101 protein-coding genes and 1 pseudogene (1 of these 102 cut by a window edge) are annotated in these 113,870 nt (G+C 71.0%); 42 read left to right on the forward strand and 60 right to left on the reverse strand.

Going from position 1 to position 113,870, the window contains the following annotated elements:
* Positions 1–63 precede the first annotated feature (63 nt).
* Complete coding sequence (locus AB0C82_RS03680) at positions 64–705, reverse strand: PH domain-containing protein (RefSeq protein WP_362835915.1); 642 nt, start codon at positions 703–705, stop codon at positions 64–66.
* Positions 706–829: 124 nt separating this feature from the next.
* Here AB0C82_RS03680 and deoC point away from each other — a divergent pair, with 124 nt between their 5' ends.
* From deoC to AB0C82_RS03695, 3 genes are read left to right on the forward strand one after another with little or no spacing between them, the layout of a single operon-like run.
* The gene (gene deoC, locus AB0C82_RS03685) at positions 830–1,777 is read left to right on the forward strand and encodes a deoxyribose-phosphate aldolase (RefSeq protein WP_362835917.1); all 948 of its coding nucleotides are present in this window, start codon (positions 830–832) and stop codon (positions 1,775–1,777) included.
* A gap of 5 nt (positions 1,778–1,782) precedes the next feature.
* Positions 1,783–3,222: an aldehyde dehydrogenase family protein gene (locus tag AB0C82_RS03690; RefSeq protein WP_362835919.1), complete on the forward strand. Its 1,440-nt coding sequence runs from the start codon at positions 1,783–1,785 to the stop codon at positions 3,220–3,222.
* The gene (locus AB0C82_RS03695; RefSeq protein ID WP_362835921.1) at positions 3,212–4,105 is read left to right on the forward strand and encodes an aldehyde dehydrogenase family protein; all 894 of its coding nucleotides are present in this window, start codon (positions 3,212–3,214) and stop codon (positions 4,103–4,105) included. Before AB0C82_RS03690 ends, AB0C82_RS03695 begins: the two co-directional genes overlap by 11 nt.
* Before the next feature lie 78 nt (positions 4,106–4,183).
* Here AB0C82_RS03695 and AB0C82_RS03700 read toward each other — a convergent pair whose 3' ends face one another.
* Positions 4,184–4,609, reverse strand: coding sequence for a hypothetical protein (locus AB0C82_RS03700; protein ID WP_362835923.1), 426 nt, complete (start codon positions 4,607–4,609; stop codon positions 4,184–4,186).
* A gap of 65 nt (positions 4,610–4,674) precedes the next feature.
* On the opposite strand from AB0C82_RS03700, the gene AB0C82_RS03705 reads away from it, so the two are divergent.
* Positions 4,675–5,376, forward strand: coding sequence for a uridine kinase (locus AB0C82_RS03705; protein ID WP_362835925.1), 702 nt, complete (start codon positions 4,675–4,677; stop codon positions 5,374–5,376).
* Positions 5,377–5,541: 165 nt separating this feature from the next.
* On the opposite strand, the gene AB0C82_RS03710 is transcribed toward AB0C82_RS03705, so the two are convergent.
* Positions 5,542–6,291 carry a SigE family RNA polymerase sigma factor gene (locus tag AB0C82_RS03710; RefSeq protein ID WP_362835927.1) on the reverse strand — a complete coding sequence of 250 codons (750 nt, stop codon included), beginning with the start codon at positions 6,289–6,291 and terminating at the stop codon, positions 5,542–5,544.
* Between the two features lie 179 nt (positions 6,292–6,470).
* Between AB0C82_RS03710 and afsQ1 the strand changes: the two genes are divergently transcribed.
* The 5 genes from afsQ1 to AB0C82_RS03735 all read left to right on the forward strand — a co-directional run bounded on the left by afsQ1 (position 6,471) and on the right by AB0C82_RS03735 (position 10,236).
* Positions 6,471–7,148 carry a two-component system response regulator AfsQ1 gene (gene afsQ1, locus AB0C82_RS03715; RefSeq protein ID WP_185302653.1) on the forward strand — a complete coding sequence of 226 codons (678 nt, stop codon included), beginning with the start codon at positions 6,471–6,473 and terminating at the stop codon, positions 7,146–7,148.
* Positions 7,145–8,680 carry a HAMP domain-containing sensor histidine kinase gene (locus AB0C82_RS03720; RefSeq protein ID WP_362835929.1) on the forward strand — a complete coding sequence of 512 codons (1,536 nt, stop codon included), beginning with the start codon at positions 7,145–7,147 and terminating at the stop codon, positions 8,678–8,680. The genes afsQ1 and AB0C82_RS03720 overlap by 4 nt, the downstream gene beginning before the upstream one ends.
* A complete protein-coding gene (locus tag AB0C82_RS03725; protein ID WP_362835931.1) occupies positions 8,677–9,321 on the forward strand; it encodes a hypothetical protein in 645 nt (214 codons plus the stop codon). The genes AB0C82_RS03720 and AB0C82_RS03725 overlap by 4 nt, the downstream gene beginning before the upstream one ends.
* Before the next feature lie 68 nt (positions 9,322–9,389).
* The gene (locus tag AB0C82_RS03730; protein WP_362835932.1) at positions 9,390–9,941 is read left to right on the forward strand and encodes a VanZ family protein; all 552 of its coding nucleotides are present in this window, start codon (positions 9,390–9,392) and stop codon (positions 9,939–9,941) included.
* A gap of 91 nt (positions 9,942–10,032) precedes the next feature.
* Positions 10,033–10,236, forward strand: coding sequence for a PspC domain-containing protein (locus AB0C82_RS03735; RefSeq protein ID WP_362835934.1), 204 nt, complete (start codon positions 10,033–10,035; stop codon positions 10,234–10,236).
* Between the two features lie 115 nt (positions 10,237–10,351).
* On the opposite strand, the gene AB0C82_RS03740 is transcribed toward AB0C82_RS03735, so the two are convergent.
* On the reverse strand, positions 10,352–10,654 hold the full coding sequence (locus tag AB0C82_RS03740; RefSeq protein ID WP_362835936.1) for a hypothetical protein: 303 nt from the start codon (positions 10,652–10,654) through the stop codon (positions 10,352–10,354).
* Between the two features lie 135 nt (positions 10,655–10,789).
* Positions 10,790–11,944: an adenosine deaminase gene (locus AB0C82_RS03745; RefSeq protein WP_362835937.1), complete on the reverse strand. Its 1,155-nt coding sequence runs from the start codon at positions 11,942–11,944 to the stop codon at positions 10,790–10,792.
* Positions 11,945–12,047: 103 nt separating this feature from the next.
* Between AB0C82_RS03745 and AB0C82_RS03750 the strand changes: the two genes are divergently transcribed.
* Positions 12,048–12,809: a dienelactone hydrolase family protein gene (locus tag AB0C82_RS03750; protein ID WP_362835938.1), complete on the forward strand. Its 762-nt coding sequence runs from the start codon at positions 12,048–12,050 to the stop codon at positions 12,807–12,809.
* A gap of 210 nt (positions 12,810–13,019) precedes the next feature.
* Here AB0C82_RS03750 and AB0C82_RS03755 read toward each other — a convergent pair whose 3' ends face one another.
* On the reverse strand, positions 13,020–13,973 hold the full coding sequence (locus AB0C82_RS03755; RefSeq protein WP_362835939.1) for a LysR family transcriptional regulator: 954 nt from the start codon (positions 13,971–13,973) through the stop codon (positions 13,020–13,022).
* A 62-nt stretch (positions 13,974–14,035) separates the two neighbouring features.
* On the opposite strand from AB0C82_RS03755, the gene AB0C82_RS03760 reads away from it, so the two are divergent.
* From AB0C82_RS03760 to AB0C82_RS03770, 3 genes are all read left to right on the forward strand, one after another.
* The gene (locus tag AB0C82_RS03760) at positions 14,036–15,331 is read left to right on the forward strand and encodes an MFS transporter (RefSeq protein WP_362835940.1); all 1,296 of its coding nucleotides are present in this window, start codon (positions 14,036–14,038) and stop codon (positions 15,329–15,331) included.
* Positions 15,332–15,417: 86 nt separating this feature from the next.
* Entirely contained in the window at positions 15,418–16,134 is a 717-nt protein-coding gene (locus AB0C82_RS03765; protein ID WP_362835941.1) for a L,D-transpeptidase family protein, read from the forward strand.
* Between the two features lie 93 nt (positions 16,135–16,227).
* The gene (locus AB0C82_RS03770; RefSeq protein WP_362835942.1) at positions 16,228–17,217 is read left to right on the forward strand and encodes a sigma-70 family RNA polymerase sigma factor; all 990 of its coding nucleotides are present in this window, start codon (positions 16,228–16,230) and stop codon (positions 17,215–17,217) included.
* A 61-nt stretch (positions 17,218–17,278) separates the two neighbouring features.
* Here AB0C82_RS03770 and AB0C82_RS03775 read toward each other — a convergent pair whose 3' ends face one another.
* Positions 17,279–17,653 carry an STAS domain-containing protein gene (locus AB0C82_RS03775; RefSeq protein WP_362835944.1) on the reverse strand — a complete coding sequence of 125 codons (375 nt, stop codon included), beginning with the start codon at positions 17,651–17,653 and terminating at the stop codon, positions 17,279–17,281.
* A 288-nt stretch (positions 17,654–17,941) separates the two neighbouring features.
* On the opposite strand from AB0C82_RS03775, the gene AB0C82_RS03780 reads away from it, so the two are divergent.
* Positions 17,942–21,217: a S8 family serine peptidase gene (locus tag AB0C82_RS03780; protein WP_362837013.1), complete on the forward strand. Its 3,276-nt coding sequence runs from the start codon at positions 17,942–17,944 to the stop codon at positions 21,215–21,217.
* Between the two features lie 73 nt (positions 21,218–21,290).
* On the opposite strand, the gene AB0C82_RS03785 is transcribed toward AB0C82_RS03780, so the two are convergent.
* The 6 genes from AB0C82_RS03785 to AB0C82_RS03810 form a co-directional block, all read right to left on the reverse strand.
* Complete coding sequence (locus AB0C82_RS03785) at positions 21,291–22,568, reverse strand: thymidine phosphorylase (RefSeq protein WP_362835946.1); 1,278 nt, start codon at positions 22,566–22,568, stop codon at positions 21,291–21,293.
* Between the two features lie 123 nt (positions 22,569–22,691).
* Positions 22,692–23,090 carry a cytidine deaminase gene (locus AB0C82_RS03790; protein ID WP_362835948.1) on the reverse strand — a complete coding sequence of 133 codons (399 nt, stop codon included), beginning with the start codon at positions 23,088–23,090 and terminating at the stop codon, positions 22,692–22,694.
* Entirely contained in the window at positions 23,087–24,376 is a 1,290-nt protein-coding gene (locus tag AB0C82_RS03795) for an ABC transporter permease (protein WP_362835950.1), read from the reverse strand. The genes AB0C82_RS03790 and AB0C82_RS03795 overlap by 4 nt, the downstream gene beginning before the upstream one ends.
* On the reverse strand, positions 24,373–25,488 hold the full coding sequence (locus tag AB0C82_RS03800; protein WP_362835952.1) for an ABC transporter permease: 1,116 nt from the start codon (positions 25,486–25,488) through the stop codon (positions 24,373–24,375). The genes AB0C82_RS03795 and AB0C82_RS03800 overlap by 4 nt, the downstream gene beginning before the upstream one ends.
* Entirely contained in the window at positions 25,485–27,107 is a 1,623-nt protein-coding gene (locus tag AB0C82_RS03805; RefSeq protein WP_362837015.1) for an ABC transporter ATP-binding protein, read from the reverse strand. Before AB0C82_RS03805 ends, AB0C82_RS03800 begins: the two co-directional genes overlap by 4 nt.
* 255 nt (positions 27,108–27,362) lie before the next feature.
* Complete coding sequence (locus AB0C82_RS03810; RefSeq protein WP_362835954.1) at positions 27,363–28,403, reverse strand: BMP family ABC transporter substrate-binding protein; 1,041 nt, start codon at positions 28,401–28,403, stop codon at positions 27,363–27,365.
* Positions 28,404–29,287: 884 nt separating this feature from the next.
* On the opposite strand from AB0C82_RS03810, the gene AB0C82_RS03815 reads away from it, so the two are divergent.
* Positions 29,288–29,566 carry a hypothetical protein gene (locus tag AB0C82_RS03815; RefSeq protein WP_362835956.1) on the forward strand — a complete coding sequence of 93 codons (279 nt, stop codon included), beginning with the start codon at positions 29,288–29,290 and terminating at the stop codon, positions 29,564–29,566.
* 113 nt (positions 29,567–29,679) lie between these two features.
* Here the strand turns inward: AB0C82_RS03815 and AB0C82_RS03820 are convergent, their stop codons facing one another.
* From AB0C82_RS03820 to AB0C82_RS03855, 8 genes are all read right to left on the reverse strand, one after another.
* A complete protein-coding gene (locus AB0C82_RS03820; protein WP_362837017.1) occupies positions 29,680–30,927 on the reverse strand; it encodes an amidohydrolase in 1,248 nt (415 codons plus the stop codon).
* A 302-nt stretch (positions 30,928–31,229) separates the two neighbouring features.
* Positions 31,230–31,976: a twin-arginine translocation signal domain-containing protein gene (locus AB0C82_RS03825; RefSeq protein ID WP_362835958.1), complete on the reverse strand. Its 747-nt coding sequence runs from the start codon at positions 31,974–31,976 to the stop codon at positions 31,230–31,232.
* On the reverse strand, positions 31,973–32,464 hold the full coding sequence (locus tag AB0C82_RS03830; RefSeq protein ID WP_362835960.1) for a hypothetical protein: 492 nt from the start codon (positions 32,462–32,464) through the stop codon (positions 31,973–31,975). The genes AB0C82_RS03825 and AB0C82_RS03830 overlap by 4 nt, the downstream gene beginning before the upstream one ends.
* A gap of 8 nt (positions 32,465–32,472) precedes the next feature.
* Positions 32,473–34,713 (reverse strand): glycoside hydrolase domain-containing protein, encoded by a 2,241-nt coding sequence (locus tag AB0C82_RS03835; RefSeq protein ID WP_362835962.1) that lies wholly within the window; start codon positions 34,711–34,713, stop codon positions 32,473–32,475.
* A 1,008-nt stretch (positions 34,714–35,721) separates the two neighbouring features.
* Positions 35,722–36,780, reverse strand: coding sequence for a hypothetical protein (locus tag AB0C82_RS03840; RefSeq protein WP_362835964.1), 1,059 nt, complete (start codon positions 36,778–36,780; stop codon positions 35,722–35,724).
* Positions 36,781–36,790: 10 nt separating this feature from the next.
* Positions 36,791–37,720 carry an N-acetylneuraminate synthase family protein gene (locus AB0C82_RS03845; protein WP_362835966.1) on the reverse strand — a complete coding sequence of 310 codons (930 nt, stop codon included), beginning with the start codon at positions 37,718–37,720 and terminating at the stop codon, positions 36,791–36,793.
* Positions 37,721–37,733: 13 nt separating this feature from the next.
* Positions 37,734–38,987: an N-acylneuraminate cytidylyltransferase gene (locus AB0C82_RS03850; protein ID WP_362835968.1), complete on the reverse strand. Its 1,254-nt coding sequence runs from the start codon at positions 38,985–38,987 to the stop codon at positions 37,734–37,736.
* 95 nt (positions 38,988–39,082) lie between these two features.
* Positions 39,083–40,471: a DUF6716 putative glycosyltransferase gene (locus AB0C82_RS03855; RefSeq protein WP_362835970.1), complete on the reverse strand. Its 1,389-nt coding sequence runs from the start codon at positions 40,469–40,471 to the stop codon at positions 39,083–39,085.
* Between the two features lie 213 nt (positions 40,472–40,684).
* Between AB0C82_RS03855 and AB0C82_RS03860 the strand changes: the two genes are divergently transcribed.
* Together AB0C82_RS03860 and AB0C82_RS03865 are read left to right on the forward strand one after the other, a co-directional pair.
* Positions 40,685–41,671 (forward strand): glycosyltransferase family 2 protein, encoded by a 987-nt coding sequence (locus AB0C82_RS03860; protein WP_362837019.1) that lies wholly within the window; start codon positions 40,685–40,687, stop codon positions 41,669–41,671.
* Positions 41,668–43,014, forward strand: coding sequence for a polysialyltransferase family glycosyltransferase (locus tag AB0C82_RS03865; RefSeq protein ID WP_362835972.1), 1,347 nt, complete (start codon positions 41,668–41,670; stop codon positions 43,012–43,014). Before AB0C82_RS03860 ends, AB0C82_RS03865 begins: the two co-directional genes overlap by 4 nt.
* Positions 43,015–43,084: 70 nt before the next feature.
* Here AB0C82_RS03865 and AB0C82_RS03870 read toward each other — a convergent pair whose 3' ends face one another.
* The 3 genes from AB0C82_RS03870 to AB0C82_RS03880 are packed head-to-tail and all read right to left on the reverse strand — an operon-like array spanning position 43,085 to position 46,485.
* On the reverse strand, positions 43,085–44,164 hold the full coding sequence (locus tag AB0C82_RS03870) for an acyltransferase (protein WP_362835974.1): 1,080 nt from the start codon (positions 44,162–44,164) through the stop codon (positions 43,085–43,087).
* Positions 44,165–44,172: 8 nt separating this feature from the next.
* Entirely contained in the window at positions 44,173–45,516 is a 1,344-nt protein-coding gene (locus AB0C82_RS03875) for a polysialyltransferase family glycosyltransferase (RefSeq protein WP_362835976.1), read from the reverse strand.
* A gap of 3 nt (positions 45,517–45,519) precedes the next feature.
* Positions 45,520–46,485 (reverse strand): glycosyltransferase family 2 protein, encoded by a 966-nt coding sequence (locus AB0C82_RS03880; protein ID WP_362835978.1) that lies wholly within the window; start codon positions 46,483–46,485, stop codon positions 45,520–45,522.
* A 238-nt stretch (positions 46,486–46,723) separates the two neighbouring features.
* On the opposite strand from AB0C82_RS03880, the gene AB0C82_RS03885 reads away from it, so the two are divergent.
* On the forward strand, positions 46,724–47,182 hold the full coding sequence (locus AB0C82_RS03885; protein ID WP_362835980.1) for a MarR family winged helix-turn-helix transcriptional regulator: 459 nt from the start codon (positions 46,724–46,726) through the stop codon (positions 47,180–47,182).
* Positions 47,183–47,201: 19 nt separating this feature from the next.
* On the opposite strand, the gene leuE is transcribed toward AB0C82_RS03885, so the two are convergent.
* The gene (gene leuE / locus AB0C82_RS03890; RefSeq protein WP_362835982.1) at positions 47,202–47,864 is read right to left on the reverse strand and encodes a leucine efflux protein LeuE; all 663 of its coding nucleotides are present in this window, start codon (positions 47,862–47,864) and stop codon (positions 47,202–47,204) included.
* Positions 47,865–48,012: 148 nt separating this feature from the next.
* A complete protein-coding gene (locus tag AB0C82_RS03895; RefSeq protein ID WP_362835984.1) occupies positions 48,013–49,593 on the reverse strand; it encodes a methylmalonyl-CoA mutase family protein in 1,581 nt (526 codons plus the stop codon).
* Between the two features lie 222 nt (positions 49,594–49,815).
* Between AB0C82_RS03895 and AB0C82_RS03900 the strand changes: the two genes are divergently transcribed.
* The gene (locus AB0C82_RS03900; RefSeq protein ID WP_362835986.1) at positions 49,816–50,760 is read left to right on the forward strand and encodes a L,D-transpeptidase family protein; all 945 of its coding nucleotides are present in this window, start codon (positions 49,816–49,818) and stop codon (positions 50,758–50,760) included.
* A 239-nt stretch (positions 50,761–50,999) separates the two neighbouring features.
* Here the strand turns inward: AB0C82_RS03900 and AB0C82_RS03905 are convergent, their stop codons facing one another.
* From AB0C82_RS03905 to AB0C82_RS03945, 9 genes and pseudogenes are all read right to left on the reverse strand, one after another.
* The gene (locus AB0C82_RS03905) at positions 51,000–52,199 is read right to left on the reverse strand and encodes a hypothetical protein (RefSeq protein ID WP_362835988.1); all 1,200 of its coding nucleotides are present in this window, start codon (positions 52,197–52,199) and stop codon (positions 51,000–51,002) included.
* Positions 52,199–52,963, reverse strand: coding sequence for an RNA polymerase sigma factor (locus AB0C82_RS03910; protein WP_362837021.1), 765 nt, complete (start codon positions 52,961–52,963; stop codon positions 52,199–52,201). The genes AB0C82_RS03905 and AB0C82_RS03910 overlap by 1 nt, the downstream gene beginning before the upstream one ends.
* 450 nt (positions 52,964–53,413) lie before the next feature.
* Positions 53,414–53,668, reverse strand: coding sequence for a Txe/YoeB family addiction module toxin (locus tag AB0C82_RS03915; protein WP_362835990.1), 255 nt, complete (start codon positions 53,666–53,668; stop codon positions 53,414–53,416).
* Positions 53,665–53,943 carry a type II toxin-antitoxin system prevent-host-death family antitoxin gene (locus tag AB0C82_RS03920; RefSeq protein ID WP_362837023.1) on the reverse strand — a complete coding sequence of 93 codons (279 nt, stop codon included), beginning with the start codon at positions 53,941–53,943 and terminating at the stop codon, positions 53,665–53,667. The genes AB0C82_RS03915 and AB0C82_RS03920 overlap by 4 nt, the downstream gene beginning before the upstream one ends.
* Positions 53,944–54,259: 316 nt before the next feature.
* Positions 54,260–55,096, reverse strand: coding sequence for a hypothetical protein (locus AB0C82_RS03925; RefSeq protein WP_362835992.1), 837 nt, complete (start codon positions 55,094–55,096; stop codon positions 54,260–54,262).
* Between the two features lie 34 nt (positions 55,097–55,130).
* Complete coding sequence (locus tag AB0C82_RS03930) at positions 55,131–55,718, reverse strand: RNA polymerase sigma factor (RefSeq protein ID WP_362837025.1); 588 nt, start codon at positions 55,716–55,718, stop codon at positions 55,131–55,133.
* 135 nt (positions 55,719–55,853) lie between these two features.
* The gene (locus AB0C82_RS03935) at positions 55,854–56,294 is read right to left on the reverse strand and encodes a hypothetical protein (RefSeq protein ID WP_362835994.1); all 441 of its coding nucleotides are present in this window, start codon (positions 56,292–56,294) and stop codon (positions 55,854–55,856) included.
* A 237-nt stretch (positions 56,295–56,531) separates the two neighbouring features.
* A pseudogene (locus AB0C82_RS03940) lies at positions 56,532–57,172 on the reverse strand (DUF4328 domain-containing protein).
* 102 nt (positions 57,173–57,274) lie between these two features.
* Positions 57,275–57,841, reverse strand: a complete 567-nt coding sequence (locus AB0C82_RS03945) for a YcxB family protein (RefSeq protein WP_362835996.1) — start codon at positions 57,839–57,841, stop codon at positions 57,275–57,277.
* A 401-nt stretch (positions 57,842–58,242) separates the two neighbouring features.
* Between AB0C82_RS03945 and AB0C82_RS03950 the strand changes: the two genes are divergently transcribed.
* Positions 58,243–60,966 carry an FG-GAP-like repeat-containing protein gene (locus AB0C82_RS03950; RefSeq protein ID WP_362835998.1) on the forward strand — a complete coding sequence of 908 codons (2,724 nt, stop codon included), beginning with the start codon at positions 58,243–58,245 and terminating at the stop codon, positions 60,964–60,966.
* Between the two features lie 148 nt (positions 60,967–61,114).
* Here the strand turns inward: AB0C82_RS03950 and AB0C82_RS03955 are convergent, their stop codons facing one another.
* The 3 genes from AB0C82_RS03955 to AB0C82_RS03965 form a co-directional block, all read right to left on the reverse strand.
* A complete protein-coding gene (locus AB0C82_RS03955) occupies positions 61,115–61,702 on the reverse strand; it encodes a hypothetical protein (protein ID WP_362837027.1) in 588 nt (195 codons plus the stop codon).
* 132 nt (positions 61,703–61,834) lie between these two features.
* Complete coding sequence (locus AB0C82_RS03960; RefSeq protein ID WP_362836000.1) at positions 61,835–62,629, reverse strand: DUF4328 domain-containing protein; 795 nt, start codon at positions 62,627–62,629, stop codon at positions 61,835–61,837.
* Between the two features lie 112 nt (positions 62,630–62,741).
* The gene (locus AB0C82_RS03965) at positions 62,742–64,346 is read right to left on the reverse strand and encodes a glycoside hydrolase family 20 protein (RefSeq protein ID WP_362836002.1); all 1,605 of its coding nucleotides are present in this window, start codon (positions 64,344–64,346) and stop codon (positions 62,742–62,744) included.
* Positions 64,347–64,703: 357 nt separating this feature from the next.
* Between AB0C82_RS03965 and AB0C82_RS03970 the strand changes: the two genes are divergently transcribed.
* The 9 genes from AB0C82_RS03970 to AB0C82_RS04010 all read left to right on the forward strand — a co-directional run bounded on the left by AB0C82_RS03970 (position 64,704) and on the right by AB0C82_RS04010 (position 71,473).
* Positions 64,704–65,252, forward strand: a complete 549-nt coding sequence (locus tag AB0C82_RS03970) for a 2-oxo-4-hydroxy-4-carboxy-5-ureidoimidazoline decarboxylase (protein ID WP_362837029.1) — start codon at positions 64,704–64,706, stop codon at positions 65,250–65,252.
* Between the two features lie 166 nt (positions 65,253–65,418).
* Positions 65,419–65,799, forward strand: coding sequence for a succinate dehydrogenase, cytochrome b556 subunit (sdhC, locus tag AB0C82_RS03975; protein ID WP_362836004.1), 381 nt, complete (start codon positions 65,419–65,421; stop codon positions 65,797–65,799).
* Between the two features lie 5 nt (positions 65,800–65,804).
* Positions 65,805–66,281 carry a succinate dehydrogenase hydrophobic membrane anchor subunit gene (locus AB0C82_RS03980; RefSeq protein ID WP_185298974.1) on the forward strand — a complete coding sequence of 159 codons (477 nt, stop codon included), beginning with the start codon at positions 65,805–65,807 and terminating at the stop codon, positions 66,279–66,281.
* A gap of 29 nt (positions 66,282–66,310) precedes the next feature.
* The gene (gene sdhA, locus AB0C82_RS03985; RefSeq protein ID WP_362836006.1) at positions 66,311–68,065 is read left to right on the forward strand and encodes a succinate dehydrogenase flavoprotein subunit; all 1,755 of its coding nucleotides are present in this window, start codon (positions 66,311–66,313) and stop codon (positions 68,063–68,065) included.
* On the forward strand, positions 68,065–68,841 hold the full coding sequence (locus AB0C82_RS03990; RefSeq protein ID WP_362836008.1) for a succinate dehydrogenase iron-sulfur subunit: 777 nt from the start codon (positions 68,065–68,067) through the stop codon (positions 68,839–68,841). Before sdhA ends, AB0C82_RS03990 begins: the two co-directional genes overlap by 1 nt.
* Before the next feature lie 136 nt (positions 68,842–68,977).
* Positions 68,978–69,574, forward strand: coding sequence for a hypothetical protein (locus AB0C82_RS03995; protein ID WP_362836010.1), 597 nt, complete (start codon positions 68,978–68,980; stop codon positions 69,572–69,574).
* 248 nt (positions 69,575–69,822) lie between these two features.
* Positions 69,823–70,257, forward strand: coding sequence for a hypothetical protein (locus AB0C82_RS04000; protein ID WP_362836012.1), 435 nt, complete (start codon positions 69,823–69,825; stop codon positions 70,255–70,257).
* Positions 70,258–70,260: 3 nt separating this feature from the next.
* A complete protein-coding gene (locus AB0C82_RS04005) occupies positions 70,261–70,692 on the forward strand; it encodes a DCC1-like thiol-disulfide oxidoreductase family protein (protein ID WP_362836014.1) in 432 nt (143 codons plus the stop codon).
* A gap of 49 nt (positions 70,693–70,741) precedes the next feature.
* Positions 70,742–71,473 carry a TetR family transcriptional regulator gene (locus tag AB0C82_RS04010; RefSeq protein ID WP_362837031.1) on the forward strand — a complete coding sequence of 244 codons (732 nt, stop codon included), beginning with the start codon at positions 70,742–70,744 and terminating at the stop codon, positions 71,471–71,473.
* Positions 71,474–71,549: 76 nt separating this feature from the next.
* Here the strand turns inward: AB0C82_RS04010 and AB0C82_RS04015 are convergent, their stop codons facing one another.
* The 3 genes from AB0C82_RS04015 to AB0C82_RS04025 form a co-directional block, all read right to left on the reverse strand.
* On the reverse strand, positions 71,550–73,103 hold the full coding sequence (locus AB0C82_RS04015; RefSeq protein ID WP_362836016.1) for an ABC transporter substrate-binding protein: 1,554 nt from the start codon (positions 73,101–73,103) through the stop codon (positions 71,550–71,552).
* A 245-nt stretch (positions 73,104–73,348) separates the two neighbouring features.
* Positions 73,349–74,707 (reverse strand): metallophosphoesterase, encoded by a 1,359-nt coding sequence (locus AB0C82_RS04020; RefSeq protein ID WP_362837033.1) that lies wholly within the window; start codon positions 74,705–74,707, stop codon positions 73,349–73,351.
* Between the two features lie 120 nt (positions 74,708–74,827).
* Positions 74,828–75,073, reverse strand: coding sequence for a hypothetical protein (locus AB0C82_RS04025; protein ID WP_362836018.1), 246 nt, complete (start codon positions 75,071–75,073; stop codon positions 74,828–74,830).
* A 157-nt stretch (positions 75,074–75,230) separates the two neighbouring features.
* On the opposite strand from AB0C82_RS04025, the gene AB0C82_RS04030 reads away from it, so the two are divergent.
* Positions 75,231–76,496 (forward strand): D-alanyl-D-alanine carboxypeptidase, encoded by a 1,266-nt coding sequence (locus tag AB0C82_RS04030; protein WP_362836020.1) that lies wholly within the window; start codon positions 75,231–75,233, stop codon positions 76,494–76,496.
* Here AB0C82_RS04030 and AB0C82_RS04035 read toward each other — a convergent pair.
* Positions 76,444–77,406, reverse strand: coding sequence for a YihY/virulence factor BrkB family protein (locus AB0C82_RS04035; RefSeq protein ID WP_362836022.1), 963 nt, complete (start codon positions 77,404–77,406; stop codon positions 76,444–76,446). The two genes, AB0C82_RS04030 and AB0C82_RS04035, sit on opposite strands and share 53 nt — an antisense overlap.
* 161 nt (positions 77,407–77,567) lie before the next feature.
* Here AB0C82_RS04035 and AB0C82_RS04040 point away from each other — a divergent pair, with 161 nt between their 5' ends.
* Entirely contained in the window at positions 77,568–78,917 is a 1,350-nt protein-coding gene (locus AB0C82_RS04040) for an FAD-binding oxidoreductase (protein WP_362836024.1), read from the forward strand.
* Between the two features lie 160 nt (positions 78,918–79,077).
* The gene (locus tag AB0C82_RS04045; protein WP_362836026.1) at positions 79,078–79,833 is read left to right on the forward strand and encodes a decaprenylphospho-beta-D-erythro-pentofuranosid-2-ulose 2-reductase; all 756 of its coding nucleotides are present in this window, start codon (positions 79,078–79,080) and stop codon (positions 79,831–79,833) included.
* Between the two features lie 50 nt (positions 79,834–79,883).
* Here the strand turns inward: AB0C82_RS04045 and AB0C82_RS04050 are convergent, their stop codons facing one another.
* Together AB0C82_RS04050 and trpS are read right to left on the reverse strand one after the other, a co-directional pair.
* Entirely contained in the window at positions 79,884–80,474 is a 591-nt protein-coding gene (locus AB0C82_RS04050) for a 2'-5' RNA ligase family protein (RefSeq protein ID WP_362836028.1), read from the reverse strand.
* A 90-nt stretch (positions 80,475–80,564) separates the two neighbouring features.
* Entirely contained in the window at positions 80,565–81,578 is a 1,014-nt protein-coding gene (gene trpS, locus AB0C82_RS04055; RefSeq protein ID WP_362836030.1) for a tryptophan--tRNA ligase, read from the reverse strand.
* On the opposite strand from trpS, the gene AB0C82_RS04060 reads away from it, so the two are divergent.
* The 3 genes from AB0C82_RS04060 to rocD all read left to right on the forward strand — a co-directional run bounded on the left by AB0C82_RS04060 (position 81,577) and on the right by rocD (position 84,285).
* Complete coding sequence (locus tag AB0C82_RS04060) at positions 81,577–82,392, forward strand: RNA polymerase sigma factor (protein WP_362837035.1); 816 nt, start codon at positions 81,577–81,579, stop codon at positions 82,390–82,392. The genes trpS and AB0C82_RS04060 overlap by 2 nt on opposite strands.
* On the forward strand, positions 82,376–83,017 hold the full coding sequence (locus tag AB0C82_RS04065; protein ID WP_362836032.1) for a hypothetical protein: 642 nt from the start codon (positions 82,376–82,378) through the stop codon (positions 83,015–83,017). The genes AB0C82_RS04060 and AB0C82_RS04065 overlap by 17 nt, the downstream gene beginning before the upstream one ends.
* Positions 83,018–83,079: 62 nt before the next feature.
* The gene (rocD, locus tag AB0C82_RS04070; RefSeq protein ID WP_362836034.1) at positions 83,080–84,285 is read left to right on the forward strand and encodes an ornithine--oxo-acid transaminase; all 1,206 of its coding nucleotides are present in this window, start codon (positions 83,080–83,082) and stop codon (positions 84,283–84,285) included.
* Between the two features lie 232 nt (positions 84,286–84,517).
* Here the strand turns inward: rocD and AB0C82_RS04075 are convergent, their stop codons facing one another.
* Positions 84,518–85,918, reverse strand: coding sequence for a PLP-dependent aminotransferase family protein (locus AB0C82_RS04075; protein WP_362836036.1), 1,401 nt, complete (start codon positions 85,916–85,918; stop codon positions 84,518–84,520).
* A gap of 46 nt (positions 85,919–85,964) precedes the next feature.
* Here AB0C82_RS04075 and AB0C82_RS04080 point away from each other — a divergent pair, with 46 nt between their 5' ends.
* Together AB0C82_RS04080 and AB0C82_RS04085 are read left to right on the forward strand one after the other, a co-directional pair.
* Complete coding sequence (locus AB0C82_RS04080; protein WP_362836038.1) at positions 85,965–86,477, forward strand: carboxymuconolactone decarboxylase family protein; 513 nt, start codon at positions 85,965–85,967, stop codon at positions 86,475–86,477.
* A 62-nt stretch (positions 86,478–86,539) separates the two neighbouring features.
* Entirely contained in the window at positions 86,540–87,274 is a 735-nt protein-coding gene (locus tag AB0C82_RS04085) for an isocitrate lyase/phosphoenolpyruvate mutase family protein (protein WP_362836040.1), read from the forward strand.
* Between the two features lie 125 nt (positions 87,275–87,399).
* Here the strand turns inward: AB0C82_RS04085 and AB0C82_RS04090 are convergent, their stop codons facing one another.
* From AB0C82_RS04090 to AB0C82_RS04105, 4 genes are all read right to left on the reverse strand, one after another.
* Entirely contained in the window at positions 87,400–88,389 is a 990-nt protein-coding gene (locus AB0C82_RS04090) for a malate dehydrogenase (protein WP_362836042.1), read from the reverse strand.
* Between the two features lie 153 nt (positions 88,390–88,542).
* The gene (locus tag AB0C82_RS04095; RefSeq protein WP_362836044.1) at positions 88,543–89,655 is read right to left on the reverse strand and encodes a DUF2690 domain-containing protein; all 1,113 of its coding nucleotides are present in this window, start codon (positions 89,653–89,655) and stop codon (positions 88,543–88,545) included.
* Positions 89,656–90,113: 458 nt separating this feature from the next.
* On the reverse strand, positions 90,114–90,770 hold the full coding sequence (locus tag AB0C82_RS04100) for a DUF3017 domain-containing protein (protein ID WP_362836046.1): 657 nt from the start codon (positions 90,768–90,770) through the stop codon (positions 90,114–90,116).
* A gap of 22 nt (positions 90,771–90,792) precedes the next feature.
* Complete coding sequence (locus AB0C82_RS04105) at positions 90,793–91,677, reverse strand: bifunctional methylenetetrahydrofolate dehydrogenase/methenyltetrahydrofolate cyclohydrolase (RefSeq protein WP_362836048.1); 885 nt, start codon at positions 91,675–91,677, stop codon at positions 90,793–90,795.
* 232 nt (positions 91,678–91,909) lie between these two features.
* On the opposite strand from AB0C82_RS04105, the gene AB0C82_RS04110 reads away from it, so the two are divergent.
* Entirely contained in the window at positions 91,910–92,647 is a 738-nt protein-coding gene (locus tag AB0C82_RS04110) for an RDD family protein (RefSeq protein WP_362836050.1), read from the forward strand.
* Positions 92,648–92,735: 88 nt separating this feature from the next.
* Here the strand turns inward: AB0C82_RS04110 and AB0C82_RS04115 are convergent, their stop codons facing one another.
* The 3 genes from AB0C82_RS04115 to purN form a co-directional block, all read right to left on the reverse strand.
* Entirely contained in the window at positions 92,736–94,181 is a 1,446-nt protein-coding gene (locus AB0C82_RS04115; RefSeq protein ID WP_362837037.1) for a DUF2079 domain-containing protein, read from the reverse strand.
* Positions 94,182–94,362: 181 nt separating this feature from the next.
* A complete protein-coding gene (gene purH, locus AB0C82_RS04120) occupies positions 94,363–95,916 on the reverse strand; it encodes a bifunctional phosphoribosylaminoimidazolecarboxamide formyltransferase/IMP cyclohydrolase (protein WP_362836052.1) in 1,554 nt (517 codons plus the stop codon).
* Positions 95,903–96,559: a phosphoribosylglycinamide formyltransferase gene (gene purN, locus AB0C82_RS04125; RefSeq protein WP_362836054.1), complete on the reverse strand. Its 657-nt coding sequence runs from the start codon at positions 96,557–96,559 to the stop codon at positions 95,903–95,905. The genes purH and purN overlap by 14 nt, the downstream gene beginning before the upstream one ends.
* A 262-nt stretch (positions 96,560–96,821) precedes the next feature.
* Here purN and AB0C82_RS04130 point away from each other — a divergent pair, with 262 nt between their 5' ends.
* Positions 96,822–97,742: a hypothetical protein gene (locus tag AB0C82_RS04130; RefSeq protein WP_362836056.1), complete on the forward strand. Its 921-nt coding sequence runs from the start codon at positions 96,822–96,824 to the stop codon at positions 97,740–97,742.
* A 24-nt stretch (positions 97,743–97,766) separates the two neighbouring features.
* On the opposite strand, the gene AB0C82_RS04135 is transcribed toward AB0C82_RS04130, so the two are convergent.
* Entirely contained in the window at positions 97,767–99,617 is a 1,851-nt protein-coding gene (locus tag AB0C82_RS04135; protein ID WP_362836058.1) for a DUF6350 family protein, read from the reverse strand.
* 108 nt (positions 99,618–99,725) lie between these two features.
* Between AB0C82_RS04135 and AB0C82_RS04140 the strand changes: the two genes are divergently transcribed.
* Positions 99,726–101,117, forward strand: coding sequence for a helix-turn-helix domain-containing protein (locus AB0C82_RS04140; protein WP_362836060.1), 1,392 nt, complete (start codon positions 99,726–99,728; stop codon positions 101,115–101,117).
* Positions 101,118–101,238: 121 nt separating this feature from the next.
* Here AB0C82_RS04140 and sucD read toward each other — a convergent pair whose 3' ends face one another.
* The 7 genes from sucD to AB0C82_RS04175 all read right to left on the reverse strand — a co-directional run bounded on the left by sucD (position 101,239) and on the right by AB0C82_RS04175 (position 110,878).
* The gene (sucD, locus tag AB0C82_RS04145) at positions 101,239–102,123 is read right to left on the reverse strand and encodes a succinate--CoA ligase subunit alpha (RefSeq protein WP_185299005.1); all 885 of its coding nucleotides are present in this window, start codon (positions 102,121–102,123) and stop codon (positions 101,239–101,241) included.
* Positions 102,124–102,144: 21 nt separating this feature from the next.
* The gene (sucC, locus tag AB0C82_RS04150) at positions 102,145–103,326 is read right to left on the reverse strand and encodes an ADP-forming succinate--CoA ligase subunit beta (protein WP_362836062.1); all 1,182 of its coding nucleotides are present in this window, start codon (positions 103,324–103,326) and stop codon (positions 102,145–102,147) included.
* Between the two features lie 369 nt (positions 103,327–103,695).
* Positions 103,696–104,934 (reverse strand): hypothetical protein, encoded by a 1,239-nt coding sequence (locus AB0C82_RS04155; protein ID WP_362836064.1) that lies wholly within the window; start codon positions 104,932–104,934, stop codon positions 103,696–103,698.
* A gap of 106 nt (positions 104,935–105,040) precedes the next feature.
* On the reverse strand, positions 105,041–106,072 hold the full coding sequence (locus tag AB0C82_RS04160; protein ID WP_362836066.1) for a hypothetical protein: 1,032 nt from the start codon (positions 106,070–106,072) through the stop codon (positions 105,041–105,043).
* Positions 106,073–106,173: 101 nt separating this feature from the next.
* Positions 106,174–107,313: a VWA domain-containing protein gene (locus AB0C82_RS04165; protein WP_362837039.1), complete on the reverse strand. Its 1,140-nt coding sequence runs from the start codon at positions 107,311–107,313 to the stop codon at positions 106,174–106,176.
* Between the two features lie 107 nt (positions 107,314–107,420).
* Positions 107,421–109,769: a DUF5682 family protein gene (locus tag AB0C82_RS04170; protein WP_362836068.1), complete on the reverse strand. Its 2,349-nt coding sequence runs from the start codon at positions 109,767–109,769 to the stop codon at positions 107,421–107,423.
* A complete protein-coding gene (locus tag AB0C82_RS04175) occupies positions 109,766–110,878 on the reverse strand; it encodes an AAA family ATPase (RefSeq protein ID WP_362836070.1) in 1,113 nt (370 codons plus the stop codon). The genes AB0C82_RS04170 and AB0C82_RS04175 overlap by 4 nt, the downstream gene beginning before the upstream one ends.
* 118 nt (positions 110,879–110,996) lie before the next feature.
* Between AB0C82_RS04175 and AB0C82_RS04180 the strand changes: the two genes are divergently transcribed.
* Both AB0C82_RS04180 and AB0C82_RS04185 read left to right on the forward strand, forming a co-directional pair.
* On the forward strand, positions 110,997–112,397 hold the full coding sequence (locus tag AB0C82_RS04180) for an SWIM zinc finger family protein (protein WP_362836072.1): 1,401 nt from the start codon (positions 110,997–110,999) through the stop codon (positions 112,395–112,397).
* 134 nt (positions 112,398–112,531) lie between these two features.
* Positions 112,532–113,870, forward strand: the 5' portion of a protein-coding gene (locus tag AB0C82_RS04185) for a DUF5691 domain-containing protein (protein ID WP_362836074.1). The gene runs 251 nt beyond the window's last position; 1,339 of the gene's 1,590 nt are visible here — the first part of the coding sequence; the start codon lies at positions 112,532–112,534; its stop codon lies off the right edge, out of view.

Below are 113,870 nucleotides of genomic sequence, written 5' to 3' on the forward strand. Positions count from 1 at the left end.
CGGTGCGGGACGGTTCACCGTCCCGCACCGCCCCTCCTGCCACGGCGTCCCGCGCCGCCCGCCTCAGCCGATCGCGAGCAGCACCACGAGCAGCACGAGGCCCGCGGCGGCCGGGGCGATGACCTCGTACGCCCAGCGGACCGAGGCCGTCACCGAGGGGGTCCCGTCCTTGCGGTGCGCGGCTCCCTCGGCCAGTTCCCGCAGGTCGACGGCGGTCTGGTCGGCGGCGGCGATGCGTGCGGCCGTGTCGCGGACGTCGGCGTTGACGGACGACCTGCCGTACGGGTCGTCCTGGGACTGCCGCGACGCCTTCCTCGCCGCCCGCTTGCGCTCGCGCAGCGAGACGGGGACGGCCCACAGCTGGTAGGTGACTCCCGCGTGGGTGGAGAGTTCGGTCGAGTAACCGGCGCGCACGTCGGCGACGTCGGTCCAGGGCAGCACGATGGTGCGGAACGGGTTGCGGATGCGGATGCGCTCCTGGTTCGCGAACACCACGGGCCGCACCGTGAACGCCACGATCAGCGGGATCACGGCCAGCATCCCCGCGAGTGCCGTCCACGGGGTCCGGCCCTCGCCGCGGAACAGGGCGTCGCCGCCGATCCAGGCGGTCAGCGCGATCAGCAGTACCCCGCAGACCAGGCCGGGAACCGAACGGAAGGTCCGGTCGGCGTAGACCGGCTCGGGGGCAGGCGTGGGGCTCGTCATGGGCCCGATTCTGCCTGACGGCCGTCCGCCGGGGCCGGGCGGCCGTGCGGCGCGCGTGCGGCGCGGGAAGGAGCAGGGGCCCTGTACAGGTCGCTACGCGCGTAGATATGCTCATGTGGTGACCATGCCCACCACTGCACCTGCATTCGCCGACGCGACGGCGTCCGACAGTGCGCTGCGCCGCTTCCTGCACGGGCTGCCCGGCGTCGACCCTGTCGGCCTCGAAGCGCGCGCCGCCTCCCTCGGAACCCGATCGATCAAGACGACTGCCAAGGCGTACGCCATCGATCTCGCCATCTCGATGATCGACCTGACGACGCTGGAAGGCGCGGACACCCCGGGCAAGGTCCGGGCTCTCGCCGCCAAGGCCGTCAACCCCGACCCCACCGACCGCACGAGCCCGCGCACCGCCGCGGTCTGCGTCTATCCCGACATGGCGGCGACCGCCGCCGCCGCGCTGGCCGGCTCCGGAGTGAAGGTGGCGTCCGTGGCGACGGCCTTCCCCGCGGGCCGTGCCGCGCTCGCCGTCAAGCTCGCGGACGTCCGCGACGCCGTGGCGGCCGGGGCGGACGAGATCGACATGGTGATCGACCGCGGCGCCTTCCTCTCCGGCCACTACCTGAAGGTGTACGAGGAGATCGTCGCCGTGAAGGCGGAGTGCGGCTCCGCACGGCTCAAGGTGATCTTCGAGACCGGCGAGCTGTCCACGTACGACAACATCCGCCGCGCCTCCTGGCTCGGGATGCTGGCGGGCGCCGACTTCATCAAGACGTCGACGGGGAAGGTCGCGGTCAACGCGACGCCCTCGAACACCCTGCTGATGCTGCAGGCCGTCCGCGACTTCCGGGAGCAGACTGGGGTACAGGTCGGTGTGAAGCCGGCCGGCGGCATCCGCACCAGCAAGGACGCGATCAAGTTCCTCGTGCTGGTCAACGAGACCGCGGGCGAGGACTGGCTGGACAACCACTGGTTCCGCTTCGGCGCCTCCAGCCTGCTGAACGACCTGCTGATGCAGCGCCAGAAGCTCAGCACCGGCCGTTACTCCGGCCCCGATTACGTGACGGTGGACTGATCCCCATGGCATCTGCATTCGAGTACGCACCGGCTCCGGAGTCCCGCTCCGTCGTCGACATCGCCCCCTCGTACGGGCTGTTCATCGACGGCGAGTTCACCGAGGCGGCCGACGGCAAGGTCTTCAAGTCGGTCAGCCCCTCGTCCGAGGAGGTCCTCGCCGAGGTGGCGCGGGCCGGCGCCGAGGACGTCGACCGGGCGGTCAAGGCGGCCCGCAGGGCGTTCGAGAAATGGTCGGCGCTGCCCGGCTCCGAGCGCGCGAAGTACCTGTTCCGCATCGCCCGGATCATCCAGGAGCGCAGCCGCGAGCTGGCCGTCCTGGAGACCCTGGACAACGGCAAGCCGATCAAGGAGACCCGCGACGCGGACCTCCCCCTCGTCGCCGCGCACTTCTTCTACTACGCGGGCTGGGCCGACAAGCTGGACCACGCCGGTTACGGCGCGAACCCGCGCCCGCTGGGCGTGGCCGGCCAGGTCATCCCGTGGAACTTCCCGCTCCTGATGCTGGCGTGGAAGATCGCCCCGGCACTCGCCACCGGCAACACGGTGGTGCTCAAGCCCGCCGAGACGACTCCGCTCTCCGCGCTGTTCTTCGCCGACATCTGCCGCCAGGCGGGGCTGCCCAGGGGCGTCGTCAACATCCTCACGGGCTACGGCGACGCGGGTTCCGCCCTCGTCGGGCACCCCGACGTGAACAAGGTCGCCTTCACCGGCTCGACCGCCGTCGGCAAGGCCATCGCCCGCCAGATCGCGGGCACGGACAAGAAGGTCACGCTGGAGCTCGGTGGCAAGGGCGCCAACATCGTCTTCGACGACGCCCCCATCGACCAGGCCGTCGAGGGCATCGTCAACGGCATCTTCTTCAACCAGGGCCAGGTCTGCTGCGCGGGTTCCCGGCTCCTGGTCCAGGAGTCCGTCCAGGACCAGGTGCTGGACGCCCTCAAGCGCCGGCTGTCCACGCTGCGCCTCGGCGACCCGCTGGACAAGAACACCGACATCGGCGCGATCAACTCCGCGGAGCAGCTCTCCCGGATCACCACGCTCGTCGAGTCCGGCGAGGCGGAGGGCGCCGAGCGCTGGTCCGCGCCCTGCGAGCTCCCCTCGTCCGGCTACTGGTTCGCCCCGACGCTCTTCACGAACGTCACCCAGGCGCACACGGTCGCCCGCGACGAGATCTTCGGCCCCGTGCTCTCCGTCCTGTCCTTCCGCACCCCGGACGAGGCGGTCGCCAAGGCCAACAACACCCAGTACGGCCTCTCGGCCGGCATCTGGACGGAGAAGGGCTCCCGCATCCTCGCGGTGGCCGGCAAGCTCCGTGCGGGCGTCGTCTGGGCCAACACGTTCAACAAGTTCGACCCGACGTCGCCCTTCGGTGGCTACAAGGAGTCGGGCTACGGCCGCGAGGGCGGCCGTCACGGCCTGGAGGCATACCTCGATGTCCGATAACCGTCTGAGCGTCTTCAAGACCTACAAGCTGTACGTCGGGGGCAAGTTCCCCCGCTCCGAGAGCGGCCGGGTGTACGAGGTGACGGACTCCAAGGGCAGGTGGCTGGCGAACGCGCCGCAGTCCTCCCGCAAGGACGCGCGCGACGCGGTCGTGGCCGCCCGCAAGGCGTTCGGCGGCTGGTCGGGCGCGACCGCGTACAACCGCGGCCAGATCCTCTACCGCGTCGCGGAGATGCTGGAGGGCCGCAAGGACCAGTTCGTACGCGAGGTGGCGGACGCCGAGGGCCTGTCGAAGTCCAAGGCCGCGGCCGTCGTCGACGCGGCGGTCGACCGCTGGGTCTGGTACGCGGGCTGGACGGACAAGATCGGCCAGATCGTCGGCGGGGCCAACCCCGTCGCGGGCCCGTACTTCAACCTCTCGACGCCGGAGCCGACGGGTGTGGTCACGGTCCTGGCGCCGCAGAACTCCTCGTTCCTGGGCCTGGTCTCGGTGATCGCCCCGGTGATCGCCACCGGCAACACCGCCGTGGTCATCGCATCGGCGGACGCGCCGCTGCCCGCGCTCTCGCTGGGCGAGGTGCTGGCCACCTCCGACCTGCCGGGCGGCGTGGTGAACATCCTGTCCGGGAAGACCGCGGAGCTCGCGGCCCCGCTCGCCTCCCACCAGGACGTCAACGCGATCGACCTCACCGGCGCGGACACCGCGCTGGCGACGGAGCTGGAGATCGCGGCGGCGGACAACATGAAGCGCGTCCTGCGCGGCTCCGCCGACGGCGCCGACTGGTCGGCCGACCCCGGCACGCGCCGCCTGACGGCCTTCCTGGAGACGAAGACGGTCTGGCACCCCACGGGCGCCCTGGGAGCCGCAGGCTCCTCGTACTGACCGCCTGAAGGGCCTTCCACACCTGCGGGCCGCCTCCTCCGGACGACGGAGGGGACGGCCCGCGGGCGTTGGGCGGGGTCAGCCGGTGATCAGGCCGGTCACCTGCCCGGCCACGGGCAGGTCGCTGATCGCGCCGCCGCTGGTCAGCGGGTCGGTCACGACGGCCGTGGTGAGCGGCTTGAAGTCGGCGACCTGGGTGCCCACCGCGTTGTCCAGGGGGTCGACGCCCGTGCCTGCCAGCGGGTCGAGCTGGAGGTCGGTGACGGGCGCGATGCCGCCCGCGAGGGAGTAGCCGAGCGCCCCGGTCAGCGCGGGCCCCGCCGTTCCGGTGACCGCGCCGAGGGTGCTGTCGGCGCCCGCGGCCGGGGCCGTGGGCATCGGCGCGGCCTGGGCGGCCGCGCCTCCCGCACCGAGCGCCGCACCGACCGCCGTGACGGTCAGGCCGGCGCGCAGCAGGATGCCGTGCCGGATGCGTGAAGGTGCAGACAGTGCATGACGAGCCATGATTTTCCCACCTGAATCGAGCCTGTTCGGGTAATCGTCTGTGCGCGCAGAGTAGTTGAGGTGTGATGCTCGATACCAACAGGACCTCCGAGGGGTCCCCTGCGCGGGTCAATGCCTCACACTTCTGTTCTGTGAATTCCCAATCGATCCCGACCCGCGTCGTGCTGCTGGCGGGCCCCTCCGGCTCAGGCAAGTCCTCCCTCGCCGCTCGCGCCGGTCTCCCGGTGCTGCGCCTTGACGACTTCTACAAGGAGGGCGACGACCCGACGCTGCCCGTGGTCACGGGCAGCACGGACATCGACTGGGACTCCGTGCTGTCCTGGGACGCGGACGCGGCGGTCGCGGCCGTCTCGGAACTGTGCTGCACGGGACGTACGGACGTGCCGCTGTACGACATCGGCACGAGCTCCCGCGTCGGGCACGAGGTGTTCCACATGGAGCGCACGCCCCTGTTCGTCGCCGAGGGGATCTTCGCCGCCGACATCGTGGAGCGCTGCCAGGAGCTGGGTCTCCTCGCGGACGCGCTGTGCCTGCGCGGACGCCCCTCGACGACGTTCCGGCGGCGGCTGCTGCGGGATCTGCGTGAGGGGCGCAAGTCGGTGCCGTTCCTGCTGCGGCGCGGCTGGCGTCTGATGCGGGCCGAGCGGCGGATCGTGGCCCGGCAGGCGGCGCTGGGCGCGCATCCGTGCGGCAAGGAGGAGGCGCTGGGCCGGCTGGCCGCGGCGGCTGCGGGGCGGTGCCGCCGGGCGACGGCGGAGCTGAGCTGACGCAGGGGGCCGCCACGGCGGGGCGGCTCGGCAACGCGAAACGGGGCCCGACAGGACCCCCCGGCCCGTCCGACCCCGCTGCGTAACCCCCCGTACCCCCGTACACGTACCGCCGCCTCCCCCGAAGCAGCGGTCCGTTCCCCCGTCCCCGTTTCCCCCGTCGCCTCAGGCCACCAGCTCGCCGAAGGACTCCTCCTCGTCACGGCCGAAGCTGAGGACCTCGTCCTCGCGCAGCCGGCGGAGTGACCGCCAGATGCTCGACTTCACCGTGCCGACACTGATGTCGAGGATGGCCGCGATCTCCGGGTCGGTGCGGCCCTCGTAATACCGCAGGACCAGCATCGTGCGCTGGAGTTCGGGCAGCCGCGCGAGCGCCTGCCAGAGCACCGCACGCAGTTCCGTGCCGCGCATCGCGTCCGTGTCGCCCACCGTCTCCGGCAGTTCCTCGGTCGGGTACTCGTTGAGCTTGCGCCGGCGCCAGGCGCTGATGTGCAGATTGGTCATCGTGCGGCGGAGATATCCGCCGACCGCCGCCTTGTCACTGATCCTGTCCCACGCCCGGTACGTCGAGAAGAGGGCGCTCTGCAGCAGGTCCTCGGCCTCGAACCGGTCGCCGGTCAGGTGATAGGCGGTGGCGTACAGGGAGGCGCGGCGCTCCTGGACGTAGGCCGTGAACACCGCTTCGGCGTCCTCGGTCTGCGCAGCGGGCTTCCGCTCCCCCGTGACCTCCCCGTACGCGCTTCCCCCGTTGCCCCCGAGGGGCGTGTCAACCACCGTCATGTACGACGGATGCTGACGCCCGGCGCCGCGAACGCACCCCCGCGTTACGCCGCCGGACTTCTCCGGACCCCGGCCGACGTCGTGGAGACGCGTGACAACTGCGCTCGTCGAGCCGGTGCTGTGCGTTGCGTTCATCTCGCGCCCCCCGTCGGTGGAGTCGTTGGTTCGTGTGTCAACGAGCTTGCCCGGGCAGTTTCATGGCGCTGTCCCCCGACTGTCACAGCCGTGTCACAGGCCGGCGTCCGGGCGTGCCGGAACCGCAAGAGCCGTCCAACTGTCGAATTGAGGCACCACCATGGGCCAGAATGACCCCCGTGCCTTTCCTGTTGCTGATCGAGGACGACGACGCCATCCGCACGGCCCTCGAACTCTCGTTGTCACGCCAGGGCCACCGAGTGGCCACTGCGGCGACGGGAGAGGACGGCCTGAACCTGCTGCGAGAGCAGCGGCCGGACCTGGTCGTGCTGGATGTGATGCTGCCCGGGATCGACGGTTTCGAGGTGTGCCGGCGCATCCGCCGCACCGACCAGCTGCCGATCATTCTGCTGACCGCGCGCAGCGACGACATCGACGTCGTGGTGGGACTGGAGTCCGGCGCGGACGACTACGTGGTGAAACCCGTGCAGGGCCGGGTGCTCGACGCCCGTATCCGCGCGGTGCTGCGCCGGGGGGAGCGCGAGTCCACGGACTCCGCGACCTTCGGGAACGTGATCATCGACCGCTCCGCGATGACCGTCACCAAGGCCGGTGAGGATCTTCAGCTCACCCCGACCGAGCTGCGGCTGCTGCTGGAGCTCAGCCGCAGGCCCGGTCAGGCCCTGTCCAGGCAGCAGCTGCTGCGCCTGGTCTGGGAGCACGACTACCTCGGTGACTCGCGGCTCGTGGACGCCTGTGTCCAGCGGTTGCGCGCGAAGGTGGAGGACGTACCGTCCTCGCCGACGCTGATCCGTACCGTGCGGGGCGTGGGCTACCGGCTGGACTCGCCTCAGTGAGTGGAGCCGCGAAGCGGACCGTGCTCACCGGTCTGCGCTGGACCAGTCTGCGGCTGCGGCTCGTCGTCGTGTTCGGACTGGTGGCCCTGACCGCGGCGGTGTCCGCGTCGGGGATCGCGTACTGGCTCAACCGCGAGGCGGTGCTGACGCGTACGCAGGACTCCGCCCTCGGGGACTTCCGCCGTCAGATGCAGAACCGGGCGGCCAGCCTGCCCATGCCCCCCACCAGGGACGACCTGCAGAACGCCGCCGTGCAGATGGCGAGCAGCAGTCCCGGTTACCACGTGCTGCTCGTCGACGAACACGACGGCAAGCCGATCGTCGGCTACTCCGACCTGGACTCCTTCACGCGGCAGGACGTGCCGGTCTCCCTGCGGCAGCAGGTGGGCAGGAAGCAGCCGATGACGTCGGGCAACATCTTTGAGTACCACCTGTTCTGGCAGCGGACGAGTATCGGCGGCAGGCCGTACCTGGTGGCCGGGACGAAGATCATCGGGGGTGGCCCGACCGGCTACATGCTGAAGTCGCTCGACCAGGAGCGCCAGGATCTCAACTCCCTGGCGTGGTCGCTGGGCATCGCCACCGCCCTGGCGCTGGTCGGTTCGGCGCTGCTCGCCCAGGGCGCGGCGACGACCGTGCTGCGCCCCGTACAGCGGCTGGGCGACGCCGCCCGCAAGCTCGGCGAGGGGAAGCTCGACACCCGGCTCATGGTGTCGGGCACCGACGAACTGGCCGAACTCTCCCGCACGTTCAACAAGACCGCGAGCGCGCTGGAGAAGAAGGTCGCGGACATGAGCGCGCGTGAGGAGTCCAGCCGCCGGTTCGTCGCCGACATGTCGCACGAACTGCGCACCCCGCTGACCGCGATCACCGCCGTCGCGGAGGTGCTGGAGGACGAGGCCGACAGCCTCGATCCGATGATCGCTCCCGCGGTGCACCTGGTGGTGAGCGAGACCCGCAGGCTGAACGACCTGGTGGAGAACCTGATGGAGGTGACCCGCTTCGACGCGGGCACCGCCCGTCTCGTGCTCGACACGGTCGATGTCGCCGACCAGGTCACCGCCTGCATCGACGTACGCGCCTGGCTCGACGCCGTGGACCTGGATGCCGAGCGCGGCATGATGGTGCGGCTCGATCCGCGCCGGCTCGACGTGATCCTGGCGAATCTGATCGGCAACGCGCTCAAGCACGGCGGCTCACCGGTACGCGTGTCGGTGCGGATCGTCGGCGAGGAACTGGTCATCGAGGTGCGGGACCACGGCCCGGGAATCCCCGAGGACGTCCTGCCGCACGTCTTCGACCGCTTCTACAAGGCGAGCGCCTCGCGGCCCCGGTCCGAGGGCAGCGGCCTCGGACTGTCGATCGCCATGGAGAACGCGCACATCCACGGCGGCGACATCACGGCCGCGAACTCGCCCGACGGCGACGGAGCGGTGTTCGTCCTGCGGCTGCCCGTCGACGCCGAGCGGCTGACCTCCGGCGCCGGGGAGCACGGCGCGGAGGACCTGAACGAGGAGGGCGGCTCGACGTGAGGCGCAGCGACCAGGCGTACGGCGCACACCGCCCCCGGCGGGCGCGGCGGCGCACCGGCCGGGCGCTGGCCGCGGTCCTCGCGGTCACGGCTCTGGCCGCCGGGTGCGGGATCAGGTCGACGTCCGTGCCGGTGGACGCGGGAGCCGCGCCGTCCCGGGTTCCGTGCCGCACCCCGGCCCACGACGTCACCTCGCAGGCGCTGGAGGACATCGAGGTCCAGGTGTATCTGGTCTGTGCCTCGCAGCTGATGACCGTGAACCGTTCGGTACGGCTGGACGCGGCGGAGACCGACCGGATCCGCGTGGCGCGGGTGCTCCTGGACGAGCTGCGGAAGGCACCGGTGACCGATGAGCGGCAGGCCGGGTTCTCCACCGACGTGCCGGCCGGTCTGCGGGTGTCCGGGGCCCGCGAGGGCGATCCGGCGGGCACGCTGCGCCTGAACGAGCAGCCCGAGGACCTGCCGGCCGAGGCGCTGGCGCAGCTCGTGTGCTCGTACGCGGACAGCGAGCCGCTGGTGACCGGCGGCACCGTCGTGCTCGGCGGTCCGGGGAACTACGCGCCCCGGGGCTATCTGTGTACGTCGGAGACGAAGACCCGGCCCGCCGACGTGCCCACGCTCGGCGTGCTCGAACTGCCGTGAGTGCCGTGCCACATTTCTTCCTCGGACAGCGCGGAACCGATCCCGCCGGTCGTGGCGTCTTGGGTGGCGTGCGTCAAGGTTCGGACGGCCAAGCCGTCATCCGCTTCCGCGCGGCGGGGGTACTCCTCCTCCTCGGGCATCTGCTGATCGTCGGGTGGCTGACTCTTCGCCCCCTGGATGTGGCGTGGGTGACCGCCGCGAATTTCCAGCCTCTCGCCGGCATCAAGGCCGATCTCGCTCTCGGTCCGGTCGAGGCCGCGCACCGCTTCGGTTCGGGGCTTCTCCTGCTGGCGCCGCTCGGGGTGCTGCTGCCGATGGCCGGGGGCCGGCTGTTCGTGTCCCCGCTGGCCTCGCTGGCCCGTACGGTCGCGGCCGGGGCGCTGATCTCGCTCGCCATCGAGCTGGCGCAGACCGGGGTGGCGGGTCAGGTCGTGGACGTCGACTCGCTGCTGCTGAACACCGTCGGGGTGGCGCTCGCGCATCTCCTGGTCGTGCCGGTCTGCCGGGCGCGGCTGCGGCGGGGGCAGCGGGCGGGGGCGGGAGGAGGCGCCTCCCGACTCAGGGACGAGGCGTCTCAGGGCTCGACCCCGACGATTTCCAGGGTCGGTGTCGCCCCGTAGAGCGACGCTTTGCACCCCTTCGTCGAGCCACCATGGATACATCGGGAGCACAACAGGAGCTGCTCCCCGCCGGTTCTCGAAGGAGCCCACCATGGCCGCACTTGCCCGCCCCCGTGACGGACGCATGATCGGCGGAGTGTGCGCAGCGCTGGCTCGGCGCTTCGGCACCTCCGCGGGGACGATGCGCGTGATCTTCGTCGTCTCGTGTCTGTTGCCCGGACCCCAGATCCTGCTCTACCTGGCCCTGTGGCTGCTGCTGCCGCAGGAGAAGTCCTCGGCCGCGACGGCCTGGTGACCTCGCGGGACAACGGGGAGACGGAAACGACAGCGAAGACGCGGACACCGCGGAGAACACGCGTGGGGCGCGCACCCTGACCGGTGCGCGCCCCACGTGCGTGTTCGGGAACCGCTCAGCCGCCGAGCGGGAGGCCGTTCGCCGACAGGCCCTTGGTGGGCAGGCCGCCGAGCAGGCCGGTGACGGGGGCGCCGACGTCTCCGCCGACGCTCTCCTGGCCCTTGAGGAGCTGTCCCGCGGCGTCCTGCACGGTGGGCACCGCCTGGCTGACGGCGTCCAGCGCGGTGCCGGCGGGCACGGCGGCGGTCGCGGCGTCGACGGGGAGCGCGGGGGCGGCGGAGGCCGAACCGGCGGCGGCAACGGCGAAAGCGGCACCGAGAGCGGCGACGCCGAGAGTCCTGACAGCAGACTGCTTCATGTGAATGTCATCCTTGGGGAAGGGGATGTGAGCGGCTCTGCAACGTAGCCATCCCATTACCCGTCCCGCAAACATGCCGGGACACGGGAAACGGCCGGTGAATTGTCTTCCCCGGCCGTTTCCCTTACCGCTCGATCAGTCCGTCCTGGACGAAGAACCGCTGGTCGTGACGGTCTGGCGGAAAAGCCACTCGGACTTCAGCTCCGCGTATCCCGGCTTGACGACGTCGTTGATCATCGCCAGACGTTCATCGAAAGGAATGAATGCTGATTTCATCGCATTGACGGTGAACCACTGCATGTCGTCGAGCGTGTATCCGAAGGTCTCGATCAGCCGCTCGAATTCCTGGCTCATGCTCGTACCGCTCATCAGCCGGTTGTCCGTATTCACGGTCGCGCGGAAATGCAGCTTCCGGAGCAGGCCGATGGGGTGCTCGGCATAGGACGCGGCCGCGCCGGTCTGGAGGTTGGAGGTCGGGCAGAGCTCCAGCGGAATGCGCTTGTCGCGCACGTAGGAGGCCAGCCGGCCGAGGGTCACGGTGCCGTCATCGGCGACCTCGATGTCGTCGATGATGCGGACCCCGTGGCCGAGGCGGTCGGCGCCGCACCACTGGAGGGCCTGCCAGATCGACGGCAGGCCGAACGCCTCACCCGCGTGGATCGTGAAGTGGTTGTTCTCGCGCTTGAGGTACTCGAAGGCGTCGAGGTGCCGGGTGGGAGGGAAGCCCGCCTCGGCGCCCGCGATGTCGAAGCCGACGACGCCGAGGTCCCGGTAGCGGTTGGCGAGCTCGGCGATCTCCAGCGCGCGGGCGGCGTGCCGCATGGCGGTGAGGAGGGCGCCGACACGGATGCGGTGACCGTTGGCCCGGGCCCGGGCCTCTCCCCGGCGGAAGCCCTCGTTGACGGCCTCGACGACCTCTTCGAGGGTCAGGCCGCCTTCCAGGTGCTGCTCGGGGGCGTACCGCACCTCGGCGTAGACGACGCCGTCCTCGGCCAGGTCCTCGGCGCACTCGGCCGCGACCCGGACGAGGGCATCGCGGGTCTGCATGACGGCACAGGTGTGGGCGAACGTCTCCAGATAACGCTCCAGCGAACCGGAGTCGGCCGCTTCGCGGAACCAGATGCCCAGCTTGTCGGGCTCCGTCTCCGGCAGGGCGTCGTAGCCCTGGGCGAGGGCCAGATCGACGATCGTGCCGGGGCGCAGGCCGCCGTCGAGGTGGTCGTGGAGCAGCACCTTGGGCGCACGCCTGATCTGCTCGGGACTGGGGACACTGAGGGTCTGGCTCGTCATCTGGGCACTCTAACGCCTACGCGCGTAGAGCGCTGGCTGTCGATACGTAACAGAGACCGCGAAGTCGGGTGGAGTACACCTGCCCTTCTGACACTGTTCTGTCATGGCACAGCGCTCACTTCCCCTGCCCGCAGCCAGGCTGGGACGGGCCGTTCTCACGGCCGGAGCACCACCCGAGGTCAGCGGCGTCGCTCTGCTGCTCCCGGACGGAGAAGCGGATTCGCACCGCAGGCCGTCCTCCTTGTCGTACGCGGTCCAACTGCCGTTCGCCCGGCATCTCGCACGCGCGGGCCGGCCGGACGGGCTGGCGGTGCACGTCGTGCGCTACCGCTGGCGCGGCTGGAACGCCACGGACGCGGATCTGGCGGCCGACGCCGAGTGGGCGGCGGACGAGGTCGTACGGCGCTACGGCGACGTCCCCGTCTGCCTGGTCGGGCACGGCATGGGCGGCCGGGCGGCGCTGCGGGCCGCCGGACACACCGCGGTCACCTCGGCCCTGGCGATGGCCCCGTGGCTGCCGGAGGCATCCACGGACGAGGCCGAGCCGGTACGGCAGCTGGCGGGACGGCGGGTGCTGATCGTGCACGGCACCAACGACGAACGCATCGATCCGGAGCTGTCGTTCCGGCTGGCCGAGCGGGCGAAGAAGTCCAACCGGGACATCTGCCGGTTCGAGGTCCACTCGGACGGACACGCGCTGCGGCAGCACCGGGCCGAAGTGGTGGCGCTGGCAGCGGACTTCGTGCGCGGATCACTGTTCGCCCGCGCGTACGCCCGCCCGGTCGCCGACGCGCTCGCGGCTCCGCCGCCGCTGGGTCTGCGGATGCCCCTGGCGGCGGGGTTCGGGCGGTCGCTGCGGCACTGAGGGCCTTTCGTCCGGCTCGGGCCGGCGTGCCCCCGGATGGGCGGTCCTCAGGGGTGTCCCGTAACTCCTGGTGAAGCAGCGCGCGGCGTCAGATGCGGTGCATCGCAAGGCGGAGGTACGTCCGCGTACCGGATTCATCCGGGCGTTCCGACAACGCGGCGAGGTGCCGTAGCTGTCGTCGTGCGCCCGCCGGGGGGTACGGGACAGCCCTTAGTCCGGCAGCAGATGTCCCCGGCGCGACAGCAGGAAGCGTTTGAAGGCGGCGACAGGCGGTGTGTCCGGGTGGCCGTCCAGCCAGGCCACCCCGATCTCGCGGGCCGCCCGGGGCGCCGTGACCGTGAGCTCGACGACACCCGGGCGCGCCACCGCCGGCGGTGGCAGCAGAGCGACACCCAGCCCTGCGGCCACCAGGCCGCGCAGCGTCTCGGCCTCCTCGCCCTCGAACGCGACGCGGGGCTTGAAGCCCGCCTCGGCGCAGAGGTCGTCGGTGATCCGCCGCAGGCCGTACCCCGGTTCCAGGGTGACGAACGTTTCGTCGGCGGCCTCCGCGAGCCGCACCCGGCGGCGGGAGGCGAGCCGGTGGTCGTCGGGGACGACGAGGCGCAGCCGCTGCTCGTCGAGGCGGCGGGCGACCAGGTCCGGGGCGTCCGGGACGGGTGAGGTGAGGCAGAGGTCGAGGCTGCCCGCGCGGAGCCGTTCGATCATCGCCTCGCCGTAGTTCTGGACCAGCTGGAAGCGGACCCGCGGATGGTCGACGCGGAAGGCGCGGATCAGGGCGGGCACGGTCTCGGACCCCATGGTGTGCAGGAAGCCGAAGGCGACCTTGCCCGCGGTCGGGTCGGCGTCCGCCCGTACGGAGTCGGCCGCCTTCTCCACCTCGGTGAGCGCCCGGTCGGCGGAGGTCAGGAACGTACGGCCGGCCGGAGTGAGGGAGACCGTACGGCCCTTGCGGGCGAACAGGGCCACCCCCAGGTCCTGTTCCAGCCTGACCATGGCCCGCGAGAGCGTGGACTGGGGGACGCCGAGCTCGTGTGCGGCGCGGGTGACGTGCTCGTGGCGGGCGACCGCCTCGAAGTACGCGAGGCGCGGCGCGAGCACGGCCCGGATGTCTTCTTCGTAACTACTCGGTGACAGCCGGGGCTGTGGCCTGTGTTCATGCACCATGGGAACGATTATGCCGACTTCGTGCATTGGACGCATGAAACCTGGCGGCCTACTTTCGACGTATGCCTCCTGCCAGTACCGAGGCGTCCATCCGAACGGTGGACGCCCCCGCACCTCCCTCCTCCCCCGTCTCCGCCCAGCGCCTGGAGCCCGGCCGCCCCGGTTACCGCCGGATGAGCTTCGCGCTCTTCGCCGCCGGAGTCGCGGCGTTCGCCCTCCTCTATTCCACCCAGGCGCTGCTGCCCGCCGTCTCCGCCTCGTTCGGCGCCACGGCCGGGCAGGCGAGCTGGACGGTCTCCGCGGCGACCGGCGCGCTCGCGCTGTGTGTACTGCCGCTGAGCGCCCTCTCCGAGCGGTTCGGACGGCGGCAGATGATGACCGCCTCCCTGACGGTGGCGGTACTGGTCGGGCTGCTCATCCCCTTCGCCCCGTCGCTCGGCTGGCTGATCGCCCTGCGCGCCGTCCAGGGCGCGGCGCTCGCCGGACTGCCGGCGTCCGCGATGGCGTACCTGGCGGAGGAAGTGCGCCCCAAGGCCCTGATCGCGGCGATCGGCCTGTTCGTGGCGGGCAACAGCATCGGCGGCATGAGCGGCCGGATCGTCACCGGCTGGGTGGCCCAGCTGTGGGGGTGGCGGGCGGCGCTCGGCGCGGTCGGGCTGCTCGCGGTGGTCTGCGCGCTCGTCTTCCACTTCCTGATCCCCAGGGCCCGGCACTTCACGCCCGGTTCGCTCAACCCGAAGGCCCTGGCCAGGACCGTCGGCACGCACCTCGCCGATCCGCTGCTGCGCCGCCTGTACGCGATCGGCGCCCTGTTCATGACCGTGTTCGGCGCGGTATACACGGTGATCGGCTACCGGCTGGCCGAGGCGCCGTTCAACCTCCCGCAGGGCGTGATCGGTTCGATCTTCCTGGTCTATCTGGTGGGTACGGTCTCCTCCGCCGCGGCCGGCAAGCTGGTCGGCCGGCTCGGCCGCCGGGGCGCCCTGTACCTGGCCGTCTCCACCACGGCCGCCGGTCTTCTGCTCTCACTGGCCGACCAGCTGGCGGCGGTGCTCCTCGGGCTCGTCCTGATCACCGCGGGCTTCTTCGCGGGGCACGCGGTCGCCTCCTCGTCGGTGAGCCGTGCGGCGACGACCGGCCGCGCCCAGGCCTCCGCGCTCTACCAGTCCGCGTACTACCTGGGCTCCAGCGCGGGCGGCACCCTCGGAGCGGTCGCCTTCCACACCGGGGGCTGGGCGGGGACGGTGGCGCTGGGACTGTTCGCCGTCCTCGGCGTCGTGTCGATCACGCTGTACGGGACGCGGGTCGCACGCGCCGAACGGCGCCGGACCGTCCCGGCGCTCGCGCTACCCAACTGAGACCTTCGTGCGCGCAACTGGCGCTCCCCTTCGCGCGTCTAAGCAGGCGGTATCAACGCACTGCGCGCGAAGGGGAGTTGGCGCACATGAGAGTCATAAGGAACATTCGAGGCATACGGGTACGGCGGGGCGTGGCCCTGTCCGTCGCCGGCCTGATGGCAGCACCGGCCCTGGTCCTGTCCACGGGCGCGTCCGCTCAGGCGGCGTCCTGCACGACCTCCACCGGGCCGTACCAGAAGAAGGTCGAGAAGTTCCTGGGCCGCCCGGTGGACGGCAGGCAGTCGGTCACCGACTGCAAGGCGATCCGGGCCTTCCAGGCGAAGCACGGCATCACCCCGACCATCGGATACGCCGGACCCCTCACCTGGCGCACGATGAACACGATGCTGGCCCAGAAGGCGGCCGGGAAGAACCCCAACAAGGCCAAGAAGTGCCCCACCAACAAGGGGCGCATCGCGTGCGTGGACCTGACCAGGCAGCTCAGCTGGATCCAGGACGGCTCGAAGCTGAAGTACGGTCCCGTGCCGGTACGGACGGGGCGCAACGGCTCGGAGACGCGGACCGGCGCGAGCAAGGTCTACTGGCGCACCATCAAGCACTGGTCGACGATCTACCACGTCTGGATGCCGTACTCCCAGTTCTTCGACGGCGGCCAGGCCTTCCACTCGGTCACCAAGAGCATGTACAACCCGCCCGGCTCCGGGGGCTGCGTCAACATGCGGTCCAAGGACGCGAAGGCGTACTGGAACCTGCTGCGCAACGGCACCGACGTCCACGTGTACGGACGCAAGCCCGGAACGTGAGCCGCTTGCGTACTTCCCGCCCGGTTGTCAGTGGCCTGCGGTAGCTTCCACAGTGCTGAGTGAGTGGTGTCACAGCGCAACAGGGGTGGAACGATGAGTGATCCGACCGTGACGGCCGACATCGACAGTCGTCTGGAGGGACACCGGGTCGAGCTGACCGGCTACTGCTACCGGATGCTCGGCTCGGCCTTCGAGGCCGAGGACGCGGTCCAGGACACGCTGGTGCGCGCCTGGCGCAGCTTCGACAAGTTCGAGGGGCGCTCCTCGCTGCGTTCCTGGCTCTACCGCATCGCCACCAACGTCTGTCTGGACATGCTGAACGCGGGCAACAAGCGGGCCAGACCGGTGGACCTGACCGGCCCGACACCGCTCGCGCAGGCCGCGCTCAACCCGCTGCCCGAGAACACCTGGCTGGAGCCGATGCCCGACGGCCGCATCCTGCCGTCGGTGGCCGATCCGGCCGAGGCAGCCGTGGCCCGTGAGTCGGTGCGCCTCGCGTTCGTCGCCGCGCTCCAGCATCTGCCGCCCAAGCAGCGGGCCGTGCTCATCCTGCGCGAGGTACTGGCCTGGAAGGCGAGCGAGGTCGCCGAACTGCTGGAGACCACGGTCGCCTCGGTCAACAGCGCCCTCCAGCGGGCGCGGGCGACGCTCACCGAGACGGAGGGGCGGGTCCCGGACACGGCGGACCCGCTCGACGAGGAGCAGCGCAAGCTCCTCGAGCGGTACGTGGCGGCCTTCGAGGGGTATGACATGGCGGCGCTGACGGCGCTGCTCCACGAGGACGCCGTGATGACCATGCCGCCGTTCGACCTCTGGCTCCAGGGGCACGACGACATCACCGGCTTCATGCTCTCCATCGGTGCGAGCTGCGCGGGTTCGCGGCTGGTGGCGACCGAGGCCAACGGGAGCCCCGCGTTCGCGCACTACAAGCCGAATCCGGACGGTCCCGGGTTCGTGCCGTGGGCGGTGCAGGTCATCGACATCGAGGACGGGGCGATCACCGGGATGCACTGCTTCCTGGACACGCCCAGGTGGTTCCCGCTGTTCGGCCTGCCGGACCACCTGGACGCCGACCCGGCGTGAGAACGGCGCGACGGCGCTCCCCGCTCCGGGGCCGCCGGCGTCACCCGCCCGGGCCCGGCCCTTACGCGGCCGGGTCCTCGCGCGCCCGACGCCGGCCGGGGTCCAGCAGCTCACCGAGTCCTGTGAGGTCCAGGAGAGCCTGCAGCTCGGGCGGGACGTCGCGCAGCCGCAGCTCACGGCCACCGGCCCGGCGGGCGATCAGTCCCAGCCGCGCCACCGCGTCGACCAGGGCCAGATCCGGAGCCACGACTCCCCCCACGTCGCAGTCCACCGCGGCGGCCGGATCGAGCCCGGCGGCCCGGGGGCCGTTCAGCAGCGCTTCCAGCTCGGCGCAGAGCGCCGGCACATCGGCCCGGGTGACGCGGCCGGAGACGACGAGCACGATCGGTGTCACAGCATCCACACCACAGAGACCGGCCCGGCGGGCGAAACTCATCGGAGTCCGCTGCCCCGGTAGCTCAGCCCCGACCACCCAACCCGGTCAATGACGGTCGCGAAGCGCTCTCTTTTCGCCAACTCCAGACTCATGAGCCACTTTTGTGAACCCAGCCGGGTGTTTCCCCCTCTTGAACCATGAACCGGTGGCACTGGCAGTCAGCAGCTGCCCCGGACCTGCGGTTCCCAGGAACCACTTCATTCTCCAGGGGGAGAGTTGCGCAGACACGTCAGAAGCGCATACGTATCGACCATCGCCGCGGCGGCAGCCGTGGCACTCGCGGCCGGGATGACCACCCCGGCCGCGGCACAGCCGGACCGCGTCCCCGCGAGGGGCGAGCGGGCCGCCGGCACGCATCACCTCACTCTCGTCACGGGCGACCGCGTGCAGATGGACGCCAAGGGCCGGATCGTGGGCTTCGAGCCCGCGAAGGGCCGCGAGCACATACCCGTGCAGAAGCAGGTACGCGGCGGGCACACGCTCCTCGTGCCCGCCGACGCGCGCCGGCTGATCATGTCCGGCAAGCTCGACCAGCGGCTGTTCGACGTCACGGAGCTGAACCGGGCGGAGAACCGGCGCGCCCAGCACAAGGGCATCCGCCTGATCGTCGGCTACGGGGGCGCCCAGGCGGCCACGGCGAGAGCCGAAGTGGGTGACGCGGGCGGCACGACCGTGGGCCGCACCCTCAAGTCGCTGAACGCCCAGTCGCTGACCACGCCCGAGGCCGACGCACCCGACATCTGGCAGGCGCTCACCGACACGACGGCGGACGGCGACCGGCGCACGACGGCGGCGGGCGTCGACCGGGTCTGGCTGGACGGTGTCCGCCGGGCGAGCCTCGACAGGAGCGTCGCGCAGATCGGCGCGCCGACGGCCTGGGAGGCCGGCTACACCGGCAAGGGTGTCAAGATCGCCGTCCTGGACACCGGCGTGGACGCCACCCACGCCGACCTCAAGGACCAGGTCCTCGCACAGAAGAACTTCTCCGACGCCGCAGACGCCCTGGACCGCTTCGGCCACGGCACGCACGTGGCCTCGATCGCCGCAGGTACGGGCGCCGCCTCGGGCGGAACGTTCAAGGGCGTGGCTCCCGACGCCGAGCTGCTGAACGGCAAGGTGCTCGACGACGAGGGTTACGGCAACGACTCGGGCATCCTGGCGGGCATGGAGTGGGCGGCCGCGCAGGGCGCCGACATCGTCAACCTGAGCCTCGGTGGCGGGGACACCCCCGAGATCGATCCCCTTGAGGCGGCGGTCAACAAGCTGTCGGCCGAGAAGGGCATCCTGTTCGCCATCGCGGCGGGCAACGAGGGCGAGGGCGGGGCTTCCACCGTCGGCTCCCCGGGCAGCGCGGACGCGGCGCTGACCGTCGGCGCGGTCGACGACAAGGACGTCCTCGCGCCGTTCTCCAGCCGTGGCCCGCGCGTCGGCGACGGTGCGATCAAGCCCGATGTGACGGCACCCGGAGTGGACATCACGGCCGCCGCGGCACCCGGCTCCGTCATCGACAAGGAGGTCGGGCAGAAGCCTCCGGGCTATCTGACCATCTCCGGTACGTCGATGGCGACACCGCATGTCGCGGGCGCCGCCGCCCTCCTGAAGCAGCAGCACCCCACGTGGAAGTACACGGAGCTGAAGGGCGCGCTGACGACCTCTTCGAAGCCCGGGGCGTACACCCCGTTCGAGCAGGGTTCCGGCCGGATCGCCGTCGACGAGGCGCTCGGTCAGACGATCGTCGCGGACCCGGTGTCCGTGAGCTTCGGGACGCAGCAGTGGCCGCACACGGATGACACCCCGGTCGCCAGGAAAGTGACGTACCGCAACCTCGGTACGACGGATGTCACCCTCGATCTGGCCGTGACGGGCACCGGCCCGAAGGGCAAGCCCGCCCCGGCCGGATTCTTCACCCTGGGCGCGCCGAAGGTCACCGTCCCCGCGGGCGGCACCGCCGATGTGGAACTGACGGCCGACACGCGGCTGGGCTCCACGGTGAACGGCACGTACTCCGCCTACCTCGTGGGCACCGGCGGCGGGCAGACGGTCAGGACGGCCGCGGCGGTCGAGCGCGAGATCGAGTCGTACGACGTGAAGGTCACGTACATCGGCCGCGACGGCAAGCCCGCCCCGTACGCCGAGAGCGACCTCTTCGGCACGGGGGACGGCACCGACGGCGTGTGGGTCTCCCTCGGTAACACCAAGGGCACCGGCTCGGTCCGGGTCCCCAAGGGGACGTACGCGCTGAACGCCAACGTGTTCGCGGACCCGGCCGACTCCGGCAAGGGCGTCGACTGGCTCGTGCAGCCGAAGCTCGACGTCAACGGCAAGACGGCCGTCACCCTCGACGCGCGCAAGGCGAAGGCGGTGAACATCGCCCTGCCCGACAAGACGGCGAGCTCCACGCTGATGGCGCCGGACTACACCATCTCGTCGAAGTCCAGCTCCTTCACGTTCGGCTGGTTCCTGGACACGTACAAGAACTTCCGGACCGCCCACGTCGGCCCGAAGGTCACCGACGGCTCGCTCGCCCAGCACTGGGTGGGCAGCTGGTCCAAGGGTGCGTCAGCCGAGTACGACATCGCGCTCGGCGGCCCGGTCAAGCAGTTCGCCACCGGCTACGCACGCAAGCTCACCGCGGGTCAGTTCGCCAAGGTGAAGATCGCCATGGGCGCCCCGGCGCCGAAGAAGACCGGCGAGATCACCGCCTGGGGCACCCTCCCCAGCATGAACGGCGGCACGGCCACGTCGACGGCGCAGAAGCTCCCCGGCACCCGCACGGTCTTCGTCTCGACCGTCGAGAAGGCCCGGTGGACCTTCGACTTCTCGCAGCTCGGCGGAGCCGACGAGGACGGCTGGCCGATGTACGAGTCGGAGTACTCGCTCGGCGCCCCGAAGGCGTACACGGGCGGCAAGACGTACACAAGGACCGTCAACAAGGCCGTGTTCGGGCCGCTGCTGGACAACACCTACGGTCTCTCCCGCACGGGCAACGAGATCCTCGGCCTGGTGCCGCTCCTCGCCGACGGCAACGGGAACGCCGGGTCGTCGGAACTGACCTCGGTCAAGACGGTCCTGTACCGCAACGGCAAGAAGTTCACCCGGAACGACGACGCCCTGTACGGCGGGACACCGTTCGTCGTGCCGTCAGGCGCCGCCGACTACACGCTGAAGACCTCCGTGCGGCGCAGCGCCAAGATCGGTGCGGCCTCCACCCGTGTCGACGCGGGCTGGACGTTCCGGTCCAAGAAGACGAGCCGCGCCGAACTCCCCGCCTCCACGGTGCGGTTCACGCCCGCCGTGGGCGCGGACAGCAAGGTGGCGGCCGGCAGGGCCGCTTCCGTACCGGTCCAGGTACAGGGTTCGGCAGCGGGCAAGAACCTGAAGTCGCTCAAGGTGTACGTCAGTTACAACGCCGGAAAGACCTGGAAGAAGGTCACGGTGAAGAAGGGCGCGATCTCCGTGAAGAACCCCGCGAAGGGCAAGTCGATCTCCTTCGCGGCCAAGGTCACGGACAGGAAGGGCAACCTGTCGACGGTGGCGATCTACGACGCCTACTACGGCAAGTAGGCCCGCCCACCGCATGAGAAGGGCCCGCCCGGACGATCTCCTCGTCCGGGCGGGCCATTCGCGTTCCGCGCCGTTACGCGATGCGCTCGCGTACCACCGGGGTCGCGGTGAACTCCGTGCCGGCGGGGGCGATGTCGTAGGAGTCCGGGAGGGCCTTCAGGGCGTACTCGAACTTCTCCGGGGTGTCCGTGTGCAGCGTCAGCAGGGGCTGGCCCGCCGTGACGCTGTCGCCGGGCTTGGCGTGCATCTCGACGCCCGCGCCCGCCTGCACCGGGTCCTCCTTGCGGGCGCGGCCCGCGCCGAGGCGCCAGGCGGCGACACCGATGTCGTACGCGTCGAGGCGGGTCAGTACGCCGGAGGAGCGCGCGGTCACCACGTGCTGCTCGCGGGCGACCGGCAGCTTCGCGTCCGGGTCGCCGCCCTGGGCGGAGATCATGCGCCGCCAGACGTCCATAGCGGAACCGTCGGCCAGGGCCTTCTCCGGGTCGGCGTCCCTGAGGCCCGCCGCGTCCAGCATCTCCCGGGCGAGGGCGAGGGTCAGGGCGACGACGTCCTTGGGGCCACCGCCCGCCAGGACCTCGACGGACTCGCGCACCTCCATGGCGTTGCCCGCGGTCAGTCCGAGCGGGGTCGACATGTCGGTGAGCAGCGCGACGGTCCGTACACCGCTGTCGGTGCCCAGCGCGACCATGGTCGACGCCAGCTCGCGGGCGTCCTCGATGGTCTTCATGAAGGCGCCGGAGCCGACCTTGACGTCCAGGACCAGGGCGCCGGTGCCCTCGGCGATCTTCTTCGACATGATCGAGCTGGCGATGAGCGGGATCGCCTCGACGGTCCCGGTCACGTCGCGCAGCGCGTACAGCTTCTTGTCGGCGGGGGCGAGGCCGTCACCGGCCGCGCAGATCACCGCGCCGGTGCCCTCCAGGACGCTCAGCATCTCCTCGTTGGACAGGTGCGCGCGCCAGCCGGGGATGGACTCCAGCTTGTCGAGGGTGCCGCCGGTGTGGCCGAGACCGCGCCCGCTGAGCTGCGGCACGGCCGCACCGCAGGCCGCGACGAGCGGGGCGAGCGGCAGCGTGATCTTGTCGCCGACACCACCGGTGGAGTGCTTGTCGGTGGTGGGGCGGGAGAGCGCGGCGAAGTCCATCCGCTCGCCGGAGGCGATCATCGCGGCGGTCCAGCGGGCGATCTCGGTGCGATTCATGCCGTTCAGCAGGATCGCCATGGCCAGCGCGGACATCTGCTCGTCGGCGACCTCGCCGCGGGTGTACGCGTCGATGACCCAGTCGATCTGTTCGGGTGTCAGCTCGCCGCGGTCCCGCTTGGTGCGGATGACGGAGATGGCGTCCATGGGCGGGGAATCCTTCCGGCCGGGTGCTACGCAGGAGTCCGATTGACTCTACGCGCATAGAGGGTTGAGCGAACACCGGGCGGACCCGAAACGGGCCCGCCCGGTGGTGGTGGAGACGAGGCCTCAGGCCAGGTGCTGGGGGCCGAACGCCTGCGGCAGCATCTCGTCCATCGTGCGGAGACCGTCCGGGGTCTCCAGGACGAGCTCGGGCCCGCCGAACTCGTACAGCAGCTGCCTGCACCTGCCGCAAGGGACCAGGACCGCGCCGGCCCCGTCCACACAGGTGAAGTGGGTCAGCCGGCCGCCGCCGGTGGCGTGCAGCTGGGAGACCAGGCCGCACTCGGCACAGAGGCCGATGCCGTACGAGGCGTTCTCGACGTTGCAGCCGACGATCGTGCGGCCGTCGTCGACGCGCGCCGCCACGCCGACCGGGTAACCCGAGTACGGCGCGTAGGCACGGGACATGGCGTCCCGGGCGGCGGCACGCAGGGCGTCCCAGTCGACGTCCGCGGCGACCGTCACTTGCCCTGGCCCTTGCGGTAACGCATACCATCCGCCTTGGGCATCCGCAGCCGCTGCGCGGAGAGCGAGAGCACCAGGAGCGTGACGATGTACGGCGTTGCGCTCACGAACTCGGTCGGCACCGTGTCCGTGCCGAGGTACCAAACCAGCACGACGGCCGCGATCGCGGCGCTGATCACGCCGGGCACATAGCTCTTGCGGTAGATCTTCCAGCCCGCGAGGCCCGCCAGCATGACCACCAGGAGCAGCAGCAGGGCGTGGACGGACTCGCCGCCGTTGCGCAGCTGGAGCGCGTCGGAGAAGCCGAACAGGCCGGCGCCCATGGCGAGCCCGCCGGGCCGCCAGTTACCGAAGATCATCGCAGCGAGACCGATGTAACCTCGCCCGCCGGTCTGGCCCTCGTTGTAGATGTGCGAGGTGACCAGCGACAGGAACGCGCCACCGAGTCCGGCGAGGCCGCCGGAGGCGATCACGGCGATGTACTTGTAGAAGTACACGTTGACGCCGAGCGATTCGGAGGCGATCGGGTTCTCACCGCAGGACCGCAGGCGCAGACCGAACGAGGTCTTCCACAGGACGAAGAACGTGGCGATGAAAAGCGCCACGGCGACCAGCGTCAGCAACGACACGTTGGTGACCAGGCCACCGAGGATGCCGGCCACGTCGGAGATGAAGAACCAGTGGTGCGTCTCGATCGAATGCAGCCAGTCCGAGAGGCCAGGGACCGACACGGTCGTGATCTCCTCGGCCGGCGGTGACTGCTTGGGGCTGCCGCCCTTCGCCGCTGCCTCGCCGGAGTTGAACCAGAGCTTGGCGAAGTAGGTGGTGAAGCCGAGCGCCAGGATGTTGATGGCGATACCGGAGATGATGTGGTCGACACCGAAGGTGACGGTGGCGAAGGCGTGGAGCAGCCCGCCGAGCATGCCGCCGACGACACCGGCAAGCACGCCGATCCACGGGTTCGTCTGCCAGCCGGCCCAGGCCCCGAAGAAGGTGCCGAGGATCATCATTCCCTCGAGGCCGATGTTGACCACACCGGCCCGCTCGGACCAGAGGCCGCCGAGGCCGGCGAGGCCGATCGGCACGGCCATCGCGAGGGCGGCACTGATCTGTCCGGCCGACGTGACGTCCTGTGCGCCGGTGATGGCGCGCACCGCGGACAGCGCGAGCAGCCCGCCCGCGATGATCAGGAGGATGACGGGGAACGAGAAGCGCTTGTGCCCGCCCTTGCCACCGGAAACCTTGGGGGCTGCGGGCGGCGGGGTGGAAGTCGCCGTGACGGTCACGCCGACACCTCCTGCTGGTCGGAGTTACGGGCGGCCTGGGCGGCGAGTTCCGCGCCGACCTTGCTCTGCTGGCGCTTGAGGCCGTAGCGGCGTACGACTTCGTAGGCGATGACGACGCACAGGACGATGACGCCCTGGATGACGCCGACGATCTCCTTGTCGTACCCCTCGAACTCGAGCTTTCCGGTGCCGCGTTCGAGGAAGGCCCACAGGAGCGCGCCGAGGGCGATGCCGACCGGGTTGTTGCGGCCGAGGAGTGCGATGGCGATACCGGTGAAGCCGATGCCGACCGGGAAGTCGCCGCTGTACTCGAAACTGTCGTTGAGCAGCGTCGGCATGCCGATCAGGCCGGCCATCGCGCCGGAGATGAGCATCGACGTGACAATCATCTTCTTCACGTTGACACCGCTGGCCTCGGCGGCCGAGCCGGACTGGCCGACGGTGCGTAGATCGAAGCCGAACCGGGTGCGCGAGAGCGCGAACCAGTAGGCGAAGCCCGCGACGATCGCAACGACGATGAAGCCCCAGACCGGGGTGGGTGTGGTCGGGAACTCGAAGAAGTGCGAGGACTCCGGGATCGGCTTGGTCGAGATCTTCGTGCCGGCCTCGTCGAGGTGACCGAGCCTGCCCTGCTGGAGCAGATAGCCGATGATCGCTGTCGCGATGGCGTTCAGCATGATCGTCGAGACGACCTCGCTGACACCCCGAGTGACCTTCAGGACACCGGCGATACCGGCCCACATCGCGCCGACGGTCATCGCGGTGAGGATGATCAGCGGGATCTGGAGAGCCCCCGGCAGGGTCAGCGCGCCGCCGAGGGCGGCGGCGAAGAAGGCGGCGAGGCGGTACTGGCCGTCGACACCGATGTTGAACAGGTTCATCCGGAAGCCGATGGCGACCGCGAGACCCGCGAGGTAGTAGGTCGTGCCCTTGTTCAGGATGTAGACCTGGCTGTCCGACTTCAGTCCGTACTCGAACATGATGCCGAAGGCGTTGAACGGTTCCTTGCCCGTCGCGGCCAGGACCAGCGCGGTCACCAGGAACGCGACCACGATCGCGAGCAACGGGGCCGCGATCCCCAGGAGCAGCCGCTCCTTGTCGAACTTCTTCATCGGTCCTCTCCCCCGTCGGGGTCGGTCACGGGGCGGGTGTCGTCCGCACCGGGTTCGGCGGGCGTGCCGTCCCCGGCCGGGGCTTCCAGGTGTCCGCTCGCCGCGCCCGTCATGGCGGAGCCGAGCTCCTCGGGGGTGACCGTCGCCGGGTCGGCGTCGGCGACCAGCCGGCCGCGGTACATCACGCGCAGGGTGTCGGAGAGCCCGATCAACTCGTCGAGGTCGGCGGAGATGAGCAGCACCGCCAGGCCCTCACGGCGCGCTTCGCGGATCTGGTCCCAGATCTGCGCCTGCGCACCGACGTCCACACCACGGGTGGGGTGGGCGGCGATCAGCAGCTTGGGGCGGTGACTCATCTCGCGGCCGACGATCAGCTTCTGCTGGTTGCCGCCCGAGAGCGAGGCCGCAGTGACCTCGATGCCGGGGGTCCGGACGTCGTACTCGCGCACGATCCGCTCGGTGTCGGCGCGGGCGGCCTTGAGGTCGAGGAAGGCGCCGTTGCTGTTGGGGCGTTCGGTGACGTGGCCGAGGATGCGGTTCTCCCAGAGGGGTGCCTCCAGGAGCAGACCGTGCCGGTGGCGGTCCTCGGGGATGACGGCCATGCCGCCCTCGCGGCGCTTTCGGGTGGCGGCGTGGGAGATGTCCGCGCCGTCCAGCGTGAGGACGCCGGTGTCGAGGGTGCGCATCCCCATGATGGCGTCGACCAGTTCGGACTGGCCGTTGCCCTCGACGCCGGCGATGCCCAGCACCTCACCCTTGTGGATGGTGAAGGCGATGCCGTCGAGCACGGCGCGCACCACCCCGTCCGGGTCGGTGGCGGTCAGCCGCAGATCGTCGACGGTCAGCATGGGTACGTCGGTGACCGTGGACTCGCGGGTCTCCGGCGACGGCAGCTCGCTGCCGACCATCAGCTCGGCGAGCTGCTTGGTCGTGGTGTGCGCCGGGTCGACGGTACCCACCGTCGTACCTCGCCTGATGACCGTGATCTCGTCGGCCACGGAGAGCACCTCGCCCAGCTTGTGCGAGATGAAGATGACGGTGAGGCCCTCGGCCTTGAGTTCGCGGAGGTTGTCGAACAGTGCGTCGACCTCCTGCGGCACCAGGACGGCGGTCGGCTCGTCGAGAATCAGGGTGCGCGCGCCGCGGTAGAGGACCTTGAGGATCTCCACGCGCTGGCGGTCGGCGACCCCGAGGTCCTCGACCATGACGTCCGGGCGGATGCCGAGGCCGTACGCCGTGGAGATCTCCTTGATCTTGGCGCGGGCCCGGTCCCCGATGCCGTGCAGCTTCTCGGAGCCGAGTACGACGTTCTCGAGGACGGTCAGGTAGTCGGCGAGCATGAAGTGCTGGTGCACCATGCCGATGCCGCGGTCGATGGCATCACCGGGGTTGCTGAACGAGACCTGCTCGCCGTCCACCGCGATGGTGCCCTCGTCCGGCTTCTGCATGCCGTACAGGATCTTCATCAGGGTCGACTTGCCGGCGCCGTTCTCGCCGACGAGGGCGTGCACGGTGCCGCGGTTCACTGTGATGTCGATGTCGTGGTTGGCCACGACGCCGGGAAATCGCTTGGTGATGCCGCGGAGCTCGACGGCATGAGGACTGCTGGACGCTTTGATGGCGCACTCTCCTTGGCAGGAGCGGAGGGCGGAGGCGGTGGATGGGTACGTGGGTGGAATCAGGACGAGGCGCTGCGGGTGGCGTGGCGAAAAATACCGTGCCCGGCGGACGCTACGCGCGTAGCGCCACCGAAAATGCGCTGGCCTCCTGGCGCAGGTGGCGGAGGGCACGCCCGAGGCGTGCCCTCCGTACGCGAATCGGGGCCCGTAGAAACGGCCGAAGCCGCTCCACCGGGCCCCGAATCAGCGGACAGGTCAGAGGGTGGTCTTGACCTTGATCTCGCCGTCGACGATCTTCTTCTTCGCCTCGTCGAGCTTCGCCTGGATGTCCGTAAGGTGGTCACCCGTGGTGGTCAGGCTGACGCCGTTCTTGGCGAGAGAGTACGTCTGCGTGCCGGTCAGGGGCTCGCCGTCCTTGACGGACTTCGACAGGTCGTAGACACCGGCGTCGACGTTCTTGACGACCGAGGTCAGGATCGTGGCCGCGTACTTCGACAGGGCCGGGTCCTTGGCCTGGTCGGAGTCGACACCGATGGACCAGGCGCCGGACTTGCCCGCGACGGCCTCGATGGAGCCGGCGCCGGAACCGCCGGCAGCGGCGAAGATGACGTCGACACCCTTGTCGAGCATGCCCTTGGCAGCGGCCTTGCCCTTGTCGGGGCTACCGAAGCCGGACAGGTCCGAGCCCGTGGACAGATACTGGATCTGCACCTTGGCCTTCGGGTTCGTGTCCAGGACGCCCTGCTGGAAGCCCGCGGCGAACTTCTTGATCAGCGGAAGGTCGACGCCGCCGATGAAGCCGATCTGGCCGTCCTTGGACTTCAGCGCCGCCGCGACACCGGCGAGGTAGGAGCCCTGCTCCTCCGTGAAGACGATGTTGGCGACGTTCTTCGCCTCGGCGACCGAGTCGACCAGCCCGAAGGTGACGTCCGGGTACTTCGGCGCGATCTTGTCGACCGCGTCCTTGTACGCGAAGCCGACCGCGATCACGGGGTTGAAGCCGCCCTCGGCGAGAGACTGCAGACGCGTCTCACGGTCGGCGGGGGTCTCACCGGTCTTGGCGGTGAGCTCCTTCGTCTCGGCGTCGAACTCGGCCTTGGCCTTGTCCAGGCCGCGAGCGGCGGAGTCGTTGAACGAGTTGTCGCCACGGCCGCCGACGTCGTAGGCCATGCCGATCTTCATCTGGTCCTTGTCGGAGCCAGTGTCCTCGGTGGAGGAGTCGCCACACGCGGTGGCGGTGAAGGCGAGGGCCGCGGTGACAGAACACGCGACAGCAAACTTGGATACCCGGCGCAAGGGAAGGCTCCTTCAAACCTGACCGAAGCGCCTCTTCCGGCGCTGGTTTCGCCGCGATCGTAACGCGCGTAGATGTCAGATAAGGACCTGTACGGAAGCCGTTATCGGATCGTCGCGAACACCCATCGGGCCAGCATAGAGCAGGGCCGTCACGGAGAGTAGCCGAAGACGTCTCTTCCGCGCTGCGGCCACCTCGGCCCCGACCACCTCCACGCCCCGCCAAAGTCCCGTTGTTCAATATTCACCTTTGCGTAACTTGCTATCCAGCCATAATTCTCGACCCTATTGCCGCGCCGACAAGTCAGCTGATAGACATCAGTCAATCCCGGATCGCCATGGCATCAATCGGCGCAGGCGATTCGACCAGAAAGGCCATCTACGCTCGACCACCAAGGGGGAAGAATGAACCGGAGAATGTCGACCATTCTTGGCGTCGCACTCACACTTGCCGCAGGGGCCACCGCATGGGCCCCGGCGTCCTCGGCAAGCGTCCGAGTGGGCGACTGCAACACCTGGCGATCGAACACGGCACCGTGGACGGGTTCCGCCTACTGCAGCGGCATGGCCTGGGCAGACCAGTTCCGCGTGAAGGTGACCTGCGTAGACCCCCGGGGGTCGACGTGGGTGGTGTACGGCCCATGGAAGAGGAACGCGCAGACGTCAACGGCGAAGTGCTCCGACAACCCCAACGTGGGGATCTCCAAAATTGGATTCACTTTCGATCACTAGTCGCACTGTGCGAGTAAATTCCGACCGCACAAAACTACAGCCCAAAGTGGACCTTACGGGACCGCTTTTCGCTTGCTTTACCCTAGGGGGAAAGAGTGAACAAGAGGTCAATCGTATCCGGAATGGCCGTCGTCGCGGTGGCCGGATCTCTACTCATGGCACCCAGCGCCGCCGCTAGAGAAACTAGGATCGCGAACGCCGACTGCACTGTCTGGAAGTCAAGCTCGGCTCCCTGGACCGGTTACTCCAAGTGCACGGGGATGCTTCCCCTCGTCGAGCGCCAACAGGTGAAGGTGACCTGCGTTGACCCGCGAGGGAACCTGTGGGTCGTCTACGGCAAGGGCAAGGGCAACGGCGAGACCTCGAGCGCGAAGTGCTCGGACAACCCAAACGTCGGTGTGTCCAAGGTCGGCGCAAGCGTCTACCGCATCTGACCGAGACGTGATCACGGCGCCCGGTCTCGGCACCGAACCAGCGCCACAGTCAGATGAGCCAAGCCTTCCACGGGCTCCCGGCAAGGGATCAGTCTGGCGTTGACCTGCGAAAATTAACGCTCGTGGGAGGCACGGCCGTCGAGCAACGCGGCGGCCGTGAAGAGCTCCACGCCCACCGTGATCGCTTCCTCGTCCGCGTCGAAGTTTCCTCGGTGCAGGTCGAGGCCGCGGGTGTCGCCCGGGGTGCGCACCCCGAGCCGGGCCATGGCGCCCGGGACGTGCTCCAGGTACCAGGAGAAGTCCTCGCCGCCGAGGCTCTGTTCGGTGTCCTCGATCGCATACACACCGCGCCGTTCCGCCATCGCGTCGCCCAGCAGCTCGACCACCGACGCCTCGTTCACGACGGGCGGCACTCCCCGCACGTACTCGATGACCGTCTTGGCCCCGTACATTCCGGCCACCTCGTCGATCGCCGCGTGGACCATGTCCGGAGCCGCCCGCCAGGCGGCCAGATCCAGACAGCGAACTGTTCCGGACAGCTCGGCGTGTTGCGGGATCACATTGCAGGCGTGGCCGGTCTCCAGGCGCCCCCAGGTGACGGCGAGCCCGGAGCGCGCGTCGGTGCGGCGGGCGAGCAGGGCGGGCACCTCGGTGGCGACCTTCGCCGCGGCGGTGACCAGGTCGGTGGTCAGGTGCGGCCTGGCGGTGTGCCCGCCCGGCCCGTCGAGGGAGATCTCCAGCCGGTCGCAGGCGGAGGTGATCGCCCCGGCGCTGAGACCGATCCTGCCGACGTCGACCCGCGGATCGCAGTGCACCCCGATGATCTGGCCCACGCCCTCCAGGACGCCGTCCCCGATCGCGTCGGTCGCGCCGCCGGGCAGCACCTCCTCGGCCGGCTGGAAGATCAGCCGGACGGCATGCGGCAGCAGCCCCTGGCGGTCGAGCCCGGCCAGGACGAGGCCGGCGCCGAGGACGGTGGCGGTGTGGATGTCGTGCCCGCAGGCGTGGGCCCGGTCGGGGACCGTGGACCGGTAGGACACGCCCGCCTTGGTGTCCGGGATGGGCAGCGCGTCGATGTCCGCGCGCAGAGCCAGCATGGGGCGCACCCCGTCCCAGGTGCCGACGTCGCACATCAGCCCCGTCCCGGTGGCCAGCACCTCGGGCGCGAGCCCGGCCGCCTCCAGCCGGGCCTTGATGGCGGCGGTCGTACGGAACTCCTGGTTGCCGAGCTCGGGGTGCATGTGAAGATCTCGCCGGAACGCGATCAGCTCAAGGCGGAGCTCGTCGGACAGCGTGCCGGGCAGTTCTCCTCCCCCGGACCGGTCGACCAGGCTTGCGGGGCGGGAGGCACGGGACTTCAACTGGTTCACCTTGTGAAGGGTATGACTCCTGGTCCCCCGACCGGCCACGGATCAATAAATTTCAGCCGCTCAGACGAACAAAGGTTGCTTCGAGGGCGAGTGATGTGGAGGAAAGGTGGGTAAACCACTGCGCCATGTCCGCGAGACCGGGGCCCACGCCGTTCCCCTGGACGGCCCGGTCCGGCCGGGGCTCCGTGCACCGCACGGGCCCCGGCCGGCCGCACCGTCGCGAGACAGCCGGACGGGCGGACGGGCGGACTGCCGGACGGGCGGACTGCCGGACGGCGGCTGCGGGCGGGGGCCTACCGCGTGCGGGTCAGGGCCTTTGCGGCGCTGCGGCGCGCGGGGGACAGCACGTCCACCGGACCGCCGGCCCCCTTGCCGGGCTCTTCGCTCCACCCGCGGAGCTTGCGGACCACCGCGTCCAGCCGCTGGTCGCCCGGCTTCACCGCCAGGTAGAACAGCGACTCGTCGGGCCGCCGGTCGTCCCCGCCCCAGCGCACGACGCCGTCCAGCTCGGCGAGGATGTCGCGGACCACGATCTGCTGCTGCGGGAAGAACCCGCCCTTGGCACCCGGCGGGTAGTGACCCGGCCGGATCTGCACGGCGGTGCCCGAGGCCTGGTTGGCCTCGGCCAGCCCCCGGCGGACCTCGGCCGGACGGCGCCAGCCGGTCACGTCGTCCTTGCGCAGGGTGTCCACCTCGTAGTGGAAGCGGCGGATGACGTGCACGAGCACGGTCTCCACGTCGCCGATGCGCACGGCGACTCCCTCGACGGGCGTACCCGGGACCGGGCGCGTCCACACGGCCCCGCCCCGGTCGGTGGCGATCTCCATCTCCCAGCCGTTGGGGCTGGGCTTCCCGTGCCGGGTGCGCTTCCCGCGCTCCAGGGCGCGGCGGGCCGCTGCCCTCACGTGCTCGGGCTCGACGTACCCGCCCGCCGCGTGGGCGGGCGAGGCGAGGTACTGGGAGAAGGGCAGCGATGCCGCTGCCGTCACGCCCGCGATCACAGTGGTCCGGGCGAGGAAGGTACGGCGGGATGTGTTCACTGGTGCCTCGTCTTTCTCTTGAATTCCTTGGTGCTCCGGCGCTCGGACTCCAGTGCGCCGAAGCCGCCCAGCACGACGGCGGTGAGGGCGAGGGCGGCGACCGCGGGATTGACGTAGCCGGGCACTCCTGCCTGATAGGTGTCGCCACTCCTGACGTGGCAGCCGAGCCCCAGGGGGATGTAGGTCGGCCGGTAGGCGTCGATCTCCATCACATGGGCCGGGCCGACCGCCTCCTTGCACGCGGAGTCCTGTCGTGTCTCGTCGAGCAGCGCCAGGTGCAGGGCTCCCCAGACGTACAGGCCGACGGCGCCCGCTGCCGCGAGGGCGGCGACAGGGCGCAGCAGCACCAGCGCGTCCGTGCGTCCGACGCCCAGGCGCGCGAACGTCACGCAGGCGTAGACCACGAGGGCGCCGGCTACGAGCAGCCCGACGAGAATCACCAGGCCCAGGGCGAGCACCCCGTGTCCCGCGTACGGGTCGGTTGTCATGGCCGTTCCTACTGCGTCCGGGAGATGCCGTTGTACTTCTCGAAGATCTGGTAGAGCGCGAGGCGCTTCGTCGCGTGCTCCTCGGCCATGGAGCCCCAGCCCTGGTAGCGGCGAAGGACTTCGAAGATCTCGGACTGGGAGTAGTTCAGGCTCATCGCCCGCAGGGTGGTCTCGCCGGCCGGCGGGTTGTTCCCTCCGGGCTTGCCGCCCGCGTCCCACAGGTGGATGAGGGAGACGGTCCTGACGGAGTGTGCGTTGTCCTGGTTGACCTTGTGCCACATGGTCCAGATGTCCGGGTCCTTGGCGGGGTCGAGCACGGTGCCGGTGGCGAGGCCCTTGCCGATGCAGTAGTTCCAGGCCCGGATGCCGACCTCCCCGCTGATCTGCGCGATACCGGTGGAGGAGTCCCGGACCGGAGTCATGCCGCCGCCGACCCCGGTGTGGTAATACGCGACCGCGGCGTCCACGCCCAGGTCGACCACGTCGTAATGACGCATCTCCCAGTAGGCGCTGGTCTGGATCAGGGCCTTGCGCATGTTGTATTGGTGCGACAGGTCCGTGATCAGCGCGTCGTGGGCGAGGATCGTGTCGAGGCACTCCGTGTGCGTGAAGATGCGCTTGGCGTCGGAGTTGGCGAAGCCGATCGACTGCATGTACGAGCTGCTGTCGTTGTGCAGCGCCAGGTAGTACCCGAGGTTGAAGGCGGTGTCGGGCCCTTCGACGCGCGGCGGGTTGAAGGACGCCTCTCCGATGTCGCGGCCCGAGGCGATGTTGTGATCGAGGTTGATGGCTCCGTCGCCCGTACCGAGGGTCCGGGTGACGATCTGGTCGTAGGCCCAGTTCGGCGGCAGGGGGTAGCCGTAGTTGCCGGCGAAGCCGCTGGACATGTCGGAGACGAAGCTCGCGGTGGCGTGGCCCGCCTCGGACACGCGGATGCAGACGTTGCGCGGTCCGTAGACACCGACCCGGTAGGGGTTCCCCGAGATCGCCATGGCGTCCTCGACGCCCTTGAAGTAGGGAAGGATGCTGTCGGTGACCTCGTAGTCGTAGGCGTCGAAGTCGACCGCGAAGAAGATCCGGGCACCGTTCTTGAAGCCGTGGCGCTCGGCCGCGTTGACGGCGGCGAATCCGTCGGCGTTCCCCGAGGGGTAGTTGAAGCCGGCGGCATCGCGTCCGTACGTCTGGTAGATCGGGTAGCAGCGCAGCCCGTTGGCGGCGATCGTCTGGAGCTCGCCGGGCTGGATCTCCTTCTCGGGGAGGGAGGTCGTGCTCGGGTTGAGCAGATAGCGGCCGACGTACTTGATGCCTGCGGCCTTCAGCGTCGCCGCACGGGCCGGCGTGATCTTCGTGACGCCGTCGCAGGCCTCGCCCCTGCGCTCCTGGTCGCCGTAGGAGACGAGCAGTGACGCCCAGGTCGAGAAGTCGCCCTTGCCGGTGACCGGGAGGTTCACGAAGGTCTGGAAGGCGGCGGTCTCCCCCGCGAGGGCGCTGCCGAAGGAGCTCGAGAAGGTCACCGCGGAGCGGCCGTTGAGGATCATCGCGGCGCTGAAGAGCTGCGGCCAGACACCGGTGGAACCCTCGGTGAGCGTGTGGCTCGCGAGGCCGGACCGGGTGCCGGGACCGAAGAAACCGTTGGCGACGCCGTCGGCCATGCCCAGCTCGTACTGGACGGCGTACAGCATGGACTGGGAGACGGTCCGGGAGTGGTGGCCGTCGCAGGGGATGACGTAGAAGTCCTTGCGCAGGACGTACTTGCCGTTCAGCCACTGCTGAATGGACCGGATGGCGCTCGAACCACCGCTGACGGTGACGTACGCGTCCATGTTGAACAGGCCCTTGACGGCCTTCGGCCACAGCACGCCGCCCGGGTAGGCGACGCTCAGGCCCATGTCCGCGTTCAGCTTCGTGACGGCGTCCTTGACCCGGGAGTTGTAGATGCCGTCGATCTCACCGCCGTCGTAGCCCTTGCAGTACAGCGCCGACTGGATGATGCGACAGAAGTTCGCCGACGGAACGGTGGTCTCGTCGAGCTTGCCGTACTTCTCCCCCAGGGCCGACAGCGTGCCCGGTCCGAAGTTGTCGGACAGGGAGCTGAGGCCCATCTCGTACTGAAGGGCACGGGTGAGGGCGAACATGACGTCCCAGCCTGTGCGGCCGTTCTCTTCCAGCTTGGATATGCCGAGCGTCGCACCGTTGCCGTACGTCGTATTGATGAAACGCTGAGCGCGGATCACCATTTCGTCAGCCATGGATTCCCTCTCGAAATTAAGGAACGATGTCCGGGATTGCGAGAATTGGGAGACTCCTGGCCCACCGCGCACGGAAGAGATGCACCGCAATCCCGTACCGAGCGCGAGAAATACCGACCGAAACCGGCGCCCCCCGCCACATACGGCGCCGGTAAGCGATTGCCGGCGCCCATGCCATTTCTTGCTCAGCACTCTTTCACGGGGGGCCGACCGTTGATCAAGTCCGTTTCGGGACAGGCGCGCGCACTATGCCTGATACGGAGCAGTTTTCGTGATGGGGACGTGGTCGAATCGGTATCGAATCCACACACGATCCGCGTTTGGCTCACCGGAGAACGCGCTCGGTAACTGAGCGCTACGGAGGGGGAGTTACCGCCGCGCTGACCCCGCACCCCGGCCTGTCGAACGGTCATCACTATTCAGCCAGTCCGGAAATGGCTGGAAGGAGGGTACCTGTCGTCGACTGTGCCGTACGAACGCGGGCCACGGGAATGGCCGGGCCCCTCCGCGAACTCCGGGTACGCCGTTACGGAGAGCGATCACCCTTGAGTGCGGCAGCTGGGCCGGGACGCACGCGGAAACCGGGTCAACGAACGGAGAGCGGCCTGAAGAATGTCCTGGACCGGCCGGATATGGTGCGGCCGCATTCCCAGGACCTCGACCGCTCCCGACGCGGCCGAGATCGTACCGTGATCATTCCACCCGAGCCCTGGCAGATCACCGGAAAGACGCGGAAGCAGGAGCGGTTATGCGGCGGACTCGGTATGCCGGTTCGGCTGCGCGGCCGTCTCGGGACATTGCGCTCAGGGATCAGGCGTCGGTTTTCGGTCAGCGATGATGAGGGGCGGCGGGGGCCTCCACCGGAAAACCGGTCAGGTGCCGAGCGGGCCGATATCGGGCCGCACGCGCCGGTTCCCGCTCGGGCCGCTTGCCCATGCCGTCGCCGTGACCTCCCGTACCGGCGGGCAGCCGTCTCTCCCCGTCCGGTCGGTGCGTCCGGCTCTCGTCTCAGGCCTCCCCCGCCACCGTCGACGTGTGACGCCACGGGGCCAGGCGCTGCACGTCCCGGGCCGTCTCCGTGACACCGCTCAGGAAGCCCTGGGCGCGGGGTGACGCCGTTTCGCGGAGCCATTCCGGGGCGATGTCGCAGACCGCGACCTTCACACCGGTGCCCGCAAGGGCCAGGGGGAGGGTGTGGACCACCGTGGAGGGGAAGCTCAGGACCGTGTGGCCGATGGGGCCGCGGCGGGCGATGAGCTCCAGGGGCAGGTCCGGTCGGACGATCTCCAGGCCGGTGGCGGCCTCCAGGGCGTGGAGCTTCTCCGCGGACTCGCGGCGGTGCGCGAAGTAGCGGGTCGCGCCGTGGGTACGGGCCAGTGCGAGGACCGCCTCCTGGTACGGGACCGGGTCGACCACACCCGTCTCGACCAGGGAGGTGCCGACGAGGTCGGCGCCCTTGGTGATGAGGGGCGGGCCGAAGCGCGCGCGGGTCCAGGCGAACTCGTTCGGGGTCACCACGATGCCGGGCGGAGCCTCGACCGGCATCGCGGTGAACACCTCGACCATGTGGGTCGCCGAAGGGGTGAAGCGGCGGCGGGCGGCGGCCGTGACCGGGGCCAGCACCAGTTCGCGCGGGCCCTTGGCGCCACCCCTGCGGTGCCAGCGCACGAGACGTTCGCCCCTGGCCAGCTGAGCCACGAACTCCATGGTGGCCGTGCCGTCGTCGACCACCGTGAGGCGCCGGGCGCGGACCATCGTCAGGAGGAGCTGTACGTAGCGGGAGAACGGGTCGCCGATGACGATGTGCTCGGCCCGGCGGACGAGGCCCGCCAGGGCACGGAGCGTCTTCAGAGGTGCGCCGGCGTCGCCGCGCGCCTCCTGCCACCGGACGGTGACGCCCTCGTCGCGGGCCAGCTCTGCCATCCGGCGCAGCTGACCGCGCGACATCGGGTCGACCGGGGGGAGGACGACGACCGTGGTGCCGGTCGCGTCGGGTCCTCCCCTTGCGTGGGTCCACTCCAGGACGTTCAGGAGCTGGACCGGGCTCTCGACGAAGGCGAGGTTCACCGGTCGGCGCTCAGACCGAGACCGGCTCGGCGGCCGTGTCGCTCTCGGCGACGACGCCCGTGACGCGGCGGAGCTTCTTCATCGGGCCGAGCTCCGACTCGTACACCTTCTTGACGCCGTCACCGAGGGAGGCCTCGATGGTGCGGATGTCGCGGACCAGGCGGGTCAGGCCCTGCGGCTCGACGGAGGCGGCCTGGTCGGAGCCCCACATGGCGCGGTCGAGGGTGATGTGACGCTCGACGAACGCGGCGCCGAGCGCGACGGCGGCCAGCGTGGTCTGCAGGCCCGTCTCGTGGCCGCTGTAGCCGATCGGGACGTTCGGGTACTCCTGCTGGAGGGTGTTGATGACGCGGAGGTTGAGCTCCTCGGCCTTCGCCGGGTACGTCGAGGTGGCGTGGCAGAGCAGGATGTTGTCCGAGCCCAGGACCTCCACGGCGTGGCGGATCTGGCGCGGGGTCGACATGCCGGTGGAGAGGATGATCGTGCGCCCGGTCGCGCGCAGCGCGCGCAGCAGCTCGTCGTCGGTGAGGGAGGCGGAGGCCACCTTGTGGGCCGGGACGTCGAACTTCTCCAGGAAGGCGACGGCCTCGGTGTCCCACGGGGAGGCGAACCAGTCGATGCCGCGCTTGGCGCAGTGCTCGGCGATCGTGCGGTACTCGTCCTCGCCGAACTCGACGCGGTGGCGGTAGTCGATGTACGTCATCCGGCCCCACGGCGTGTCGCGCTCGATGTCCCACTGGTCGCGCGGGGTGCAGATCTCCGGGGTGCGCTTCTGGAACTTGACGGCGTCGCAGCCGGCTTCGGCGGCCACGTCGATCAGCGCCAGCGCGTTGTCGAGGTCACCGTTGTGGTTGATGCCGATCTCACCGGTGATGTAGACGGGGCGGCCGGGGCCCGCGGTGCGGGTGCCGAGGGTGCGCAGACGGGAGGCGTTGCTCATGGTGGTGCGTTCCTTACTTGGTGGGGGTGGAGACAGGGGTGGTGGAGACGGGGGTCGTGAGGGTGGGGCCGAGGAGCCACGCCGCGATCTCGCGGATGGCGCCGAAGCCGCCGGGGTTGGTCGTGACGGCGCGCGCCGCGGCGCGTACCGAGTCGTGGGCGCTCGCGACCGCGACGGGCCAGCCCGCGAGGCCGAAGCAGGGCAGGTCGTTGACGTCGTTGCCGACGTAGAGGACGCGCTCGGGGGCGATGGACTGCTCCTCGCACCACCGCTTCAGCGCCTCGTCCTTGCGGTCGATGCCGTGCAGGACGGGGACCTGGAGCTTGCGGGCGCGGGCGGCGACGACCGGGTTCTGTTCCGTGGAGAGGATCAGCAGGGGCAGGCCCGCCTTGCGCAGGGCCGCGATGCCCAGGCCGTCGCCGCGGTGGACGGCGACGGTTTCCCGGCCGTCGGAGTCGATGAGGACCCGGTCGTCGGTCTGTGTGCCGTCGAAGTCGAGGACGACCGCGTCGATGTCGTCCCGCGTCGGGAGCGGTGAGGGGTCCAGCAGCGGCGCGAGCGCGCGGGCGCGGGCCAGGTCGTGCGGGTCGTCGATCTCCAGGACCCGGGCCGGGTCGGTGCGCACCAGCGCGGTGTGCCCGAAGAAGCGGTGGCGGTGGGTACGGAAGCCGGGCACGGCCATGGCGTACGCGGCGCCGGTCTCCAGCAGGTCCTGCGGGCGGTCCTGGCGGCGGGGGCGTACGGCCTTGTCGTGGTTGACGCCGTACGTGTCGTCCTCCACGGCCTGGCCGTCGCGCCACACGAACCCGTGGAAGGGGGCGACGGTGACGGCGGTGTCGGCGCCCTCGCGGGCGACCGCGGCGGCGACGCCGTCGATGTCCTCGCGGGTGACGAAGGGGCTGGTGCACTGCACCAGGAGCACCACGTCGGCGGTACGGCCTGGCAGTTCCTCGTAGGTGTCGAGTGCGTGCAGGACGGCGGCCTCGCTGGTCGCGGTGTCCCCGGCGATGGCCTGCGGACGCTGTACGCAGTGCAGCCGGGCGGCTTCGCCGAGCGCGGCGGCCGCTTCCGTGGCCGCTTCGGCGATGGCCGGGTCGTCGGTGGTGACCACGACGTCGGTGACCTCGGTGGAGCCGAGGCAGGCGCGGACGGCACGGGCCACCAGTGGGACGCCGCCGACCTGGGCGAGGTTCTTGGCGGGGACGCCCTTGGATCCGCCGCGGGCGGGGATCACTGCGAGCACGGTCGGGGTCGGCGTCGACGTCATGAAGGCTCCTGAAGTGGTGGTCCCGGCACGGGTGTTCGCGGTACGTCCGGCGCCGGAGCGGGTGTTCGCGGTACGCGCGCCCGCCGCCCGCCCGGTCACAGCTCGCCCATCCGGCGGATGACCGGGGCGACGCGCTGGACGCCCTGGCGGTAGGCCCCGCGGGCGGCGTTGCGTACGGTTTCGCGCACCGCGCCCCTGACCCCGCCGGTCTCCCTGGGTGCCGCGGCGCCCGGCAGCGGGTGGCCGTCGGGGCCCAGGTGGTGGCGGGCGAGGATGCCGGGGAGGTAACCCGGGGCGGTGATGGGCGTGTAGTAGGGGGCGAGGGGCGGGAGCCGGTCGCGCTCCAGCAGCGCGGCGACCGCTCCCCGTGCGGTGTCGTACGCCGTGGCGTACGTACCGTCGGCGGCGACGCCCTGGCCGGCCAGCCACTCCTCGTCGGGCCGGGGCCGGAATCCACCGTCAAGCCGGTCCCAGGACGTGAGGAGTCCGGAGCCGATGAAGTGGTGGTTGCCGAGAGTTTCTCGGACGCCGAGGTCGGAGAGGACGGCGGTCGGGATCCGCCGGTGCAGGGATTCGAGCGCGGCGGTCGAGGAGACGGTGACCAGCAGGTCGGTGCGGTCCAGCACCTCGCCCATGTGCCCGTACACCAGGCGGAAGTTGGGCGGCAGCCCGCCCGGGAGCTTCTCCGCGAGCCGCTGGTAGGGCAGCTCCTCGATGTGCGTGGTGTGCTCGCCGGGCTTGGAGCGCAGCTTCAGCAGCACCTCGCGGCGGGGGTGCAGCCGGGCGTGCTCGATGAGCCTGCGCAGCAGGTACGTACGGTCGGCGCGGGACGCCGGTACGGAGGGCTGGGCGGCGAACACGACGGTGTCGCGGCCCTCCTGCGGCCGGTGCGGCGCGCCGCCGAGGAACGGCAGCGCGGCCTCGGTGACGGCCGAGGCGTCGGCGCCCACCCCCTCGTACACCGCACGGAACCGCTCGGCGTCGTGGCGGGAGTTGGCCAGGACGACGTCCGCGCCGTGGCGCAGGAGGAGCCCGTCCGCGAGCTTCTCGTAGACCACTCCCACGTATCCGGTGACGATCACGGGCCTGCGGGGCAGTTCCAGTGCGGCGAGTCCGTGCAGCATCGCCTGGACGGCGCCGCCGACGAGGGCGAGGATCACGACGTCGTACCCCTCGTCCCGCACGGTGTGCAGGAACTCGACCGCCGTGACCTCACGTACGCGAGCGGCCTCGATTCCCACGTCCCCGACCTCGGCGAGCTGCCGGGGCGTGGGCGTGGCCCGGCCGCGCAGCAGCAGTCCGCTGAGCTCGACGGGCCGTCCGGGTGCGAACGACGCGTCGGTGCCGGTGGTGAGGCGGCGCGCGGTGAGCGCGCCCCATTTCCACCGGGTGTCGGAGTCGGCGAGCACGGCTACACGAAGAGCCGTGCCGGCGTCGGAGGCGGTAACGGCCTGATCAGCCGTATTGCTGGTACGTGGGGGCACGTCCTAAAAGTTAGGAAGGCATTTCGAGGAGTGGCCCAACGTGGCGGCAACAAATGGTTAACAGCCCACCGACGGTTGGCGAATCCGCTCAGGAATGGGCCCCTCCGGGCCTCAAATTCCTTAGGAATCAACCTGGTTCATCATTCCGCCATTCTCCGTTCACCCGGCATCCTCGCTGGGGACAGGGCGAATGCCGGGGCCCGTCCTAACGTGATGCGGGTGGTTAAGCTCTCCGTCATCGTGCCGTTCTTCAACGTGCAGACATACGCGCCCGACACACTCAGGAGCCTGCGGGCCAACGCCCGGGAGGACTTCGAGTTCGTACTCGTCGACGACTGTTCGACCGACGGGACGGCGGACATCCTGCGCCGCGCGCGCGACGAGATCCCCGGGGTGGTGCTGAGACGGCACGAGCGGAACGAGGGCCTGGCCACGGCCCGCAACACCGGTCTCGACGCGTCGAGGGGCCAGTACGTCACCTTCCTCGACGGCGACGACTGGCTGGCCCCCGGCCACTGCGCCGGACTGGTCTCCGCCATGGACCGCCTGAACTGCGACTTCCTGCGCACCGACCATGTCCGGTGCAACGGCAAGTCACGCGCGCTGCGCCGGGTGCCGCACGGCCTGCGGGACGTACCCATGAGCCCGCGCGAGGCCATCCTCCCGGCGGGCCGCACGACATCCGTCGACTATCCGTACGCCTGGGCCGGGATCTACCACCGCCGCCTGGTCGACCGCGGCCTCATCCATTTCACCGCCGGGCTGCGCACCGCCGAGGACCGGCCGTGGATCTGGCGGCTGCACCGGGAGGCGGAATCCTTCGCGGCGGTCGGCCTGCTCGGCGTCTTCTACCGGCGCGGTGTCGCCAACTCCCTCACGCGGACCGGGGATATGCGCCGGCTCGATTTCATTCGCGCTTTCGACCAGGTCATCGAGGAGACCGCGCAGGACCGGGAAGCGGAAACGCTTCTTCCGAAGGCGGTGCGCACCTACTGCGCCGTCATCTCCCACCATATGGGCACCATTTCCGAACTCGAACCCGGCGTGGCCCGCGCTCTGCGCTCGATGAGCGCCGCCGCACTGCGCCGTATGCCGCAGGACATTCTGGAAGAGACGATCGACTCCATGGGCATCGACAGGGCTTCCCTGCTGAGGCGGCTGCGCCGCCGTCCCAGCACGGGCGCGGGTGACGCGGCATGACCACTCAGATCTTCTGCGCCTCCACCCTGCATGCCGCGGCCACCCTGGCCGCCGCCATCGACGCGGGCTGCTTCCGCCCCGTACGCCGGCGGATCCTCCTCGTCGGCAACCACGCCGCCGTGCCTGAGGTCAGCCCCTCCCTCGACGAGCTGCCGGGCTTCGAGGCACTGCGCGACCGGTTCGACGAGGTGCGTTCCCTCAACGCGGCGATCGAGCCGTTCCACCCCTCGGGCTGGTCGCCCCGGCCGGGCGACGCCCCGCTGTGGGAGCGCCATCTGCGACGGCTCTGGGAACTGGGGGACGACGACGTGGAGTTGGCCGTCGAGTCGGTCGCGACCGCGCCGGCCACCACCGTCACCGGCATCTTCCTGGGCACACCGGTGCACGTGTACGAGGACGGGACGGCGGGCTACGGTCCGACCGGCCGCAAGCTCGACCCGCTGCTGGGCACACGGGTGCGCGGGCTCCTGCACCTCGGTCTGCTGCCCGGAGTGAGGCCGTTGCTGCTGACGGAGTTCGGTGTGGAGGCCGAGGTCGTCGCGGACGACGCCTTCCGCGCCGTCCTGCGGAAGGTCGGCGCGGCCGCTCCCGCACCGGAGGTACCCCACCGTGCTCCGGCGCTCCTCATCGGCGAGCACCTCTCCGGGCTCCCGGGCGTCGGCCCGGAACTGGAGGAGGAGGTGCATCTGCGGATGCTGCGCGGCGCCGTCGAGCGCGGGCACCGCGGCCTCGTCCTCGCACCGCGTTCCCCGGCCGCCGCCCGCGCGTCCGGCTCGCTGGCGGCGGAGGCCGAGCAGCTGGGCGTCCACCTGACGGTGCTCGAACCGCCCGCGCTCGAACCGCCCGCGCTCGGAGCGCCGGCGCTCGCCGAGACGCTGTTCGAGCAGCTGCGCCCTGCCCTGGTCGTGGGCTGCTTCTCCGCTGCGCTCTTCACCGCCAGGCAGTTGTACGGTCTCGACGTGGCGACCACAGGCACCCGCGAGGTGCTGGACCGGCTCACCCCGTTCGAGCACGCCGACCGTGTCCCCCTGGCACTCGCCCATACGCTGCTCCCGGCGCTGGACGCCGGCCTCGCCCGGGCGCCCGGCGATCCGGACCGGCTCGTCACCACGCTCGGGTTCGTGACGCAGCCGCGCGTCCATGCCGGGCTCCGGCCCGCCGCCACCGCGTATCTCGCGGACGGCATCACCCCCGCCGAACTGGAACTCCTCCCGCGCCGCAGGCTGACGGCACTCGGTCTGCCCGGCGGGCTGCCCGGCAGGCTCGCCGCCCTCTCCCGCAACCCGGTCCTGCGCCGGGCGGCGGGACGGGCACGCCGGCTGGGACGGACCGTCCGGCGCTGAGCGGCACGAAGAAGCCGGGCCCGCCGACGAACGCGGGCCCGGCTTTCAGGTGTCCGTACCTGCCGGTGTCTCAGCCCAGCACGCGGGTCAGGCCCAGGCGGCCCCAGAGCAGGGCCGCGCCGAACGACAGCAGGGTGGTCGCCGCGACGAGCCCGACGAGCGACGCCACCGCGGCGGCCGTTCCCAGCTCGTCCCAGACGAACCACCGCGAGAGCGCGGTGAGCACCAGCAGATGGACCAGGTAGGCGCCGAACGAGGCGTTGCCGAGCCGGACCAGCGGCGGGCGCAGCCGCTCGGGGATGCGCAGCCGGTGCAGCGAGAGCAGCACACCGCCGGTGAACAGGGCGACGAACAGGCTGCCGTACGGGATCGCGTAGTGGACGTCGTGCTGGTACCAGAGCACGCCGCCGAATCCGGCCGCCGCGACCAGCGCCCAGGAGGTACGCCAACGGCCCGCCGCCCCGGCCGGGAGCGCCACCAGCAGCGCGCCGGCGACCGCGTACACGAGCTGGTACGGGGCGAACGTCCAGCCGAGCCGGGGCATGTCCCAGCCGGTCAGCCGGCCCACGTCCCCGAGGAGCACCGGGGCCAGTGCGAGACCGAGCAGCGCGGCGCCGAGGCCCCAGGGCCGCTTCCCGGACCTCACCATCACGACGAACGCCAGCAGCAGGATGACCGGCACGTACGCGTACAGGTACCAGAGGTGGAACGCGGGCCTGATCGAGCCGAACAGGGCGTCCCGCGCCAGCCCGGTGACCGGCCCGTCGTTCGTGCCGCGCCACCGGCCCCAGGCGAGGTAGACGACCGTCCACGCGCCCAGCGGCACGAGGATGCGCACGATCCGCTGCCGCAGCCGTCCGCCGTCACGGGGCGGGGCGCCGACCAGGATCACCCAGCCGGCGATCGCGAAGAAGACCGGTACGGCGAACCGGCTGGCGGAGTCGCCGACGATCCCGGCCCAGTAGACGCCGTGGCCGCCCGCCGCCGTACGCCCCACGGCGTCCAGGAACGCCGAGCCGGAATGGCAGAGGATCACGCCCACGGAGGCCAGCAGCCTGATCAGGTCGACGTCGTAGCGGTGTTCGCGCGCGGGCGGGCCGGCCGGAGCGGCTTCGGGGCCCGCGGCGGTCATGGGAACGGTGGATGACATCGACGCCCTCAGAAACCCAGGCCGGCGCGGGTGCGCCGGGCGGTACGGCGCAGCAGGACGGCGGCTCCCTGGACACTGCCGCCGGGCAGCGACAGCTTCCCGAGGCGGCGGCGCTTGAAGTAGTGCTGCGTACTGCTGTCCAGGCGTTCGCGCAGCCACGCCTCGGCCTCGGCGCGCAGCCTGGGATGGAGGCGCGACTGCATGCAGTAGCCGACGGTACGGACCAGGGGCGCGAGGGTCCCGGGTGCGGTGCCGGGCAGGGCGGGCACCCCGTCGGCGGCGTGCGTCTCCAGGTCGGGCACGAGGTGGTCGACGATCGTCAGCGGTACGCGGTTGCTGTTCTCGTACGGGGTGAGGCGGTCAAGCAGGGGGCCCGTGCCGACCCGGGCGACGGGAATGCCGTAGTACGCCGCGGCCGTGAGCATGGCGGTGGAGAAGCAGCCGACGACGAGCGTGGGTGCGCACCGCTCGAACAGCGTCTCGGCCAGCAGCGGGGTGTTCATCGTGGTCAGCCGGACCCCGGCCCCGGCCGCCGCGGCGTCCAGCGCCTCGGAGTAGCGGGCGGGGGCGGTGGGGTGCGGCTTGAAGAGGATCGAGGTGTGGCCGGCCCGGGCCGCGCCCCGCAGCATCCGGATGTGCAGGTCCTCCTCCTCCTCGGCGGTGAGGATGCCGAGCGCGGCGAGGTACTGGCCCAGGAGTACGGCGGTGGGAGCCTGGGCCACCACCTCCGTGAGCTGCCGGTCGCCGTCCGCCGAGCCGGCGATCTCGCCGAGGACCTTGCGCATGGCGTCGGCCTGGACCAGTTCGGGCTCCACGTCGAATTCGGAGAGCAGCATCGGCCGAAGTCCGGGGACCAGGTCGAGGTGCAGGACGCGGCGGATGCGGCAGCCCAGGGACACCGGCAGCTTGTTGCGGGTCGGCCCGTAACTCATGAGGCCGTCCGCGTACACGTGCAGGGGACTCTCGGAGAAGATCGCGGCGAGTGCGCGGGCGGGGTTGACCTGGATGGATTCCAGGGCCAGTTCGACGGGTCCCTCGCCCAGGTCCCAGGCGAGCCGGAAGGCGCGCTGCCAGAGCACCGTCTCCTCGGCGCGCGGGCCCCAGCCGTTCGGGTGGTACGGGCGGATCGCCTCGTTCCAGCTGATGACGGTGTCGAAGCGGGCTGCGATGCGGTCGTAACCGCGCATCTCGTCCAGGCCGGGACTCGCCTCGGGGACCGCGGCGTTGTTGCACACCAGCAGGATGCGGCGGCTGTCCGAGGGGGCTCCGAACTGTCCCGCGTCGAGGGCGGCGGCGAGAGTGGCGGCCCCGTACAGGGTCGACACCTGGAAGATCTGGGTGCGCGTGGGCATGGATCAGACGGCCTTCTGCTTGTCACGCAGGCGCCGGAGCACTGTGCTGCGCTTGGTGTCCATCGTGTTCAGGGTGTCGTCCAGCACCGGCTGGGGCATCCGGCGCAGCGCACCGGTCGACGCGAGTCTCAGCCGGCGTGCGGTCGCGGACTCGTAGTCGGTGGCCCGCTCGCCGTGGAAGGCGATCAGCGCGCAGTACGTACGGACCGCCTTGGGCAGCAGGAGGTCCGCGTCCCGGTCCTCGGCGAGCTCCCTGAGCAGGGTGTCGTAGGCGGGGAAGAAGTCCAGCTGCCGGGAGTCCTTGATCTGGGTGAGGGACGTGGTGACTCCCCGCCGGTAGAAGATTCCGTAGAGCCCGAGGGCCGCGTAGCTCCGGGCCCTCAGATGAAGTCGCCAGGTCCACAGGCGGTCCTCGGCGGTGCGCAGTTCGGCGTCGAAGCGCATGGCACCGTCCTCGAACAGCCGGCGGTGGTAGAGCCCGGCCCAGACGAAGGGGTAGTCGACCATCGTCTCCATGTCCGGGTACGCGATCCCGGCCCGCGGGTCCGTCGCCTCGTTCCGGATCCGGGCCGGGGCGCGGCGGATGACACGGGTGGTGTCCGTCGACTGGACGTGGTCGTTACGGACGAAGTCGACGTCCAGGTCCTCGGCGGCGCGCAGCAGTTGGGACAGATGTCCCGGGGCGTACCAGTCGTCGCCGTCGAGGAAGGTGAGGTATTCACCGCTCGCGGCCTCGATCCCGCTGTTGCGCGCGGTCGCGATGCCCACGTTCGTGTCGTGTCTGATGACACGGGCCTGCGGGAGCCGCGCGGCCCAGCGGTCGATCACGGCCGGGGTCGCGTCCGTGGAACAGTCGTCGACCAGCAGGAACTCGACGTCCGTATCGGTGTTGCGGGCGAGACTTCCCAGGGTGGTGTCGGCGTAAGGGGCGACATTGTGGAGCGGTACGACAACGGACAGTTTCGGCACGCCGGCCCTCGCCTTCGATCATGTAGCCGCCCAAGCTAATGAAGGGCGTCGAGGACCGAGTGGCCGTTGATGCGACGGAGGATGAACTCTGGGCGACGCCGGAATGACACCGGACGCCGGTGCTCGTCCTCGCACGATGCGCGCGCCCGGGCCTTTCGCGCGCACCTCTCACGTCTCTCGCGCATCCTGCGCACCGGACCTTGACCTCAAGTCCGCTTGAGCTTCTACGGTTCCGGTCATGGACTACTCACACGATGACGCGGGACTCGCACGGCAGCCCATCGGATACTGGAGCTGGGCCGCCCACGAAGCCACCGTGACGCACATCCGGGCCGCCCTCGCCGAGCACGGTCTCACCCAGCCGCCCTGGTGGGTCCTCAACCAGCTCACCGACGCGGACGAGGCGGGCAGGCCCCGCGCCGAGGTGGTCGCGACGCTCCGCGGCTATCTCCACGTCGGGGACGCGCTGGAACCCGAGATCGACGCCCTCGTCGGCCGGGACCTGGTCACCGAGGACGCCACCACCCGGCTGCGGCTGACCACCGCGGGCCACGCACTGCGCGCGGAGGCGGCCGAACGGGTCGGCCGGGCGAGAGCGGAGATCCACACCGGCATCGCGGACGAGGAGTTCGTCGCCGCCCTCAAGGTGCTCCAGCGCATGATCCACAACGTGGGGGGCAAGGCCTGGCACCACTGAGAGCCCGCCGGGCCCGCGCTCAGACGCTGCTGAGGGTGAGCTTCGCGGCGAATCCGAGGAACAGCACTCCGGCAGCCGAAGTCGCGCCCGCCGACAGCCGCTTGCGGCGGCGGAAGATCTCGGCCAGCCGGGTGCCGCCGAATATGAGCGCTGAGAGGTACAGGAAGCTGCCGGCCTGGAGCAGCGTGCCGAGCAGCAGGAACGACAGGGCGGGGTAGGCGTAGCCCGGGTCGACGAACTGCACGAAGAAGGAGATCAGGAAGAGGATGGCCTTCGGGTTGAGAAGGCTGACGACCAGCGCCCGGCGGTAGGGCCGCTCCATCGCGGTCGCGGCCGGCGCGTCCGTGTCCGCCGTGAGCTCCTCCACCCGCCGGTGCCGCTCCCGCCACGTGGAGACGGCGGCCCGGAGCATCCCGATGGCCAGCCAGGTCAGATAGCCCGCGCCCGCGTACTTCACGACGGCGAACAGCACCGGCGTCGTCTGGAGCAGGGAGGCGGCGCCCAGCGCGGACAGGGTCATCAGTACGGCGTCCCCGGTCCAGACTCCGGCCGCGGCCACATAGCCGGTCCGGACGCCGCGACGGGCGGCGACGGACAGCACGTACAGCGAATTCGGCCCCGGCAGGAGAATGATCAGCACCAGGCCGGCGAGATAGGTCGGAAGATCGGTGACACCCAGCATGGACGGAGTGTCGCACGGAGGTACGACACCCCGTCCAGGGGTCTCAGCAGGTGTTTCGCGTCTCAGTCCTCGCCGTTCGGCGTTCTCACCGTTCGCAGTTCAGCGTCCGGCGTCCGGCGTCCGGCGTCCGGCGTCCGGCGTCCGGCGTTCAGAACGCGTCCGTGGGGACGTACGTCCCCCAGACCTCCCGCAGCGCGTCGCAGACCTCGCCCACCGTCGCCCGCGCCTTCAGCGCGTCCTTCATCGGGTAGAGGACGTTGTCCGTGCCGGCCGCCGCCTTCCTCAGTTCCACCAGCGCCGCGTCCACCGCGCCCTGGTCGCGTTCGGCGCGCAGCTTCGCCAGCCGCGCCGCCTGCTGGGCCTCGATCGCCGGGTCGACGCGCAGCGGCTCGTACGGTTCCTCCTCGTCGAGCTGGAAGCGGTTGACGCCGACGACCACGCGCTCCGCGCTGTCCGTCTCCAGCGCGACGCGGTAGGCGCTGCGCTCGATCTCACCCTTCTGGAAGCCACGCTCGATCGCGTTGACGGCGCCGCCCATGTCCTCGACCCGGCGCATCAGTGCCACCGCCGCGGCTTCGACGTCATCGGTCATCTTCTCCACGACGTACGAACCGGCGAACGGGTCCACCGTGGCGGTGACGTCCGTCTCGTACGCCAGGACCTGCTGCGTACGCAGGGCCAGGCGGGCGGACTTGTCGGTGGGGAGGGCGATCGCCTCGTCGAAGGAGTTGGTGTGCAGCGACTGCGTGCCGCCGAGGACGGCCGCCAGGCCCTGCACGGCGACCCGCACCAGATTGACCTCGGGCTGCTGGGCGGTGAGCTGGACGCCCGCGGTCTGGGTGTGGAAGCGCAGCATCAGCGACTTCGGGTTCGTCGCACCGAACTCCTCCCTCATCACCTTCGCCCAGATCCGGCGTGCGGCGCGGAACTTGGCGACCTCTTCGAGGATCGTCGTACGCGCGACGAAGAAGAAGGAGAGCCGGGGCGCGAACTCGTCGACGTCCATACCGGCGGCGACGGCCGTCCGCACGTACTCGATGCCGTCGGCCAGGGTGAACGCGATCTCCTGCGCGGGCGAGGCTCCCGCCTCCGCCATGTGGTAACCGGAGATGGAGATGGAGTTCCACTTCGGGATCTCGTCCCGGCAGTACCCGAAGATGTCGGCGATCAGCCGCAGGGACGGCTTCGGCGGGAAGATGTACGTGCCCCGGGCGATGTACTCCTTGAGCACGTCGTTCTGGATCGTGCCGGTGAGCTGCTCCGCCGCGACCCCCTGCTCCTCCGCGACCAGCTGGTACAGGAGCAGCAGCAGGGAGGCGGGAGCGTTGATCGTCATCGACGTCGAGACCTCGCCGAGCGGGATTCCGCCGAACAGGATCCGCATGTCGTCGATCGAGTCGATCGCGACTCCGACCTTGCCGACCTCTCCGGACGCCAGGGGCGCGTCGGAGTCGTGGCCCATCTGCGTGGGCAGGTCGAAGGCGACGGACAGCCCCGTCGTGCCGTTGGCGATCAGCTGCTTGTAGCGGGCGTTGGACTCGGTGGCGGTGCCGAAGCCGGCGTACTGCCGCATGGTCCACGGCCGCCCGGTGTACATGCTGGGGTAGACGCCACGCGTGAAGGGGTAAGCGCCCGGCGCGCCCAGCTTCTCCGCCGGGTCCCAGCCCTCCAGGGTCTCCGGCCCGTAGACCGGCTCGATGGGCAGTCCCGACTCCGACTCACGTGTCATGTGCTGTGCCTCCCGTGCATACCGGCCAGGGACATCGAGGTTCGCGACGGACTTTAGCGGCGGCCGGGCGGGCGGCGGAGAACCACCCGCTGGGACCTTGCTCACAGGAACGGCCCCCGGGCTGGACCGACGCCTCCATCATGCGCAGGATTCGGCAACCGGGCAGGGCGGGAATCCGTCCAAGGAGACACCGGAGCAGTGGACGAGCCCAGGGGGGCAGCGATGATTCGCACCAGCGTGAACGCGAGGAGCGGCGTGGTGCCCGCCGCGGCGGGCACCACGGGCGCCACCACGGCCCGCGCGCGCACGATCGCGAAGGCCGCCGCCGGCGTACTCGCCGTCACCGCCCTGGCCGCGGGCTGCGCGCCGGACGCGGCGGGCGGGGCCCAGCGGGTGGCTCCCCCGGCGACGGGCCCCACGGCCGACGCGAAGCCGGGCGGCGAAACGGGCGGCCCGGCCGCGCGTCCGGCCGCGGCCCCGCCCGAGGCGTCCCCCTCACCGGCTCCGGCGAAGAGCAGCGAGGCACCCGCCGAGCCCCGGGTCCTGATGTCGACGGGCTCGCAGGGCGCGCAGGTACGGGAGCTCCAGGCCCGGCTCCGTCAGATCGGCCACTTCGACCGCAGCCCCACGGGCTACTACGGGACCGTGACCGTGACCGCCGTGCGGTCCTTCCAGGGCAAGCGGGGTCTTCCCGGCACGGGTGGGACCGACACCGTCACCTGGCAGAAGCTCCTCGGGATGACGCGGAAGCCGACGGCCGCCGAGCTGACCCCGCCCACCGAACGCCGCGTGGCCAAGCCCGACGAGCGCTGCATGACGGGCCGGGTCCTGTGCGTCAGCAAGAACAGCAGGACCCTCTCGTGGATGGTGGACGGCCGCGTCCTGTCGTCCATGGACGTGCGGTTCGGCTCGCAGTACACGCCGACCCGGGAGGGCGTGTTCTCCGTGTACTGGAAGTCCCGTCATCACGTATCGACGCTCTACGACACCCCGATGCCGTACGCGATGTTCTTCAGCGGCGGCCAGGCGGTCCACTACTCGCCGGACTTCGCGGCCAACGGCTACAACGGTGCCTCGCACGGCTGTGTGAACGTCCGGGACGAGGGGAAGATCGCCTCGCTCTTCGCCCAGGTGAAGAACGGCGACAAGGTCGTCATCTACTGGTGAGCGAGGGGGCCCGGTCGAGGTAAAAGGGCGCGGGCGGGACCGGGGGAACGTGTCCCGCCCGCGCCAGTTGCGCTGAGCCGAAGGTACGGGGGGAACCCCGGCTCGTTGCGCGGCCGATGACCAGTCGGCTCACTCAGTACTGCGTCCGAGTGCGGAAAAGTGTCACACCTGGGGTTCGTGCGGCCGCCGCTGAGGGGGTACGGACCGGGAACGGGCGGCCGGGAGGAGCGGGAAGGGGCTCAGCGGGACCACGGCACGGCGGTGGCGGAGTCCACCGGAGCGGACCCCCCGCTCACGCCGGTGCTCACGCCCGTGCCCGTGCCGGGAGACGCTTCGGGAGAGATCTCGGGGGACGGGCCGGCCGTGCGGAAGGAGACCGACGGGAGCGAGCCCGCGCCGCCGTCGCCCTGCCCGGCGCCCTCGCCCTGCTCGCCGCCGCCTTCACCGCCGCCGTCCGAGCCGGGGGCGCCCTCGGGTACGCCGGAGTCGGAGCCGCCGTCCTCGGAGCCGCCGTTCCTGTCGTCCTCGTCGACGAGGCGCGCGCAGAACCGGTCGAGGTTCTCCTCGCTCTTGGCCATCTCGACGAGCCGGCGCCTGGCGTCCCGGTCGAGCGTGCCCGCGCGGTACTCGCGGCAGGCCTGGCGGGCCTTCTCGTACGCCTCACCGGCGCTCGTTCCGCCAGACCCGTGGGACGCGTCGTCCCTGTCCGTCCCGTCCGTCGGGCGCCGCGTGCTCCCGGACCCGTCGTCACCGTGACCGGAACCTTCGGCGGGTCCGTCGTCGCTGCCCGGGCTGCTGTGACCGCTTCCCGGCATGGGGCTCTCGGACGGGTCCGCCGTGCGCGGACCGGGTTCCTCGCCGCGCGGAGTGGGGGACGGGTCCCCGTCCGAAGGCAGTTCCGAGGCCAGTTCGTCGGGGGAGGCGGCGGCCGAGACGGAAGCCGCCGGGAGCGGCGAACCCTGGCCACCGAACGGTACGGGGAGGAACCCCGCACCCGAGGCCGCCGCCACTCCGCCCAGCGCACAGCCCGCGAGCGAGAGCACGAGGCCGTAGCGGACGGGACGGCTCCAGCGCTGCCGGCGGTCGGTGGCCGGGCGCCCGCCGCCTGAGATCAGTACGGACGAAACCCTGTCCTGCCAGGCCGCGGACCGCTGCCCCGCCTTGGCGCCCTGGGCCTTCGGGGTCGCCCGCCGGGTGCCGGCGCCGCTCCTTCGCCGGGTGTGCGCCGCCTCGCGGAACGCGGCGAGCGCGACGCTCTCGCCGGGCAGTTCACCGGGCTGTCCGCCGCGGGCCGGTGGCAGAGTTCTGGCCGCCTCCAGGGCGGCGGTGAGCCGCAGGGCGTCGCTGCGGGCGCGATCGTCGACGGGCTCGACGGGCTCGCCACGGAGCAGTTGCTCCGCCGCGTCCTCGTCGAGCCATTCGTACCGCTCGTCGGCCATCACATGTCCTTCTGCGTCCACGGACGCGAATGCGTCACACCGTGGGTGACACCGGCGGAAGTCGCACTGTTGCGTGCCGGGCGCTGCGAGGGTACAGCTCCGAGCTCCCCGCCCTGACCCGTGGTGGCGCTTTCAGGACCCGCGGTGTCCGTTCCCGTCCCGGCCGGGGCGCGGCCCGCCGGGCCGTCCTGCGGAAGCCCGCCTTCCGGGTCGTGGTCCGCCCCTACCAGTTCAGCGAGCCTCTTCAGTCCCCGGTGGGCCGCGGTCCGTACGGCGCCGGGGCGCTTGCCCAGCGTCTGCGCCGCGCTCTTCGCGTCGAGGCCGACGACGACCCGGAGCACGACGGCTTCGGCCTGATCCTGCGGCAGTTGGGCGATGAGGGCCATGGTGCGACCGGTGGACAGAGCTTCGATCGCCTCCCCCGCCGTGTCCGATTCAGCGGGTTTGCCCGTCAGTTCGGTCTCGTCGCCGCCGATGGCGGGGCGCCTGCTCCGCATCCGCAGATGATCGAGGGAGCGATTGCGCGCGATCCGTGCCGCCCATCCCCGGAAGCGGTCGGCGTCACCGCTGAACCGGTCGAGGTCGCGGGCTATCTGGAGCCACGACTCCGACGCCACGTCCTCGGCGTCCGGGTCTCCGACCAGTGTCCGTATGTAGCCCAACAGCCGTGGCTGCACAGCGCGGTACACAGCACGGAAGGCGTCCTCGTCCCCGTCCTGTGCCGCGAGCACCGCGGCAGTCAGCTCCGCGTCGTCCCCCAGCACTCCCTCAACCCGCCCTGCTGTCATGAATCGCAGCTGGTCACCACTGCTGCGCCACTCTGCGCGACTCAGCACGCTACGTGCTCGCCCGGTGCCGCGTCCATGACTTGTACAACCCGCAACAGTTCGCCGCACCCTGCGGTGTGACAGAAAACGCATCCCTGGCGCTGAGATGAGTACGGGGCCGTTCCGCGGCCTCGTGGAAGACGGCCGGGGCCTCTCCTGTGGGGGGTGGCGGCCCCGGTCGTCGTCCCACTCCCCCGCTCTGTCCGGGCCCCGTCCACTCGGCGCTTGCCGCACACCGAGCCATCGCGCTGCCGTCAGGCGGCTCCGCACCTCGGCGGGGCTCTCCGCCGCGTCCGGATTGCCGGCGGCCTTGCCGTGCGCCCAGTCGTGGAAGCGGAACAAGGTGACATCCCAGCACGGGGCGGGGCGCCCCAGCACACGCCGCGATCAGTAGTGGTACCGGGCAGCGAGGATGACAATCTCCTTGTCCGTAACCAGGTAGACGAGGCGGTGCTCATCGTCGATCCGTCGCGACCAAGCCCCCGGCAAGTGGTATTTCAGTGGCTCGGGCTTGCCGATACCCGTGAACGGGTCGCGCCTGGTGTCCTCGATGAGCTTGTTGATCCGGGCAAGCATTTTGCGGTCGTTCCTGAGCCAGGACGTGTAGTCCTCCCAGCCCTGGTCCTCGAAGACAAGCCTCACGCAGCACCCGTTCCGGGGCCCGCTTCCGGATCGATCAGCTCACGTTCCGACACATTGATATTGCTCAGAGCGTTCTCGTACGCCTTGAGGAGCCGTCGCGCGTTCGTCGGCGAACGGAGCAGATACGAACCTTCGCGCAGCGCCGCGTAGTCCTCGGCCGAGACAAGCACGGCATTGCCGTGCTTGGAGACGATCTCGATGGCCTCGTGATTGTCGTTGACCTTCTTGATCAGCGGAAAGAGAGCCTTGCGGGCTTCGCTCGCGGTTATGGACATGACCTGGCCTCTCCTATCAAGTGGTACCTGATAACGTACCACCCCCGGTGTCGCCCGGGAGGGGACGACAGATGAACGGCCGGCTGCCCCGACATGGGAAGGGGTGGCCGTGGTGGTGGGACCGCCCACACGGGCCTCGGCACACTCCCGGTCGCCGGCGGCCGACGCGGCCCGGAAGCAGACCCGCACGGTGCCGCCGGGAGCGGCCGCGGTCATTTCGGTGCAGACGTAGGTTTCCGCGTCGGCGCTGTCCTCGATGCGCACGTCGCGGGTCGGGCCGCCCGCAGTGACCTGCCGCGTCCGGCCCCGCCACCGATCAGCCGACAGCCGCACCGTTCCTGCCGACGGTCCCATGGTCACCCGGACCGCCGCCGGCCGCTCCGGCCGAGGCGCCGCCACCGGTCCCTCTCGGGGACGCCGGCACGTCCTTGTCCGACCCGCCGCCCCCGTCCGAATCGACCGGCTCGTCCGGAGCGCCCTTCGCGCCCGGCGCCGGGCGCCCGAGCAGCGCGTCGCAGTAGGCGGTCACCGCCGCATCCGACTCCCCGCCGGCGGCGGCCTTCAGACGGCTGAGGGCGGCGGACTCCGACGCCTTCCCGCTGTCCCGGTGTTTGGCGTACACCCGGCAGAGCGCCGCCTCGTCCCGGCCGCTCGCGCTCCCGCCGCGCCCGCCGTACCCCTTGCCCGGCACGGTGAGGCCGGGCGTGGGCTTCGCCTGCCCCGTGGCGTCCTCGCCCGGCGCGGGCCCGCTCCCGCCGGAGCGGTGGCCTTCGGGCGTCGCGGACGTGCCGTGCGTGGGGTGTACGGAGTCCGCGGGCGCGCCCTTGCCCCCGTCGCGGAACGGCGTGGGCAGCGCCCCGGTCCCGGCGGCCACCGCGACCCCGCCGAGCGCCGCCGCCGCGACGAACCCGCTGAGCATCAGCCGGACCGACCGCACACCGCGCCGGCCCCCTACCGGACGCCAGTCGTCGCGCCGCCGCCACCAGGGCGACCGCGCGGCGTGCGCCCCCGCGTCCCGGGCGGCCCGGAAGGCCGCGGTCGCGCGCAGCTCGTCGTCCGCACCGGGCGGGTCCGTGCGCCGGGCCGCCGCGAGGAGTGCGGCGAGTTCGGGTGTCTCCGGCGCTTTCGGCTGCCGCTGCGATTCGTTTCTCATACTTCATCCCTCAGCGTGCGGCGCGTCCCGTTTGTCACAGCGCGGTCCCGCCGGGGGCCAACTGCTCGGCGAGTCTCTTGAGTCCGCGGTACGCGGAGGTGCGCACGGCGCCCGCACGCTTGCCGAGCACGCGCGCCGTCGCGGCGCCGTCCAGACCGACCACGACCCGCAGCAGCACGGCCTCCGCCTGTTCGCGGGGCAGCGTGCCGATGATCTCCAGGGCCGCCTCGGTGGAGAGCGACTCCAGGGCCGCGGCCGCCGTGTCGTGTCCGCCGGGAAGCTGGAGGACGTCCTGCTCGATCAGCGTGGTGCGGGGCCGCCGCTTCTGCTTCCTGAGGTGGTCGAGCGCCCGGTTGCGGGCGATCGTCGCGGTCCAGCCGCGGAACCCGGCCCCGTCACCGCGGAACCGACCCAGATCACGGGCTATCTCCAGCCACGCCTCGGAGGTCACGTCCTCGGCGTCCTCGCCCACCAGCCCGCGCACATAACCCAGCAACCCGGGCTGCACACGCCGGTACGCGACCGCGAAAGCCTCCTCGTCCCCCTGCTGCGCCCGCTCGACGGCATCGCCGAGCTCGACGTCGTACTGCTCCTTGCGGCGCTGTTCCCCGCCCGTGCCCAACACTTCCCTACTCAAAGCCTGTTCCGGCACCCGCCCGCCGTGGCCGTACTCCCGTCAGGGCAACGGCCCCTCCACCCGTTCTGCGCCCCCGGGCACAGAAACGTCACAGGATTTCTACCGGCGGAATCGAACAGGCTACCCGCATACGGCCTTTCGCCGAACCGTGCGCCCGTGCAGCAGGAGGTACAGCCGCTGCACCGACTCCTCGGGCCCCGACTCGAAGCGGTTGACGACCTTGCCGAGCGGGTTCCACACCCGCCCGTCGGGCATACGCACCCCCACCGCCTGACCGAACAACTCCTGCTGGGCCAGGTCGAAGTCGACCCACTCACCACCGGCCCTGCGGACGATGACCTCGCCCGTGTACGCGCCGAGGCCCAGCAGGATCCCGTCGACCTGATCACGCCGGGGCCGGTCGCGCCGCAGGCCGTCGACGACGAGATCGACGAGCCGGAGGCTGGCCACCGAGTAGTCCAGGGGCAGCCGGTTGCGCTCGGTGAGCCGGGTGACGAACGCCGATGTGTAGGCGCGCATCGCCGCCGCCCCGGGCAAGGCCGCTCGGTCGTCCCCACTCATGATTCCCCCTGCCCCTCGCCGTGCCGGCGATCACCGACACTGACCCAGCGACGAGGAGCCCGGAAACATCACGCGGAGGGGGCTGTGTTCGTTCTCACGAGCTGGAACAGGACAATTCCTTTCGCCGGCACAACCATTGGCCGGTTACAGGCGTCGGCGCCGCCGTTCACGCCGCGGCAAAACACGCCTCGCGCATCGCGGCGTCCGTAGGGACCGGCGGGCGGGCGGCCCGACGCCCTATGCGGGATCAGAAGTGAACGCCGGTCCCGCCATTGCCTTCTCGTGCTGCATCGCGGTGATCCTGCGGACCATCGCGGCGGCCAGCAGGGCCGCGGCCAGGTCGAGGAGCGAATAGCCGACCGCGAAGGAGACGGCGGTGTCGAACAAGGGAGTTCCCATGTCCTTCTCGGCCATCGGGGGCGCAATCACCATCACGCCCTGAGCGACCAGCCAGGAACCCCACCAGAGATTGACGAGACCCGTGCCTGCCGGGCCGGACCGTTCCGTGAGGCCGGACCGCCAGATGTCCACGACGACGCGGCGCGGGTACCAGAAATGACGAACGGGACGAACCAGCCGCACCAGATCCACGGACGGCTGTGCTTGTGGCCGTCCGGGCTGAACACCTCGGCATTGACCCGGACCCGCCACAGCCAGGCACAGAAGACGATCCCGCAGGCGAGGCGGACGAGCCCCTGCGTCCCCACGAGGGACTCATGGAGCGAGTCGAAGCGGCCGGGGTTCACGACGAGGCCGGACTGCGCCGTCGCGGAGAGACTGAGCAGGATCTCGAAGACGTCGGCCAGCGCGCACAGACCCAGCAGGGCCACGGCGGCGTACGAGAGCCCCGCCGGCGAGCGCAGTTGCGGAACGGACATGACCTGGAACCCCCATGGTTCGACAGCGTCCTGCGGACCTCGTTCCGGTGCACGCAGTGACGAGCCAGTGGATCCTACTGAGGCGGCACGCGTGCCGGTTCGTCACACTCGGACGGTGTGCCGGTCCAGGACCGCCCGCAGCCTGTCGACGTCCCCCGGCCCGGCCAGGCCCCGCTTGGGCAGGACGTCCAGGCACATGATGCCGGGGTCCCGGCTGAGCAGGACGAAGTGACCGGCCGTCTCCCGGTAGCCCCGGACGACGGACCACTTCTGCACCATGGTGCTGTGGTCACTGCCGCAGGTGAGCCCGGCCGGGGACACCGTGGCGCGGTACTCGCCCTGCCATCCGACGGTCTTCTGCACATGGGCGGCCTGGAGTCGCGGGTACCCGCCCAGCACCAGGACGACGAACAGGAGCGCGACCGTCGAGACGACGTCGGCACTCCCCCGGCCCACGGTGACGAACAGCCAGTGCGCGATCCACAGCGCGAGGAACGCGCCCCGCAGCAGCAGCCCGGTCCGTCTGATCCGCTCGCGGACCCGCAGGCCGACCAGCGTGTCGCCAGGCTGCGGCCGGTACACCAGCTGGACGGTGGCCTGCCCGCCCACGACATCGTCGGAGGCTTCCGCGCCGTCGTGGGTGACTTCGGCGTTGCGGTATTCGTCCATGACCCCTCCCCGGTTCGAAGATCCGCGGATCCTAGCGAACCCGGGCGGGCGGGCCGGAAGCCGTCTGTGGGCCAGTCCTCAGGGCTCCGCGCCGGCTGTCGCCACGAGCATCACCGTCTCCGCTTGACCGCGCCGTCCCCGGGTGATCCCGGCCACCGACTGAACGGAATGCCCCTCTCGCTCCCCTTTCCGAGGCTCATCACATTCCGTCGGAGCTATCCGCCCGGAAGGTGTGATCCACGTCACCTCGATGGGATTCGGAGTGACGTTTAATCCTCAAAGGCCGCTGGGTATTTCGGGGCGCCCGTGTGACGGGCGAGGCCAAAATGAACTTATGGGTATTTGAACTCTATTGAGGGGTGGGGCATTTGAGCCCGCGCAGTTCTCATGCGTACAGAGCGATGAGCTTGAAACGTCGCGCCTGGCTCACCATTGGCGCGGTCGTGCTCGGGGGTGCGGGAGCGGTCACCGTCGCGATAGCCAATCCCGAGGATCCCGAGGACCGGGGGGCGAAGCCCCGAAAGGCGTCGGTGCACGAGCTGACGCTCAAGGGCACCGGAGACTCCAAGCGGGCGCTGCCGCGTACCGACACCGACCCGTTCTCCATGGTCGGCGTCGTCTGGGCGGACCCGGAGGCGACGGTCGACGGCAAGGCGGAGGTCCGCACCCGCAGCCGTGAGACCGGGCAGTGGAGCAGCTGGCTGGAAGTACACCTGGAGCAGCACCTCGGCGCGGAGCGCGACGACGACGAGGCGAAGCTGCCCGGGATGTCCGAACCGCTGTGGGTCGGCCCCTCCGACGCCGTCGAGGCGAGGGTCGTACGTGCGGACGGCACGGCCGCCGACGGGCTGCCCAAGGGTCTCGAACTGTCCCTGGTCGACCCGGGCGTCACCGCCAAGGAGGCCGCGGCGCCGGGCGCCGACGCGCAGAACGCGTCGTTCGCCGTCGAGGAGACCCTGACGCCCACGCCGACGGACAGCGAGACGGCGACCGAGACGCCCAGCGGGACGCCGAGCGAGACCGCTTCGCAAACGGCCACGGAGACGGCTGCTCCGACGGAGACGGCCACCGAGACGGCGACCGCCACGCCGACGGACACGACGACGCCGACCGCGACGCCGACCGACACCCCGTCGCCCACGCCGACCGTTCCGACCGCGCCGCCGTCCACGGTGAACCGGCCGGCGATGACGCTGCGCGCCGGCTGGGGCCCGGACAAGTCGCTCGCGACGAACTACAGCGACCCCGAGTACATCGAGAAGATCCAGGCAGTCTTCGTCCACCACACGGTGGGCTCGAACGACTACAGCTGCGCCGAGTCCGCCGCGCTCATCCGCGGCATCTACGCCTACCACGTCACCCCGCGCGAGGGCTACGACGGCTGGAAGGACATCGGCTACAACTTCCTCGTCGACAAGTGCGGCCAGATCTTCGAGGGCCGTGAGGGCGGCGCCGACCTGCCGGTCCTCGGCGCGCACACGTACGGCTTCAACTCCTACTCCACCGGCATCGCGCTGCTCGGCAACTTCGAGACGGGCAAGCCCACCACGGCGGCCCTCAACTCGGCTGCCCGCGTCGCCGCCTGGAAGCTGGGCCAGTACGGCGTGAGCCCGAACGGCTCGGTCACCATGACGGCCGCGGCCGACACGGGTGTGTACAAGAAGGGCCAGCAGGCCACGCTCAAGACGATCTCCGGTCACAGGGACGGCTTCGCCACGGTGTGCCCCGGCCCCACCCTGTACGCCAAGCTGCCCGCGATCCGCACCTTCGCCACCGGGGCGGGCCGCAACTCGGCCGTTCCCACGTCCGACTTCAACCGGGACGGCATCAGCGACCTGATCGTCGGCCTCCCGAAGGTCTCCGGCAACGACGGCCGGGTCACCGTGCTGCCGGGCAGCCAGAACGGACCCGACGCGGCCACGAAGCGCACGCTCGACCAGGGCAGCCCCGGTGTACCCGGCGGCTCCGAGGCCGGTGACTACTTCGGTTACTCCAACGCCTGGGGCGACCTGAACGGCGACGGCCACGCCGACCTGGTCATCGGTGCGCCCGGCGAGGACATCTCGCAGTCCGACAACGGCACGGTCGTCGCGATGTACGGCCCCGGCCTCACCACGGGCAAGGGCCACGCGATCACCAGCTCCTACCGTGTGGGCGGCGACAAGCTCGGATACGCGGTCGCCGCGGGCGACTTCAACGCCGACGGCATGGACGACGTGTTCTCCGTGGCCCCCGGCAAGCCCGGCCGCTGGTGGAGCTGGGACAGCAGGTCGGGCAAGGCGAAGGCCGGTTACCTGAACACCTCCGCGTACACCGGCGCGGTCGGCTACCCGACCTCCGCCACCGGCGACTTCAACAAGGACGGCTACACGGACGTCGCCGTCGGCTTCCGCGACCCGGGCGGCAAGGCCCGGCTGCTGTGGCTGAAGGGCTCCGCGACGGGCCTCCAGCGGGTCGGCGTACTCGCCGCGCCCGGCGGACGCTCGCTCGCCACGGGTGACGTCAACGGTGACGGCGCGAGCGACCTCGTGGTCGGCCAGCCGTACAACAGCGAGTCCGGCCACACCGCCAAGGGCGGCGCGGTCACCGTCGTGTACGGCTCGACCACCGGTCTCACGTCGACCGGCCGCAAGCTGTACCACCAGGACACATCCGGGGTTCCCGACAGCGGTGAGAGCGGTGACAACCTGGGCTGGTCGGTCTCCGTCGGCGACGTCAACCTCGACGGTTACGCCGACATCCTCGCCGGTGTCCCGGGCGAGGACGTCACCCGCTCCGGCGCGTCCCGCACCAACGCCGGCGTCGCGCTCATGGTCCGTGGCACGGCCTCCGGCCCCACCAGTTCCGGGGCCGTGCTGATCGGGCAGGACACCACGGACGTCCCCGGGGTCACGGAGACCGACGACCGGCTCGGCTCGTCCGTCTCACTGGCGGACCTCACGGGCGACACCCGGGCGGACATGGTCCTCGGCGCGGACGGCGAGGACGCCGAGAACGGCACCCTGCTCCAGCTCGACAACCACGTCACCAAGGGCATCCTGCCCTCGTCGAGCGTGTACTACGGGACCTACCAGCTGGGCTCCCCCAAGGGCATCCGGATCGGGCTGAACGTCCTGACCCCGTAACCCGCCCGCACCACCCCGCCGGTCCGCGCCTCGCGCGGGCCGGCGGTACCGGAGCCCCTCGGCCTGACCCGAGGGGCTCCGGCCGTTGTCCGGGACCTCTTCCGGGCCCCGGACCTGTGACCGGGGCACTCGGCGAGGACTCCCCCGGTCAGGACCGGCCGCGCGCCCGGCGCGAGATCACCGCGCGCAGCACGCGCCGGCCCTCGGTCGACCGTTCCAGCGCGCCACGCAGGCCGCTCGCGCCGGCCGCCGCAGGTTCCGAAGCCTCCGCGAGGGCCTCCAGGATCTCCGTCTGACGCCGGAGCTCCCCCGCCACGAGTGGCCCGGCGCCCCCCACGTCACCCGAGCTCCACCGCTCCAGCTGCCCGGCGGGGTCCTCGGCGGCGTCCCCGCCGACGGACATGTCGAACCGGCGGTGGAAATCCAGCGAGAGCAGCGAGCAGGTACGCGCCCACTCCCGCAGCGGGTCGGCGGACCAGTCGGCCGGGGCCGAGCCGAGCATCTCCGGTACGGGGGAGCCGGTCTCGTCCACGTCCGCCATCGCCGCACGCGCGGCGTCCAGCCGGTCGGTCCACGCGCGGCCGTCCGCGCAGCTCGCCCAGAGCGGGCGCAGCGGTTCGGATTCGCCGCCGCCGCCGTCGGCGGCGGCGGGCGGCAGGCAGCGTTCGAGGCAGGCGAGCGCGCTCGCGGCCAGCCCCCGCTCGTCGGCCTCGGCGATCCGTTCCAGCAGGCTCATCGACGTCTCCCTCGTCCGGGGCATGGCATCCCCCTTGTCCCGTACTGCGCCGAGTGGCTGGAAATCGTCACTGGGACCGAAGAAAACCCTGTCCTGGCAGGTGGATGGCAGGAGACGGGCGGCGAATTCAGGTCACCGGGCCGGAGCACCGACCGCGGCCCGCCCGACCTGCAGCCGGGTGAGCGTGCGGACGAAGTGGATCGCGAGCACCGCGGCCACGAGGTCGAGCGTGTCGGCCGCGATGAGCAGCCCTGCGGCGTCCAGGATCTCCTGCGGCAGCTCGGCCTGCTCGTACCGCTTGGAGGCGAAGCGGGAGAAGAGGACCGAGAGGACCCACACGCCCCACCAGAGGTTCATCGGCGTCTGCGAGGCGGTGCGCCAGGTGCCGTCGGTGCTGGTCTGCGCACTCGCGCTCCAGATACCGCCCGCGATCCTGCGCGGCAGCCAGAGGTTGGCGATCGGGACGAACCACGCGCCGACCGACCAGCCCGGCTTCATCGGCTGCGCGCCCGCGTCGAACACCTCGGCGTTCAGCCGCATCCGGCGGAACCAGATGATGAACACGACGGCCGTGGCCAGTACCGCCGTCACCTGGAAGGAGCCCGCGATGACGTAGAGCCAGTCGGCGCGCTCGGCCGCGCTCTCGTCGAAGTTCTCGAAGTCGTCCGCGATGGCGGCTCCGAGCAGACCCCGGACGTTCAGCCCGGCGGCGAGCGCGAGCACGTCCGTCGCGATGACGACGGCGAGCAGGATCACGACGGCTCTGGCGAGCCCGACCGGTGAGCGCAGACGGTGCCTGGCCTCGGCCATCGGCACGGGGCCGGGCGCCATGAGGCCGTGCGGCGGGGCGGCGCCGGTGCCGGCGCAGAGGGTGCAGCGCCCGTCGGCTGTGACGGACGGCCTGGTGCCGCATGTGGTGCAGAGCATGGTGCGAAAGCCCCCCGGGGCGTGGTGCCGGTGTGTGGGCCGCCGCCCCTCCCCGGAGCGCGCGGCAAGCGGAACCTAGCCCTCGGTGCACCATCATGTCCATGGCATTCGGTCAGCCCGTCCGGTCGATCTCCTGGGCCAGTTCCTGGAACTGCGCCCAGCTCAGTGCCGGCTCACGCGGGTCCCAGAGCTTCTGGGACGTCGCCTGCAGGGGCTGGTGGATCCCGGTCGCGACCTGCTCCTGCGTCTGGGCGTTCGCGAGGTCGCACCAGACCGCGAACCGGCCACCGAGGATCTGGCCGGAGTACTTCTCCGGTACGGCCTGCGTGCCGCGCAGTACCAGCGGTGTCCACTGCTCGTAGATCCGGCGGCCCGTCGGGTACGTGAACTGGTTCGGCTCGCCGAGCACGTAGTAGAGGAACTCGTCGTTGAGGTTGACCACCTTGCGGCCCTCGGCCAGGTACTCCTCGGGCGGGCGGGCCCCGATCTCCTTGCCGGTCCAGTACTCGACCTCGATGCCCTTGTCGGCGGTGACCTTCCCGCCGCTGAAGAAGCCGTCGTTCCACGCCTTGGGTGTCTTCCGCGCCTCGCGGACCACCGCGGCGCGGTCGTTGAGCCAGCCCTCCGCGAGGTCCTGGATCGTGGCGCCCTCGCCGTACTTCTGGCGGGCGGCCGCGGCCAGCTGGGGGTAGGAGGCCGCCGGGTCGCTCACCGTGAGCGCCTGGTACTCGTCCGCGCCGACGTGGAACCAGTCGCCGGGGAAGAGTGCGGAGAACTCGCGCAGCAGGTCGTCGACGATGCGGGCCGACGCGGGCTCGGAGATGTCGATGGCGCCCTGCCGGGGTACGCCCTGGGTGTTGCGGAGCTGGAGCTCGGGATGGGGCCGCATGACGGCTCCCAGGTGTCCCGGGGAGTCGATCTCCGGGACGACCGTGACGTGCAGTTCGGCGGCGAGCGCCAGTATCCGGCGGACCTCGTCCTTGGTGAGGTGCTGCTCGGACACGATCTCGGGATGCGACTCCGACTCGATGCGGAAGGCCTGGTCGTCGGAGAAGTGCAGGCCGAGCTGGTTGAGCTTCAGATCGGCCATCTCACGTATCCGGTCCTCGATCCAGCCCACCGTGAAGTACTTGCGCGCTATGTCGATGTTGAGACCTCGCTGCGGCCGGGCGGGCCGGTCGCGTATCTCGCCCTCGGGCACGACCCCACCGGTGCGCAGCGCCTGCTTCAGGGTGCGGGTCCCGTAGAAGACCCCCGCCTGGTCGGGTCCGCTGATGGTGACGCGCCCGCCGCCGGTCTTCATGGTGTACGACTCGGGGTCGCCCCGGCCCGCCGTGCCGAGCGCCAGCTCGACGTCACCGGCGCGGGCGGCGACCTCGCCCCGGTAGCGGATCTTCAGCTCCCCGGCGAGCAGCTTGGCCTCGTCGGCGAGTTCGTCGCTGCCGTCGGCTATGACGACCGTACTGGTGCGGCCCGGCTCCCAGCCCGGCCCGCGGGCCGGGTCGTGCTCGCGTACGGCGGGGATGGTGCGCGGCTCCGAGGAGAGCGGATAGCTCCGGGAAGGGGAGGGTGAGGGCGTGGCGCGGGCCGGTGACGCCGCCGTACCGTTCTGGCGCGCGTCGTCGGAGTCGTCCGGCAGGACGACGACGGTGAGGGCGACGGCCGCCGCGGCCGTGACAGCCGCGCCGGTCAGGAGAGCACCGCGTGAGGGCGACATCGGTCAGTACCTCCGAAATGGGGGGAAGAGGTCATATCTGAGGGTAAAGCGGTCCTTCTTTTTCCCGATCGATCCATCGGGTGTCCAGGAACCGCACATCAGTTGTCCGAAACTCTGCCGTCCGGGTGATTTTCATGAGTCCTTCGGGCGGCCGTTGCCCTCTCTCGCTAGCGTTACGGCACATTCGTCTCTCCCTTCACCTTCTTCACTTCCTTCACCCGTGCAACCTCGTTGCCCTCCGCCCCCTCTTGGAGGGGGCAGAGATGTCGTCCGTTCGAGGAGTCCACGCTGTCCAGGTCCAGCGAGTCCCACGCCGGCCTGCCGAAGCGACCGCACCAGCGGGCCGGGCGGGCGGCCATACCGGTCCAGACCCGCGGCACCGCACCGCCGGGCGCCCACTCCGCGGGCCTGGCCCGCTTCAACGCGGCGCCGCGCGCCGAGGCGGAGGCCGCGCTCCTGGAGTGCTGCGGAAGCCACCGCTGGGCCCTGCGGATGGCCGCCCACCGCCCGTTCCCGGATCTCGACGCCCTGCTCGCCGCCTCCGACGAAGCGGGCTACGACCTGTCTCCCACGGATATCGCCGAGGCGCTCGCCGGAGAGACGGCCCCCTGCCTCCATCACGCCGCGCCCAGGGCGGCGCATCTCGCGCTCCGGGCCGCCCACGCCGCGTACGAGAGCCGGTTCGGCCACGTCTTCGTGATCAGCCTGGACGCGCACCGGCCCTCCCAGCACGTGGATCAGGTGCTGGCCGGGATCAGGGCCAGGCTGGCGCACGACCCGGACGAGGAACGTGCGGTCACGGCGGACGAGATGCGGCGGCTCGCCCGGGAGCGCATCATCGAGCTGGTGACGGACGAGGGCCCGACGAGGGGCCCGGGCCGGAGTGCGCCCTTTGGGATGCTCTAGCCCGTCCGTGCCTGTTTGATTGCCACTTTGATCACACCAGAGGCCCCGGGGCGAACGAACCGACAAAGCGTCGCTACGATGGCCAGGGCCGGTGGACCGTACCCGGCCGGGTCAGACCGACAGTCAAGCCGGCCGACCCCAATCCCCGCTCCCGGAGGGTTCTTCCGTGCCGGCTGGAACGCTGTACCGCGGCCGGGAAGGCATGTGGTCGTGGGTGGCTCATCGAGTCACCGGTGTCCTCATTTTCTTCTTCCTGTTCGTACACGTCCTGGACACCGCTCTCGTGCGTGTCTCCCCCGAGGCGTACGACGAAGTCGTGGCCACTTACAAGACATGGCCCGTCGCGCTGCTCGAATACGGTCTCGTGGCCGCCATCCTGTTCCACGCTCTGAACGGTCTCCGCATCGTCGCCGTGGACTTCTGGTCCAAGGGCCCGCGCTTCCAGAAGCAGATGCTCTGGACCGTGATGGGCATCTGGATCGTGCTGATGGTCGGGGCGCTGTATCCCGTCCTCGGTCACGCCGTACGCGAAGTCTTCGGGAGCTGATGCCAATGTCCACCGAAAGCACTTCCGCGATCGGCGACGTCGAGGGCGTCGCCCTTTACGACGTCGACCACCCGGCCCCGGTCATCGAGCCGCCGCGCAAGCGGACCGGCAAGACGCCCAAGGGCTCGCGCACCAACTTCGAGATGTACGCCTGGCTCTTCATGCGCCTGTCGGGCATCGTGCTGGTCGTCCTGGTCATCGGCCACCTGCTGATCCAGCTGGTGCTGGACGGCGGCGTGTCCAAGATCGGCTTCGCCTTCGTGGCGGGCCGCTGGGCTTCGCCGTTCTGGCAGGTCTGGGACCTCACCATGCTGTGGCTCGCCATGCTGCACGGTGCCAACGGCCTCCGTACGGTCATCAACGACTACGCCGAACGGGACAACACCCGCTTCTGGCTGAAGATGCTCCTGTACACCGCCACGGTGTTCACCGTCCTGCTGGGCACGCTGGTGATCTTCACCTTCGACCCGAACATCCGCTAGGCGCCGGGACAGAGGGACCAGAGGAAACCATGCAGATCCACAAGTACGACACCGTCATCGTCGGCGCCGGCGGCGCCGGTATGCGCGCGGCCATCGAGTCGACGAAGCGCAGCCGCACCGCCGTGCTGACGAAGCTCTACCCCACCCGCTCCCACACGGGCGCCGCGCAGGGCGGCATGGCCGCCGCGCTCGCCAACGTGGAAGAGGACAACTGGGAGTGGCACACCTTCGACACGATCAAGGGCGGCGACTACCTGGTCGACCAGGACGCCGCCGAGATCCTGGCGAAGGAGGCCATCGACTCCGTTCTCGACCTGGAGAAGATGGGCCTGCCGTTCAACCGCACGCCCGAGGGCAAGATCGACCAGCGCCGCTTCGGCGGTCACAGCCGTAACCACGGCGAGGCCCCGGTCCGCCGGTCCTGCTACGCCTCGGACCGCACCGGCCACATGATCCTCCAGACGCTGTACCAGAACTGCGTCAAGGAGGGTGTGGAGTTCTTCAACGAGTTCTACGTCCTGGACCTCCTGCTCCAGGAAGTGGACGGCGTCAAGAAGTCCGCCGGCGTCGTGGCGTACGAGCTGGCCACCGGCGAGATCCACGTCTTCCAGGCGAAGTCGATCATCTTCGCCTCCGGCGGCACCGGCAAGTTCTTCAAGGTGACGTCGAACGCGCACACCCTGACCGGTGACGGCCAGGCCGCCGCGTACCGTCGCGGTCTGCCGCTGGAGGACATGGAGTTCTTCCAGTTCCACCCGACGGGCATCTGGCGCATGGGCATCCTGCTGACGGAGGGCGCCCGCGGTGAGGGCGGCATCCTCCGCAACAAGGACGGCGAGCGCTTCATGGAGAAGTACGCGCCCGTCATGAAGGACCTCGCGTCCCGTGACGTCGTGTCCCGCTCCATCTACACGGAGATCCGTGAGGGCCGCGGCTGCGGTCCCGAGGGCGACCACGTCTACCTCGACCTCACGCACCTCCCGCCGGAGCAGCTGGACGCGAAGCTCCCGGACATCACGGAGTTCGCGCGTACGTACCTCGGCATCGAGCCCTACACGGACCCGATCCCGATCCAGCCGACCGCGCACTACGCCATGGGCGGCATCCCGACGAACGTCCAGGGTGAGGTCCTCGCGGACAACACCACGGTCGTCCCGGGCCTGTACGCCGCCGGCGAGGTCGCGTGCGTCTCGGTGCACGGCGCCAACCGCCTGGGCACCAACTCGCTTCTCGACATCAACGTCTTCGGACGCCGGTCGGGCATCGCCGCCGCCGAGTACTCCGCGAAGAACGACTTCGTCGAGCTTCCCGAGAACCCGGCGCAGCTCGTCGTCGACCAGGTCGAGCGCCTGCGGAACTCGACGGGCACCGAGCGCGTCGCCACGCTCCGTCTGGAGCTGCAGGAGTGCATGGACGCCAACGTGATGGTGTTCCGCACCGAGCAGACCATCAAGACGGCCGTCGACAAGATCGCCGAGCTGCGCAAGCGCTACCTGAACGTGTCCATCCAGGACAAGGGCAAGCGGTTCAACACCGACCTCCTGGAGGCCGTCGAGCTGGGTAACCTGCTCGACCTGGCCGAGGTCATGGCGACGTCCGCGCTCGCCCGCAAGGAGTCCCGCGGCGGTCACTACCGCGAGGACTACCCGAACCGCGACGACGTCAACTTCATGCGCCACACCATGGCGTACCGCGAGGTCGCAGACGACGGCACCGAGTCGATCCGGCTCGACTACAAGCCGGTCGTCCAGACCCGCTACCAGCCGATGGAGCGTAAGTACTGATGGCTACCCCCACCCTGGAGAAGTCCGACAAGGCTCCCGAGCCCGAGGCCGGCTTCGCCGACTCCCCGTACATCACGGCCACCTTCCGGATCCGCCGGTTCAACCCCGAGGTCTCGGACGAGGCCCAGTGGCAGGACTTCCAGATCTCGATCGACCCGAAGGAGCGTGTTCTCGACGCCCTTCACAAGATCAAGTGGGAACTGGACGGCACGCTGACCTTCCGCCGCTCCTGTGCCCACGGGATCTGCGGCTCGGACGCGATGCGGATCAACGGCAAGAACAGGCTCGCCTGCAAGACGCTGATCAAGGACCTGAGCCCGGAGAAGCCGATCACGGTCGAGGCCATAAAGGGCCTCACGGTCCTCAAGGACCTCGTGGTCGACATGGACCCGTTCTTCCAGGCCTACCGCGACGTCATGCCCTTCCTCATCACCAAGGGGAACGAGCCGACCCGCGAGCGTCTGCAGTCCTCCGAGGACCGCGAGCGCTTCGACGACACCACCAAGTGCATCCTGTGCGCCGCGTGCACGTCCTCGTGCCCGGTGTTCTGGAACGACGGGCAGTACTTCGGCCCGGCGGCGATCGTCAACGCGCACCGCTTCATCTTCGACTCGCGCGACGAGGGCGGCGAGCAGCGCCTGGAGATCCTCAACGACCGTGACGGTGTGTGGCGCTGCCGCACGACGTTCAACTGCACGGACGCCTGCCCGCGTGGCATCGAGGTCACCAAGGCGATCCAGGAAGTGAAGCGCGCTCTGATCACGCGTCGCTTCTGATCCTCCTGCTTCACGCACTGCCCAGGGGCCCCGTCCTTCGCCGTGACACGGCGAAGGACGGGGCCTTCTGCTGCGCCCGCCCCGTGCGGGCGGTACGGTCGTGCGGAGCTTGTGACCAAGAGGAAGGGGGCATGCCGTGAGCGATCCGAATCCCTACGCGGACGACTCGTACACGTGGGGGCCGCCGCGGCAGCAGCCCGGCAATCCGCCCACGATGCCCGACGGGCAGGCCTACGGCTATCCGGCGGGCGCCACCCAGGGGTACGGCTACCCGCAGCCCCTGCCCGAGGACGCGGCGCAGCCCGGCCCCGGCTACGGCTATCCGGCGGCCGGTTACGGACAGCCGACGATGCCCGGCAACTACCTCGCGCAGCCGGGGACGCAGGGCGGTGTGCCGATGCTGGCGCTCGGCGACATCACCGTCATGAACGACTCGATCGTGACCCCGTCCGGGACCATGCCCCTCAAGGGCGCGATGTGGACGGCCACCGACATGTCGCGCACCGAGGAGAAGATCCCGACCGTCGCGATCGTGCTCGCGATCGTCTTCGCCCTGCTGTGCCTGGTCGGTCTGCTCTTCCTCCTGATGAAGGAGAAGCAGACCACGGGCTTCATCCAGGTGACGGTCACCAGCGGCGGCAGGCACCACGCGACGCTGATCCCCGCGACGGGGCCGCACACCTTCCCGATGGTCATGGCCCAGGTCAACGCCGCCCGCTCGATGAGCGTCTGAGCAGCCGCCCGCGCCTCCGTCCCCTTCCCTCCATCTCCTTCGCTCCGGTCGGCCGCGACGTCCGCCCGCCCTCCTGACGACCGCCCACGGGCCCGGCACACACGTGCCGGGCCTTTCGCGTTCCCATGCTCACCCGTCCCGGGCCTCGCCATGCCCCGGGACCCCCACACCCCCGTCTTGAACATGTTCAAAGATGGGTCTACAGTCCATGACAACAGCTTTTGAACACGTTCAAGGGAGCTCGGGGCATGGACCTCACAGTGGTCGCGTACGTCATCTACCTGCTCATCAGCGTCGCCCTCACGATCTGGGTCGCCCGCACGCTCAGCCGCAACGGCAAGGTGTTCCTCGCCGACGTCCTCCACGGCAACGAGAAGCTGGCCGAGGCCGTGAACCACCTGCTGGTGGTCGGCTTCTACCTGGTCAACCTCGGCTTCGTGACGCTCTATCTGAAGAACGCCGACAGCGTGACCGACGCCAGGCAGCTCTTCGACGCACTGTCGACGAAGGTCGGCGTCGTGCTGCTGGTGCTCGGCGCGATGCACCTCGGCAACGTCTACGTGCTCAACAAGATCCGCCGCCGGGGCCTGATGGAGCGCGAGCAGACCCCTCCCGTACCGCCGCAGGGCTGGACCGGACCCGCCCAGCAGGGTCCGTGGGCCGCACCCGCCACCGGGAAGTGACCGGTGACGACCGCCGGAGGGCGCACACCGGTCGCCCGCCTCACGGTGCTGTACGACGCCCAGTGCTCGCTCTGTGTCCACGTGCGCCACTGGCTGCTGAAGCAGCGCCAGCTGGTCCCGCTGGACCTCGTGCCGGCCGCCTCCGAGGAGGCGCGCCGGCGCTTCCCCAGGCTCGACCACGCGAGCACGCTCACCGAGATCACGGTGATCGGCGACCGGGGGCAGGTGTACCGCGGAACCTCGGCCTGGATCGTCTGCCTCTGGGCGCTGGCCGAGCACCGGCACCGGGCCCACTGGCTGACCACCCCGGCGGGCCGGCCCTTCGCACGGGCGACGGTGCTGGCGGCCGCGAAGTACCGCTCGGTGACCGCGTCCCCGTGCGGGGACGGAGCGGCCTGCGAGGTCCCGGTCCTGGGCAGTGGCACGGGCGACTAGCCTTGGGGCCGTGGCGAGCGACGAACGAGATGAGACGGACGACCCGGGCGTGACGGACGGACACGGCGGGAAGGAAGTCAGGCCGGTCAAGGCCCAGAAGAGCGAACAGACCCGCACCCTCATCCTCGAAACCGCGCTCCGGCTCTTCCAGGAGCGCGGCTTCGACAAGACGACGATGCGGGCCATCGCCAAGGAGGCCGGGGTCTCCGTCGGCAACGCCTACTACTACTTCGCCAGCAAGGAACACCTCGTCCAGGGCTTCTACGACCGGATCGGCGCCGAGCACGAGGCGGCCGCCCGCGAGGTCCTGGACAAGGAGACGGACCTGGAGACCCGGCTCGCCGGTGTGCTGACGGCCTGGCTGGACATCGCGGCGCCGTACCACGAGTTCGCGGCGCAGTTCTTCAAGAACGCCGCCGACCCGGAGAGCCCCCTCAGCCCCTTCTCCGCCGAATCGGAGCCCGCACGCGAGGCGTCCATCGCGATACACCGCGAGGTGCTGGCCGGTTCGAAGGCGAAGATCCCCGCGGAGCTGGAGGACATCCTCCCCGAGCTGATGTGGCTCTCCCAGATGGGACTCGTCCTGTACTGGGTGTTCGACCGCTCGCCGGAGCGCGAGCGCAGCCGCCGCCTCGCCGGCCGCGGCGCCCGCCTCACCACCAGGGGCGTGGCCCTGGCCCGGTTCCGGGTGCTGCGCCCGCTGGTCCACGAAGTGCACGAGCTGTTCACCGACTTCCTGCCGGGCATGGCCGAGACGGCCACGGCCCGCAAGAGGGCCTGAGGGCCGTCCGGTCACACGAAGCGGCCCCGCACCTTCCTCATGGGGAGGGTGCGGGGCCGCTTCGGATACGGGCCGGTCAGATCCAGCTCAGTTCCCACAGGCGCCAGATGCCGGTGCCGTCGGAGAGGTACTGCGAACCGGACACGTCCGTCTTGCTGACCACGTAGTCCTTCTTCTGCCACAGCGGTACGAGCGGCACGTCCTCGCCGACCAGCGCCTGGAGGTCCTTGAAGTCCGCCGAGGTGCGGCTCCGGTCGCTGTACTGGAGCGTCGACGTGATGAGCGAGTCCATCTGCTTGCTGGTGTAGCCGTTGTGGAGGCTGTTCTCTCGGCCGACCAGCGGCTGGCTGAAGGTGTCGGGGTCCGGGTAGTCGGGGAGCCAGCCGACGGTGTACGCGTCGTAGTCGCCCGCCGCGTAACCCTTCTGGAAGTCCTGCCACTCCACGGCCTTCACCGCGACCTTGAACAGACCGTCCTTCTCCAGCTGGCGGCGCAGCTCCGCGGTCTCCTTGGTGTAGGAGGAGTCGGCGCGGTAGGCGAAGGTGATGTGCAGCGGCGTCTGCACGCCGGCCTCCGCCATCAGCTGCTTGGCGCGCTTGGCGTCGGGCTGCGGGTACGCGTCGAAGAACGGGGTGCTGTGCCCGATGTAGCCCTGCGGGATCAGCGAGTAGAGCGGTTCGACGGTGCTCTTGTACACGTCGGTCACCAGCGGGCCGCGGTCGATGATCGACGCGATGGCCTGGCGGACCTTCTTGTTCGCCAGCGGGGCGCCCTCACGGACGTTGAACACGAGGTTGCGGATCTCGGCGCTGTCCGCCTCGGTGACCCGCAGCTCGGGGTCGGCCGGGTTCAGCTCGGCGAGCCTGGCGGGCGGCAGCTGGCGGTGCGTCACGTCGAGCACGTCGGCGTTCCACGCCGTCAGAAGCTCTTCGGATCCCTTGTAGTAGCGGATGGTGACCGGGCCACCGGTCTTCTGCAGGGCGCCCTTGTACCTGGGGTTGGGGGCCAGCTCGGCGCTCACACCGGGCTCGAAGGCCTTCAGTACGTAGGGACCGGAACCGTCGACCTCGTTACCGGCGCGCAGCTTGTCGTCCGGGTACTGCTCGCGGTCGACGATCGATCCGGCGCCGGTGGCCAGCTTCTGAGGGAACGTCGCGTCGCGCGCGCCGAGGTTGAAGGTGATCGTCAGGTCGTCGGCCACGACCGACTTGAGGCTCGGGAACAGCACCGAGGGGCCGACGTCCGTCTTGATCCTGAGCATCCGCTCGAAGGAGTACTCGACGTCCTTCGCCGTGACCTTCCGGCCGTTGGAGAACGTCAGGTCGTCGCGCAGCTTGCACTGGTACGTCTGGAGCTTCTGCCCGATGAAGTTGCAGCTCTGGGCGGCGTCGGGCTCCGGCACGATCGCACCGGACTTGAAGCTCATGAGGGACTGGTACAGGTTGCTGTAGATCGCCCAGGAGCCGGCGTCGTACGCGCCGGCCGGGTCCAGAGAGGTGACCTCGTCCGTCGTACCGACCGTGATGGGGTCCGTCTTCACCTCGTCCGAGGGGAGCAGTTGCCAGGCACCGAAGCCTGCGATGACCAATACCGCGAATATCGCGAGAATCCGTACCCGGATCGACCGCATTGCCGTGCTCTCCCTTACCAGCCCCACCTCGGCAGATGCACTTCAGAGGCGCACATCACCGCATGTTCGTGCATACCTAATCACACGATTTTCACATCTGGAAGAGTAAATCGGACACTCACAGCCTTTTGTTCGACACTCGAAACCTTGCAAGTCCGAAATGGCTGAAATAACTCCTTCCGTCAGGAGATTTCGTCGCCGGCTGTGATGGTCGTGTGCGTTTTCCATGCTCACGGGAGCGGGCGCTACGCCTGTCGGGAAGCGAGCTCCACCACGGTGATGTCGGACGGCGCGCCCACCCGGACGGGCGGGCCCCAGGCGCCCGCGCCGCGCGAGACGTAGAGCTGGGTGTCGCCGTAGCGTTCGAGCCCCGCGACCGTCGGATTGGCCAGTTCGGCGAGGAAGTTGCCGGGCCAGAGCTGACCGCCGTGGGTGTGCCCGGAGAGCTGGAGGTCCACGCCGTGCTCGACGGCGTCGTGGATGACGACGGGCTGGTGGGCGAGGAGTACGGAGGCGCGGTCGCGGTCCCGGTCACCGAGCGCGCGTACGAAGTCGGGGCCCTGGCCCTCGCTCTCCCCCGCGATGTCGTTGACTCCGGCGAGGTCGAAGCCGTCGATCTCGACCCGGGCGTTCTCCAGCGGACGCAGGCCCAGCTCCCGTACGTGGTCCACCCATTGGGCGGCGCCGGAGAAGTACTCGTGGTTCCCGGTGACGAAGTAGCTGCCGTGGCGGGCCTCGAGCCCGGCCAGGGGCTCGGCGGCGGTGCCGAGGTCGGCGACGGACCCGTCGACCAGGTCTCCGACGACAGCGATCAGATCCGGCCTCGTGCGGTTGATCGTCTCGACGATCCGCAGGGTGTGTGCCCGCCCGAGGACGGGCCCGAGGTGGACGTCGCTGACGACGGCGATGCGGTAACCGTGCGCGGAGCGCGGCAGCTTGGCGAGAGGGACGGTGACCCGCTTGACGCGGGGGCCACGCAGCACCCCGTAGGTGCCGTAGCCGACGGTGCCCAGCCCGGCCGCCGCGGCGGCGCCGCCGACCGCCCGGGCGACGAACAGCCGCCGCGAGGGCATGGCGAGGGACGAGGCCGGAGCGGGGCCGGGGCCTTCGGTTGCGCCGGCGCCCGGTCCGGGAGCCGGGGACGGCCGGGAGGGCGCACCGGACGGGACCAGTGCGTCGTTACGGTTCCTGGCGTCGGTGAGGGGTTCGGAAAGCGGTCCGGTGCCCGTCTCCGTGCCGTCCTCCGTGGCCACGGATCCCGGCTGCCGCTCGGCGGCGGCCGCGCGGTCCCTGCGGTCGAGCACGCGGCGCAGGACGGGCCGCACGGCCTCGCCGACGAGCAGGGCCAGCGTCAGGTAGAGCAGCGCGGCCAGCCACAGGAAGCCCGGCCAGGCCAGCACCTGTTGCATCCAGAAGGGAGCGCCCGCACGGCCGGAGACCATGGCCCCGACGGACAGCAGGGGCAGGACGAAGACGGCCACCGTGCCGGCCTTGCGCACCGCGCTCCCCGGTGTCGTCGTGTCACCGACGAAGCGCCGCCACACATAGCGGTGCACGCCCGCGAGCAATGCCACCACCGCGACGGCCACCAGCACGAAGACCACAACCACGTCCGCTCCCCCACCCACGCGTCGGCCGGGGCCCGATCGGGCCCCGGTTTGTCACTCGTCCCCCGGCCGGGTGTGCCCGGCCCGATGTGCCCGGCCCGCGTCGGGGCCGGCCTTTCAGGTGCGCTCTGCGCGCAAAGCCCTGACGCCACGGAACCCGATCACTCCGACTGCCGTCCCCAGAAGAAACGACGCGATGGCGAGCAGCAGATGTACCCAGAAGTACGCCGTCGGGTCGCCCGCGTCGTCGAACGCGAGCCCGCTGCCGTCCTTCCAGAGATTCTTGGCGAAAGTGATCCAGATGAACCAGCTCCACACCCCGAAGGCGAGCAGGAACCAGGAGACGGGGCGGCTGAGCTTCATGGATTCAGTATCGCCTTCGCCCGCCGGACGGCTCGCCCGGGGTGGGGGCCCCGAAGGGGGGCCCACCGGTGCTCCGGGTGGGCTGTCCCGGCGGTATGCCCGGCGGGTCAGAGCATCGAGGTCCCGATCCACACCTTCGCCATGTACGTTTCCGACCGTGCCTGCACTGAAAAAGATCGCGCTGACGATCACCTCCGCCGCGTTGCTGTCCGTATTTGTTGTCAGCCCCGCTTCTGCGGCCGACAAGGACAAGACCGACGACAAACAGCCCAAGCCTACCCAGCCGATGTCGCAGGTCGGCGGGGAACAGTTGGGACGGGTGGGTACCCAGGTTCAGCTGGGACCCGGCGCACCGGTACTGCCCAAGCGGCTCACCGGCCGGTCGTGGATCGTCGCGGACGCGGAGAACGGCCAGGTACTCGCCGCGCACAACTCCCACTGGCGGCTGCCACCCGCCTCGACGCTGAAGATGCTCTTCGCGGACACGCTCCTGACGCAGCCCGAACTGCTGCCGAGGACCAAGGAGCACCAGGTGACCGCGCTGGAACTCGCCGACATCGGCGAGGGGAGCAGCCTCGTGGGCCTCAAGGAGGACCACACCTACTCGGTGCACGACCTGTGGCTCGGTGTGTTCCTGCGTTCGGGCAACGACTCGGTGCACGTCCTGTCGTCGATGTACGGCGGTGTTCCCAAGACGGTCGACGCCATGCAGAAACACGCCGAGGAGTTGCAGGCACTCGACACGACGGTCGTGTCGCCCGACGGCTACGACGCCCCGAAGCAGGTCTCCAGCGCGTACGACCTCACGCTCTTCGCCCGCAGTGGACTGCAGAAGCCGGACTTCCGCGAGTACTCGGCCACGGCCACCGCCAGCTTCCCGGGTGAGAAGAAGAAGGGGAAGAAGCGCGAGACCTTCGAGATCCAGAACACCAACCGTCTGATGACCGGTGACATCGGCGTGGCCCCGTACAAGGGCATCGCGGGCGTCAAGAACGGCTACACGACCCATGCGGGCAACACCTTCACCGGTGTCGCCGAACGGGACGGCAAGGTGCTGCTCGTCACCGTCATGAACCCGTCGTCCGACGAGAGCCACGCCGTCTACAAGGAGGCGGCGAGCCTCCTCGACTGGGGCTTCGCCGCGAGCGGCAAGGTGACCCCCATCGGCGAACTGGTGCCGCCGAAGTCGGTGGACACGGGGGCCGGGAAGGGCGCCCAGCCCGCCAGCGGCGCCAACACGACTGAGCAGGAAGGGAAGGACGCCGGTGCCGTCGCCGCGGCGGCCTCCGAGGACGGCTCCAGCGGGGTCGGGATCGCACTCGCGATCGTCGGCGGCCTGCTGGTGGTGCTGTCGGCGGCGGTGTTCCTGGTCAACCGGCGCTGGCCGCTGCCCGACCTGGTCCGGCGTCTTCCCCGCCGCTGACCTCCCGCCGCGCGGCCTGTTCCGCCTCGCCCTGCTCCTCGTCCGGCTCATCCGCCGGCTCCTTGCTCCGCGTCGCCGTCCAGGCGGCGCAGAAGAGCAGGAGCTTCGCGCTGAAGTTGATCCACAGGAGCAGGGCGACCGGCACGCCGAACGCGCCGTACATGCTCTTCCCCGCCACGTCCCTCATATAGCTGCCGAGCAGCAGTTTGAGCAGCTCGAAGCCGACCGCGCCGACGAGGCCGGCGACCACGAGCCGGCGTCGCGGCGGCTGCACGCCCGGAAGCAGCGTCAGAAGGTAGAGCAGCAGCAGGAAACCGGCGAACACCGACACCACCAGAGCGGCGGCCTGCAGGAGCACGCCGCCCCAGCCGTTCCCCTCGATGCCCAGCCGGTCGGCGGTCCAGCCGACCGTCGTGGACCCGATCGCGGAGACGGCGAACGTCACGAGCGCCGCGCCACCGAGCCCGAGAAGCACCCCGGCGTCCTTGAGCTTGCGCAGGACCGGATTGCCCTCGTCCGCGTCGTCGATGCCCCAGACCGCGCGCAGGCAGTCCCGCATCGAACCGACCCAGCCGATGCCGGTGACGAGCAGCAGCGCACCGGCGACCAGACCGACGGTGCCCGCGTGTGCCACCAGGTTGTCGATACCGAGCTGGTCGGAGATGCCAGGGACCTGTTCCGCGATCTTGTCCTCGATCTTCTGCAGCTGGTCGGCGGAGAGCAGCGCGGCCCCGATCGCCGCGCCGACCGCGATGAGCGGGAAGAGCGCGAGAAAACTGATGAAGGTGATCGCGGCGGCGAGCCGGGCCCAGTGGGCGCGATCCAGCGTCTCGTACGAGCGGTACGCGTGGGTCAGCATCAGCCGGGACACGAGCGGCCCGATGACGGGAAGTTTCTTCAGCCAGTCCATCACCTACGCCTACCCCCGTGGCCCGGAAATGCGGACGCCCCTCTCCGGTTGCCTGCGAAAGATTCATTTCAATGCGCCCCTGCACCCACTCAATCGCCCATTTCGGTGAGTGATGTAACAAATCCCTCAAAGGTGTTTTCCCGGGCGATAACGTCACCATCATGTCTGTCGACACCGTCTCCCTGACCGGCTGGGGCCGCACCGCCCCGACGACCGCCCTGCGGTTCCGGCCCCGCACGCACGAGGAGGCGGTGGCCGTGGTGTGCGGCCGCGGACCCCGCGGTTCCATCGCGCGCGGCCTCGGTCGCGCCTACGGCGACGCCGCGCAGAACGCGGGCGGTTCGGTCCTCGACATGACCGCCCTCAACCGCGTCCGCGGCGTCGACACCGTCACCGGCACCGTGGTCTGTGAGGCCGGGGTGAGCCTGCGGCGTCTGACGCAGGCGGTCTTGCCGCTCGGCTGGTTCCCGCCGGTCACCCCCGCGACCGGCCACGTCACCGTGGGAGGCGCGATCGCCTCCGACGTCCATGGCCGGAACCACCATGTCTCGGGGTCCTTCTCCCGGCACGTACAGGCGTTGGACCTGCTGACCGCCGACGGCGAGGTACGGACGGTCCGCCGCGGCAGCGCTCTCTTCGACGCGACAGCGGGCGGCCTGGGGCTCACGGGCGTCATCCTCACCGCCACGGTCGGACTCCGGCCCGTCAGGACCTCGTTGATGTCGGTCACCACCGAACGGGCCACCGACCTCGACGACCTGATGGGCCGTCTCACCGAGGGCGGCCGTCACTCCACCTACGCCGCCGCCTGGGTCGATCTCCTGGCGCGCGGCCGGTCCACGGGGCGCGCCGTACTCACCCGGGGGGAGCACGCACCACTGAGCGCGCTCCCGGCGCGCGCCCGGCGCACGCCACTGCTGTTCCGCCCCGCGCATCTGCCCGCCGTCCCCTCGTACCTCCCCGAAGGGCTGCTGGGCCGGGCGTCGGTCGCCCTGTTGAACGAACTCCGCTACCGCGCTTCCCCCAGGCGCCGTACCGGAGAACTCCAGCGCGTCTCCACGTTCTTCCACGCCCTGGACGGCGCCCCGCACTGGAACCGCGTCCACGGCCGCAGCGGCTTCGTGCACTACCAGTTCGTCGTCGGACACGGTCAGGAGGAGACGCTGCGGCGCATCGTCCACCGGATCTCGCGGCGCCGCTGCCCCGCGTTCCACGCGGTGCTCAAACGGTTCGGCAAGGGGGATCCGGGGTGGCTCTCCTTCCCGATGCCCGGCTGGAGTCTGGCCCTCGGTCTCCCTGCGGCGCTCCCCGGACTGGCGCGGTTCCTGGACGAACTCGACGAGGAGGTGGCCGCCGCCGGAGGCCGGGTCTGTCTGGCGAAGGACGCGCGGCTGCGTCCGGAGACGCTCGCCGCGATGTATCCCCGGCTGGCCGAATTCCGTGCGCTGCGGGCGGAACTGGATCCGGACGGGGCGTTCCGCTCGGACCTGTCCCGCCGCCTCGGCCTCTGAGGTCCGCCCACCACCTCGCCCCGGGCGCACGCCCCGTTGCCCCCGGGGGGTCCGCCTCACCTTCCCCGGGGGCCCGCCGCTCTCTTCCCCGGGACATCACGCCCGCTCTCCGCGGAACGTCCGACCCGCTCTCTCCTCCGCCCTGACCAGGAGTGTTTCCATGAAGGACGCCTTCGGTGATCCGCAGTCCCTGCTCGTCCTCGGCGGCACCTCGGAGATCGGTCTGGCGACCGCACGCCGGCTGATCGGCCGCCGCACCCGCGCGGTCCGGCTGGCGGGGCGGCCGTCCCCCGCGCTGGAGCAGGCAGCCGCCGACCTGCGGGCGCTCGGCGCCGACGTCCGTACGGTCGCCTTCGACGCCCTGGCCCCGGAGTCGCACGAGGCCACGCTCGGCGCCCTCTTCGCCGAGGAGGACATCGACATGGTTCTGATGGCGTTCGGTGTGCTCGGCGACCAGGCCCGCGACGAGGAGGAGCCCCTCTCCGCGGTCCGGGTCGCCCAGACCAACTACACGGGGGCGGTCTCCGCCGGCCTGGTGTGCGCCGGCGCACTCCAGGCGCAGGGACACGGATCGCTGGTCGTGCTGTCCTCGGTGGCGGGCGAACGCGCCCGGCGCGCCGACTTCATCTACGGGTCGAGCAAGGCCGGACTGGACACGTTCGCCCAGGGCCTGGGGGACGCGCTGCAGGGCACGGGGGTGCAGGTGATGGTCGTACGCCCCGGCTCCGTACGGTCGAAGAAGACCGCGGGCCTGCCCGGGACGCCCCTGGAGACGACCCCGGAAGCGGTCGCGGACGCCATCGTTACCGGGCTGCGGCGGCGCTCGGAGACGGTGTGGGTCCCGGGGTCGCTCCGAGTGGTGATGTCGGCACTGCGCCACGTACCGCGCCCGCTGTTCCGGCGGCTGCCGGTCTAGGGCGGCGGCAGTACGGGCGCCGCCGGTCCGTTCGTTCGGATCAGGCCGGATCAGGAGTGCAGGAAGGGCCGGTCGACGGAGCTGCCGCCCTGCGCGGGCACGGCGGGTGAGCTGCCCCCCGCGCCGAACGGGAACTCGTTGATCTTGCGCCAGACGCTGTCGGCGCCCTGCTCGTACAGAGCGAAGGAACCGCAGGTCCACGCCGCCTCGTAGACGGACAGCTCCTCGTAGGCACGGTCCATCGCCTCCTCGGCGATGCCGTGCGCCACGGTCACGTGGGGGTGGTACGGGAACTGGAGCTCGCGCACCAGGGGCCCCGACGCGTCCCGGACCCTCTTCTGGAGCCAGGAGCAGGCTGAGGCACCCTCGACGACCTGGACGAAGACGACAGGGGAGAGGGGCCGGAAGGTCCCGGTGCCGGACAGCCGCATCGGGAAGGGACGGCCGGCCGCCGCGATCTGCGCGAGGTGCGTCTCGATCGCGGGCAGGTCGGCCGCCTCCGCCACTGTCGGCGGGAGAAGCGTGACGTGGGTGGGAATGCCATGCGCGGCAGGGTCCCCGAAGCTCGCGCGCCGCTCCTGGAGCAGGCTGCCGAAGGGCTCCGGGACCGCGATCGAAACGCCGAGCGTTACGGTCCCCACGTCGTTCTCCTCAGTCTTCGATGGTCGATTTCCGGTCGTCCCGACGCAAGTGTGCCGCCTGGGACCGCGTTCTCGCCAGGGTCCTTGGACTCAGTGCTTGGCGGGCAGAAGGCCCATCCGGTCGTAGGTCTGCGCCAGGGTCTCCGCGGCGACGGCCCTGGCCTTCTCCGCGCCCTTGGCCAGGATGGAGTCCAGCGTCTCGGGGTCGTCCAGATATTCCTGTGTACGGGCACGGAAGGGGGTGACGAAGTCCACCATGACCTCCGCGAGGTCGGTCTTCAGCGCACCGTAGCCCTTGCCCTCGTACTTCTGCTCCAGATCCGCGATTCCAGCCCCCGTGAGGGTGGAGTAGATGGTCAGAAGGTTGCTGACACCCGGCTTCTTCTCCGCGTCGAAGCGGATCACCGTGTCCGTGTCGGTGACCGCGCTCTTGACCTTCTTGGCGGTGACCTTCGGGTCGTCCAGGAGGTTGATGAGGCCCTTCGGCGTCGACGCCGACTTGCTCATCTTGATCGCCGGGTCCTGGAGGTCGTAGATCTTCGCCGTCTCCTTGAGGATGTACGGCGCCGGGATGGTGAACGTCTGTCCGTACCGGCCGTTGAAGCGCTCGGCGAGGTCGCGGGTCAGCTCGATGTGCTGGCGCTGGTCCTCGCCGACCGGCACCTGGTTCGCCTGGTAGAGCAGGATGTCGGCGACCTGGAGAACGGGGTACGTGAAGAGGCCGACGGTCGCCCGGTCGGCGCCCTGCTTGGCTGACTTGTCCTTGAACTGCGTCATGCGGGACGCCTCACCGAAGCCGGTCAGGCAGTTCATGATCCAGCCGAGCTGGGCGTGCTCGGGGACGTGGCTCTGGACGAAGAGCGTGCACCGGTCGGTGTCGAGACCGGCCGCCAGCAGCTGGGCGACTGCGAGCCGGGTGTTCGCGCGCAGCTCCACAGGGTCCTGCGGAACGGTGATCGCGTGCAGGTCCACCACCATGTAGAAGGCGTCGTGGGATTCCTGCAGCGCCACCCACTGGCGGACCGCACCGAGATAGTTGCCGAGGTGGAACGAGCCTGCGGTGGGCTGGATTCCGGAGAGCACGCGGGGGCGTTCAGAGGCCATAGAACTCATTGTCTCAGGTGCGGAACCGAACTCCGGCAACCGGTGTATGAAAGGTGTGAGGACGCGGGAGGGGGCCCTGCATCAGGGGCCGGAGGGGGGCCGCACCGTCGGCGACCGGGCCGGGGGCGGCACCGTCGGGCGGTCCGGAGGGCAGCCCGGAAGCCGGACCGACGGCGACGAGGCCGCGGTAATCGCTCGTGTGCGCGCAGGGGACGCGCAGGCATATGCGCAGCTCGTGCGTGCCCACACGGGGGTGGCGCTGCGGGTCGCGGTCGCCTTCGGAGCGGGGTCGGACGCGGAGGACGTGGTGCAGTCCGCCTTCTTCAAGGCCTATCAGGCCCTCGGGCGATTCCGGGACGGTGCCGCGTTTCGTCCATGGTTGTTACGGATCGTCGCGAATGAGACGAGAAACACAGTGCGGGCGGCGGGCCGCGCGCGGGCGGCGGCCGGCCGCGAGGCCGGCTTCCATGGCGCCGACCCGCTGATACCGGAGTCCGCTGACCCGGCGGTGGCGGCGCTCGCCGAGGAGAGGCGAAGCCTGCTCACCGCGGCTCTGGACGGGCTGAGCGAGGAGCAGCGGCAGGTGGTGACCTACCGGTATCTGCTGGAGATGGACGAGGCGGAGACGGCGCAGGCCCTGGGCTGGCCGAGGGGGACGGTGAAGTCCCGGCTCAACCGCGCGCTGAAGAAGCTGGAGAAGGAGCTGCGGAAGGAACTGCGCCATGAACCGGAGCGCGATGGCGACGGGGACGGCGAGGGCGCCAGGTACGGGAGGGCCCGTGAAGGAGGTGGAAGGCGTGGGGGACGTGGATGAGCCGGTGGGCGGGCATGAGGCGGTGGGCGGGCATGAGCCTGGCGGGGAGGCCCGGGTGGGCCCGGGCCTCCCCGCCGGCAGGGCCCTGCTCCGGGCGGAGCTGCTGGCACTCGGGCGCGGGCTGGACGTGCCGGCGACCGACGGGCTGACGATGGCCGAGCGAGTGATGGCGCAGCTCGTCGCGGAAGGGGTGCCGGTGCCCGCACCGGAGCCTGCGAGTCGTGCGGAGCGGGCCTGGGCCTGGCTTCGCGGGCGCGCCCGGCTGCTCGGAGCCGCGCTCTGCGGACTGCTCGTGGTGCTGGTCCTCACACCGCCGGTGCGGGCGACCGTCGCGGACTGGTTCGCTTTCGGCGGGTTCGAGGTGCGGTACACCCCGGCAGCACCGCCACCGGTGAGCGCGTCGGATCCGCCTGCGGGTCCCGGCGCGCCCGGACCCGCCTGTGGGGCGCCGGAGCGGATTCGGGACGCCGTACCGCTTGCGGAGGCGGCTCGCCGAGCGGGGTTCCGGCCCGTAGTACCGGCGCGCGTCGGCGCCGACCGTTGCTGGATGTCTGAGGCGGGAGCCCGGGAAGGCAAGGAAGGCATCGGGGGCGCGCCGCGCAATGAAGGTTTCCCCGCCAGGTAACCGACCGACGATACAAAGTGGGCACAACCCCCCGCCCACGCCGCACGACGATCGGAGATCCCGTGTCGACCACGGAAACAGCCATCGCCTCAGCCGAGGCGCACAGTGCGCACAATTACCACCCGTTGCCCGTCGTCGTCGCCTCAGCGGAAGGTGCCTGGATGACCGACGTCGAGGGCCGCCGCTACCTCGACATGCTCGCCGGGTATTCGGCCCTCAACTTCGGCCACGGCAACCGTCGGCTGATCGACGCGGCCAAGGCCCAGCTGGAACGGGTGACGCTCACCTCGCGTGCCTTCCACCACGACCGCTTCGCCGATTTCTGTACGCAGCTCGCGGAGTTGTGCGGGATGGACATGGTCCTGCCCATGAACACCGGCGCGGAGGCCGTGGAGACGGCGGTGAAGACCGCCCGCAAGTGGGGGTACCGGGTCAAGGGCGTTCCCGACGGCATGGCGAAGATCATCGTCGCCGCCGACAACTTCCACGGCAGGACGACCACGATCGTCAGTTTCTCCACGGACCACGAGGCCCGGGCGGACTTCGGGCCGTACACACCCGGGTTCGAGATCGTGCCGTACGGCGACCTCACCGCGCTCCGCGAGGCGATGACCGAGAACACCGTGGCGGTGCTGATGGAGCCGATCCAGGGCGAGGCCGGGGTGCTGGTGCCGCCCGCCGGGTATTTCTCCGGGGTCCGTGAGCTGACCCGCGAGCGGAATGTCCTCTTCATCGCGGACGAGATCCAGTCGGGCCTGGGGAGGACGGGAAAGACCTTCGCCTGTGAGCACGAGGGCGTGGTGCCCGACATGTACGTGCTCGGCAAGGCACTCGGCGGGGGCGTGGTGCCCGTGTCGGCGGTGGTGTCATCGGCGGCGGTGCTCGGTGTGTACGGACCGGGCGAGCACGGCTCGACGTTCGGCGGAAATCCGCTGGCCTGCGCGGTCGCGCTGGAGGTCATCGCGATGCTGCGCAGCGGCGAGTTCCAGCAGCGCGCGACCGAGCTGGGCGACCACCTGCACCGTGAACTGGGCGTGCTGGTGGGCCAGGGCGCCGTCGAAGCCGTGCGGGGCCGGGGCCTGTGGGCGGGCGTAGACATCTCCCCGGCCCTCGGGACGGGCCGGGAGATCTCGGAGAAGCTGATGGATCGCGGCGTGCTCGTCAAGGACACCCACGGATCGACCATCCGTATCGCCCCGCCCCTGGTGATCAGCAAGGAGGACCTGGACTGGGGCCTGGCCCAGCTGCGCGACGTCCTGAGCGGCTGACCCACGGGGAGCCGACGGCCCGGGACAGCTCACGGCCCGGGGCCAGAGCGGGGTCAGGAGGCCGGGTCAGGAGGGCAGAGGTCCGGGTTCCAGGGGCCGGGGTTCGGGGTCCGGGGGCCCGGGGTTCGGGGTCCGGAGGTCAGAACTTGGACGTCGGGAGGACGAGGGTCAGGGCTTCAGGGGTTCAGGGGTTCAGGAAGTCAGGTTGTCAGGGGGTCAGAGGGTCAGAGGGTCAGGGCAGTACGCGGCAGAGGGCTTCCAGCGTGCTCGACCAGGCGCTGTCCGGGGGTGAGCCGTAGCTGATGACCAGGGCGTCGCGGCCCGGCGCCGCCTGCGGGTGCCGGTATCGGGACACGCCTTCCAGGGCCAGGCCCTGGAAGGCGGCGGCCTGGATCACCGTTCGTTCGGTGCCCTCGGGGAGTTCGAGCACGGCGTGGAGGCCGGCGGCGATGCCGCTGACCCGGACGTCCGGTGCCCTCTCCGCGAGTGCGGCGACGAGTTGGTCGCGCCTGCGCCGGTAACGCAGCCGCATGGACCGGACATGACGGTCGTACGCCCCGGACGCGATGAACTCCGCCAGAGTCAGCTGGTCCAGCGCGCCGGACGCCCAGTCGGAGACCCCCTTCGCCTCCGCCACCTCCCCGGCCAGCGATTCCGGGAGCACCATCCAGCCGAGCCGAAGCCCGGGGGCGAGGGACTTGCTCGACGTACCGAAGTAGACGACGCGTTCCGGATCGAGGCTCTGGAGCGCCCCGACCGGCTGACGGTCGTAGCGGAACTCCCCGTCGTAGTCGTCCTCCAGGATCAGGCCACCCGAGGACCGCGCCCAGTCCACCGCGGCGGCCCGCCGGTCGGGGTGGAGCGGGACACCCGTCGGGAACTGGTGCGCCGGAGTCATCAGGACCGCGCCCGCACCTCGCATCACCCCGAGATCACCGGTCCGGGAGCCCAGTTCGTCCAGCGGCAGGCACGGGGTGCTCAGCCCCGCTTCCCTCAGGAGGTGCCAGTGCTCATCCAGTCCGTACGACTCGACCACGACGTCCTTCACCCGGCGCTTGCGCAGGACCTTCCCCATCAGCATCAGCCCGTGGACGAATCCGGAGCAGATGACGATCCGTTCGGGACCCGCGTGCACCCCGCGGGCCCGGGACAGGTAGTCGGCCAGCACGGTCCGCAGTTCGACGCGGCCACGCGGATCCCCGTAACCGAAAGCTTCGTTGGGCGCCGCGGTCAGGGCGCGCCGGGCCGCCTTGAGCCACTCCGCGCGCGGGAAGGACGCGAGGTCGGGCGTCCCGGGGCTGAGGCTGTATGCGGGCCTGCCACGTACCGGACGCGACGTGGGCCCCCTGGTGGCGGTCGGGCGCGGGGCGGACCGCCGGGCGACGGTGGTGCCCGAACCCTGCCGGGCGGTGAGCCAGCCCTCGGCGACGAGTTCGGCATAGGCGTCGGCGACGGTGTTCCGGGCGACCCCGAGATCGGCGGCGAGCGTACGGGACGACGGCAGCCGGGTGCCGGGCGCGAGCCGTCCGCTGCGCACCGCCTCCCGCAGCGCCTCCATGAGTCCGCTGCGCAGGCCGCCGCCCACCGGTTCGATGTGCAGGTCGGCCCCGAAAGTGGCCCAGGAATCCGTCATGGAAATGGACCATACCGGTGCGCCACCTGGCCCGTAGCGTGTAGCCATGACGACGCACGAGCACGGTCCCGCCTCTTCCGACTACGCCCCCGAGCACCCCGCCCGCCTCCCCTGGGCCCAGCTCGCCCCCGAGGTCTACAAGGCCATGGTGCGACTCGATGTCGCCGCCGGTAAGGGTCTGGACCCGAAGCTGGTCGAGCTGGTGAAGATCCGGGCCTCGCAGATCAACCGCTGTGCGTTCTGTCTGGACATGCACAGCAAGGACGCCCTCGCGGCGGGCGAGTCGGTCGAGCGGATCGTTCAGCTCAGCGCCTGGGAGGAGTCGCAGCACTTCTACACGGAGAAGGAGCTCGCGGCGATCGCACTGACCGAGGCAGTGACGGACCTGACCACGGGGTTCGTGCCCGACGAGGTGTACGCGAAGGCCGCCGGGCACTTCGAGGAGGCGGAACTCGCCCAGCTGATCGCTTCCATCACGGTGATCAACGCGTGGAACCGGTTCGGTGTGGCCACCCGGCCCGCCCCCGGCCACTACGCGCCGGGCGACCTCAAGCACTGACCTCCGTACGCCCCGCCAGCGCGCCGAGTCCGCAGGCCCGTCCCCTCCCAGGGAGTTCCCTCATGCCCACGTCCGATCCGGTCTCCGTCTTCCGTGCGCTCCATCAGGGGCGCGCGCCGGGCGACCCGTTGGTCCTGCCCGGCCCGTGGGACGCCGTGAGCGCCCGTGCCTTCGAGCAGGCCGGCTTCCCCGCGCTCGCCACGCCGAGCGCCGCCGTCGCGGCCTCGCTCGGTTACGAGGACGGCCGGACACCGGCCGCCGAGATGTTCTCGGCGGTGGCGAGGATCGTGCGGTCCGTGTCCGTGCCCGTGTCCGCGGACATCGAGGCCGGTTACGGGCTGGCGCCGAAGGAACTCGTGGAACGCCTCCTGGAGACGGGCGCCGTGGGCTGCAATCTGGAGGACTCCGTGGACGGGGTCCTCCTCGACCCGCACGAGCAGGCCGACCGGCTGGCGGAAGTGCGGTCGTTCGCGGGTGGCCGGCTCTTCGTCAACGCCCGCGTCGACACGTACCTGCACGACGTTCCGGACCCGGAGTCCGGGGCGATCGAGCGCGGCCGTCTCTACGCGGCGGCCGGCGCGGACTGCGTCTACCCGATCACCGCGCCCCCGGCCGCGCTTCCCAGCCTGGCCTCGGCGATCCCGGTCCCGCTCAACGCCCATGGCTCGCCTCGGGACCCGTCGGACCTGCGCCGCCTCGGAGAGCTGGGCGCGGCGCGGATCACCTTCGGTCCGCTGATGCAGCGAGAGGCCACGGCTGCCCTGCGGGACCTGGCCGGAGCGCTGCTCAGCCGCTGAAACGTCCGCTCGCCGACGCTTGCGCTCTCCGGCCGGCACGGCGAAGCGCCCCCGGCAGCGTGTGCTGCCGGGGGCGCTTCGTCAGAGCGTGGTGCCGAACGTCAGGCCGGGCGGCCGGGGCTCGGTCAGATCAGGCCGAGCTCGCGGACCGCGTCGCGCTCCTCGACGAGCTCCCGCACCGACGCGTCGATGCGCCCACGGGAGAAGTCGTTGATGTCCAGGCCCTGGACGATCTTGTAGGTGCCGTTCTCCGTGGTGACCGGGAACGACGAGATGATGCCCTCGGGGACGCCGTAGGAGCCGTCCGACGGGATACCCATCGAGGTCCAGTCGCCCGCCGCGGTGCCGTTGACCCACGTGTGCACGTGGTCGATGGCGGCGTTGGCGGCCGAGGCGGCCGAGGACGCGCCACGGGCCTCGATGATCGCCGCGCCGCGCTTGGCGACGGTCGGGATGAAGGTGTCGGCCAGCCAGGCCTCGTCGTTGACGAGCTCGGCGGCGTTCTTGCCGGCGATCTCCGCGTGGAAGATGTCCGGGTACTGGGTCGCCGAGTGGTTACCCCAGATCGTCAGCTTCTTGATGTCGGAGACGGCGGCACCGGTCTTGGCGGCCAGCTGCGAGATCGCGCGGTTGTGGTCCAGACGGGTCATCGCGGTGAAGCGCTCCGCCGGTACGTCCGGGGCGGCGGCCTGCGCGATGAGCGCGTTGGTGTTGGCCGGGTTGCCGACGACGAGGACCTTGATGTCGTCCGCGGCGTTGTCGTTGATGGCCTTGCCCTGCGGCTTGAAGATGCCGCCGTTGGCGGAGAGCAGGTCGCCGCGCTCCATGCCCTTCGTGCGCGGGCGGGCGCCGACGAGCAGAGCGACGTTCGCACCGGCGAAGCCGACGTTGGGGTCGTCCGTGATCTCGATGTTGCTCAGCAGCGGGAAGGCGCAGTCGTCGAGCTCCATCGCGGTGCCCTCGGCCGCCTTGAGGCCCTGCGGGATCTCGAGGAGTCGCAGGTTGACCGGCACGTCCGGGCCGAGCAGGTGGCCGGAAGCGATGCGGAAGAGCAGCGCGTAGCCGATCTGGCCGGCTGCGCCGGTCACGGTGACATTCACGGGAGTGCGGGTCATGGCGATCTCCGTTAGACAGCTGGCGGTGGGGGTCCCTGCCCCTGGTGCTGGATACCTCTGAATCTTGACGTGAAGAGATATCCAGCGGTCAGGCTATCGGACCCGGAGCCGCACGGCCGCCAGCCCCCCTGTGGGACAGCGCACAGGTCATCACTACTGAGGCGTGGTGCAGCCCTTCGCGCCTGAGGCGACGGTCGCGCAGGCCTCGGCGTCGGCCGGTTTCCCGACCGCGACCATCGGGGTGTACGCGTCGGTGTCGGCTGCCGTGTCCGTACCGGCACCCCCGCCTTCGTTCACCGCGCCCTCCTGCTCGTCGGCTCCCGCGCTGATCCGTACGGTGTCCCCCGGCGCGGCCTTGGTGATCCGGGCCCAGGAGGCCGCGCAGGTCTTGCTGTACCTGACCTCGACGAGGCTGCCACCGACGGTGGCACTGGCGACCGTTCGGGCGAGTTCACCGCCGCAGCCCATGGCCTCCGGGTCCTGGCCGGCGCAGTCGGCGCCCGAGCACTCGACGCCCTCGGGGAGCGGTGGGGCCTTCACCGTCGGCGAGGCGGACGGCTTCGCCTCGCCGGCCCCGCCCTCGTCGCCGCCGGGGGCCGCCAGCAGCACCGCGCCGACGGCCACCAGCAACGCCCCGGTCATGCCCACGAGAAGCATCGTCAGCCTGCGCCGCCCACCGGGCTTGCGCGCGGCCCGACCGGCGGCGCCCGGCCCTGGTCCGAAGCCGGCCGGCACGTTCGACGCGACGCCCGGCGCCTGGCCCGGGGGCTGCTGCCGCGCCGCGGGTATCGGACCGCGCTGGGCCGGGACGGACGGCGGACGGGCGCCGTCGACCACTCCCTCACCACGGTCGGCGCCCGCTCCCGGAGCGGTGGACACGCCCGTCCCGGCGCGGCCGCCCGTCCTGCCGGCGTCCGGCGCCGTACCGAACTCACCGAGCGCGGCGCGCGCCTGGGTGATCCGGATGGCTTCCATCGTCATGTCGTGGCGCATCTCGGAGCGGCTCCAGGCGCGCTCCGCGAGTTCCCACATGGTCGTCAGGTGATTCTGGTTGGTGCCGGTCACCTCGGCCAGGGCGACGATCGCCCCCCTCGGAGCCAGCAGCCGGCCGTTGAGATACCGCTCCCACGACGTCTTGCTGTAACCCGTGCGGTCGGCCACCGCGGCGAGGTTCAGCCCGCTGCGGTCGACGAGCCTGCGCAACTGGCCCGTGAACTCCTTGACCTGCGGGTCGAGTTCCTCCGGTAGTGCCTTCCAACGAGGCATTGCCCCCCCTTGTGTTCCCCCGAACGTGCCTGATGTGCCCCGCTTCACGACGCCGGTTCCGATGCCCCCTGCCCGGAGCCGGCGGTCTTCCGTTCCGGGCTACCCAAGAGGATGCGCGATGCCGGGTGGACAGTTCCTGGCATGAGAGCGCACGGGAGCATTCGGTTCGCGAGTGCGCTCCCTCGAGCGCCCCGGGGCCGGATGCCGTGCCAGTCTGCCACCGTTGCCGAGCGATCACACCGTGGCGGAATGGTCACTTCCGTGCCACAGGCGCAAAGCATCGCTTGTCTCGTTAGGACATGTCCATGACCCTTGATGCAGGACGGGGCAAGGCCGCTCAAGTCACCGGATTCCGGTGCTTTTCCGTACGGACTCCTCGTCCCGGGGTGTCCGTCCCTTCTCGGGGGAGGGGACGGACACCACCGCAGGCCACCGGCGCACCCAATGACGCGCGAGGCCTAACGGATCGTGAAGTGGACCGCGTCCTCGAGGATCGGGACGTCCAGCCAGGGCTTCGGCTGCGCCATCAGCGCGAGCAGCACGATGAGCGTGCCCATCAGCCCGTACGTGACCAGGTCGGTGAACCGGGACCGCACGGCGAGCATGCCGACCGACGGGACCACCCAGCGGAGCACGGCCCCGGTGATGAGGGCGACCCCGATCAGCATCGCGCCGATCCGGAACGCCTCGGTGAAGGGGTCGGTGGCGACGATCAGCAGCCCCGCGCCGGCCATGCTCAGCACGGTGAGGAGGGGCCACTGACGGGCAGGCGCGGGCGCGTCGCCGGGCGCCGCCCGTCCGCCGCCCTCGGGCCGTGCGGTGTCACGGGTAAGCGAGGGGAAGCGCCGGGAGCGCGGAGCGACGGCCGCGACCGGTTCACCTGCGGAGCCCTCGCCGACGGCAGGATCCGCGCGCTGGTCCCCGTCCGCTTCGGCGCGCTGATCCTCGACCGGTTCCGCGAGCGCCGCTCCGGCCGGTTCCGCGAGCGGGTCCCCGGCCGGCTCGGGCTCCCCGGCGTCCGAGGCGGGCGTCACCGGCGTCTCCCGGACCTCGGCCTCGGCCTCGACCTCGGGGTCGACGGAGTCCTGGCCGGCCGGACTGGTACCAGCACCCATGACGTTCCTTCCGGGGTTCGGGTCAGCCGGAGACGGCAGCGGCGTCAGCGGCCTCGGCGGAGGCGCGCTCGGCCGCCTCGACCACGTTGACCAGCAGCTGGGCGCGGGTCATCGGGCCGACGCCACCGGGGTTCGGGGCGACCCAGGCGGCGACCTCGGCGACTCCCGGGTGCACGTCGCCGACGATCTTCCCGTTCTCGTCGCGGCTGACGCCGACATCGAGCACGGCGGCGCCCGGCTTCACGTCCTCGGGCTTGATCAGGTGCGGCACCCCCGCGGCGGCGACGATGATGTCGGCCTGCCTGAGGTGGGAGGAGAGGTCACGGGTGCCGGTGTGGCACTGGGTGACCGTGGCGTTCTCGGACTTGCGGGTCAGCAGCAGCGGGATCGAGCGGCCGATGGTGACACCACGTCCGACGACCACGACGTGAGCACCGTTGATCTCGACACCGTGGGAGCGGAGCAGCTGGACGACACCCTGCGGCGTGCAGGGCAGCGGGCCGGTCTCGTTCAGCACGAGCCTGCCCAGGCTCATCGGGTGGAGGCCGTCGGCGTCCTTGGCCGGGTCCATGAGTTCCAGGACACGGTTGGTGTCGATGCCCTTGGGGAGGGGGAGCTGCACGATGTAGCCCGTGCACTCGGGGTTGTCGTTGAGCTCGCGCACGACCTCCTCGATGTCCTCCTGGGTGGCGGTCGCGGGGAGTTCGCGCTGGATCGAGGCGATGCCGACCTGTGCGCAGTCGCGGTGCTTGCCGTTCACGTACCACCGGCTGCCCGGGTCGTCGCCGACCAGCACGGTCCCCAGGCCCGGCGTGATGCCCTGCGCCTTGAGGGCCGCCACGCGGACGGTCAGATCGGATTTGATCGCAGCTGCGGTGGCCTTGCCATCGAGAATCTGGGCAGTCATGGACCCATCCTCGCGGATGACCCCGCCCGCTTACCAATTGCGGGTGCGGTCATGGACACGAGGTTGCACTTGCACAACGCCTCGCCCATCGGGCTGGACAAACTTACGCGCGGCTTATAACGATTAGGGTCGCAGTGCCGCGTAGCACGGGGGGTGGCGCACGCTGACGTGAGTTCCTTCCTCCGTGCGGCCGTAAACCGTCCCCGCACGTCTGCTTGAAGGAACACCCCATATGAGCTTCGGCGACCCGAACAACCCGTACGGGCAGCAGCCCGGACAGCCTCCCCAGCAGCCCCAGGGCCAGCCCGGGTACGGCTACCCGCAGCAGGCTCCCCAGGGTGTGCCTCAGCAGGGCTACGGTTACCCGCAGCAGCCGGGGCAGCAGCCCGGACAGCCGTACGGCGCCTACCCGCAGCAGCCCGGCACGCTCCAGGCCAACAACGGCTACATCAACGTCCCGGTCCTCGGCACCGTCCAGGTGGCCACGATGGGCCGCCGTCTCGGCGCGCGGGCGATCGACGCGGTGGCCATCGGTGTGGTGTACGGCATCTTCAGCGCGATCGGCCTCGCCGGCGCGGCGGGATTCGCGGAGAGCGCCGAGAACTGTGGCTCGTCCCTGGACCCCGGCTACAACGCCTGTATCGAGGACGCCAGCGCGGGCATCATCGCCACGATGTTCGGCTCGATCCTCATCTTCGGGCTGATCACGCTGCTCTACGAGTGGCTGATGATCGCCTTCCTCGGCGCGACGCTGGGCAAGATGGCGGTCGGCCTGAAGGTCATCAAGGAGAACACCGGCCAGAACCCGGGCATCGGCGGCGGCTTCATCCGCTGGATCATCCCGATGGTCGGCGCGTTCCTCTGCGGCATCGGCCAGATCCTCGTCTACCTCTCCCCCTTCTTCGACAACTCGGGGAAGCTCCAGGGCTGGCACGACCGTGCCGCAGGCACCCTGGTCGTCAAGAAGTAGCGGGACGCGGGCGTACGCACGCCCGCACACAGCACGAAGGGCCGGGGCACGCTCCGGCCCTTCGTGCCGTCCGGGGCCGGACGGCGGATCAGGGCCGGGAGCCGGACGGCTCCGGGGTGGTCCGCTCCAGCACCACGAACGGTCCCGACCGGTGCTTGAGCCGGTACCGCGCCTCGGGGTGGAGCTGCTGCGCGTACGCCACGGGGTCCTCGATCGGCTGCGACCAGCTGAAATCGAGGTTGACGGCGACGATGTCGGGCGCCGTGCCCGGGGCTCCGCCGACCCAGTAGACCGTGCGGTCGCCGGTCAGGTGCGCCATGAGCGTGATGTCGGTCTCGACGCGCGCTCCCGCCGGAACGGCCTCCAGCGCCTGTCGTGCCGCGTGTGCGCGCGCGTCGGTGCGGTAGGTCTCCGGGCGCAGGAGGTCACGGAGGGGAAGGTGCTGGGTGAGGGCCACGGCGATCGCCGTGGCGACGGGCACGGCGACCTTCGCGTACGAGACGAGCCAGGGCCGCGAGGATCCGCGGCTGCGGCGGATGCCGTCGGCCATGGCCAGGAAGACCACCGGCATCAGGATGGCGCTGTAGTGCCAGACCATGCCCCAGTGGTTGGAGTCCTGGGACAGCAGCCGCCAGCCGATCGTGGGCAGCACGAGCAGCAGCAGCGGTGAACGCAGCGCCATGAAGGCGGTGATGCCCACGAGGAAGACGAGCATCTCCAGCTTGACGGCGGAGTCGAGGAGGCCGACGACCGAGTCGAGCATGGAGACGTCCTGCTCGCCGTTCTTCTCGATCTTCTTCCAGTAGTCGTACGTACCCTCGCTGCTGGCCGCCGGTATGAGCACGAACACGGTGAGGACGAACGCCAGCACGCCGAAGGCGGCCAGCAGGGCGCCCTGGAGGCGGCGGCCGTGGAAGAGGAGGAGCAGGAGGCCGACGACAGCGACGGTGGCGCCCAGGTCCTCCTTGACCAGCACCAGGGGCAGCGACCAGAGGACCGCGGCGGTCCAGCGCCGCAGGAGCAGGGCACGGCAGACGAGCGCCAGCAGGGGGACCGCGAACGCGATCTCGTGGAAGTCGGACTTCACCGCTTCCTGGAGACCCCAGGACAGCCCGTACGCGACGGTGACGCAGAGCCCCGAGCGGCCGCCGAGAAGCTGCTGGGTGGTGCGGCCGACGACGACGGCCGAGACGGCGAAGAGCGCGGCCTGGGCGAACAGCAGGGCGAGGGCCGACGGCCAGACCCAGTAGAGCGGTACGAGGAGCGCCACCACCGGGCTGAAGTGGTCGCCGAGTATCAGGTAGCCGGGGCCCTTGATGTCCACGACCGGGGCGTTCAGTCCGGCGTACGAGCGGACCTCCTGCTCGAATATCCCCAGGTCCCAGGAGGGCGAGCCGAAGTTCCTGTACTGGAGGTACGAGTAGAGGAAGTACAGCCCGCACAGGGCGGCCGCGACGATCAGGTACGGACGCAGCGGGACACGGTCCCCGGTCGTCCCGGCATCCGCCGCCGACGCGGGAGCCGGAGGGCCGATGTCCGTCTCGGACCGGTCCGGTTCCCTCTTGTTCAGTTCGAGCACGACGCCCCCGCAACGGAATCCCTGGCCGTTTATTAGAACAGAGAGACGACGCGGGCACGGCACACCGGACGCGGCGCAGGCCGCACCCCGGTGCGCGGGGTACGGCCTGCGGTCGGCGCCTGATGCCGGATGCGGCTCAGTGGAAGAAGTGGCGCGTCCCGGTGAAGTACATCGTCACGCCCGCCTTCTTCGCCGCCTCGACGACCAGCTCGTCGCGGACCGATCCACCCGGCTGGACCACGGCCTTCACACCGGCCGCGGTCAGGATCTCCAGGCCGTCGGGGAAGGGGAAGAACGCGTCGGACGCGGCGTACGAACCCTCCGCACGCTCCTTGCCCGCCCGCTCGACGGCGAGCTTCGCGGAGTCCACCCGGTTGACCTGGCCCATGCCGACGCCGACCGAGGCGCCGTCCTTGGCGAGCAGGATCGCGTTGGACTTGACCGCGCGGCACGCCTTCCAGGCGAACGAGAGCTGGGCGAGCTCGTCGGCGGACAGTGCCTCGCCCGTGGCGAGGGTCCAGTTGGCCGGGTCGTCGCCCTCGGCCTGGAGCCGGTCGGTGACCTGGAGCAGCGCGCCGCCGTCGATCGGCTTCACCTCGAACGCGGAGGCCGGGGCGTCGGGGCAGCGCAGCACCCGGATGTTCTTCTTGCGGGCCAGCACCTCGACGGCGCCGTCCTCGTACGCCGGGGCGACGATGACCTCGGTGAAGATCTCCGCGACCTGCTGGGCGAGCTCGACGGTCACCGGACGGTTGACCGCGATCACGCCGCCGAAGGCGGACAGCGGGTCGCAGGCGTGGGCGCCGCGGTGCGCCGCGGCGACGTCGTCACCGATCGCGATGCCGCACGGGTTGGCGTGCTTGATGATCGCGACACACGGCTCGGCGTGGTCGTACGCGGCCCGGCGCGCGGCGTCGGTGTCCGTGTAGTTGTTGTAGGACATCTCCTTGCCGTGCAGCTGCTCGGCCTCGGCGAGTCCGCCGCCGCCCTCGGTGTAGAGCGCGGCGGACTGGTGCGGGTTCTCGCCGTAACGCAGGACGTTCTTGCGCGTGAAGGTGTCACCGAGGAACTCCGGGAGGCCCGAGTCGTCGGAGGCCGCGTAGTCGGCCGCGAACCAGGAGGCGACGGCCACGTCGTACGCGGCGGTGTGCTGGAACGCCTCGGCCGCGAGCCGCTTGCGGGCGGACAGGTCGAAGCCGCCGGCCTTGACCGCGGCGAGGACGTCGGCGTAACGCTCCGGGCTCGTGACGACGGCCACGGACGGGTGATTCTTCGCCGCGGCGCGGACCATCGACGGGCCGCCGATGTCGATCTGCTCCACGCACTCGTCGTCGGAGGCGCCCGAGGCGACGGTCTCCTTGAACGGGTACAGGTTCACGACCACGAGGTCGAACGGCTCGACCCCGAGCTCGGCGAGCTGCTCACGGTGGGCGTCCAGGCGCAGGTCGGCGAGGATGCCGGCGTGCACACGCGGGTGGAGCGTCTTGACCCGGCCGTCGAGGCACTCGGGGAAACCGGTGAGCTCCTCGACCTTGGTGACCGGCACGCCGGCGGCGGCGATCTTCCCGGCGGTGGAGCCGGTGGAGACGAGCTCGACACCCGCTTCGTGCAGACCGCGCGCGAGGTCTTCGAGCCCCGTCTTGTCGTAGACACTGACCAGGGCGCGGCGGATGGGCTTATTCACCGACATGACCGAGATGAACCTTTCGTCCCTCAATGCGATAGCCGTCGCGGGCGAGCCGCCCTACGGCCTCGACGAGCAGCTTGCGCTCGACTTCCTTGATGCGTTCATGGAGGGCCGCTTCGCCCTCCGGGGTGTCCTCTTCGGTCACCTCGACCACGCCCTGAGCGATGATCGGACCGGTGTCGACGCCGTCGTCGACGAAGTGGACGGTGCACCCGGTGACCTTCACGCCGTACGCGAGAGCGTCACGCACTCCGTGGGCACCGGGAAAGCTGGGGAGCAGGGCGGGGTGGGTGTTGACGACCCGGCCGCCGAACTCGGCGAGGAACCTCTTGCCCACGATCTTCATGAACCCGGCCGAGACGACGAGGTCCGGGCGGTACGCGGCGGTGGCCGCGGTGAGCGCCGCGTCCCACTCCTCGCGGGTGGCGTGTTCACGGACCCGGCACACGAAGGTGGGGAGGCCGGCGCGCTCCGCGCGTTCCAGCCCGAGGGTGCCGGGACGGTCCGCACCGACCGCGACGACCTGGGCCCCGTAACCCCCGGGGTCGTCGCCGATGGCGTCGAGCAGGGCCTGGAGGTTCGTACCGGAACCGGAGACCAGCACGACCAGACGGGCCGGGGTGGGGGAAGGGGGCGGGGAGGCCACGGCTGGGCCCTTTCTCGCGTGGTGACGCAGGTGCGAAGTGCTTGCGGTGCTGAGCGGTGCTGCGTGCGGTGCTACTTGTACGGTCGTACGAAAGAAGGTCACCCCTTGATACGGGGAACTCTACGAACGTCCCGACCGTCAGCAACGATACCGGCACACCCAGCGGCCCCCACGGGACGGGGGCGTGGCCGGGAGGTAGCGTCTGGGGACAGCGAACCGTCCGCCGGGCGGGAAACGACGAGATGGGGAAGACGTTCTTCACATGCCGGACCGACGCCGCCGCACCGCCTTCCGCCTCCCGCTGCCCGAGCGGGCCCCGATGATGCTGCGGGAACGCCAGTCCTCCTCGCCGGGCTCCTCCTCTTCCTCCGGGTCCTCCTCCCAGGACTCATCCGGCTCGTCCGGGTCCTCGAAGCCGCAGGACGACAACCCGTTCGCGGCTCCGCCCGAGAACCGGCCCGACCAGCCCTGGCAGCCGCGCCACCCGGCGCGCAGCGGCGACGACGGCAACGAGGGCGACGACAGGTCCGGCGAGTCCGGTGAGCGCCCGTCCTGGGGCAGCAAGTGGAGCAACCAGCAGCCCGGCCGGCAGAACGGCGGCTTCGGCAGCCGTCCCGGCGGCACCGGCCCCGGCGGCCAGGGCGGCGGGAAGGGCGGCCCGGACGGCAGTCCGGGCGGCGTGCGCTGGGACCCGACCGACCCCGCCCAGCGGCGCGCCCGCTACGCGGTGCTGGGCGGCATGTGGGCCTTCTTCTTCGCTCTCTTCGACTTCCCGGAGATCGCGCTGCTCCTCGGCGCGCTCTCGGTCTACTGGTCGGTCAGCGCACTGCGGGCCAAGCCGAAGAGCCCGTCGTCGCCGTCGTCCACCCACGCCACCGCGGAAGACGTCGCGGGAACCGCGCGGCCCGCGGTCACCGGTGACACGGGCGACGGAGCGGCCGGGGACGGGGCCGCGCGCGGCACCGGCCGCCCCGGCTACGGCAGGCCGCAGACGACGGCCGCGGTCAGTGGTCTCGTCACGGCGCTGCTCGCCCTGTCGATCGTGGCGACGACGTTCACCGTGCAGCTGGTCTACCGCGACTACTACACGTGCGTGAACGACGCGCTGACCAAGTCCGGCGCGCTCGCGTGCAACGATCTGCTGCCCGAGCCGCTGGAACCCTTCTTCGGCGTCAAGAAGTAACCCGCCCGGGAGCCGGTCCGGCTCTCAGGAAGCGGCATCCCGGCCGTGCTCCGCAGGCTCCGAAGCCTCCGGAGCACGGCCGTCGCGCGTGCCCCCGGTGACCGGAGGATCCGCCGTGGGGACCTCCGGCGCCGGCACACCCGGCGCCGGGACACCGGCTCCTGACGACGGAACACCTGACGCCGCGGCACCCGATTCCGACACCGGAACACTCGCTCCCGACGCCGGATCACCGACTCCCGCCGCCGGGAGCCCCGAGGCCGGGACGTTCGCCATCAGCCCGCCGGAGTCCTTCCTGCGCGAGGCCCGGCGGGTCCCCCCGGCCGTCTTCTCGTGCCACGGGTCGGTCGGCAGGAAGTCGTACGGCTCGAAAGCCGCACTCTCCTCGTCCGCTCCCGCCACCGGGGGCGGAACGGGCGCGGGTGCCTCGGCCCCGCCCTCGTCCGTCCCCCCGCGGCGCCACCAGCGCCCGCCCCCGCTCCGCTCCGGTTCGCCGGCGGTGCCCGTCCTCCCCGCCACCGCTTCCGGAACTCCGGCCGCGCCTCTCGCGTCCGGACCCGCACCCGCGTCCGTACGGTCCCGGCGCCACGCCCAGCCGCGTTCCCGCAGCCGCCACGACCTGATCAGCAGCGCCACCGGCACACCGAGCAGTGCCGTCCACAGGAGCGCCGCCGGGCCCACCAGCCACCACACCGGACCGAACTCCGTCAGCTCCCCTGTACCGAGCGGCCCACCGGACGCCGCCGTCAGCAGTGCCGTACCGGCACCACACCCCACCGCCGCCAGCAACACCACCAGCACCGTCTCGCGCCGACCCCAGACCTCGTCCCGTGCCGCCCCGACGGGTACCGCGCGGCCCGCGGTGAGCCAGCCGACCGCCAGGCCGGCTGCCACAGGCACCGTCAGGGCAGCCCAGTTCGCCGCGGTCCCGGGGCCCGGATCGGGCACGGCGGCAAGGAGGGGGAAGCCGGGAAGCGCCGGGCGCCCCTCGACGGCGTACGGCGTGACGGTGGACGCCGTACCCAGAGCGAAGCCGGGACCCAGGCCGTAGGCCGCGCCCCACATCGCCGCGTTCGGTACGAGGGCCAGGGTCAGCAAGAGCACGGCGAACCGGCCCGACCAGTCACCGGCGAGCGCGAGGAACGAGTTCTGGGCGGCGTCCGCGTGCCACACCAGCGCCCCCGCGACCAGCAGCGCGCCGCCGCCGAGCAGCACGGTCAGCCCTGCGGCGGCGGACCGGAAGGCCGCCTCCGCCCGGGTGCGGAACAGGGTCCGCGCGATGCCCTCCTGAAGCCGCAGGGGCGCCCAGGACGGCACCGGTCCGAGGGGACGCCCCGAAGCCGTCCACACCCCGGCGGCGGCGGCGACGGCCACCACCACGGCGAGCGGGAAACCGAGGGAGAAGCGGTCAGCGGGCATCGACCCGCCCCGCGCGTAGGCGGCGACCCCGGCGGCCACCAGCAGGTACCCGGCGGTCACCGCGCAGAACGCTCCGCCCACCGAGGGCGCCGTGCGCCCTTGCTCCGGCTCCAGGGCGTCGCGTGCGGCCCGGTGTGTCAGCCACACGGGGCCGACGACGAGCAGCAGCGGGACCGTCGCGACGGGCGCCGGAATTCCGCTGAGGGTGTCGGTCCTGACCAGCTCGGCACCGTGGGCGAGCAGCCAGAGTCCGGCCGCCACGTGGAGGGCGCCGCCGGGGCCGCTGTCCGGGTGCGGGGAGCTGATCCACAGCACCGTGACCAGCATGGCGAGGGAGCCGAGCCCCAGCCCGGCCGCGATCACCCCACGCAGGAACGCGGAGGCCAGCGCGGCGGTCCGGCTCCGCTCGGCCGACAACATGGGGCTTCGCTCGGTCACTTGGGTCACGCCCGCCATGCTCCCAACGACACGCGCTTATGTCGCGTAACAGGCGAACAGCCGCTGTGTCGCTCAATATACGCTTATGTACTTTTTCACCCGGAGGAGCTCTCCCGGGGGCGCCTCATGACTCGGAACGCCACCGCGTCCGCCGCCGCCACACCGCTGCCTGCCCCCAAGGAGCGGCGCAGGCTGCGCGAGGAGCGGTCCCTGAGTGAGGAACAGGTGGCGACCGCTGTCGGCGTCACCCGGGCCACCGTCCGCTCCTGGGAGGCAGGGCGCGCCAGCCCCAAAGGGCGTAAGCGTGAGGCGTACGCCCGGCTGATCGCCCCCACCGGGCCGCAGTCACCGGACCGGCAGGCCGCACCGGCCGACCGGACCCGGACCCGGGCGCCAACCCCGGACACGCGGCAGGAGCCCGCCGGCGAAGGGGCGGCAGAGGCGCCCGCGCCGTCGGCGGAGCCCCGCACACCGGAGCCGGGCACACCGCAGCCCTCCCCACCGCAGCCCACCGTCGAAGCCCCCGGGAGCACCGCCATGTCCCCGACCGAGCCCGACACCGGCACGGATGCCGAGCACCTCGGCACGCCTGTCCCCCCTGAGGCCGCCGAGACGCCGGACGCGGGTCCGTCCGACGCATCCGACGCTCTCGGCACCCTCGGCACCTCCGGGGCGTACGGCGCTTCCGGCACCTCCGGCCTCTCGGCCGAAGAGGCGTTCGACTCGCTGTACACCTATGCCGCGCCGGGGCTGGTGCGCCAGACGTATCTGCTGACCGGCCGGCGCGCCCTGTCCCGGGAGTCCGTCGAGCACGCCTTCCAGCTGGCGTGGCAGCGCTGGCCCGAGGTGGCCGTGGACCGTGATCCGGCGGGCTGGGTACGGGCCGCCGCGTACGAGTACGCGATGTCGCCCTGGCACCGGCTGCGCCGCGCCCACCGGCATCCGGACGCACCGCCGACCGAGCCGAGGCGCCGGGCCCTGTTCGAGGCACTGCGCGACCTGCCGCCGCCGTACCGCCGCACGCTGCTGCTCTACGACGGGGTCGGTCTCGATCTGCCGGAGACAGCGGCCGAGACCGAGGCGAGCACCCCCGCGGCGGCGAACCGGCTGATGACGGCGAGGGCGATGGTCGCCGAACGGCTGCCCGAGCTCGCGGAAGACGCGTCCCCCGACGAGGTGTCCGGGCTGCTGCGCGACCGGCTCGGCGCGCTCGCCCTGGCCGAGCACGTACCCACCCCCGCCCCCGCCCGCACGGTACGCACGGTCAGCGAACGCAAGGCCACGCTCTGGACCCGGGCCGCCATCGCGTTCGTGGTGGCCCTCATCGGAGTGACGGCCCTCACGCTGCACACGGCGCCCACCCGGTACGAGCAGCCTCTGGCGCCCGCCGAACGGGTCGGCGGGGTGCCGCCCCGCGGCGGACCGCAGCAGCTCGGCCCGCATGACCTGGAGCTGCAGAAGGCACTGCGCGAGGAGTTCGCGCACGGGCCGGAACGGCTGGTGCCGCGTATTCCGTGACGGCTTCCCCGGCCGCCGTGCACGAGAACGGCGCGGGCCCGCACCCTTGGTCCAGGGTGCGGGCCCGCGCCGTCTGTGCGGTGACGCGGTGGCGCGGCGACGGTCCGCCGCGCCGTGACGATCAGGCGCCGAGGATCTCGCGCGCCAGCTTGGCGGTCTCGGTCGGCGTCTTGCCGACCTTCACGCCCGCGGCCTCCAGGGCCTCCTTCTTCCCCGCGGCGGTGCCGGAGGAACCGGAGACGATGGCGCCGGCGTGGCCCATCGTCTTGCCCTCGGGGGCGGTGAAGCCCGCGACGTAACCGACGACCGGCTTCGTGACGTTCTTGGCGATGAAGTCGGCGGCGCGCTCCTCGGCGTCGCCACCGATCTCGCCGATCATCACGATGAGGTCGGTGTCGGGGTCGGCCTCGAACGCCGCGAGGGCGTCGATGTGCGTCGTACCGATGATCGGGTCGCCACCGATGCCGACGGCCGACGAGAAGCCGATGTCACGGAGCTCGTACATCATCTGGTAGGTCAGCGTGCCGGACTTGGACACGAGACCGATGCGGCCGGGCTTGGTGATGTCGCCCGGGATGATGCCGGCGTTGGACTGACCGGGGGTGATCAGGCCGGGGCAGTTCGGACCGATGATCCGGGTCTTGTTGCCCTTCTCGCCGGCGTACGCCCAGAAGGCGGCCGAGTCGTGAACGGCGATGCCCTCGGTGATCACGACGGCCAGCGGAATCTCGGCGTCGATCGCCTCGACGACGGCGGCCTTCGCGAAGGCCGGCGGCACGAAGAGAACGGACACGTCGGCGCCCGTCTTCTCCATCGCTTCCTTGACGGAACCGAAGACCGGGACCTCGGTGCCGTCGAAGTCGACGGACGTACCGGCCTTGCGCGGGTTCACGCCACCGACGATGTTGGTGCCGTCAGCCAGCATGAGCTTGGTGTGCTTCATGCCCGTGGCGCCGGTCATCCCCTGGACGATGACCTTGCTGTCCTTGGTGAGGAAGATAGCCATGGTGTTGGAGTCCCTCGTCCTTTACTTCGCAGCCGCGGCGAGCTCGGCGGCCTTGTCGGCCGCGCCGTCCATGGTGTCCACACGCTGCACGAGCGGGTGGTTGGCGTCGGAGAGGATCTTGCGACCCAGCTCCGCGTTGTTGCCGTCGAGACGCACGACCAGCGGCTTCTCGACCTTCTCGCCCTTGGACTCGAGCAGCGCCAGAGCCTGCACGATGCCGTTGGCGACCTCGTCACAGGCAGTGATGCCACCGAAGACGTTGACGAAGACGGACTTGACGTCCGAGTCGCCGAGGATGATCTCCAGGCCGTTCGCCATGACCTCTGCGGAGGCGCCGCCACCGATGTCGAGGAAGTTGGCGGGCTTCACGTTGCCGTGGTTCTCACCGGCGTACGCGACGACGTCCAGGGTCGACATGACCAGACCGGCACCGTTACCGATGATGCCGACCTCGCCATCGAGCTTGACGTAGTTGAGGTTCTTGGCCTTGGCGGCAGCCTCGAGCGGGTTGGCTGCGTCCTTGTCCTCGAGCGCCTCGTGCCCGGGCTGACGGAAGTCGGCGTTCTCGTCGAGCGAGACCTTGCCGTCCAGCGCCAGGATGTCGCCGGAGGCGACCTTGGCGAGCGGGTTCACCTCGACGAGGAGCGCGTCCTCGGCGACGAAGGTGTCCCACAGCGTCACCAGAACCTCGGCGACCTTCTCGGCCACCTCGGCCGGGAACTTCGCCTGGGCGACGATCTCGCGGGCCTTCTCGATCGTGACTCCGGAGTTGGAGTCGACCGGGACCTTCGCGAGGGCCTCGGGGGTCTTCTCCGCGACCTCCTCGATGTCCATGCCGCCCTGCACCGAGGCCATGGCCAGGAAGGTGCGGTTGGTGCGGTCGAGGAGGTACGAGACGTAGTACTCCTCCAGGATCTCCGGCGCGGTCTCGGCGATCATCACCTTGTGGACCGTGTGGCCCTTGATGTCCATGCCGAGGATGTCGGTCGCACGGGCGACCGCCTCGTCGGGGGTGGCGGCCAGCTTGACGCCGCCTGCCTTGCCTCGGCCGCCGACCTTCACCTGCGCCTTGACGACGGACTTGCCGCCCAGCCGCTCGGTCGCCTCGCGGGCTGCCTCAGGCGTGTCAATCACTTCACCGGCCAGCACCGGTACACCGTGCTTGGCGAAGAGGTCCCTCGCCTGGTACTCGAACAGGTCCACGCGCGTCCGTCCCTTGTAGTGGTATCGCGGTTCGTTCTTCTGCGTGGGCAGTGCCGCGAAGGGCAACGTGACTGCGCTGTCACCAGGGAGGCGCACACGGTGTCCGGGTACGCGGCATGTCCATCCGGCAGGTTATCTCCGTGCTCCGCAGGGCCCTAAATCGCAGATCACACCTGGACGGTGATAACTGTCACAGATCGCCCTCCCGGCCGGGTCGCGGTGGACAGGACAGCCGGTGACAGCCCCCTGCGGAACGCGCGCGGCGCCGGACGGTTTCCGCTCCCCACGGTGCGAACCGCGGAGGCGGGGAACCGCCCGGCGCCGTGAAAGGTCACCGGACCGGGTGACGGATCCGGAGATCCGGCCGGATCAGATCCGGTGGGCCGGGTACGCCGCGGTGGTGAGGGAGTCCGCCGCCTCGTGCACGAAGGCGGGAGCGACCGAGGTGAGACCGGCCGCCCCGTACGCGGCGTTCCGCGCGGCCGGACGCGCGCTGTCGGCCGCCACACCCGCCAGCCCGGCGGCGAACGGACGGGCCTGGGCGCCGACGCCGTACGCCAGCGACTGCGCCTCGCCGGTCACACCCTGTGCGAACGGGCCGACGGCCTCGTGCGTCACGCCGTGCACCGGCGGCAGCGCGTCGGCGACGACGCCTTCGGCGACGGGCCGGACCTCGCCCACCACGCCGTACGCCAGCGGCCGCACCTCGTCCGTCACTCCGTGTGCCAGCGGCCGCACCTCGCCCGTCACTCCGTGGGCGAACGGGGAGACGGACCGGCCGACGACACCCTCGGCGAACGGCACGGCCTCACCGACGACGCCCCCGGCGAGTGCGCCGAGGTCGCCGAGCGCCTGACCGACGACCGGGAGCAGCGCCGAGACGGCCTGTCCCGCGACAGGCGGCAGCACCGCGTCGGAGGTCTGGCCTGCCGCGGGACCGGCCTGGTCGGCCGCCGTCCGGACCGTGCCACGGGCGGTGCCCTGTGCGGCGCCGAGGACGGCGGGGGCGGTCTCCCGCGCGTACCCGGGGATCTGCTCGATGGGCCCGAAGAGGTAGTCGATCTCGGCCTCGGGGACCTCCGGAACGTCGTACGAGGGCTGGGCCCACGCGGGGAGGGCCCAGGCGGGAATGCCCTGGGCACCGAGCACGTCCTGAGCATCGATTCCGTACCGGGCGTCAAGCGCGTCCCGCGCTGCCGGGATGTCCTGGGCCGCCGGGATGTCCTGTGCGGCCGGCAGGCCCGTGCGGGAGGTGACGCGCTCGGCGGCGCCGGTGGCCTCCCCGGTCACCCTGCCCGTGACCCTCTCGGCCGGGGCGCCGGCCTGTGCGAGGACCGGGGCGGTCCTGTCCGCCACGGCGGACGTCACCGCTTCCGTGCTGCTCGTGACGGCGTCCCCGACATCGGTGGTCGTGGTGCGCACGGTGTCCGTGAGGGCCTCGACGCCGTCGATCCCGTTGACCGCGTCCGTCGCCTCGGCCGCGTGGTCCGGGGTGGAGAGCGGTACGGAGACGGGCAGTTCGTCGGCACCGGCCGCAGCGGTCCCGAGGGCCCACATTCCGGTGGCGGTGGCGGCGACGGCTATGGAACGGCGCATGTTCTTGTGCATGTGTGTGTCAGATCCTTCGAATTCGGTCGGCGGTCCGGAACGCTCCGGACTGCGGGCAGACCTGCTCCGCCCCCGCGCGGCAGGTCGAGGCGGGGAACGGCCTGCCCTAGCCGGGGAATTCGAGGATCTCGCCCGATCGGTCGCGGACCGGCGCGGCGGTGGCCGGGAGGCCGGTGCCGCGTACGAGCCCGAAGGAGGGTCCCTGCGCTGCCGGTGCGGCCTGCTGGTCGCCGCCGCGCGGGGTGTTGGTCTCGGCCGCAGGTGTACGGCCTGCGCCGCCGCAGGGATCGACGGGCGAACGGCCGTCCCCCTGCCGGGCCGCTTGCGCGGTCGCCGGGCCCGTGCCGTGCGCGGTTGCGGCCGCGCCGCCCGCAGAACCGTACGAACCGCTGTCCGACGCCCCCGTCACCGTGTGTCCGACGCAGCCGAGTGGCGCCGGCCCGTCGTCCGACGACACGGCCGACGGCGGGTCGGTGGGCGCGGGCTGCAACGGTGCGAGCGGGACGGACGGCTGGACAGGCAGGACGTCCGGAATGAACGGCAGGGGCGGCACGGCGGGCACGGACGGCATGAGGTGAGGGAGTACCGGGACGGACTTGAGCGTGCCGGTGACGGAGCCGAGGACGCCGGTGATCTCCCGGACGGTGCCCCGAGCCGAGGCGTGGACGGTGTCCACAGCGGTGTGCTGGACGGAGTCGCCGGCGTCCCGGGCGGCCCGTGCGACCTCGTGCGGTGCTGGGCGACGGGGGACCCGGGTCTCGGCCCTGGCTGTGGCCGTGACTGTGGAGGGGGCGCCGGCCGTGGATGTGGCTGCTTCGGGAAGCGGCTCGGGGGCGGTGTCCCGTACGCGCCGGGCAGTGGTGGGTACGGCTTCCTCGGCACGGTCGGTCACCCGTCCCGCCGTCGTGGCGGCCGCCGTGCCCGCCGCCGCCGTGCCTCCCCCGGCCGTGATCACCGGCCCGGCGTCAGGAGGCTCCGGGACGATGCGCTGCGTGGCGTGTGCGCCACCCGCGCTCCCGAAGAGGAGGCCCAGCGCAAACAGTGCCCCGAGGAACAGGACCACACACAGCGCGCGTCGGCCGTCGGTCCCGCGCGCGAGGCGCGGGCCGTCAGCCGGACGGGCAACAGCGGCGGTCATTTCGGGAGCGAGCCTTCCGGGGGACGGACCGCGGAACGCAATCCTCCGCGGGTGACGGGGCGATGCTCGCACGAACCTGCGGGGGTCACGCAAGCCCGCTGTTACTGATGCGCCTCCTTGTCCGGTATCGGAAGTGGGCGCCTCTCGATCGCCGCCGCCATGATGTCCGGGAAGAGATCAGGGGTGCAGGCGAAGGCGGGAGCGCCCAACGCGCCGAGGGCGGCGGCATGTTCCCGGTCGTACGCGGGAGCTCCTTCGTCGGACAGCGCGAGCAGCGTCACGAACTGGACTCCGGACGCCTTCATCGCGGCGACGCGCTTGAGCATCTCGTTGCGGATGCCGCCCTCGTAGAGGTCGCTGATGAGGACCACGACGGTGTCGGCGGGGCGAGTGATCTTCGACTGGCAGTACGCCAGAGCCCTGTTGATGTCGGTGCCGCCCCCGAGCTGCGTGCCGAAGAGGACGTCGACCGGGTCGTCGAGCTGGTCGGTGAGGTCGACCACGGCCGTGTCGAAGACGACGAGCCGCGTGTCCAGGGTGCGCATGGAGGCGAGCACGGCGCCGAACACCGAGGCGTAGACGACGGACGCGGCCATGGAGCCCGACTGGTCGATGCAGAGGATGACGTCCTTCTTCACAGCCCGGGACGCGCGCCCGTACCCGATGAGCCGCTCCGGGATCACCGTGCCGGCGCCGTCACCTCCCGGGATGGGCAGGTAGTTCTTGAGGTTGGCCCGGATGGTCCGGTCCCAGTCGATGTCCCGGTGTCTCGGCCGGTTGATCCTCGCCGAGCGGTCCAGCGCACCGGTCAGGGTCGCCTTGGTGCGGGTGGAGATCCGCTTCTCCAGATCGTCGACGACCTTGCGCACGACGGCGCGTGCCGTCTCCTTCGTCGTCTCCGGCATGGCCTTGTTGAGCGAGAGGAGGGTGCCGACGAGATGGACGTCGGCCTCGACCGCTTCCAGCATCTCCGGTTCGAGGAGGAGCGCGGACAGTCCGAGCCGGTCGATGGCGTCACGCTGCATGACCTGGACGACGGAACTGGGAAAGTACGTCCGGATGTCACCGAGCCAGCGGGCGACGGACGGGGCCGACGCACCGAGCCCGGCCGAGCGCTGCGGACCTCCGCGTCCGGCGGGCTTGCCTCCGCCGTAGAGCGCGGCCAGCGCGCCGTCCATCGCGACGTCGCGGCCGGTGAGGGTGCAGCCGGTGCTCTCCGCGCTGTCGCCGCCCAGCACCATCCGCCAGCGCCGCAGCCGCTCCTCGTGGCCGGTCGCCCCGGTCGTCCCAGCTTCCGTCACAGCCGCTTCCGCCGTCGCCGCTTCCGTGGTCGTCACGTTCCGGTTGGTCATGCCGTCGCTCCCAGCGGTCTGTCGGTGTGCGCGTCGCGTGGAGCGGGTCCGGTGTCGAGGCCGAGCAGCAGGCGGAGCACCGGCACCACCGCGTCCGCCCGGGACTCGTCGCTTCCCGGTCCGAAGCCCGACGGCGAGGCCTCCGGGCTGCCGGGGTGCGGGCCCCCGGGGGCGGGGCCGCGTCGGACGAGTTCGCCCAGCGTCCGGCGTACGCCCGGCTCGTAGGCCGAGAAGGTGCGCCGCAGCAGGGGCAGCACATCGGTGAAGGCCGATGCCCGCACGCCGGTCAGCCAGGTGTCGATGAGACTCAGCAGACGCTCGTCGTGGACGAGCAGCATCCCTCCGCCCGCCGCCCCTCCGACGAAGCCCTCGATCCAGGCCGCGGCCTCGGTGGGAGGGGTCCCGGGCGACAGGGCGAGGCCCATCAGCAGCGCCGCCTCGTCCTGGGTGAGCTGTCCGTCGTCGAGCAGGAGCCGGGCGGCGCGGCCGCGGATGACGCCCGCGACGGTGTCCCTGGCGGCCAGTTTGCGCAGGACGGCCGCCCAGCGCTCGCGCAGCCCGTCCACGGCTCCGGCCGGTGTGGCCGATCCCGCTCCGGCCAGCAGCCCGATGGCGGTGTGTATGCCGTCGACGCGGCGGCGCAACTCCTCGGCCCCGTCCGCGTCGAGACCGGTACAGGCCGGGGGCAGGCCCACGCAGATGCGCTCGGCGAGCCCGACGGCGACCGCCCCGAGCGAGGCCGTGTCCGTGGCCCGCACGTCCCCGTAACGCAGGGAGCGGGCCAGGGCCGGCAGTGCCTCCGCGAGGTGGCTGACGTCCGCGTCCAGGGCGGCCCGGTCGGCCAGCGCGTTCATCACGACCGGGAGCGCGTCGGCCAGTTCGGCGAGGAGGCAGCGCTCGGCGAGCGCCGTGACCTGGGCGAGCGTGGTGGCCGAGACGGCCTCCGACTCGGCCTTGGCGGTCGCGGCGGAGAGCACGGTGGTGCCCCAGACGCCGGCTTCCGCGACCCGTACGTGCAGCTCCGGCTCCCACCGCAGCCGCCAGGTCTCCCGGAAGGTGCCCGTGCTCCCCCGGCTCGCGGCCCGGTCGCCCCAGCCCACGTCGAGAAGACGGAGCCGGTGCAGGAGCCTGCTGCGGGCCGCGTCGTTGTCCTTGCGGAGGTCGAGCTCCAGCTCCCGCTCGGACGCCTCCGGTTTCAGCCGGAGCGTGCGCTGTCGGCGGTTCAGGTCCCGTTGCAGCGGGACGGCGGGTGCGCTGTCCGGAACCTCTCCGAGGGTCTCGCCGACGACGAGCCGGTCCCTGACGAGCGCCAGGGGCACGTCGGAGCCCTCGCACATCACGGCCCGGACGGCATCGGTCGCCTCGGTCAGTCCTGGCATCGGGCGGCCCCGCACGGCCGCCAGCCCTCCTGCGAGCCGGACGGCTTCGATGACATGGGCGGAGGAGATGAACCGGTCCTCGTCGCGAAGGAGCCCCGCGACCTTCGTCATCCACCGCTCCACGGGCCGGTCGGGAGCGCCGAAGAGGTGCCCGTACCAGCCGGGCGAGTCGATCCCCGCTCCGTATCCGCTGTGCCGGGCGAGCCTGCGGTGCGTCCACGGCACCCACGTCAGCTCCGTCTTGACCTTGGGTACGCCCTTGAGGAGCGCCCTGTCCGCGGCGAGTGTCGTCCTCGCCGCGAGAGCGGGCACGTGCCAGGCGCCACAGACCACGGCGGTCGCCTCACCGAACTCCTTACGGGCAGCTCTCAGCTGGATGCGCATGTACGCCTCGCGGACCGCGTCCTTGGGGTGTCCGCCATCCCCGTACACCTCGCGCAGGGCGGTCATCGCCTCGGCGAGGACGGCGAAGGGTGCCAGCGGGTCGCCCGCCCCGCCGTCGGGGGCGCGGTGCTCGACGACGTCCTCCCACCAGGCCTCCGGGTCGGCGTATCCGGCGGTCTCGGCGAGCACGCCGATCGGGTCGACGGCGGGCGAGCCGGGCGGCTCCTCGGTACCGGTCTCCGTGAGCGCGAGGGAGTGGGCGGCGGGCAGGTCGATGAAGCGGGCGGGAACCCCGTGCGCGAGGGCCCAGCGGATCGCCACCCACTCGGGCGAGAACTCGGCCATGGGCCAGAACGCGGCCCGCCCCGGATCGTCGACGGCGTGGGCGAGCAGCGCGACCGGCGGCTTCATCTGCTCGTCGGCGGCCAGCGACAGCAGCGCGTCGCCCTCCGGCGGGCCCTCGATGAGAACGACCTGCGGCCGGGCGGCCTCCAGTGCGGCCAGGACCGCGCGGGCGGATCCCGGACCGTGGTGACGCACCCCCAGCAGCAGCGGTCCCGCGGACGTGCCGGCCCGCGTCATGCGGAGACCTCACGGCAGGCGCGGTAGAAGTCCTTCCAGCCCTCGCGCTCGCGGACGACCGTCTCCAGATACTCCTGCCACACCACCCGGTCGGCTGCCGGGTCCCGGACGACCGCGCCGAGAATGCCCGCCGCTACGTCGCCCGGCCGCAGGATGCCGTCACCGAAGTGGGCGGCGAGCGCGAGCCCGTTGGTGACGACGGAGATCGCCTCGGCCGTGGAGAGCGTCCCCGACGGCGACTTGAGCTTCGTACGGCCGTCGGTGGTGACGCCGTTGCGCAGCTCGCGGAAGACGGTGACCACGCGGCGGATCTCCACGAGGCCGTCCGGGGCGGCCGGCAGTTCCAGCGAGCTCCCGATCTGGTCGACGCGGCGCGACACGATGTCCACCTCGTCGTCGGGGGTGGCCGGCAACGGGAGGACGACGGTGTTGAAGCGGCGGCGCAGCGCGCTGGACAGTTCGTTGACCCCGCGGTCGCGGTCGTTCGCCGTGGCGATGAGGTTGAAGCCGCGGACGGCCTGGACCTCCTGTCCCAGCTCCGGCACGGGAAGCGTCTTCTCCGACAGGATCGTGATGAGCGCGTCCTGCACGTCGGCGGGGATGCGGGTCAGCTCCTCCACCCTGGCGGTCATGCCTTCGGACATGGCCCGCATGACGGGGCTGGGAACCAACGCGTCGCGACTGGGACCGTGGGCCAGCAGCTGGGCGTAGTTCCAGCCGTAGCGGACTGCTTCCTCCGGGGTGCCCGCCGTGCCCTGGACGAGCAGCGTGGAATCGCCGCTCACGGCGGCGGCCAGGTGCTCGGAGACCCAGGTCTTCGCGGTGCCGGGCACGCCGAGCAGCAGGAGCGCCCGGTCGGTGGCGAGCGTGGTCACGGCGACCTCGACCAGACGGCGCGGGCCCACGTACTTCGGGGTGATCACCGTCCCGTCGGCGAGCGTGCCGCCGAGCAGATAGGTCGACACCGCCCACGGCGAGAGCTTCCAACGGGCGGGCCTCGGCCGGTCGTCGGCGGCCGCGAGTGCCTTCAGCTCGGCGGCGAAGGCGTCCTCTGCGTGTGGGCGCAGGGCCTCGTTCGCGACGGCGGTGGTGGTTGCGGACACGGTCATGGATCCCCCTCCAGATCGTTCGACCCGATGTGGTTCCCACCGTGCACCATGCCACTGACAATCCACCTCCGCCGCAGGTCAGAGGCGATTGTCAGTGGTGCGCCCTACCGTCGTTCCCATGCTGCTATCTCACGGGGGAGAACCCTCGCGCACCGATGTTCCGGTGGCGCGCTGGACGGTGGAGCAGGTACAGGCCCTGGCTCCTGACGAAGCATCACGCAAGGCCGGGAACAAGCTGGGTTCGTCCGGTCCGTGGTCCGAAGTGGGCCACGGCGGGGGCGCGGTGTGGGGGCTGTGCAAGGGCAGCGGAAGCAAGCCGTACCGGACCGTGGTCGACACGTCCGGGCCCGCGTACAAGTGCAGCTGCCCGAGCCGCAAGTTCCCCTGCAAGCACGCGCTGGGGCTGCTGCTGCTCCGGGCGTCCGACAGCACTGCCGACGGAGCGGCCGCCCCGCCGGGCGAGGCGCCGGACTGGGCGCGTGAGTGGCTGGACGGCCGCCGCAGGCGCGCGGCGGAGCGATCCGCCACGGACGGCGCCCCGGCGGCCGGTCCGGCCGATCCGGAGGCGGCGAGGCGGCGCGCAGAGCGACGGGCGTCCCGCATCACTTCAGGCGCGCAGGAGTTGGAGCAGCGCCTCACGGATCTGCTGCGTGGCGGGCTCGCCGCGGCCGATCAGGCGGGGTACGGGCTGTGGGAGGAGACCGCGGCCCGCATGGTCGACGCACAGGCCCCGGGACTCGCCGCGAGGGTGCGGGAGTTGGGGGCGATTCCCGCCTCCGGCCCCGGCTGGCCGGTGCGTCTGCTGGAGGAGTGCGCACTGCTCCACCTGCTGGACACCGCGTGGCTGGGCATCGACCGCGTGCCCGATCCGCTGGCCGCGACCGTTCGTACGCGTGTGGGGCTGACCGCCGCCGCGGACGGAGCCCCGGTCCGTGACCACTGGCTGGTCCTCGCGCAGTACGACACACCGGACGGCAAGATCGTCACCCGCCGCATCTGGCTCCACGGGAGGGAGTCGGGACGCACCGCGCTGCTGCTCTCCTTCGGGGCGGCGGGACGCTCCCCCGGCCTGGCCCTGCCGGTGGGCGTCACGATCGACGCCGAGCTCACGCCGTATCCGGGGTCCGGGCAGCCGCGCGCCGAGCTGGGACGGCAGTTCGACCCGCCCGCCACCCGGGGGACGCCGCCGGCCGGGGGGCCGACCGCGGCGGCGCTCGCGGCCTACGGGCACGCGCTGCGCGGCGATCCCTGGCTGGATTCCTGGCCGGTCACGGTGCGCGACGTCATACCCACGCCGTCGGAGGGCGGCTGGCAACTGGCCGACGCGGACGGCACGTCGGCGCTCCCTCTGGCACCGTCGGCCCTGTCCAGGCCGGGACTCTGGAAGCTCGTCGCGCTGTCGGGCGGGGGGGCCGTCACGGTCTTCGGTGAGTGCGGACACTGCGGCTTCGACCCGCTGACCGCCTGGACGACCGGCGCGGACGACGACAGCGACGGGCAGCCCGTACCACTCATCTGACCCACACGGCCCTGCAAACCCTGGACCTGTGAACCGGATTTCCGGCTCCGTGACTCCCTGACACCCGGACGGGACCGATGACCCCACCGCACACGAACGCGAACACAGACGCCCACACGACCAGCGTGTCGCCGATGCCCTGGGAGGAGCTCGTCACCTCGGCACTGCTCGGCACCGACCGCCGGCCACCGGCGGACGGGCCCGGGAGCGCCGACGGCCCGGTAGCCCTGCTGGACGCGGCGGCGCTGCAGACCGTGCGCCGCAGAGCCGGTCTGCTGCCGGGACCGGCCGCCGAGCGGCCGGATCCCGCGCCCGCCGACCCCCGCCCGCCGCTGCCGGCAGCCGCCCGGCACAGACTCGTCCAGCTGCTCGCCGACCGCTCCGCCCCGTCAGGCGGCAGCGGTCGCCGCGGCACGGCTCCCGATCTCACGGAGCTCCTGCCGCAGTGGCTGGCCGCGGCGAACCAGCACGGCTTCCGGGCACCGGCGGTCGTCCTTCCGGCCCTGCTGGACGCGGCGCGTGCGCGCACGGACCTGCGTGCGCACGTCCTGGGCTTCGCGGGTCCGCGCGGACTGTGGCTCGCCAGGATGAACCCGGAGTGGAAGTTCGCGCTGCGCGGCACCCCGGGCGGTTCGCTCCCGTCCGTCGAGACGGACCCGGACGCGGTGCGGACCCTGTGGGAGGAGGGCCTGTTCGCCGAACGGGTCGCGCTCCTCGGATCCGTACGGCGCCGGGAGCCGGCCGCCGCGCTCGCCCTGCTCTCCACCACCTGGTCCACCGAGCGCGCCGAGGACCGGCTGATGTTCCTCGACTCGCTGCGCACCGGTCTGTCGGGTGCCGACGAGGCGTTCCTGGAGGAGGCACTTGCCGACCGCAGCCGTAACGTCCGTGCGACGGCTGCCGAGTTGTTGTCCGCACTGCCGCACTCGGCCCTCGCCGAGCGCATGGCGTCCCGCGCCACGTCCTGCGTGAATCCCGATCGCACGGGGGAGGTCGCGTCCATCGCGGTGGAGGCCCCGCACGAGTGCGACGCGTCGATGCAGCGGGACGGCGTCGTGCCGGTGCCGCCCGCGGGACGCGGGGAGCGGTCCTGGTGGCTGGGCCAGCTCGTGGAGGCGACCCCGCTGAGCACGTGGCGTGAGCGGTTCGGCGGGCGTTCCGCGCAGGAGATCGTGGGCCTGCCGGTCGCCGACGGCTGGACCGAGGAACTGCACGCCGCCTGGTGCCGGGCCGCGGTACGGCAACGCGACCCGGAATGGGCCCGCGCCCTGCTCGGCACCCCCTCGACGCCTCCGGCGAACGGTCCGGGCACGGCGTCGCTCGCCGAGCGCTCGAAGCTCCTCGCCACCCTGCCCGGCAAGGAACGGGCCCTGTGGGTGGCCGACTTCGTCGCCGCGCACGGCTTGTCGGAGGCGTTCCAGCTGCTCGGGGTCTGTGCCGTGCCCTGGGACGGGCCGCTCGGCCGCTCGGTCG

The sequence above is a fragment of the Streptomyces sp. NPDC048560 genome, assembly GCF_040650955.1.
Taxonomy (GTDB): Bacteria; Actinomycetota; Actinomycetes; order Streptomycetales; family Streptomycetaceae; genus Streptomyces.

Excerpts from the sequence above, each read along its gene's own strand:
- AB0C82_RS03680 (WP_362835915.1), bottom strand. The coding sequence starts at position 705 with ATGACGAGCCCCACGCCTGCCCCCGAGCCGGTCTACGCCGACCGGACC.
- deoC (WP_362835917.1), top strand. The coding sequence starts at position 830 with ATGCCCACCACTGCACCTGCATTCGCCGACGCGACGGCGTCCGACAGT.
- AB0C82_RS03690 (WP_362835919.1), top strand. The coding sequence starts at position 1,783 with ATGGCATCTGCATTCGAGTACGCACCGGCTCCGGAGTCCCGCTCCGTC.
- AB0C82_RS03695 (WP_362835921.1), top strand. The coding sequence starts at position 3,212 with ATGTCCGATAACCGTCTGAGCGTCTTCAAGACCTACAAGCTGTACGTC.
- AB0C82_RS03700 (WP_362835923.1), bottom strand. The coding sequence starts at position 4,609 with ATGGCTCGTCATGCACTGTCTGCACCTTCACGCATCCGGCACGGCATC.
- AB0C82_RS03705 (WP_362835925.1), top strand. The coding sequence starts at position 4,675 with ATGCTCGATACCAACAGGACCTCCGAGGGGTCCCCTGCGCGGGTCAAT.
- AB0C82_RS03710 (WP_362835927.1), bottom strand. The coding sequence starts at position 6,291 with ATGAACGCAACGCACAGCACCGGCTCGACGAGCGCAGTTGTCACGCGT.
- AB0C82_RS03735 (WP_362835934.1), top strand. The coding sequence starts at position 10,033 with ATGGCCGCACTTGCCCGCCCCCGTGACGGACGCATGATCGGCGGAGTG.
- AB0C82_RS03740 (WP_362835936.1), bottom strand. The coding sequence starts at position 10,654 with ATGAAGCAGTCTGCTGTCAGGACTCTCGGCGTCGCCGCTCTCGGTGCC.
- AB0C82_RS03745 (WP_362835937.1), bottom strand. The coding sequence starts at position 11,944 with ATGACGAGCCAGACCCTCAGTGTCCCCAGTCCCGAGCAGATCAGGCGT.
- AB0C82_RS03750 (WP_362835938.1), top strand. The coding sequence starts at position 12,048 with ATGGCACAGCGCTCACTTCCCCTGCCCGCAGCCAGGCTGGGACGGGCC.
- AB0C82_RS03755 (WP_362835939.1), bottom strand. The coding sequence starts at position 13,973 with ATGGTGCATGAACACAGGCCACAGCCCCGGCTGTCACCGAGTAGTTAC.
- AB0C82_RS03760 (WP_362835940.1), top strand. The coding sequence starts at position 14,036 with ATGCCTCCTGCCAGTACCGAGGCGTCCATCCGAACGGTGGACGCCCCC.
- AB0C82_RS03765 (WP_362835941.1), top strand. The coding sequence starts at position 15,418 with ATGAGAGTCATAAGGAACATTCGAGGCATACGGGTACGGCGGGGCGTG.
- AB0C82_RS03770 (WP_362835942.1), top strand. The coding sequence starts at position 16,228 with ATGAGTGATCCGACCGTGACGGCCGACATCGACAGTCGTCTGGAGGGA.
- AB0C82_RS03775 (WP_362835944.1), bottom strand. The coding sequence starts at position 17,653 with ATGAGTTTCGCCCGCCGGGCCGGTCTCTGTGGTGTGGATGCTGTGACA.
- AB0C82_RS03780 (WP_362837013.1), top strand. The coding sequence starts at position 17,942 with ATGACCACCCCGGCCGCGGCACAGCCGGACCGCGTCCCCGCGAGGGGC.
- AB0C82_RS03785 (WP_362835946.1), bottom strand. The coding sequence starts at position 22,568 with ATGGACGCCATCTCCGTCATCCGCACCAAGCGGGACCGCGGCGAGCTG.
- AB0C82_RS03800 (WP_362835952.1), bottom strand. The coding sequence starts at position 25,488 with ATGAAGAAGTTCGACAAGGAGCGGCTGCTCCTGGGGATCGCGGCCCCG.
- AB0C82_RS03815 (WP_362835956.1), top strand. The coding sequence starts at position 29,288 with ATGGCACCCAGCGCCGCCGCTAGAGAAACTAGGATCGCGAACGCCGAC.
- AB0C82_RS03830 (WP_362835960.1), bottom strand. The coding sequence starts at position 32,464 with ATGACAACCGACCCGTACGCGGGACACGGGGTGCTCGCCCTGGGCCTG.
- AB0C82_RS03835 (WP_362835962.1), bottom strand. The coding sequence starts at position 34,713 with ATGGCTGACGAAATGGTGATCCGCGCTCAGCGTTTCATCAATACGACG.
- AB0C82_RS03845 (WP_362835966.1), bottom strand. The coding sequence starts at position 37,720 with ATGAGCAACGCCTCCCGTCTGCGCACCCTCGGCACCCGCACCGCGGGC.
- AB0C82_RS03850 (WP_362835968.1), bottom strand. The coding sequence starts at position 38,987 with ATGACGTCGACGCCGACCCCGACCGTGCTCGCAGTGATCCCCGCCCGC.
- AB0C82_RS03860 (WP_362837019.1), top strand. The coding sequence starts at position 40,685 with ATGCGGGTGGTTAAGCTCTCCGTCATCGTGCCGTTCTTCAACGTGCAG.
- AB0C82_RS03865 (WP_362835972.1), top strand. The coding sequence starts at position 41,668 with ATGACCACTCAGATCTTCTGCGCCTCCACCCTGCATGCCGCGGCCACC.
- AB0C82_RS03870 (WP_362835974.1), bottom strand. The coding sequence starts at position 44,164 with ATGTCATCCACCGTTCCCATGACCGCCGCGGGCCCCGAAGCCGCTCCG.
- AB0C82_RS03875 (WP_362835976.1), bottom strand. The coding sequence starts at position 45,516 with ATGCCCACGCGCACCCAGATCTTCCAGGTGTCGACCCTGTACGGGGCC.
- AB0C82_RS03885 (WP_362835980.1), top strand. The coding sequence starts at position 46,724 with ATGGACTACTCACACGATGACGCGGGACTCGCACGGCAGCCCATCGGA.
- leuE (WP_362835982.1), bottom strand. The coding sequence starts at position 47,864 with ATGCTGGGTGTCACCGATCTTCCGACCTATCTCGCCGGCCTGGTGCTG.
- AB0C82_RS03895 (WP_362835984.1), bottom strand. The coding sequence starts at position 49,593 with ATGACACGTGAGTCGGAGTCGGGACTGCCCATCGAGCCGGTCTACGGG.
- AB0C82_RS03900 (WP_362835986.1), top strand. The coding sequence starts at position 49,816 with ATGATTCGCACCAGCGTGAACGCGAGGAGCGGCGTGGTGCCCGCCGCG.
- AB0C82_RS03905 (WP_362835988.1), bottom strand. The coding sequence starts at position 52,199 with ATGGCCGACGAGCGGTACGAATGGCTCGACGAGGACGCGGCGGAGCAA.
- AB0C82_RS03920 (WP_362837023.1), bottom strand. The coding sequence starts at position 53,943 with ATGTCCATAACCGCGAGCGAAGCCCGCAAGGCTCTCTTTCCGCTGATC.
- AB0C82_RS03925 (WP_362835992.1), bottom strand. The coding sequence starts at position 55,096 with ATGAGAAACGAATCGCAGCGGCAGCCGAAAGCGCCGGAGACACCCGAA.
- AB0C82_RS03935 (WP_362835994.1), bottom strand. The coding sequence starts at position 56,294 with ATGAGTGGGGACGACCGAGCGGCCTTGCCCGGGGCGGCGGCGATGCGC.
- AB0C82_RS03945 (WP_362835996.1), bottom strand. The coding sequence starts at position 57,841 with ATGGACGAATACCGCAACGCCGAAGTCACCCACGACGGCGCGGAAGCC.
- AB0C82_RS03950 (WP_362835998.1), top strand. The coding sequence starts at position 58,243 with ATGAGCTTGAAACGTCGCGCCTGGCTCACCATTGGCGCGGTCGTGCTC.
- AB0C82_RS03955 (WP_362837027.1), bottom strand. The coding sequence starts at position 61,702 with ATGAGCCTGCTGGAACGGATCGCCGAGGCCGACGAGCGGGGGCTGGCC.
- AB0C82_RS03960 (WP_362836000.1), bottom strand. The coding sequence starts at position 62,629 with ATGCTCTGCACCACATGCGGCACCAGGCCGTCCGTCACAGCCGACGGG.
- AB0C82_RS03965 (WP_362836002.1), bottom strand. The coding sequence starts at position 64,346 with ATGTCGCCCTCACGCGGTGCTCTCCTGACCGGCGCGGCTGTCACGGCC.
- AB0C82_RS03980 (WP_185298974.1), top strand. The coding sequence starts at position 65,805 with ATGTCCACCGAAAGCACTTCCGCGATCGGCGACGTCGAGGGCGTCGCC.
- sdhA (WP_362836006.1), top strand. The coding sequence starts at position 66,311 with ATGCAGATCCACAAGTACGACACCGTCATCGTCGGCGCCGGCGGCGCC.
- AB0C82_RS03990 (WP_362836008.1), top strand. The coding sequence starts at position 68,065 with ATGGCTACCCCCACCCTGGAGAAGTCCGACAAGGCTCCCGAGCCCGAG.
- AB0C82_RS04000 (WP_362836012.1), top strand. The coding sequence starts at position 69,823 with ATGGACCTCACAGTGGTCGCGTACGTCATCTACCTGCTCATCAGCGTC.
- AB0C82_RS04015 (WP_362836016.1), bottom strand. The coding sequence starts at position 73,103 with ATGCGGTCGATCCGGGTACGGATTCTCGCGATATTCGCGGTATTGGTC.
- AB0C82_RS04025 (WP_362836018.1), bottom strand. The coding sequence starts at position 75,073 with ATGAAGCTCAGCCGCCCCGTCTCCTGGTTCCTGCTCGCCTTCGGGGTG.
- AB0C82_RS04035 (WP_362836022.1), bottom strand. The coding sequence starts at position 77,406 with ATGGACTGGCTGAAGAAACTTCCCGTCATCGGGCCGCTCGTGTCCCGG.
- AB0C82_RS04040 (WP_362836024.1), top strand. The coding sequence starts at position 77,568 with ATGTCTGTCGACACCGTCTCCCTGACCGGCTGGGGCCGCACCGCCCCG.
- AB0C82_RS04045 (WP_362836026.1), top strand. The coding sequence starts at position 79,078 with ATGAAGGACGCCTTCGGTGATCCGCAGTCCCTGCTCGTCCTCGGCGGC.
- trpS (WP_362836030.1), bottom strand. The coding sequence starts at position 81,578 with ATGGCCTCTGAACGCCCCCGCGTGCTCTCCGGAATCCAGCCCACCGCA.
- AB0C82_RS04075 (WP_362836036.1), bottom strand. The coding sequence starts at position 85,918 with ATGACGGATTCCTGGGCCACTTTCGGGGCCGACCTGCACATCGAACCG.
- AB0C82_RS04080 (WP_362836038.1), top strand. The coding sequence starts at position 85,965 with ATGACGACGCACGAGCACGGTCCCGCCTCTTCCGACTACGCCCCCGAG.
- AB0C82_RS04085 (WP_362836040.1), top strand. The coding sequence starts at position 86,540 with ATGCCCACGTCCGATCCGGTCTCCGTCTTCCGTGCGCTCCATCAGGGG.
- AB0C82_RS04090 (WP_362836042.1), bottom strand. The coding sequence starts at position 88,389 with ATGACCCGCACTCCCGTGAATGTCACCGTGACCGGCGCAGCCGGCCAG.
- AB0C82_RS04095 (WP_362836044.1), bottom strand. The coding sequence starts at position 89,655 with ATGCCTCGTTGGAAGGCACTACCGGAGGAACTCGACCCGCAGGTCAAG.
- AB0C82_RS04100 (WP_362836046.1), bottom strand. The coding sequence starts at position 90,770 with ATGGGTGCTGGTACCAGTCCGGCCGGCCAGGACTCCGTCGACCCCGAG.
- AB0C82_RS04105 (WP_362836048.1), bottom strand. The coding sequence starts at position 91,677 with ATGACTGCCCAGATTCTCGATGGCAAGGCCACCGCAGCTGCGATCAAA.
- AB0C82_RS04110 (WP_362836050.1), top strand. The coding sequence starts at position 91,910 with ATGAGCTTCGGCGACCCGAACAACCCGTACGGGCAGCAGCCCGGACAG.
- purH (WP_362836052.1), bottom strand. The coding sequence starts at position 95,916 with ATGTCGGTGAATAAGCCCATCCGCCGCGCCCTGGTCAGTGTCTACGAC.
- AB0C82_RS04130 (WP_362836056.1), top strand. The coding sequence starts at position 96,822 with ATGCCGGACCGACGCCGCCGCACCGCCTTCCGCCTCCCGCTGCCCGAG.
- AB0C82_RS04135 (WP_362836058.1), bottom strand. The coding sequence starts at position 99,617 with ATGGCGGGCGTGACCCAAGTGACCGAGCGAAGCCCCATGTTGTCGGCC.
- AB0C82_RS04140 (WP_362836060.1), top strand. The coding sequence starts at position 99,726 with ATGACTCGGAACGCCACCGCGTCCGCCGCCGCCACACCGCTGCCTGCC.
- sucD (WP_185299005.1), bottom strand. The coding sequence starts at position 102,123 with ATGGCTATCTTCCTCACCAAGGACAGCAAGGTCATCGTCCAGGGGATG.
- AB0C82_RS04155 (WP_362836064.1), bottom strand. The coding sequence starts at position 104,934 with ATGCACAAGAACATGCGCCGTTCCATAGCCGTCGCCGCCACCGCCACC.
- AB0C82_RS04160 (WP_362836066.1), bottom strand. The coding sequence starts at position 106,072 with ATGACCGCCGCTGTTGCCCGTCCGGCTGACGGCCCGCGCCTCGCGCGC.
- AB0C82_RS04165 (WP_362837039.1), bottom strand. The coding sequence starts at position 107,313 with ATGGTGCTGGGCGGCGACAGCGCGGAGAGCACCGGCTGCACCCTCACC.
- AB0C82_RS04170 (WP_362836068.1), bottom strand. The coding sequence starts at position 109,769 with ATGACGCGGGCCGGCACGTCCGCGGGACCGCTGCTGCTGGGGGTGCGT.
- AB0C82_RS04175 (WP_362836070.1), bottom strand. The coding sequence starts at position 110,878 with ATGACCGTGTCCGCAACCACCACCGCCGTCGCGAACGAGGCCCTGCGC.
- AB0C82_RS04180 (WP_362836072.1), top strand. The coding sequence starts at position 110,997 with ATGCTGCTATCTCACGGGGGAGAACCCTCGCGCACCGATGTTCCGGTG.